We start from the raw sequence: 82,016 nt of genomic DNA on the forward strand, positions 1-82,016 counted from the left end.
AGCTGCCCGTATGGTTATTCTGGCATTCGGAACTTTTGCGGGAATAGGTTCCATAAAATGATGTCCGCATTCTCTGCATTTATAACCATGGTAGTAAAAAACAAGACTTTGCCTGTGTTTTGGAAGAAACGGAAAATCCTTAATTTCCGTGGAATGTCTGGCATGAACATACACGTTCATTTTCCCGCAAAAAGGACATCTCATGTTCGACGTTTGGCGGTTGCTTTCGAAAGAATAAACGGATTTTAAGGTTTTGGGATCGAAGCTGTGGGAAACAGCAGTAAATGGGTGGCAAACTGAGTTTATCTGTGTATCATTCGTCTGAAGGGGCATAAAGTATCTCTATTTGTTTTTGTGTGGTAACTTAAATACTAGAATACTTTTGCCCCTTCTTCAATATCTACATTCCCAACAATTCCGAGAAGAACCCTATTTTTAATATTCTTTTTCAGTGTTTATCTTTCTGTAAAATAAGTTATAATCATTCATTATCTAGTCGATGATGTCTATAACTATAAGTTAATTTAGGGCTATTAAGCATTATGTCTGAATCTCAGAATATATTTCTAGTAGGGCCAATGGGGGCTGGTAAAAGTACGATAGGTAAAATTCTGTCTGAGCTTACTTCTTTACCTTTGATCGATTCTGACACTGAAATTGAAAAAAGAACTGGTGCGGATATATCTTGGGTTTTTGATGTTGAGGGGGAAGAAGGGTTTAGAAAAAGAGAGGAAGTCGTTATTGACGAACTTACTCAGAAAAAGGGAATTATACTTGCTACAGGTGGCGGGGCTGTGAAGAATTCCAACAACAGAAAGGCTCTTTCTTCCAGAGGTGTTGTGGTTTATTTAAAAACATCAGTTGATAAGCAATATCAGAGAACTTGCAGAGACACCAGACGTCCTTTGTTAAATAATTCCGACCCTTTGGGAACTTTAACCCGTTTAATGGCTGAAAGAGAGCCGTTATATATGGAAGTGGCTGACATAGTTGTTGAAACGGATCAGTATTCAGCAAAGCAGATTGCTTTACAGATTGTTGATAAGTTTGATGAGCTGAAGGATATGTAATGAAAACTTTAACTGTTGATTTAGGTGATCGTAGTTATCCTATTTTTATAGACTGCGGCCTTCTCGAGCGTGAAGACGTCTGGGGCGGTTATATTAAGAAGAAAGGTAATGTTGTAATAGTTACCAATACTACTGTTTGTACCTGGTATCTTTCTAAGTTGGAAGAATCAATTGCCAGATTAGGATATAAAGTTTCGAGCTGCATACTTCCTGATGGTGAAAAGTATAAGAATTTAGAAAGCTTTAATCAGATTATGACTTTTCTTCTGGAGCATAACTGCGGTCGTGATACTACTCTTGTTGCTCTCGGTGGTGGTGTGATTGGAGATCTGACTGGGTTTGCCGCTGCTTCATTCCAGAGAGGTGTTGATTTTATTCAGGTTCCTACAACATTGTTATCTCATGTCGATTCATCAGTGGGAGGAAAAACAGGAATAAATCACCCTCTTGGCAAAAATATGATAGGAGCTTTTTATCAGCCTAAGGCAGTTATTATTGATCTGAACTGTTTGAAAACACTTCCTGAACGTGAGCTTGCTGCCGGAATGGCCGAAGTTATCAAGTATGGTATTATTTGGGATAATTCGTTCTTCAAGTTTCTTGAAGAACATACTGACAATATATGGAAGCTTGATTTTGATGTTATATCAGAAGTCGTTTACAGATGTTGTTCAATTAAGGCAGAAGTTGTTCATCAGGATGAGAAGGAAGGTGGTATTCGTGCCATCCTTAATTTAGGACATACCTTCGGTCATGCCATTGAGACTTTTATGGGGTATGGAGTATGGCTTCACGGAGAAGCTGTTGCTGCAGGTACCGTAATGGCATCACGTGTCGCATTAATAAGAGGATATTTGTCAGTCGACGAATTCAATCGTATTGTTGCTTTATTAAAGAATAACAGACTTCCTGTTTCCAAGCCTGAAAATATGACAACTGATGATTTTATGAAACTCATGATACATGATAAAAAAGCATTAAATGGTCATATTCGCTACATTATTCCTGATGCTCTCGGAAAATCTTCTGTAAAGGATGATTTGTCACAGGCTGAGATTGTAGAAGCAACAAAGTAATCCTTGTTTTATCTGCTTGTTTAAAGAGAAAGCTGAATATCCGGCTTTCTCTTCGTATAGCACGTTCCATTTGTTTAATATTCTATTTTTTCTAGTATATTCACAGTCTTTGTAGTAAAAAAATTGTAAATTTGTATGACTGTAATAATATCTAATATAATTCATTGATCGGGTTTTATACGAAGGTATGCTTCGTCATAAAATTTTTCATATTTGAGGTTGTTAATAGAGTCTTTTGAGGCCGGTGTTGTGTATCAATCTGCCTGAGAAAGAAATTTTTTATAACTATTGGCCTAACATAATAAATATCTGTCGACTGATTATTAGCAATAGAGAAGGGAAATAACATGGCCTTGGAACAGTTACCACAACTAACTAGTCAAAAATCATTAGTAGAGCGAATTAAGTATCAGATTTCAGTAGGAGCCCCTTTTATTGTTATCAAAGGGAGTCTTGGTGCTGGAAAAACTGTTATATGTGAGCAACTTATTTCATCAGTTGATGACAAATTCATTAAGGCCTATATTCCCGGTTCTGGAAATCCGGATCTGACAAAGTGCAGAGAGATACTTTTAAATCAGATTTCCAATGCAAATAAGATTAATTCAAACGACAAGCTGATCGGTTCTGTTCAGAAAATGAATTTTGGCAAGAAGCGTGTACTGATTGTAATCGATGATTTTGATAATATTGCCGATCGTTTTATATCAGAACTTGTGGATATCTACAGTAAGTATAAAAAGGAGCAGTTGTTCTCAATTGTAACAACTGTTTCATCATCAGCAAAGCAGGCACAGAAAATCAGACAGCTTAATTCTCTATCCGTAGAACCAATGGATATGGAGATAAAACCAATCAGTGTTCAGGAGAGCATTCTGGTCATGTCATACTACGGAAGCATGGTAGGAATGCGCGGTCTGGATGATCGTACATTGAAAAACAGTAAGGAACTTCAGGCTGCTAAAGGTAATCCTGGTGCGATTAAGAGTATGATCGAAGGTTTATCGGATACTGATAGCAACAAATATAATCCTATTGATAGGGCAAGGAGACGCAGAAAAGCTACTTTAACCGCTTTGTTTGGTGGAGCTGCTATAGCCGTAATGGTTGCAGGTGCCCTTGTTTTTGTTATTAAATATCAGAATAAGCCTCTTGTGGATAATTCTATTATTACTGAACAGAATCAGAAAGCTCAGGATGTACTCAATGCCATAGAAGATGATGATAAAAATGTAGATTCACTGATGCCGGAGCTTTCAAAGACCAGAGATGACCTTAATCCGTTGATTACTGTTGAAGACGCAGAAAAAACACATAAAAACATTGAGGATGACGGTGCCTTAAAAGATAAGAGAGATGTGGCACAAGATAATATTGACAAACTAGAAGTCAATAAGGAAAGTGTTGCTTCAGATTCTAAAATTATTATTTCAGATGAAGACAATGCAGAAGTTATTGAGGAAATTAATAAAAAGAACGCTATTGGTAAGGATGTGGAGCTGTTAAAGGCTGAAGCTGATATTGATGCAAAGGCAAAAGTTTTAGCTGAAGAAAGAAAGAAACAGGAGTTAGCTAAACTAGAAGAGGAAAAGAAAGCCGAGGAGAAAAAGAAGGCTGCGGAATTAAAGGCAAAGCTTGAAGCTGAAAAGAAAGCTGCAGAAGAAAAGAAGGCTGCGGAATTAAAGGCAAAGCTTGAAGCTGAAAAGAAAGCTGCAGAAGAAAAGAAGGCTGCGGAGTTAAAGGCAAAGCTTGAAGCCGAAAAGAAAGCTGCAGAAGAAAAGAAGGCCGCGGAATTAAAGGCAAAGCTTGAAGCCGAAAAGAAAGCTGCAGAAGAAAAGAAGGCTGCGGAATTAAAGGCAAAGCTAGAAGCTGAAAAGAAAGCAGAGGAAGAAAAGAAGGCTGCGGAATTAAAGGCAAAGCTAGAAGCTGAAAAGAAAGCTGCAGAAGAAAAGAAGGCTGCGGAATTAAAGGCAAAGCTAGAAGCTGAAAAGAAAGCTGCAGAAGAAAAGAAGGCAGCTGAATTAAAGGCAAAACTTGAAGCTGAAAAGAAAGTGGCTGACGATTTGGCTGAGCAGAATAAGCTTAAGGAAAACAAACAATTATCTTTTGAAGAATTGAATGATTCTCATTATACTGTGCAGTTAGTTGCTACTTCAAAGAAGGCCGAGGCGGATCGTATTGCTAAATCGGTTGGTAATTCATGGGTTCTCTTCAGACAAAAGGATCAGCAGTACATAGTTATGTATGGCGATTTTAAAGACAGAAGTTCAGCAACGAAATCTATTTCTGGTTTGCCTGATGCAATTAAGAAAACAAAGCCATGGGCAAAAAATGTAGCTGCCGTTAAAAAGGAAATTCAATGAAATATATAATTGCTCCATCTATCTTATCAGCAGATTTGGCGCGTTTAGGTGATGATGTAAAAGAAGTATTGGATGCAGGAGCTGATGTTGTTCATTTTGATGTAATGGATAACCATTACGTGCCGAATCTTACGTTTGGACCTCAAATCTGCAGTGCCCTGCGCAAGTACGGAATTGAAGCTCCTATAGATGCTCATCTCATGGTAACACCAGTTGATGACTTGATTGGTTCATTTGCTGATGCCGGAGCAACAAGCATTACTTTCCATCCTGAAGCATCTAAGCATATTGACAGATCTCTTCAGCTTATCAAAAGTCGTGGATGCAAGGCTGGTTTAGCCTTGAATCCTGCCACACCTTTGAATGTGCTTGATTATGTATGGGATAAGCTCGATATGGTTGTGATTATGTCAGTAAATCCAGGATTCGGCGGTCAGAGTTTTATTCCAAGTGCTCTCAAAAAGATCAGTGCATTAAGAGCCGCTGCTGTGAAAAACGGTAGAGATGATCTGATAATCGAGGTTGATGGTGGAGTTAAGCCAAATAATATCGGTGAGATAGCATCTGCCGGGGCTAATATGTTTGTGGCCGGTTCAGCTATTTTTGGTTCAGATGACTACAGAAAAGTTATATCTTCGATGCGTTCTGAACTGGAGAAAATCTAATGCATGAGCTTAGAGTTCCCCAACTTATTATGTTTGATCTTGACGGAACTCTGGCAGACACAGCGTGCCAGCTTGGACATGCTGTGAATGAGGCTCTTAAAGCAGTTGGCTATCCGGTGATTTCTATGGAAAGACTGAGAAGTTATATTGGTAATGGGGCCGCATTACTTGTTGCCAGAGCACTGGCTGGCAGGCGTGATATTGCATTGACTGATGTGGATGAGAAGTTACTGTCAGATGCTCGTAATGTTTTTAATGAAGCATATTTGTCATGTTGTGACTGTAAAGACTGCATTTATCCGGGTGTTTTTACAACACTGTCCTCACTGAAATCACTGGGAATAAAGTTAGCGGTGGTTACTAATAAGCCTCACAGGTTTATAGAGCCGGTTTTGGCACCGTCTGGTTTACTTGATTGCTTTGATTACTGGCTTGGCAGCGAAATCATTTCTGAAAAGAAACCGGATCCTGCTCCTTTGAATTATGTGGCCTCAATGCTTAATGTCAATGTGTATGATTCCTGGATGGTGGGGGATTCAATTAATGACGTTGAGGCGGCAGTAAATACCGGCATTCCCGGTATTGCCGTGACATTTGGATATAATCAGGGAATTGATTTTAGAAAGGCCGGTGCCAGTCGGATTATAGATAGATTTTCAGATATTTCAGAAATAATAAGAGAGCTTAAATAGCTTCTTTTATTGTTCAATTAATAAGTTATAATACCATCTGAAAATTCAAGTTGTGTCAGGGACATGTGCTGTATCTGTGTCCTGAAAATTACATTAATAAAGTTCTGGTAGAAGGACTGTATAAATTAGGAATCTTTACTGTTATGAAAGAAATAGTGTTTAGTGCTGCTCAGCCGTCAGGTGAATTATCCATTGGTAACTACATTGGTGCATTGCGTCAATGGGTAAAAATGCAGGAACAGTACGATTGTGTATATAGTGTTGTTGACCAGCATGCCATTACGGTAAGACAGGATCCTGCAGCCCTGCATCAGGCAAGCTTTAATACTCTTGCGCTGTATCTGGCAATTGGCATCGACCCTGCAAAATGTACCCTGTTCCTACAGTCACATGTACCTGCTCACGCTCAGCTTTCATGGATTCTTAACTGTTATACACAGATGGGGGAACTGAGCAGAATGACTCAGTTTAAGGATAAGTCTCAGCGTTACGGCAACGCCGGTACTACAGCGGGCCTTTTTGATTATCCTGTACTTATGGCTGCAGACATTCTGCTTTATCAGGCAAGCCTCGTTCCTGTTGGAGAAGATCAGCTTCAGCATCTTGAACTTACAAGAGATATTGCATACAGATTCAATCAGTTATACGGTGATATTTTTGTACTGCCTAAGGGATTTGTTCCTGAATCTGGAGCTCGTGTAATGAGTCTTCAGGATCCTCATAAGAAAATGTCAAAGTCAGATGATAACAGAAATAATGTTATTACCATGCTCGAAGATCCTAAGAGTATTGTCAAGAAACTGAAGAAAGCTGTAACCGACAGTGATGAACCTCCTGTTGTTCGTTATGACTGGGAAAACAAGGCCGGTGTATCCAACCTGCTCGATTTAATGAGTGCCGTAACAGAAACTCCGGTAGCAGAACTTGAAAAGCACTTTGAAGGCAAGATGTATGGTCATCTTAAGACTGAAGTTGCAGATGCGGTTGTTGCTTTCCTTGAACCTGTTCAGCAGCGTTATAAGGAACTCCGTGCTGACGAGACTTACCTGCGTGAAGTATTGAAGACTGGTGCGGATAAGGCTTCAGCCAGAGCTCAGATTATTCTTGATAAGGTATACAAGGCTGTAGGTTTCATTTTATAGTTTCTAAACCTTAAATAGAGTTTATTACAGGACAACCGGTATGTGGAGAATTCTAGGTGGCTTATTGCTTATGGCTGTTATTGGCGGGATTCTTTTTGCCGTCAATTATTCATCGATTTTGAAATATCCGGTTGTCGCTAATGAAAATAATTCACTGATGGCGGTTAGAGTTGCCGAGGTCGAGTATTCTTCCACCGGTACTAAGCTTCCTCTTGTTGGCAGAGTACATGCCAATCGTTCTGTACAGATTACTTCAGAAGTTACCGGCAGAATATCCAAAGTTTTTGTCAAACCGACTCAGATGGTTAAGTCCGGAGATCTTTTAATTCAGCTGGAAAATGAGAGGCACAAGGCTTTACTGAAAGAATCAGAGATTGTTCTTAAGAATTATGAAAGACGTCTCGAAGTATCAGGAAAGCTGATAAACAAAGGTGTTGTCAGTCAGGATTCATATGAACAGCTCAGAGCTCAGGTAAAAGGTCAGGCCGCAGTCGTTGATGCGAGAAGAGCTGAACTAAACGAACGTGATATTCTGGCACCTTTTGAAGGAATACTGAGCCTTCACAACATTACTGCCGGCCAGCTGGTTAAACCCGGGGTTGTTCTGCTGCAGCTTGATGATATCAGTCAGGTTTATGTCGATTTCCCTATTCCCGAACGTTTCCTTTCAAAAGTTGTTGTAGGACAGGAAGTTACTGCAACCACTGATGCATGGCCCGGACATGTATTCAGAGGAAAGGTAAAACAGATAGATACACATGTGAATGTAGACACACTGGCTGTCAGTGTGCGTATCTATTTCGATAATCCTGAATTTAAGCTTCTTGACGGCATGATGCTTCAGGTAGCACTTAATCTTGCTTCGGAAAAGCTTCCGGTCGTTCCTCTTAAATCTCTTGTTTATGTTGGAGATGATCGTTTTGTTTACGTATTGAATGAAGATAACAGGGTATTCAGAAGAAAGGTTGCCTTAGGCCCCGTAAACGGAGCCATGATAGCTATAAATCAGGGACTTAGAGTTGGAACAACCATTGTTGTGGAAGGGGTAGACAGACTTCATGACGGCGATACTGTTTCTGTTATAAAGCAGGATGATATTGAAGCTCTTGGCGGTGAAGTTCCTCTGAAGAAGAAAGACAAGAACAATACCAGGGATCAGATGCTGTGATTTTAAGTGAAGTTTCTATAAAAAGACCGATATTCGCATCAGTGATGAGTCTTTTGTTACTGATATTCGGATTGGTTTGTTTTTTTAGACTTCCTGTACGTGAACTTCCTAATATTGACTATCCGTCTTTGACAATAGTAACCACGTATTCCGGAGCATCTCCTGAGGTTATTGAATCCAAAGTTACCCGTATCATAGAGAATGAACTTTCCGGTATATCCGGAATCAATAAAATTACTTCAAACAGCAGAAGCGGTCGCTCCTGGATATCCATGGAGTTCAAAACCGGTAAAAACATGCTTGAAGCAGTGTCTGATGCCAGAGATGCTGTGTCCAGAGCCAGAAAAAAACTTCCTGACGATATTGATGAGCCAATGGTATCAAGAGACAGTGGTGACGGGGAAGTAGTACTCTGGCTTAATCTTTCCAGTTCAGTTGTCGACAGGGTAAAGCTATCAGATTATGCCACCAATGTTCTTGAGAAGAATCTGAGTCTTGTTGACGGGGTTTCCCAGATAGAACTTGTGGGAGCTCTTGAAAAAGTAATGTACGTACGCCTCATTCCTCAGAAGATGGCTGTTATGGGAGTGACAGTTGAGGATATAAAGAGGGCGATTGGCTATGAAAATATTGAACTTCCAAGTGGTGAAATACGTAATCAGGACATGGTGTTTCCAGTTCAGATTAAAAGAGTATATATTGATAACAAAACTTTCGAGCTGCTTCCTATACGTCATGACGGGATGGACAAGACAATTCGTCTGAGAGATGTGGCAACTGTTGAGGTTAAAGCCAAAAATGAGGAAAGTATCTACCATCGTAATGGTATTTCAAGTATAGGTATAGGTGTTATTCCTCAGTCAAATGCAAATCCTCTGGACGTGTCCAAAAATATCAGAAAGAAGGTTGAGGAACTTAAACAGTATCTGCCGGAAGGTTTTGTTCTTGATACGGATTTTGACAGCACTGTCTATATTCAGAATTCCATTACTGAAGTTTACGAAACTCTGGCAATAACAGTATTTCTGGTAATAGTTGTTTTATATCTGTTTATAGGTTCATGGAATACCACGCTGATTCCTGCACTTACGGTACCTATATCCCTGATATCTTCTTTTATAGGTGCGTATTTTTTTGGCTTTTCCATAAATATCATAACACTTCTAAGTCTTATTCTTGCCATCGGTCTTGTGGTAGATGATGCCATTGTTATGGTAGAGAATATTTCTTTTCATATCAAAAAAGGGGAGGGAGTTCTTGCTGCATGCTGGCGGGGATCGGGCGAAGTTGGATTTGCCATAGTTTCCACCTCGGTTGTTCTTATTATTATTTTTCTGCCTCTGGTTTTTATTCAGGGGGTTACCGGAAAAATGTTTATTGAATTTGCGGTTCTCCTTTCTTTAGCCGTATTCTTTTCAAGTTTTGTTGCTCTAACGCTGAGTCCGGCTCTGTGTGGTTTTGTGCTGAAAAAGAAAAAAGAGGGCAGGGGGATTTCAAATCTGATAGACAGGGTAATCAGAGCTTTGGAAAATGTGTATGAACGTTTTCTGAGACAGATGCTTAGAAGAGTTTATCTGTACCCTTCAATTCTTCTGGCCATAATAGGTTTTATGGTGATTTTTTATCAGGTAATTCCTCATCAGTTAAGTCCCAGTGAGGACAGAGGCGTTGTTTACATATATGCCCTCGGCGAAGAGGGTGCCAGTATTCACAGAATGAAACGCAGTATGACTGCGTTGGAAGATGAATTGTTGCCTATGCTGGGGCAGGGGATTGTCAAGTCACTGAGTTTCAGTACCCCGTCTCTTGGACAGGGCTCGGATCAGAGTGGTTTTGTTGTTATTCAGCTTGAGGACTGGAACAGGAGAAGTGTTTCTTCAACGGAATTTATCAAGTTCCTGAATAAAAAATTAAAAAATATTGCTGATTTGAAGGTATATATATATCAGCCAGGGTTTAAGGGAACATCAGGCTCGCCAATTAAATACGTAATTAAAGGGAACAGCTTTGAGCAGATTAATGATTCTGTTCTGAAACTTATTAAAGATGCCAATGAAGCAGGATATATTATTAATGCGGACAGTAATTTCAGTGAGAGAACCCCAGAAATAGAAGCGGTAATAGACTACGACAGAGCTGCAGTACTCGGTGTAACCATGACGGATATTTCCAATGCTCTTCAGACATATCTGGGCGGTTCTACACAAACCTCGTTTGTTGAGAATGACAGTGAATACAATGTGTATATCCGTGCAGAAGAGAAATTGTTCAGAGATATTACTGACATAGCCTCTCTTAATATCAGAACAGATTCTGGTCAGATGGTATCTTTAGGAAGCGTGGCAGAATTCAAACTGGTGGCAAAAGCCAGAAAATTACCGCATTTCGACAGACAGAAAGCCATAACTATTTCAGCTCATCCTGCCGCTGATAAAAGTCTTGGAGAGGCTTTGGATTGGATGGACGCATGGTGTGCTAAGAATCTTGATAAAAGTATGAGCGTAGCGTTAAACGGTGAGTCACGCAATTTCAGGGACAGTGAAAATGAAATGATGATTGTTTTTTTACTGTCTGTTCTGGTCACTTATCTCGTTCTTGCGGCTCAGTTTGAAAGTCTTGTTCACCCTGTTGCAATTATGATTACCATTCCTCTGGGGATATTCGGCGGTCTTTTAGGTTTGTGGATAATGAAACTGTCACTTAACATATACAGTGAAATCGGTTTGCTGTTACTGGTGGGGATGGTTACTAAGAACGGTATTCTTATTGTTGAATTTGCCAATCAGCTCAGAAAAGGCAGTCCTGATCTGATAACTGCAACCATTAAGGCTTCGGTGAGACGTATTAAACCTATCTTAATGACTTCTCTTACAGCCATTATCGGTGCTGTTCCTTTGATAACGGCAACCGGTTCGGGTTTTGAAAGCAGAAGAGCAGTAGGTACGGTGATATTTTTTGGAATGAGTATAGCGACTGTTGTTACTCTTGTTGTACTGCCGGGTTTTTATTATCTTTTAGCAAGGTATACCAAAAATCCTGGGTATCACCAGGAACGTCTGCATAATGAGTTATCGGAAATAGAAAACAAAGACGGGCCGGTGACACACGAGGTTGACCATGTGGGCACTAAAAGTTAGATAATTGAATATTTATGCAAAAATATTGCATAAATATTAGAAGTGAGTATAATTCATAAACATGGATTATGATTGTTTTTTATAGTTTTTCGTTTGCTGAAAACACATTATGTTCGGTTGGCAAGATGATAACTGTAATAGTGTGGGGCATATCTGAATGTACGCCTGTTGAGTCCGTGCATAAGACTTGGATCTTTTGAAAATACACCGGACGTCGCAACAGGAATCCGAACGGCATCAGCTTGTGGTATTGCCGGTGTATTCAGTGTAAAATTGAGTTCTCGTGTAAGAGTATTCAACGCTTAAATGATAGTGAGGTTATAAATTCTTATGAGTAAAGTTACCAGAGCAGATTTTGACAAGTATTTAATGGGTGTTTACTGCCCGGCTCCGTTTGTAGCCGTAAAGGGTAGCGGCTCAAGATTTTGGGATGATGCAGGTAAGGAATATGTTGATTTCGGTGGCGGTATTGCCGTTAATGTTGTTGGTCACTGTCATCCTGAAATCGTTTCTGCATTGGAAGAGCAGGCTCATAAGCTGTGGCATATTTCAAATTACATGTGTACTGAACCGGCAATTACTCTTGCTAAGCATCTTGTTGAAAGTACTTTTGCTGACAAGGTATTTTTTGCAAATTCAGGCGGTGAAGCTAATGAAGCAGCCCTTAAGCTGGCACGTAGATATGCTTTTGAAAAATTCGGTAAGGAAAAGAGTCAGATTATTTCATTCTATAACAGTTTCCATGGCAGAACGCTGTTTGATGTTACCGTAGGCGGACAGGCTAAGTACTGTGAAGGTTTTGGACCTTTACCAGGGGATATCGTTCATGCTGACTTTAATGATTTGGAACAGCTGAAGTCTCTAATTTCCAAGGAAAAGACCTGTGCTGTTATTATGGAACCTATACAGGGTGAAGGTGGAATTCTTCCTGCAACAGAAGAGTTTATTAAAGGTGTACGTCAGCTTTGTGATGAAAATGATGCCTTATTAATCTTTGATGAAGTTCAGACCGGTTTCGGAAGAACGGGGTGTCTGTATGCATACCAGCATTATCAGGTTGAGCCAGATATCCTTACTTCCGCAAAGGGACTGGGTGCAGGCATAGCTATCGGTGCAATGATGGCAAAGGATAAGGTTGCTTCAATATTCAAGCCTGGTTTACATGGAACCACATTTGGTTCTAATCCTTTGGCTACTTCCGTAGGCTGCAAGTCATTTGAACTTGTTAACAGACCAGAATTCTTAAAGGACGTAAATGTTAAGGCTGATCTGTTCAGAAAGCATTATGCTGAACTTAATGCCAAGTATGACTGCTTTAAGGAAGTTCGCGGTATAGGCCTGATGATTGGTGCTGAACTTAAGGATGAGACTCTGTTAAAGAAGATTACTTCAGAATGTCTGAATCAAGGTGTATTTGTGCTGACTGCAGGTCATAGCGTGATAAGAACCGTCCCTGCACTTAATATTACCACAGATGATATTAACGAAGGTTTTGCTCGTTTTGACAAGGCTCTGTCAGTAGTATTCGGCAAGTAATACAGGTATCTGATAATTGAAAAAGGATGAACAGCTTCGTGGCTGTTCATCCTTTTTTATGGTTCTATTAAAACGATACGCAAAATAAAACCCCCTCAAGTGAGGGGGTGAAATACCTTATGCTGTTGTATGATTAACGAGTGTTAAATACAACGATGGTCTTGCCATGAGCACTGATGATATTCTGCTCTTCCAGCATTTTAAGAATACGACCAACAGTTTCTCTTGAGCAACCTACGATCTGACCGATTTCCTGACGGGTAATCTTAATCTGCATGCCGTCTGGGTGAGTCATTGCATCAGGCTGGTGAGCCAGATTGAACAGAGTGCGCGCGATACGACCCTGAACATCAAGGAATGCAAGATTACCAACCTTGCCACTGGTCTTTGACAATCTGCGAGCCATCTGAGCACTTAAACGCATCAGAATTTCTGGATTTACCTGAATCAGCTGGCGGAACTTCTTATAAGAAATTTCTGCAATTTCGCAAGGACCTTTTGCACGAACCCAAGCAGTACGAACCGGATCTTCTGATTCATCAAATAAACCCAATTCACCGATAAAGTCACCCTGATTAAGGTATGAAAGAATCATTTCCTTTCCTTCTTCATCCTTAATTAAAACGGCAACTGACCCCTTAACGATATAGTAAAGGGTTTCAGCTTTTTCACCGGCATGAATCAAAGTGCTTTTTGCCGGATATTTGTGTACATGGCAATGAGAGAGAAACCATTCCTGAGTAGGATCTGATTGAGGTTTACCAAACATTCTTTATCCTTAATTTACGCTATCAACATTTATCAGGTGCGATATCAAAAGAAGCATCTTTTCATAAGCATGCTGTCTTTATAAAGTATAGATTTAATAACTAAATATACGTTCAATGAGAATAATACTCAAAATTTGCTAAAATTGCATTAGTATATTAAGATCTTTACGCTAAACATAATATATCCTGTGATATTAATCACTATAGTGTATTATATCATGCTGAGTAAAAAGTTGATAATCAGCATTTGTTTGTTTTGGCTTATCGGCTGGAATATACAGTTTGTAAATTTACATTTTTAAGAATAATTTTTCTGAATTTGGAGAAATTTTAAATGAGCATAGATTCATCCGCTCAGAATGTTGAACAGAATGAAAAAGAGTCTGTTTTGGATAATAATGTTATAACAACTGAATCATCTGAATTTGATGACATCAGACATTATCGTGATGATGAGGTTCAGGATGCCATTAAGAGTATTCTGGATAATGAAGAATTAGTAACAGGTATTTACAAGAGAATTTTTGGTTTTCTTCCGGATTTTCTGTCAAAATTAGGTAAGCCTTTTTTGAAATTTATCCTGAAACTTCGTTTTTCCAAGGTTAAAACTATTGCTCAGGTTCAGAATTATGTTGCAAGATTCATGAAAGGTATTATCAGAGATACCACTGATGGTTTTACCTGTAAGGGTTTTGAAAAGCTGGATCCTAAAAAGGGATATCTTTTTATTTCCAATCATCGTGATATTTCTCTCGACCCTGCATTTATTGATATGGCATGCTATTTCAATAATCTTGATACAGTTAAAATTGCAATAGGCGACAACCTGCTTCGCATGAAGGTGGCTACCGATCTGATGCGTCTGAATAAAAGTTTCATAGTAAAACGTTCGGTTCAGGGACGAGACAAACTTAAAGCCCTGGCTCATTTGAGTGAGTACATCGGTCGTTCAATTGAAGAAAACCATAATGTATGGATTGCCCAGAGAGAAGGTCGAGCTAAAGACGGAAATGACAAAACCGAAGAAGCGATCCTCAAGATGTTTTATATGTATGGAAAAAAGAAAAAACTGTCTTTTAAGGACTATGTGAAAACATTAAACATTGTTCCTGTTTCCATAACATATGAATTTGATCCTGGTGATCAGGCAAAGGCAAAGGAAATATTTGAAACAGAGAAAAACGGTACATATGTAAAATCTCAGTTTGAAGATATTGACAGTATCGTTGGCGGTATAAACGGTTATAAAGGTAGGGTAAATATCACTGCCGGCGAGCCTCTTTCAGGAGATTTTGAAACACCTGAAGAGCTTGCGCAGACAATTGATAACTTTATTTATTTGAATTATGCAATGTTCCCTTCCTGTCTTCTTTCAGCCGGCGTTGAAGATGGTGTCGCTCCTGAGGAAAAGAAAAAATTTGAAGAAAGAATGTCAAAAATTTCTCCTGAACTGCGTGATTATGTAAAGCGTATGTATGCGGCTCCATACTATAACCAGCAAAAGGTTAAGAAATCTTAAGCTGAACGTAATCTGATTAAATCCTCTTCTCTAATCTACTCGGGATTTAAAGAAGGGGATTTGTTTTTTTATAATAACTCTGATTTTTCCCTGTGGAATGTATTGTCTAAAACACGCAAGAAAGGGATGTTTTACTAAACATCCCTTTCTTTTATTTCCGCCGTATTTAGGCAGGAACGTATTTGTATCGTGCTGTTATTCTGCAGCAGGAATCTGGTATTCAGGATCTCTTTCAGTATCTATAACCAGGATATCGGTCTTGTTTATAAAGTTGAATTCTGTGGCTGTAGAAATTGTATAAGCTCCCATCATCTTGCCGACGATGATATCTCCGATATCAAGAGCAGGTAACTCAATGTTTTCTGCAATGATATCAATACTGTCACATGTAGGACCGGCAAGAACTGATTCCTGTTTGTCACCATCTACGTAAGGAGTGAACTTAGGATAGATCACGTGATCGAAAATCTGACCGCTGTAGCTGCAGTAGACACCATCATCAAGATAGTACCATGGTTTATTGAATCTTTCTGCCTTGCCCACAACAGTGCATATGTTTATCATGGCTGGGGCGCTCAGAAATCTTCCAGGTTCAGCAATAATCTTGATGTCTGATGGAATCTGCTTTAAAGCATCACGAATAGGGGCACAGAAGTCGAAAATATTGGTACTTTCTGCTTTTTCATAGTCAACAGGGAAACCTCCGCCGATATCAAGAACTTTGAGTTTAATTCCTGAATCAGAAGCTTCTCTGATAATCTTTGCACAGTCGTTAATAGCTTCAACATGTCTGTTGGCATTAGGTACTTGAGAACCTACATGGAATGAAAGACCATGAATATTTAAACCCAAACTACCGGCAAGTTTAAGCAACTCCAGACAGTCTTCAGGAAGAACCCCGAATTTTTTTGACAGATCCACAGGGGTTTCAGGATTAGGGAAGCTTACCCTGATAAGAAGTTTTACTTCATCTTTGTATGGGGTAAATTTTTTTGCTTCTTCCACATTATCCACAACAAAAGTATTACAACCGTAATCTAGAGAATAGCGGATGTCATTGTCTTTCTTGATAGGGTGGGTGTGGATACACTGCATAGGATTGATCTTAAGAGATCTTACAAGATCAATCTCTCCCTTGGATGCCAGATCAAAGCAGGCTCCTTCTTCAAGAAGAGAAGAAACAACATCTTTGTTGGGAAGCGGTTTTAATGCGTAATGAAGAGTTACATCCGGCAGGGCTCGTGAGAGCTCCTGATACTGAAAACGAACGGTTGCCTTATCAAGTATCAATAAAGGTGAACCATGCTTATTAATAAGCTCGCGGTAATTAAGTTTGGTATTGAATAAATTGTTCATGGGCTTCTAGTAGCACCTCACAAATGGGTTTGCACCCCTGCCAAAAGATAGCTGTAGAGAAGAGGAGATTCGAAATCAGTCTGGTCTTCTCAATAAGCGTTAAAAATTTTTTTAGTTTGTGCATTATTGTGAAAAATGCAGTTTTGTGCAATAAATATTTTTGGATAAGTAAAAAAAAATAGAAAATTTTATAAAATATGTACTTTTTTATGAGTTGATATTGATTTTTTTATTAATAAAACATATGTGAATACACAACAGTTTTTGAAATTGATCACGATATTTGTCTGTTTTTAAAAACTAGAATGCATGAATTATGTTTAGATTAAATTCCGTGTAGACGAGAGAGCAGTTTTTAAAGGTTAATTCATAGAGAATAACTGTTTTGGCAGTATATTATTTAAAACTAAATAGAAATAAGGTTAACACAATTAAATGTATATTTTTTAACTTGTTTATGAATGATAGATCACATATTATGGAGTGATGCATTAGAGAAAAATTCTAAAAATTGATTAATTTGGCATAAGAATTTTGTTTTTTTTACATAAAATTATCATTGGTGTAATTTTTTTTGTATTTATCTCTCAAATATTTAACCCAAGTGTAACAAAGATTAAAAAAGTTATTAAAATTGGAAAGTGTGGATTATTATAAATTGAGTCTAACGGAGATTATTATGACTTATCTGAATATGACGGATACGTTGTACACAGGAGGTGGAAGCGTGACGTTTCAAAAAGTTTGTAATAACAAGGGCTTTACTCTACTAGAAATGATTGTGGCTATTGTTATTGCAGGAATTCTAATGTTGGTGGCTATACCTAACATGCGTGATTGGAAATTAGAGCAGGATCTTGCGACAAAGGCTGAAGCTGTAATTGCTGAATTTGATCTTGCAAGAACCACAGCCCAGCAGACTAATCAGCCAGTGACAATACAGCCAATTAACCAAAGGGACTGGAACAGAGGGTTTGGTACATTTATTAACTCTAACTTTGCTACGGGACGAGGAGATTTCACCGATAATGATGATTTCGTGTCTAATTTTGATATAACTGATAACAATATCAGATTTAGTGTCGGTACTGATGCACAAACAAATCCGAATGCAAATATTCGTTTTCTGCCGAATGGTATGTCTGGTCTGGTTGGGGCTGCTCAGCAAGATGTTATGGCAGTTCAAGGCAACGTCACTGCAAGATTGTGTCGTGTTATATCTGGACGTGCTGTTACCTGGACCATAGTAATGAGAACATCTGGCGACACAACCAAACAAATGACACAGAACGCGACTGATTGCGTTGGCTACTGAGGTGATTTATGAATAGAAAGCAAAAAGGTTTCTCTTTACTGGAACTTCTCGTTTCAATGCTGATCGTGTCTGTTGCTATGCTGGGTTTTGCAGCTTTGCAGGCTTATAGTTCCAGAGCTTTAAGCAGTTCTTATGCCAGAACTTCTGAAACTGCAGTTTTTCAGGATTTTATTAAGTTGTTTCAGGTAAGTAACTACTCTGTAAGTAATTTAGCTTGGGGAGGAGAACAGGAGATTGATTTTAATTGCGCCAATGCAAAAACTCAATTGAGATATCAGGGACAGGCTGTTTCTCCTGTATCTGTTTTGGCAAATGGTGTTGAGGACGTTTGCACAAGGCTTGCTAGGTCTCCAGCCATTGTAAGTCAGGCTGTTAGGTTTAGATTGACAAGAAATTTGACAGCTCTCAGTAAATTAAATTCTTATCAGTTAACTATAAGTTTTGCGTATGTACCTAAGAAAAAGGGTGATCGTACTGATCAGAATGGCAATGACATAGTTGTATCTCTTGATAATTTGGATAACTACTGTCCGATAACGGGGAATGTTAATGATGATATTCTTAATAAACGTCGTATAGAGCATGGAGTTGTGTGCAATAGAATTGAGGTGTTGTTATGATTTTATCAAACAAGAAGGGTTTTGGCTTAATAGAACTTATGATAAGCATATTGGTTGCCTCAATTATTGTTGCGGGATTATATCAGATGCTGACGTCAAGTATGTTGAATTTTGGTATATCCAGTGCTACAGGTCGTTCAGGAAAAAGTGCACGACAGGTGGATAACCTTGTTAATAATCTTATATTTCAGGCAGGGCACATGAACTACAGAAGATACGCTGAGAAAGCTAAATTTATGGCTGAGAGCTCAGCCTTTAGCTCAAATACTTTCTTCAGTAATACATATGCATGGAGAAGAGATGTCTTTATCCATGGTGGTTCTTTATTCAATGGAAACAACAGTATTAAGTTCAGATTCTTTGGTTCTTCCTTAAGAGATGACGTTCGAGATGACAACGGGAACACTGTAGCAAACGGCTATACTTTTGACTGTCGAGGTATCAGTGTCCCTGATACTGTAGAATTGGAAATGCTTATTTTTGTGAACAATAATGGTCTTGTATGTGCACAGCATGCTCTTCAGGGGGACGCAGCCACTTGGGATATACCTGTCGGCACACCTCAGGTCATTGATGGTTCAATTGTAAGTATGAGAATTTTGTATGGTACTACTCGCACAGGTGAGGGTGATGCCTATTTTACTGCAGAATCCGTAGGTGATTTTTGGCCGTTTATAAATCTGGTTAAATATTCATTCGTTACATCACAGGAAACAGGTCAGAATGTAATTAAAGCTCAGAACACCAATAATGGCCGAGTTGAGTTGACTTTATTTGACCAAAATGAAATTAGCCCTAGTGGTCCGTGCCCTTCAGACGCCTTCTTTAATAAGTCAACTATGAATTATACCGGTTCACGCGTATGTGTAAACAATCCTGTATCTAATGATAATATGGGAATATACGTTGTTCCAAATGATAGAACAACCAGAATGCACCGCATAATTTCAGGTACTGTTCCTTTGTTTAACGGTTCTAATTTTGAGTAAGGGAGATTCAATATTATGTTTATCAGAAATCAAAGAGGTGTGGCACTTGTTGTCGCATTGATGATAACGGTAATTATTGGAATTATTGCCGTTACTCTCGCAGGTGTTACTTCTAAAAGTCAGAAGAGTGACAACTCTTATTACGGTCGCGCACTGGGTTCAAATAGCGCTATTTCAGGTGTAAACAGAGCTATAAATTTCTTGTCCGCAACCAGCAATGTAAAGGATTTTTCTAAAAGAGCTGATATGTTTAAAAAGGAGGGAACTCCCTCTGTATCTCAGTGGACTATTGACGGTAGCTTAGTTAATACTGCTGATTTTTTCAGAGGTATTAAACGGCTTAGGAATAATAATGAGGTTAATTCTCAGAATAATCCGTGGTATAGAAATGCCTCTGAATGGGATGCTAGTTTATGCCCTAAGAATAATTGTGTTGTTCTAAATAATGGAACAACAATCTATTACATTGAACAGAGAGAGATTCGTCCTTGCGACGCTACTGGTTCGGAATGTAATTTCAATTATGAATATTATCGAATCACCTCAAGAGGACTTGACAGAGTAGGTAATAACCGTTCAGCAGCTATAGTACAGACACATGTTAGAGTTAGAGTACCAAAAGTAGATTAATGTGTATGGAGGGTAATATGGTAGATTTAAATAATAGAAAGGGGTTCACCTTAATTGAGTTACTGATAACCATTGTTATTGTTGGTATTTTGTCTATGATTGCTGTTCCTTCATATCGTAGTTATGTTGTACAGGCTAGAAGATCTGATGCTGAACAGGAATTAACAAAGTTGGTAAGTGCGTTTGAAAACTGTTTTTCACTAAATAACACATATGCCAATTGCGTTGACAATAATGTTAATCCTTTGCCTGATAGCGTTAGTAATTATTATAATTATCAACAGTTTATTTCAGATAATGGTAATGAGTATTTTATTACTGTACAGGCCAGAGGATCTCAGACTAGAGATGTGCAGGCTTGCCAAACATTAACAATTAACAGTTTAGGAAGAAAATTTTCAAACTGTTCAATTGATGCGTGTAGAGGACAATCAGCTGATTCAAATCATTGCTGGTAGTATTTAAGTAATAAAGTACAAATAACTAAAAGCCTGTTGCTAATCAAAGTGATTGATAACGGGTTTTTTTGTATATGATTTGAAGTGAGCCTGTAACTTTAATTAATAAAAAGTTCCTAAAGTCTGGCTACCCTAAAAAGAAATCGTTAGACGCAAAAAGGAAAGAATCATTTTAAATGTTTCTTTCCTTTCTGGTGATTTTAGAATTTCAGTATGAAAGTCTCTTCCATAAGGTAATTGTATATACCGTCTAATCCGCACATTGATGCATATTAATCATCATTTGTGAGTATTTCCAATCTGTATCTTGCGGTATTATCCAATGCCAGTGATTTTGTGATTTCCGGAAGAATTATCTCAAGTTTGTCCATTAAATTATACGGGGCATTGCAGATAATCATTCCTGAACCATGCATACCCATTAATGTGTCTTGTGCACATACCGTAAACTCGGCTTTAATGGTACGTTTTATGTTGATCTTTGTAAGGCTTCTTACAAGTTCGTAGCTGTGGTCACTGGCTTTTCCCAATAACGGGTACCAGATGGCATATACACCCTGTGCAAATTTCCCATAGGCCTTTTTGACAATGCTGACGGTATGTTTATAATCATTTTCGAGTTCATATGAAGGGTCTATAAAAATAAGACCTCTGCGTATGGCTGGTGGAAGTAAAGCCAACACACCTTCTTCAGCGTCACGATGGTGTACATGGCAGTATTTGTAATGATAAAGGTTGTATTTCAGGTTGTCGTATTCTGTCGGGTGCAATTCTAAAAACTGTGCATTATCAGCTTCATCAAGCATCTGTGCAGCAATCATGGGAGAACCTGGATAGTATTTAAGAGTTTCCTCGCCATCGTTTACTGTATTCAGAATCTTATAGTAATCAGGAACTTCTCTTAGCAGTAACTCATTGTTCAAAATTTTGTTAATGCCGTTTCTATATTCTGAGGTCTGTTGACTCCAGGCGCTTTGTAGAGAATAGGCCCCGGCACCGGAATGGGTATCTATGTAACTTAGTGGTTTCCCCTTCTGTTTTAACTGACGCAGAATAAGACATAAAACCATGTGCTTCAGCACATCTGCGTGGTTTCCGGCATGAAATCCGTGTCTATAACTTAGCATAATTCTATTCCTGTTCTTAATCTGTATTCTGATATTGATTAAATTCGTTTGTTTGCTGTTCTAACAGTTCACTTTTTTCCATCCACAGCATTTCAGCTTCTTCAAGTTCAGAGGATACTTTGCTCTGTTGTAGAAGGACCTTCTGGAGTTCATCCTTGTGTTCAGCATTATATATGCTTTCATCCGTAAGTTGAATTTCAAGCTGTTTCTTTTCGGAGGTTAGTTTTGTTATTTTTTTATCAAGATTTTCAATTTCTTTCTTTAAAGGACGAAGTCTTTCTCTGAATTCTGCTTCCAGTTTTTTCTGTTCTTTGGATTTAAATGCTGACTTTGAACTGCTTTTACCTTCATCCTGAGATCTGCTGAGTTCTTTTTTCTGCTGTTCGTTCTTCTTGTCAAGTTCAACCAGATAGTTGTGGTAGTCATCCAAATCACCATTAAACTGTGAAACTTTACCTTCGCTTACAAGATAAAATTCATTTGTTGTTGTTTTCAGAAGGTGTCTGTCATGAGAAACAACTATTAAAGCACCTTTGAAGTCGGACAGAGCTAGAATGATTGCCTCTCTCATATTGAGATCAAGGTGGTTGGTCGGTTCGTCAAGCAGTAATAAATTTGGTCTTTGCCAAACAATGAGGGCAAGAACAAGTCTTGCCTTTTCACCACCGCTGAAATGTTCAACTTTATCCAGGGCTTTGTCTCCGCTGAAGCCAAAGCCTCCCAGGAAGGACCTAAGCTCCAGTTCCTTATGATTATCGGCAAGCTTTGTAAGGTGTGATAATGGTGTACCATCATTATCCAGATATTCCAGCTGATGCTGGGCAAAGTATCCTACTTTTATCCCCTTGGCTATTTCTACTGAGCCCCCAAGTGGAGGTAAAGTTCCTGCAATGGTCTTTATAAAGGTGGATTTACCGGCTCCGTTTCTACCGAGAAGGCCAATTCTGGATCCTGGAACAAGGTTGATTTTGACATCTGTAAGGACGGTTTTATCAGGGTATCCAGCACTTAAATTTTCCATTCTTACAAGTGTTTGAGGAAGTTCAGTGCTGTCTCTGAATTCGAAAGAAAAAGGTGAATCGTAGTGAGCAAGTACGATTCTTTCCATTTTTTCCATTGCTTTAAGACGACTCTGGGCCTGTTTCGCTTTTGTTGCCTTGTACCTGAATTTATCTACAAAAGCTTGAAGATGTGCCAGCTGAGCCTGCTGTTTTTCGTAGAGAGCCTGCTGAAGATTAATTTTGTGGGCTCTTTCTTCTTCAAAGCTTGTAAAATTACCTGTATACATGTTCAGTTTCTGATTTTCCATATGGATGATATGGGTACATATATTGTCAAGAAAATCCCTGTCATGTGAAATGATAATCAGTGTTCCGCTGTAGTTCTTGAGCCAGTCTTCAAGCCAGATTACAGTATCCAGATCGAGGTGGTTCGTCGGTTCGTCAAGAAGTAGCAGGTCTGATGGGCATAAAAGGGCCTGAGCAAGATTCAGACGCATTCTCCATCCACCTGAAAAGTTTTTAACTGGACTGTTGTATTCTTCCTGACTGAATCCCAAACCTGTAAGCAGTGTTTCTGCACGGCTTTTGATAGTGTATGCTCCGATATTTTCAAGTTCTGCATGTATTTCCGCCATGGCCATGCCATTGTGTGAGTTTTCTGCATCCTCCATCATCTTCTGCAGATTTCTGTATTTGGTGTCACCATCAATTACATAATCAAGAGCACTTTTATCAAGTCCGGGGGTTTCCTGCGCCACAGAACTTATAACCCATCCGTTAGGGATAATTATTTCTCCTGATTCAGGTGATAATTCTCCTTTTATGGCTGCAAATAGTGTTGATTTACCACACCCGTTACGCCCTACAAGGCCGACTCTTTTGTGAGGGTATATTGTGGCAGTTGCGTCTTTAAGCAGGGTGTTTGTCCCACGCATTATTTCCAGATTATTGATGTAGATCATGATATTCGTTTAATTCTGATTTAAGCACATATAACGCTGATACGTGATATGGTTGCTTATGCATTATGTTGTACCGGAAACGTCTTTAACAGTGTCCGGTATTGCCTAAAATAAAAAGTAATAATGTACAGAGGTATGTATTAAATTTTCTGCAAGCTAATATATCATATACTTTAAATAAAGATAAGTTTATGTTCTGTTGGAGTTCGTGGGCAGGAACTTATTAAGTTATTGTAAGAATTATTTTTTTCAGAAGTAAAAGAGTTGATTACAAGGAAGTAAGCTGCCACACTGCAAAAAATATCAGTATTACCTAACGCGTTTCTTTTTGATGATATATTCCTTCAAATTGACGGTAGATGATACTTTTAGATTGAAACACAAGGTGAGAGTTCAGAAAGTAATTTGTGTACAGAGATAAATTTAAAGAACGAACTTAAAGTATTAATACAATTCATTATGTTATAATCAGCGAGGTTTGTCTAAATTGGTTAAAATGATTTGCTGAGATTATTCATTTATGAAAATTACCTCTAATACTGTAGTATCAATTGATTACATTGTTACTGATGAAAATGGTCAGGTTCTTGACACCACTAATGGTCAGGATGCCATGGAAGTTCTTATCGGTCATTCAAATATTGTTCCCGGTCTTGAAGACGCACTGATGGGTAAGGAAAAAGGGGACAGGATTGATGTTCTTGTTCAGCCGGACAGAGCATACGGAATCAGACACCCTGAATTAATTCAGGAAATTGACATCAATATGTTTGAAGGCATGGAACTTAATGTCGGTGACAGTTTCCTTGCTGATACAGACATGGGAAAGAAGCCTATTGTCGTGAAGGAAATCAAGGGAGATACTGTTGTGGTTGACGGAAATCATCCTCTTGCCGGTATGACTCTTAAGTTTATGGTTGACATTATTGATGTAAGACAGGCTACAGATTCAGAAATTGAACATGGCCACGTTCACGGTGCGCACGGCTGCTGTCACGGACATGATGACGATCATGAATGCTGCGGCAAGCATCATCACGACCATGATGGAGAACATGAATGCTGCGGCAAACATCATCATGACCACGACGATGAGCACGAATGCTGCGGTAAGCATCATCATGAACATGATGAAGAACATGAATGCTGCTGTCACAAGCATGATCGTGAGTAATAAGTAACGCTTTAAGTCAAAGCTTGCTTCTCTGATATGGAATTTTAGAGGACACAATGAATTTGTGTCCTTGTTTTTATTACACACATAGTTATACTCCTTATGAAATACATTATTAAGTTTTTCCCTGAAATCATCGTAAAAAGCAAATCTGTCAGACAGGAAATGTCAAAGGTTCTGCAGCGAAATATCAGAAACGTGCTCAACAGAGCTTCTGTCAAGGTTAAAATTCAGGACTGCTGGGATAAGCTTGTAGTTCGTTTAGATGAAGAAAGCCCTTGTTCTAAAACTCCTGCCGAGATCGCCGAATTCCTTTGTCGTATTCCCGGAATTCATACGATTCTGGAATCTGAGGAATATGAATATTCTTCAATGCATGATATATACGAGAAGGTAGCTGCCGTATACGGTTTAAAGATTCAGGATAAAACTTTCTGTGTACGTGTAAAAAGAAAAGGAAATCAGGATTTTAAGTCTATTGATGTTGAAAAATACGTAGGTGGCGGTCTTAATCAGAATTTCAGTTCAAAGGGGGTTAAACTGAAAAATCCTGATATGACCATAAATCTTGAAATTGACAATAACCGCATGTTTCTTATTACTTCCGTTTATCAGGGAATGGGAGGATATCCGCTGTCTACTCAGGAAGAGGTTCTGAGTCTTATCTCCGGCGGTTTCGATTCCGGAGTTTCTTCATATATGTTCATAAGACGAGGCTGTCGTGTGCATTACCTGTTCTTTAACATGGGGGGCAACGCTCATGAAATAGGTGTTAAGCAGGAAAGTTACTATATCTGGGATAAATTCTCTTCATCTCACAAGGTTCGTTTTATCAGTGTTCCGTTTGAAAAGATGGTCGGTGAAATTCTTACTAAAACGGATCACAGTGTAAGAGGTGTGATTTTAAAACGCATGATGATGCGTATTGCATCCATAATAGCCAAAAAGCTTGGCGCCGGTGCTCTGGTTACTGGCGAAAGCGTCGGACAGGTGTCAAGTCAGACACTTACCAATCTGTCTGTGATAGACAGAGTAACTGATACTCTGATTCTTAGACCTTTGGTCGTGACCGACAAGCAGGACATCATTGATAAGGCAAGAGAGATTGGTACCATCCATTTTGCGGAAACGATGCCTGAATACTGTGGAGTTATATCCGATCGTCCGACAGTCAAAGCAGATATCAATTTTGTTGAGTCTGAAGAAAGCAAGATTGACATGTCTCTTATTGATGAACTTGCTGAAGCATCAAAATGGATGGATATAAGGGATATTCCAGAAGATACAAAGGAAATGATTGGCGGAGATGTGGAAATTACTGATTATGCAGCAAGCAATGAAGTAGTTGTTGATATCAGAGCTCAGGATGAAATCGATGCAAAACCTCTGGTGACAGATAAACCACATCTGACAATTCCGTTCTTTAAGATCTCTTCCGTATTTAAAGATCTTGATCAGACAAAAACCTATCTCCTGTACTGCGACAAGGGAGTTATGAGCAAGATGCAGGCCATGTATCTAAAGGATCAGGGCTTCCAGAATGTCAAGGTATATCGTCAGAGAGAAAAACAGCAGAGCTGCTGTGCTCTTTAAGTATCTGCTGCAACTTCCGGATACAATGAAACAAATTTTCCGGAAGGTGTTAATATGACACAGGTAATAATATGAATGAAAAAAGACTGGTGTGCCGGTCTTTTTCATCTTCTTTAAAATTAAGCGGTAATATCATGAGTATAGAGCATTCCTGATGCAACTTTGTTAGCTGTATCCACATCTTTGAGAACAGCTAGAATTGTGAAGGCAAATTTTGCCGCAAAAGCAGGCCCCTGAGCTGTAATAATCTTATTAACAGGGTCTATAACCACATCCTTGTCTGATTTGACGGGAATTTCATCAGTGGTTCCAGGATAACCGGTTGCCACAGTAGTGTTGTCAAGGATACCATGATGAGCCAGAACAAATCCCGGAGCGGCGCAGATAGCAGCAATAAGGGCTCCGCGTTCTCTTTGTTTTTTTAGAATGTTCCCTACAAGCTCTGATTTTCTGCAGTTTATGGAACCGTCATATCCACCAGGTACAACTACAACATCATAATTATCATTGGCATTTTTGAGCAGAATATCGGTCTTAATGGTCAGACCGTGGGCTGTTGATATTTCAGTTGAAGAGTCTGATACGGCTGCTGTGGTAACTTTTATTCCTCCTCTGGATAGAATATCAGTTACGGAGATGGTTTCCACATCCTCCGCACCGTTAGCCATAATTACAAGAGCTGAGGTCATAAGAACTCCTTAATCACATGTTTTTCAGTTTCTGATAAAGATTATCTATACATGGAGTTTTTATACCATAAATTTTGGCTTTTTTGATTAAAATTCCTAAAATGTAATCAATTTCTGATAATCTGCCGTAATAATAGTCCTGCTGCATGGATGAATAGTTTGTTCCCGTGTTTGCCGCTACGGTTTCAACACGGCGCTGCAGACTTTCAGAAGAGTCATTGAGTCCTAATTTTCTGAGGACAGGAGTTATTTCGGTTATGATATTCTTAATAATTTCCGGATCGCGCAGAATTTCGGCATTCACGCAGTTTCTTATGGCTGTTACAGGGTTGATTACGGCATTTACTGCCAGTTTTCTCAGAAGCTCGTCATAAATGGCATCAGTATATGTTCCTGAAGGAAGACTTTTTACAAAATATCTTATAACTTCGGTTTCTTTTGCGTGTTTCAGAGGTCCTACGTAGGTGGTACCCAGTCCTTTTTCAAATACACTGTACTTTTTATGAGTTGCACCGTTTGAGGTGGAAGCCAGATAAAGTCTGTTTTCGTGAGTCAGCTTTTTTAATTCTTCCTGGGCTCCGAAACCGTTAACCATAAGAATAACCGGCGTTTTACGATTCAGATGAGGAGCTATGTCTCTGATGATTTTGGCGACAGAGAATGCTTTCACAGTGATAATGATTAAATCAGCAGCTTTTACAAAGGACTCAGGATACACCCCTTTGGAACATCTGTATGTTGTCCCGCTGTTTATTGATTCACAGGAACAGGTAACACGTTTTTCTTTTTTGATTCTGGTATCAATAAAACAGGTTTTAAACAAACCTTTGCGTCTGAGCAGTTCGGCTGTCAACTGACCGATACTTCCTGCTCCTATAATGCAGGCCACTGGTTTCCCGTGAAGTTTTTTTAAGTCAGCTCTGTTGTTTGCTTTTCGGATGTTTCCGTGATATCTGATGGTTTTCATATCTGTGTAGTAACGGGGCTGTTAATAATCTGGCTGAGGTAACACATTCGTTCGATGTATCGCACGAAAAATGATACCGTGCTATAATCATTCTTTCTTAAGGTCGCATTATAGGACTTATTGCCTCCTTTTAGTAAATATTTTGTGTTGATCGGTGGAAATTAACTTATGGATAATCCTCAGACTCTTGAACAAATGCTTGAACAGATTGATGAACTTGTGAAGAAGATGGAGTCTGGAAAACTGCCGTTATCCGAGCACCTGAGTCTTTTTGAACAGGGGGTGGGGCTGATTAAAGACTGTGAAAAAGCTTTAAAGGATGCAGAAGGAAAAGTAAAAATACTAACCGACAGTCAATCTCTGGCAAACGGAACAAAAACAGGAGATGATGTCGTTTCTGATTTTAATGCCGGAATATAGTTTAGAATATATTAACAATAATCTGTATAATGAATGTAAGAAAGCAGATACACGTATATGATAGGTGAGTGATATGACTTTAAAGGAAGTTTTGACAGCGTATCAGGAAAGAGTTAATGAAAAATTAAAACAGGCTATAGATGGATTACCTGTCGTTGCTCCTAAACTAAAGGAGGCCATGAGTTACGGCACTTTATTAGGAGGAAAGCGCGTTCGTCCTTTTCTGGTGTATGCAACAGCCAATGCCTTGAACGCAGATCTTAAGCTTGCTGATGCTCCGGCTGTCGCCATAGAGTGTATTCATGCCTATTCGCTGATTCATGACGATTTACCTGCTATGGATGATGATGATTTGAGACGAGGTCATCCTACTGTGCACAAGAAGTATGGTGAAGCTACCGGGGTTCTGTCAGGTGATGCTCTGCAGGCTTTTGCTTTTGAGGTTCTTGCGAAAGCGGAGTTTGAAAAGGATATGCTTTCTAATCAGGTTGAAATGCTTAAAGTGCTTGCCGTAGGAAGCGGTTATCAGGGGATTTGCGGTGGTCAGGAGTTGGACATTGAAGCTGAAAACCGTCTGGTTTCTCAGAGTGAACTTGAGAAGGTCCATCAGTACAAGACCGGAGCACTGATTGAAAGTGCGGTGGAATTAGGTCTTCTGTGTGTTAAGGATCTTGATGAGAACATCAAAAAAGGTTTCCGTATCTATGCTCACTGCATAGGTCTGGCATTTCAGGTATGGGATGATGTTCTGGATATAATTTCCGATACCGAAACCTTGGGAAAACCTCAGGGATCGGATATTGATTCAAACAAAAGCACCTATCCAAAGCTTATGGGATTAGAAAAAGCCAAGGAATATGCCAAATCTCTGGCTTCAACAGCAGTGGCTTCAGTCGCTGCGCTGCCTTTTGATACCAGAATTCTGCAGGATTTTGCCATGTACATAGTAGAAAGGGATCATTAACAGATGAGTAGTGAACAGTATCCTCTGTTAAGTAAGATAGATTCTCCCAAGGACTTAAAGAAACTTCCGGTGAGTAAGCTGAGTTCCTTGGCTTCTGAGCTTAGAGATTTCTTAATCAGTACAGTGAGTAAGACGAGTGGTCATTTTGCCTCCGGACTTGGAGCTGTAGAACTTACCATTGCACTGCATTACGTTTTTGACACTCCTCATGACCAGCTTATTTGGGATGTGGGACATCAGGCTTATCCCCATAAAATTTTAACAGGAAGAAGAGATCTGTTGAAAACCATACGTCAGAAAAACGGACTTCATCCTTTCCTGTGGAGACAGGAAAGTGAATATGATGTGTTTTCCACAGGTCATGCAAGTACTTCCATAAGCGAAGCTCTGGGACTGGCAATCGCCAACAGAATTGAGAAAAATGACAAGAAGGTTGTTGCTGTCATAGGTGACGGGGCTTTGACCGGCGGCGTGGCTTTCGAAGCAATGAATCATGCAGGTGACCTTAATGAAGATGTACTCATCATTCTGAATGATAATGAAATGAGTATTTCTGAAAGCGTTGGGAGTCTGTCCAAACATATGGCCATGTGGCTCAGTGCCCCTTCGTACAACAATATGCTGAAGAAGGGGAGAAAAACCCTGTCTTCTCTGCCTAAAATCAAGGAATTTGCCATAAGGGCACACGAGCATCTTAAGGGAATGATGCTTCCGGGAACCTTGTTTGAGGAACTGGGATTTAACTATGTCGGACCGATTGACGGGCATGATATAGAAACACTGGTGTCTGTACTTCAGAACCTCAAGCAGTTAAAAGGTCCGAGAATTCTTCATGTAGGTACCATTAAAGGAAAAGGATATCAGCCTGCAGAGGAAAATCCTACTGCATATCACGGGGTTCCGAAATTTGATGTGCCTGTCGGAGTGGAAACATCTGACAAGAAGAGAAATACATTTGATGAAAATTTCGGAAACTGGCTTATGTACGCGGCCGAACATAATGAAAAGGTTATGGGTATAACCCCTGCAATGTGTTCCGGTTCAGGAATGGTGCCGTTTTCCCAGAAATACAAAGACCGTTATTTTGACGTGGCCATAGCTGAGCAGCATGCTCTGCTTCTTTCCAGCGGGCTTGCGGCGGGCGGTATGCTGCCGGTGGTCTGTGTATATTCCACATTCCTTCAGAGAGCTTATGACCAGATAATTCATGACCTGGCAATTCAGGATGTACCCGTGGTCGTGGCTGTAGACAGAGCCGGCGTAGTAGGACCAGATGGCCCTACCCACCAGGGGGTTTTTGATATAGCATTTATTCGGTCTGTACCGAATATGATTATGATGACTCCTAGTTCGCTTGGAATGCAGTGGAAGATGCTTAATACCGCATTGGCATACGGACACCCTGCTGCCGTGCGTTATCCTAGAGGTGGAGGAATATTCTCTGACAACGAAGTTACTGATGCTACTGTTGAAATAGGAAAGGGGAATGTTCTCAGGGAAGGAAAGGATATCTGTTTTATTGTATGGGGGCCTTTGGTTCATGATGTTTACAGGACTGTAAATGAACAGCATAAGGACTACACTGTTGTTGACATGCGTTTCGTTAAGCCAATGGATGAAGAACTGATTGTATCCATGGCCGGAAAACACAGTGTTATAGTAACTCTTGAAGACGGAGTTGTACAAGGTGGAGCCGGGGAAGAGGTTGCAAGGCTTGTAAGCAGAAATTATCTGGTATGTCCTGTGCTTAATCTTGGTATTCCGGATGAGTTTATCGAACAGGCCACCGCTTCTGAAATCTATGAACAGTGTGGAATGGACGGCGTGTCAGTTGTCGGTAAGGCTGAACAGTTTCTTGACGGTTATAAAAATATTCTGAACCGTGTTAAGTAATAATAATTTAACGTGAGGACCTATGGTCTTTTCGGACAGTCAGTGATTCCTGACTGATATTCGTTGTATGTTTGAAACGGTGCTGAAGTCTTTCGTCTTCGTGCTGTATGTTATAAATGGAGTGAGTATGCCTTCTTTTGACATTGTTTCTGAACTTCAGATGAATGAAGTTCAGAATGCTGTAGACAATGCTAATCGTGAAATTACCAACCGCTTTGATTTCAGAGGTGTTGATGCCACCTTTACCTTAGTTGAAAAGGATAAGCAGATTAAATTATCTGCAGATGCTGATTTTCAGATTAAGCAGATGAATGACATTTTACGTGACAAAATGTCCAAGCGTAATATTGATCCTGCTTCTCTTGATTTTCAGGAACCTGAACCGTCAGGAAAAAGATGTAACGAGCTTGTGAAACTTAAAAGCGGTATAGATCAGGCCATGGCGAAGAAGGTGGTTAAACTTATTAAAGATTCAAAAATCAAGGTTACCACCCAGATTCAGGGCGAAACCGTGCGTGTTACCGGTAAAAAGAGAGATGATCTTCAGGAAGTTATTGCCCTTGTTCGCAGTTCAGAACTAGGTCAGCCGTTCCAGTTTAATAATTTCAGGGACTAGTCGGAAGATTTTCAGCAGTTTCCTGTGAATTATTTGAAGAAAGAGGCAGAACTTTTGTTCAGCCTTTTTGTTTTCTTAAATATTTTTTGCGATGATTAGCTGTTTTTATCAATTATATTGGTCTGAATAAGTCTTTTTAAGAGAAAAAAAATTAATATTTGCTATGATGTTTACCTGAATATCGTTGTGTGTTTTGAAATGTCATTGTTTATGTTAATAAATGGATGATATTACGCTGAATAGTTGATAATTAAAGATTAAACAGAATAAGAAAATAATAAAATCATGGCTCAAACAGATAAACAGAATTCCGTATTGTCTAGAATTTATTCCAAAAGAATGTTTTTGTGCATCTGCCTGGGGTTTACTTCCGGGCTGCCTTTTTATTTTCTGTATAATCTGGTTGCGGCATGGCTTAAGGATGAAGGAATAGACATTAGTACCATCGGTTCTCTTTCTCTTCTGACGATTCCTTATGCATGGAAATTCATCTGGGCTCCCGCTCTTGATTTGTTTTATTCCAACAGGGTGGGGAGACGTCGAACCTGGATGTTTCTTACTCAGATAATTCTGCTTTATTGCTTCATAATGATGGGGTTCTGTTCGCCGAAGGTCGGGTTTCAGCTGAATATAATAATGATTTTATATTTTACTGTGGCATTTTTTTCCGCAACGCAGGACATTGCTCTAGATGCCTACCGGCGAGAAATTCTGTCTGATGAGGAGCTGGGACTGGGCAATTCAATCTTTGTTAATGCCTATCGTTTTGCCGGACTGATTCCCGGAACACTGTCCCTGTTTTTAAGTGATCATCTGCCGTGGAGTCTGACGATTATAATAACAGCCTTGTTTATGCTGGTCGGTCTGATGACAACATTCTTTATAAGTGAACCTCAGGTAGCCAGAACAGCCAATCGATCATTGAAGGAATCCGTGGTTGAACCATTCAAGGAACTGATTGATCGCAAGGGCAGAATAGGTCTTCTGGCCATGATTATGTTTATTTTTCTTTATAAGTTCGGCGACAGCATGGCAACAGCACTTGTTACACCTTTTTACATGGAAATGGGATATACAAAAACAGTCATAGGAACAGTAAACAAGATTGTGGGATTCTGGGCCCTGCTCGTAGGCAGCATTGTCGGCGGTATCATAATGCTGAAAATAGGTATAAACAAAGCATTATGGTGGTTTGGTCTGGCACAGATAGTTACCATCCTTGGATTTGTTTTTATTACCCATGTCTGGCAGAATCAGGTGGATTTCGTGTCCTTCCTTGTTTCATCTGACGGATTTATCAACGGTACGCTCGGGAGATTGGGAATCGAGTCGTTCCATTCTAATATGGCTGGTAGTTTTGAATTTCCTAATTCTTTTCTCCTGTCTCTTGTCGTGTGCGGTGAAAATCTGGGAGCCGGACTGGGAACAGCGTGTTTCGTAGCATACATGTGCAGGGAAACCAAAGGGAATTATATTGCTACTCAGCTGGCTCTGCTGACGGCTCTGTCTGCTTTGCCTAAAACTCTTTTTACGTCTCGAGCAGGGTACATTATCAACAGTGTAGGCTATGAAAACTTCTTTATCATCTGTTATGCTCTTGCTATACCGGGTATGCTGATGCTGATTTATATAGCTCCTTACGGAGAAGCTGTATCTGAAAACAGTGAAAAGGAAAAAGTGTCTGCATAATCATTCATGTTTTCTGAATAAACAGAATACATGAAAAAGTTGATTAGAAATCAGATACTGGTTCGTACAAGTCTTATCTGACAGTGATTTACTGATTGTTGCATAATCATCAGAATTTATAAATATTCCATATAACCAAAAACTAAAATAACAAAAATATTCACTTGTGTGATAAACTACACCACAATTCCGATTACTCTGTCTTTTTTGCAAAGGGACGGAGGGTCGTGATTTTTTGGGTGTGTCGTAAAGACATAGAGCTTTCTTTTGCAATTTATTCTTTGGAAATACAATGATAAATATCAAGAAAGGATTAGATCTCCCTATCAGCGGTAAACCGGAAAATGTGGTTAATGCAAGTAATAATGCCGTAAAGCATGTAGCCATTTTAGGTACCGATTTCCCTGGGTTAAAGCCATCCATGCTTGTTGAAGTTGGTGATGTTGTGGACAAGGGTCAGACTCTTTTTACAGATAAGAAGAATCCTGGCGTTGGCTATACAGCACCTGTTCCTGGTAAGGTTGTTGCCATTAACCGTGGTGAAAAAAGGGCGTTCCAGTCTTTAGTTATCGAAATGGATTCTGCTATTGTTGGTAGCAGAAAATTTAATGCTTATCCTAATGAAGATCTCTGTACCTTAAGTCGTGATGAGGTTGTAAAGCAGCTGGTTGATTCAGGTGCGTGGACAGCTTTCAGAACACGTCCGTACAGCAAGACTCCGGCTGTGGATTCAGCTCCTGAACATATCTTTGTTACTGCAATGGATACAAACCCTCTGGCAGGAGATCCTAAGGTTGTTATCAGCAGCCATGCAAAGGATTTCTGTGACGGTCTTGATGTAATTAGTACTCTTACCGGCGGTAATGTATACGTATGTAAGGGTGAAGCTTCTCTGCCAACTGATTACAAGTCAAAGAACATTCAGGAAAGAATCTTTGTTGGTAAGCATCCAGCAGGTCTTGCCGGTACTCATATTCACTTCATTCACAGAGCTTCAGAAGAACACGTTATGTGGTCTATCGGTTATCAGGAAGTGATTGCCATCGGTCATCTGTTCAGAACAGGTGACATCTACAGTGAAAGAGTAATCAGCCTTGCCGGTCCGAATGTAATTAAACCAAGATTAATCAGAACAATTCAGGGTGCATGTGTATCTGAAATCACTGCAAACGAACTTTCTGGTTCAAATTATCGTGTGATTTCCGGTTCCGTACTGAATGGTAATACAGCTGCAGGCGCTTTTGATTATCTTGGAAGATTCCACCTGCAGGTGAGTGTTATCCCTGAAGGAAACAAGCGTGAGTTCCTCGGTTGGATTATGCCGGGCGCAAAGAAGCATTCCGTAACCCGTACCGTTCTCAGTGCCTTCCTGCCTCCTAGAGATTACGACATCAACACCGCTGTTAACGGTGGCTCAAGAGCAATGGTTCCAATCGGAAGCTATGAAAAGATCATGCCTCTCGATATTATTCCTGCCATGCTTCTAAGAGCTATTGAAATCGGTGATACCGATGCTGCCAAGCTGTTAGGCTGCATGGAACTTGATGAAGAAGATCTTGCTTTATGCACATATGTATGTCCTGGTAAGACCGAGTATGGCAGACTGCTCAGAAAGTGTTTAACCAAGATTGAGTTAGAGGGGTAACAGATGATTCTTTCTATTCTTAATAAGCTTGAACCTCTCTTCTCCAAAGGCGGCAAGCTTGAGAAGTTTTATCCTTTATTTGAAGGTACTTCAACTTTCTTTTACACTCCGGGCGTAGTTACTCACAACACCACCACTCATGTACGTGACGTTATTGATTTCAAGCGCATGATGATTATGGTGTTCTTTGCTGTATTCCCATGCATGTTCTGGGGCTGGTTTAATGTTGGTAATCAGACAATCAATGCGATTGCATCAAGTGCTGATACCTCAAGTTCATTCAGTCTGTTCAGTGCCGACTGGCATTATGCCCTGGTGCAGATGCTGGGTGGTTCGCTTTCATCTGATGCAGGCATTTACAGCAAGATGCTTATCGGTGCGATATTCTTCCTTCCTATTTATGCCGTTTCTTTCGGTGTAGGTGCTTTCTGGGAAGTTTTATTCTGTATCGTCCGCAAGCATGAAGTTAACGAAGGTCTGTTTGTAACTTCACTGTTCTTTGCTCTTATTGTTCCTCCTACCATTCCTTTATGGCAGGTTGCCTTAGGTATTTCCTTCGGCGTAATCATCGGCAAGGAAGTATTCGGCGGTACAGGTCGTAACTTCATGAATCCTGCTCTTGTTGGTCGTGCATTCCTGTTCTTTGCATACCCTGCACAGATTTCAGGTGATGCCGTATGGGTTCCTGTTGATGGATATACCGGTGCGACAGCTCTCAGTGAATTCTCTAAGACCGGCAAACTGAACTCATGGATGGATGCATTCTTAGGTAACATTCCTGGCTGTATCGGTGAAGGTTCAACCCTCGGTATTCTTATCGGCGGTATTGCTCTTATCATTATGGGCGTTGCTTCAGCAAGAGTTGTTTTAGGTGGATTCTTAGGTCTCCTTATCATGTCATTCTTATGCAACTCCATGGTATCTGTAAACCCTGCTAATCACATGCTTCAGATGTCATTTATTGAACATATTGTTGTTGGTGGTTTTGCTTTCGGTATCTTCTTCATGGCTACCGATCCGGTTTCATCAGCATTTACCAAGAAAGGTAAGATTGCTTACGGTTTCCTTATCGGTGTGATGGTTTGTCTGATTCGCGTATTCAATCCTGCATACCCAGAAGGCGTGATGCTCGCTATCTTATTTGCGAACTGCTGGGCTCCTCTGTTTGACTACTGTGTATCCCAGTTCAATATCAACCGTCGTAAGCGCATTGCAGCTAAACCAGTTCTTGTAAAGGGGAGTGTAAATTAAAAAATGGCTAACAAAGATAGTACATTAAGAACATTCACCGTAATTGGTTTACTGTGCTTTGTATGTTCTGTTTTAGTATGTTTGACAGTGGTTGTACTTAAGCCTTTACAGGAAAAGGAAATCAATGTTGACCGTATGAAGAGCGTGCTCGAAGCTGCAGGTATTGATTATGAAGGTGAAGATATAACCACACTGTTCAATGACAAGGTTAAGGCCAGACTTCTTGATCTCGACAGAAACGTGCTTTTAAGTGATGCAGAAGTAGAAAAGGTTGTCGGCAGCAGTGATGCCGGTGCCTATAACTTCGTTTCTGAAGCCAAACTTCCGGGCAAGAATACTGTAATTGAGTCAGGTAAGGATTCTGCCGGTATAAAGACCCACGCCAAGTACATGCCTGTATATTTTGTTGTTGAAAACGGAGCAACCACCAAGGTTGTACTTCCGTTCTACGGTCAGGGGCTGTGGTCTACCATGTACGGTTATCTTGCCGTAAATGCCAATGGTACCACTATTGAAGGCCTGAAGTATTACAGTCAGGGGGAAACTGCTGGTCTCGGTGCTGAAGTTGCAAATCCTGCGTACACAGCAAAGTGGAAAAACAAGAAGCTTTACGATGAAAACAGTGCCTATCAGTTTGCAGTGAAAAAGAACGCTGACAAGAACAGTGAATATATGGTTGATGCCATTTCCGGTGCAACTCTTACCAGTGACGGCGTGAATAACTCAGTTAAGTACTGGTTCGAAGACGTATATGCTCCGTTCTTACAGCAGTTAAAGAATAAAGAGGTGAAATAATGAGTGATTTACCTTCTGCAAAAGAGGTTTTTACAAGACCTTTGATTAAGGATAATCCTGTAATGATTCAGGTACTCGGTATCTGTTCATCACTTGCAGTATCCTCAAACATGAAGACTGCTCTCGTTATGAGTCTGGCGTTAACTTTCGTAACTGCTTTCTCTAACCTGATTATTTCTTCTATACGTAAGTACATTCCGAACAGCGTAAGAATTATTGCTCAGATGACAGTAATTGCTTCTCTGGTAATTGTTGTAGACCAGTTCCTCAAGGCCTTCAGCTATGACCTGTCAAAGCAGCTTTCTGTTTTCGTGGGCCTGATTATTACCAACTGTATCGTTATGGGTCGTGCTGAAGCTTTCGCCATGAAGTATCCTCCAGTATTATCATTCCTGGATGGTCTCGGTAATGGTATCGGTTACGGTATCATTCTCTGCTTCCTGGGTACCGTTCGTGAAATCTTCGGTTCAGGCAAGTGGTTTGATATTACTTTATTAAAGACCGTAAATGACGGCGGCTGGTATGTGCCAAACGGCTTCATGCTGATGCCTCCATGTGCATTCTTCTTAATCGGTCTCTTAATATGGTTAACCAATCAGGTATACAAGGTTAATACCAAGCCTGAGTATGACACCTCACGTAAGGATGCTTCATAATGGATTACGTTAATTTATTTATAAAGTCTGTCTTTATTGAGAACCTTGCTCTTAGTTTCTTCCTGGGCATGTGTACCTTCCTGGCAGTTTCCAAGAAGGTTAAGACAGCTATCGGTTTAGGTATTGCGGTAATTGTTGTACAGACCATTGCCGTACCGGCTAACAACCTTGTTTATACCTATGTGTTGAAGCCAAATGCAATCCAGACCGGTATTGATTTGTCATTTTTAGGTTTTATTACCTATATCGGTGTAATTGCCGCACTGGTGCAGATTCTGGAAATGTTCCTTGATAAGTATGTACCTAGCCTTTACTCCGCTTTGGGTATTTTCTTGCCTTTAATTACAGTAAACTGTGCTATTTTCGGTGGCGTGTCATTCATGGTACAGCGTGAATACAACTTCGCTGAATCTGTGGTTTATGGTATCGGTTCCGGTACTTCATGGGCTATTGCTCTGGTTCTTCTCGCTGCAATCCGTGAAAAACTCAAGTATGCTCATACTCCACAGGGCCTCAACGGTTTAGGCATAGTATTCATTACTGCCGGACTTATTGCCTTAGGCTTTATGTCCTTCTCTGGTATTAAGCTTTAAGGGGGATAAAGTTAAATGTTAACCGTATTATATGGTGTTGGTTTATTCATCCTTATCGTGCTGCTGCTTGTATCAGCAATTATTGTTGCCAAGCATTTCATGGTAAACAGTGGTGATGTAACCATCGGTATCAACGGCGATCCTGAAAAGGCTATTAAAGTTCCTGCAGGTGACAAGCTGTTAACCGCACTTGCCAACCAGGGTATCTTCGTTCCGTCTGCATGTGGCGGCGGCGGTGCCTGCGGTCAGTGTCGCTGTAAGGTGACTAAAGGCGGTGGTGACGTTCTTCCTACCGAACTTGGTCATTTAACCAAGCGTGAAGTCAGAGAAGGCTGGAGACTTGCATGTCAGGTCGGTGTTCGTCAGGATATGGAAATTGAACTTCCTGCTTCAGTATTCGGTGTTAAGAAGTGGACCTGTACCGTTATTTCAAACAATAACGTGGCTACCTTCATCAAGGAACTCCGTCTGCAGATTCCTGAAGGTGAAGAAGTTCCTTTCAGAGCTGGTGGTTATATTCAGATCGAAGCTGAACCTCACACTGTTAACTACCGTGATTTCGATATTCCTGAAAAATATCTGAATGATTGGGACAAGTTTAAACTCCGTGATCTGGTTTCAAAGGTTGATACTCACATTCTCCGTGCGTACTCAATGGCTTCTTATCCTGAAGAAAAGGGGCTGATTATGCTGAACGTGAGAATTGCAACTCCACCTCTTCGCGATTTAACCCTTCCTCCTGGACAGATGTCTTCATACATCTGGTCACTGAAGCCTGGTGACAAGGTAACAATTTCAGGTCCGTTCGGTGAATTCTTTGCCAAGGAAACTGATGCTGAAATGGTATTCGTCGGCGGTGGTGCCGGTATGGCTCCTATGCGTTCTCATATTTTCGATCAGCTTAAGAGAATCAAGACCAACCGTAAGATCAGCTTCTGGTATGGTGCTCGTTCCCTCAAGGAAGTGTTCTATCAGGAAGAATTTGATCAGCTTGCCAAGGAACATCCAAACTTTACATGGCACATTGCTTTAAGTGATGCATTACCTGAAGATAACTGGACTGGTTACACCGGATTTATTCATAATGTTCTTTATGAAAACTATCTGAAGAACCACAAGGCTCCGGAAGACTGTGAATTCTATATGTGCGGTCCTCCAATGATGACCAAGTCTACTATCGATATGCTTCACAGCCTTGGTGTTGAAGATGAAAATATCCTGCTGGATAACTTCGGCGGTTAATTTTCAATTCTGATGTTTTAAGCATATTCAAAAAGCCTTCGCTGATGCGAAGGCTTTTTTTATGGTGCAGTAATTTCAAAAAAGGTATCAGATTTGCATGATTGTCATCAGGTATCTCCATGATTATGGCGTATTCCGGTGTGAACAGTAATCATGTTTCTGTTTTGTGATAAGGTTCTCTCCTAATTTATGACTCTACTGATAATCTCAAAAAAAATTTCAGTGTTTCCGCTTCATGCTTAAAAGTCTGGTTCATGAGGCTGATTTTAACCTTAAAATCTATGGCTGCGTTGGCGGAAAAAAGTTGAATTCCCTGATAAACTTGGGAAATAATGAATTAAAGATAAGAATATATAAGCATAGGATTAAATTATGAACAACGGTAACACAGGGTTCTGGCCTGATTCTGAAATCACGATGCAGAATGGTCGCGAAGCTATTGCGAAACAGTTTGAAGACATGAAAGAAGCTTTTTTTGCCGGAGTTACCGTTAATGAACTGGTTCTTAACCGTTCCATGTTTATAGATGAACTGATGCTGAGACTTTACAGACAGTTCAACTTTAATGAATATAAAACCCTGAGTCTTGTGGCTGTGGGCGGTTACGGTCGCTCGGATCTGCAGCCTCATTCTGATATAGACATACTGCTTATAAGCAGGGAGCCTATAACCGAAGCTCTGAATGAACAGATTTCAAAATTTACCAGTCTGCTGTGGGATTTGCGATTGGATATAGGGCAGTCAGTGAGAACACTTGAAGAATGCTTCGAAGAAGGAGCCAAAGACGTAACTATTGCCACAAATTATCTTGAATCAAGATTTCTTGCGGGCTCTGAAGAAACATATGACATGTTCAAGAGCAGAGTTGAATCAGATATGTTCTGGCCGATTACTGATTTCTACAGAGCCAAAATGGCTGAGCAGAATGCCAGACATTCATCTCATAAAGACACTATCTACATGCTTGAGCCGGATTTGAAAAATAATCCAGGCGGTTTAAGAGATATTCAGAATATTCTATGGATAGCACACAAGGGGTTCGGCATAACAGGTCTTCGGGAACTGTATACCAACGGCCTGCTCACCAGAATGGAGTATCTTGAGCTCAAGGAGTGTCAGGACTTTCTGTGGAGAATGAGATTCGCACTGCATCTGTCAATAAACAAACCTGATAACAGACTTACTTTTGACAGACAGCAGAAGGTGGCAACCTATCTCGGTTATACCGGTGAAGGAAATACCCCCGTGGAAACACTGATGAAACGTTTCTACCAGACTCTTCACAGGGTGGTGGAATTAAATGAAATCAGCATGCAGCTGATGTATGAAAAGATTTTTCCTGAAAGGGTTATTGAGGGAAAAATCTTTAATCAGTACTTTCTGTTCAGGGATAATCTCATTGATGTAATTGATCCTAAAATTTTTGTAACCCGCCCTCAGATTATTCTTGAGCTTTTTCTGATTCTGACAGAGAGGGAAGAACTTACCGGTATTCACGTTAACTGTATCCGTTATCTGAGAAATGCCAGAAGAAGCATAAATTACCATCTCTATGAAAGAAGTGAATGCCGGGACACCTTCAAGAGAATCATCAGTCATCCACGTGCTCTAGTTGTTGCCCTGCCTATTATGCATAAACACCACATTCTTTCTCTGTACATGCCTCATTGGGAAAATATTGTCGGTCTGATGCAGTTTGATATGTTCCATACATATACGGTAGATGAACATACTATGAGAGTATTGAGGAATATATACAGTTTTACTCATGAGAAAGATTCGGAATTCAGTCTGTTCAGGCAGATATACAGTCACATCAGTATGCCTGAACTGCTGTTTATTGCCGCTCTGTTCCACGATATTGCCAAGGGGCAGGGAGGACATCATGCAGAACTCGGTGCTCCCGAAGCATTGTATTTCTGTCAGCTTCACGGGTATAACCGCTATGAAAGCAAACTTGTGGCGTGGGTAGTTAGAAATCATCTGTATATGTCCATGGTGGCTCAGAGAAGAGATATCTCATCACCTGAGGTCGTGGCGGAATTTGCAAGAAGAGTTGGTGATGAAAATCTTCTGAATTATCTGTACTGTCTTACCGTGGCTGATATCTGCGGTACAAATGATACCGAATGGAACAGCTATAAGGATACTCTGCTCAGAACACTCTATTTTGAGGCCAGGAATGCATTACGAAAAGGTCTGGAAAATCCTCCTGATTTGAGTCTTCATGTAAGAGAAAATCAGAAGAGAGCAATGGAAATACTTACAGCCATGGGGAATAATCCTCTGGATATTTTTAAGATATGGACAAACCTGAGGCCTGAATACTTTATCAGATATCTTCCCGAGCAGATAGCATGGCATACCCAGAACATAATAAATCATTCGGGAGAAGACCGTCCTCTGGTGCTGTTTGGTCAGAATAAGGCAACCAATGGAACGGAACTTTTTGTTTACGCCAAAAACAGTAATGGTCTGTTTGCCAGGGTAACCGGGGTTCTGGCTGAAAAGAATCTTAATGTTCTTGCCTCAATAATTTCAAATACCAGCAACAATTATGCACTGGATACCTTTACTTTTGTGGATAACAACGACAGTCAGATTGATTTTGACAGAATACCAGCCATAAGAAAGGCTATTTCAACGGCGCTTGCAGCCAGTGAATTTAAACCTTCCAGAATAAAGCCGATGTCCCAAAAGCTTAAGCAGTTTAAACATCCGACGATAGTGACATTCCTGGATGACAGCAATAAATCAGTGACTTCTTTTGAAATATCAACTCTGGATATACCCGGACTTCTGGCAAAAATTGCCGGTGTATTCAGCGATAATGAACTTGTTATTCATGCGGCAAAGATAACCACTACCGGTGAAAGAGCCGATGACTTTTTCACTGTGACGGATAAAAACGGGAATGCTATAAGTCAGCAGGGAAAGGAATCTCTTCGTGAACAGCTGGTTTCAAAACTCGATGCCGTAAATTCAGAAGACTGATTATAGAGACCGTAAATCATGATGATTTACGGTCAGTATTATTAATCCGCGTTGGTGATGTAACGACCTAATGTTTCTTCTTCTTCCTTTCTCAAAGTAAGAACTTCGCAACCTGTTTCCGTGATAACTATGGTGTGTTCAAACTGAGCGGAAGGCTGTTTGTCGGAGGTTGTTACGGTCCAGCCGTCCTTACGGTTGACTTTGACCTTCCAGGTTCCTGCATTCAGCATAGGTTCAATGGTAAATACCATTCCCGGTTTAAGGATCAGACTGTATGGATTAGGGTAGTAGTGAACGACCTGCGGCTCTTCATGGAATCCTTCACCGATACCGTGTCCGCAGTAATCACGGACAATGGAAAAGCCTTCTTTCTTGGCAATGTTTTCTATAACTCTGCCCACTTCTGTAAGATTCTTTCCAGGACCTACAGCTCTGATTGCTTCATAGAGACACTGCTGGGTCACTTTCACCAGCTGGTGGTTTCTAGGAGAAGTCTGTCCGACAACAAACATTTTACTGGTGTCTCCGTGAAAACCGTCTTTTATAACCGTTACATCGATATTTACAATATCTCCGTTATGCAGTTTGTGTTTTCCTGGGATACCGTGACAGACAACTTCGTTGATGGATATGCAGGTGCATTTAGGGTAACCGTGATATCCTAGACATGCGGAAATTGCCTGCCTGTCATCTTCTATGAACTTGAGCATGATGTCATCAAGCTCTTCTGTAGTGATTCCGGCCTGAACATAAGGTTCAATCATTTCAAGAACTTCAGCTGCAATCCTGCCTGCAACTCTGAGCTTTTCAATCTGTTCAGGAGTTTTAATAATAATATTACTGGCCATATTCGTATCTTTTTATAAATAAAATCATTTTCAATGGCAGAATCGACGGATTTCAAATTACTGCCTCAGGACTGCTCCTTATGCAAACATCCGTTGATCTGTTAATAAAATCTTTGCGTGTATTATACCATTGATAAGAATTATTGTTTTTCAATTTTGCACTATTGAAAATAATTCCTGTCGCGGACTGAAAGAAAGTTTAAAAACATTGCTGATTATTGTGATATCAGTATCTCGGAGCACAGAGAACAAATGAGGAGTGACTTTGTCCGGACGAGTAAAAATATATTGAAATGTATAATGATAGTAATGTATAATCTGCACGCTTTTTATTCAAATTGTATAAAAAGTCTGGTTAAATTTACCAGAGGTTTTTTGTTTATTACACACACCGGATATGAAAAAGGTAAATGTGGGGGTGCTGTTTACAGTTCACATTCCCGTTCGGTGGAGGAATAACCCCAAAAAGGAAATTAAAAAAATGGCTAAAGTTTCAATTAACGAAATGTTCGAAGCTGGTGTACATTTCGGTCACCAGACCTGCTACTGGAATCCTAAGATGAAGCAGTACATTTACGGTTCACGTAATGGTGTACATATCATCAACCTTGATAAGACTGAAGCTCTTTTCAACGATGCTTTAAACTTCATCAGCAAGAAGGCTGCAGACAAGGGTAAGGTATTATTCGTTGGTACCAAGCGTGCTGCTTCTGAACAGGTTAAGGAATTTGCTTCACAGTGTGGTCAGTTCTACGTTAACCATCGCTGGTTAGGTGGTATGCTCACCAACTGGAAGACTGTAAGACAGTCTATCAAGCGTCTTAAGGAACTCGAAACTCAGGCTACCGACGGTACTTTTGACAAGCTTACCAAGAAGGAAGCTCTTGAACGTACCCGTGATATGGCTAAGCTCGAAAAGAGCCTTGGCGGTATCAAGGATATGGGTGGTTTACCAGACGTTCTTTTCGTAATCGACGCTGAAGTTGAACACATTGCAATCAAGGAAGCTAACAAGCTTGGTATTCCTGTTGTTGCAGTTGTTGATACCAACTCAAACCCAGATCAGGTTAACTATGTAGTTCCTGGTAATGATGATGCTATCCGTGCTATCAACCTTTACCTCAGCGCTGTAGCTGCAACTGTTAACGAAGCTCGTGAAGCTGCTACTACCGCCAGTGCCAAGGAAGAAGCTGCTGAAGCTTAATCTGACACTTAACTCGTAAATTATGAGGAGAGCAGGCTCTCCTCATTTACTCAAGAATTTTAGGGAATATTAAAAGATGGCTAATATTACTGCTGCTCTCGTAAAGGAACTGCGTGAACGTACCGGCGCAGGCATGATGGATTGTAAGAAGGCATTGGTTGCTGCTGATGGTGACATTGAAAAGGCAATTGATGATATGCGTAAGAACGGTCAGGCCAAGGCTGCTAAGAAGGCCGGCCGCGTAACTGCTGAAGGTGTTATTGTATCAGCTTCTTCTGCAAACGGCGTATTCATTGCTGAAATCAACTGCGAAACCGACTTCGTAGCCAAGGATGCAAGCTTCAATGAATTCTGTAACAATGTTGTAGCTCTTGCTGCTGAAAACAATGTTACCGATGTTGCCGCTCTCAAGGCTTTAACTTACGCGAACGGTGAAACTGTTGAAGTTTTCTTAAACAATCTTATCGCTAAGATCGGTGAAAACATGTCAATTCGCCGTATTTCTGCAATCAAGGGCAGCAACGTTGGTTTATACATCCACGGCAACAAGCGTATTGGCGTTTTAGTTGACATGGAAGGTGGTGACAATGCTTTAGCAAATGATGTGGCAATGCACGTTTGCGGTCTTGCTCCACAGTATGTAAACCCTTCTGATGTTCCTGCTGAACAGGTTGAACATGAACGTCAGGTTCAGCTTGAAATCGCTATGAAAGAAAATGCTGAAGCTGCTAAGCCAAAGCCAGCTGAAATCGTTGAAAAGATTATCAATGGTCGTATGGCTAAGTATACCGGTGAAGTTTCTCTTACCACTCAGAACTTCGTTAAGGACGACAGCATCACCGTTGGTGACCTTCTTAAGAAGAACAACGCTGTTGTTAAGTCATTCGTTCGCATGGTAGTAGGCGAAGGTATTGAAAAGCAGGTTGTTGACTTTGCTACTGAAGTTGCTCAGCAGGTTGCTGCCGCTCAGAAGTAATTTTAACTTTTTATAAATTTGCTTCTTGAAAAGGACAGTCCGGATGGATTGTCCTTTTTTTGTGCCGTGTTCTATGGAAATACAAGGCTGTTTTTGCACGCATGCCGTGTTGAATATGGAAATTATGTCACGTGTATTCTATGGACTAAAAATACAAATATAGATTATAATTACTTGATTTTTATTAGTTGATACATTGAAGCGTGTACTTTTGTTGAAGAATATGAAAGCTGTCATGACTTCGATACGCATGCTGAGAGTTTGTCAGATCTCTGTACTAAGCATGCGGATTTAATTATACGGTAGTAATGAAATGAGTTCAGACGTAGCATATAAAAGAATTTTGTTAAAGCTTAGTGGTGAAGCCCTTGAAGGAAAAGAAGCTTTTGGTATCGATCCTGATGTTCTTCAGAGAATGTCTGAAGAAATCGGTGAGCTTGTGAAGGCAGGGGTACAGGTAGGACTTGTTATCGGTGGCGGTAATATCTTCAGAGGTGCAAAGCTTGCTGAATCAGGCATGAATCGAGTTGTCGGTGATCACATGGGTATGCTTGCAACCGTAATGAACGGTCTTGCAATGAGGGATTCGCTGGAAAGAAATTCCATAAAGACCACTTTGATGTCAGCAATGCCTATTCAGGGTATTACTACTCCTTATTCATGGATGGAGGCGATTTCAAGACTGGAAAAGGGTGAGGTAGTAATTCTTTCAGCAGGCACCGGAAACCCTTTCTTTACCACTGACAGTGCCGCATGCCTTCGTGGTATTGAAATCCAGGCTGATGCAGTGATTAAGGGAACTAAAGTTGACGGTGTATACAGTGCAGACCCAATGAAGGATCCTGATGCAGTTCTTTATCATGAACTTTCATACAAGGAAGTTGTCGAAAAAGAATTGAAGGTAATGGATTTAAGTGCTTTCATTCTGGCCAGAGATCACAAGATGCCTATCATGGTGTTCAATATGAACAAGAAGGGTGCTCTGATGAAAGTTATCAGAGGTGAAGAAGAAGGTACTGTAATTAAGTAATTCAGATTTATCGGTCTTAGACCTTTTTTTTATTTGATGGCACTTCAGAGTGCGGAGTAAAGATATGATTAAAGAAATCCAAAAAGAAACTAGCGACAAGATGAACAAGGCTGTGGAAGCTTTAAAGTCAAGCCTTGCAAAGATTCGTACAGGTCGTGCCCAGCCTGCAATTTTAGACAGCGTTATGGTTGACTACTATGGCTCAGCAACTCCTTTACGTCAGGTTGCTCAGGTTAATGTTGAAGATGCCCGTACCCTGGTTGTAAACGTATTTGACAAGGGTTCCATTTCAGCAGTTGAAAAGGGAATTATGAACAGCGGTTTAGGTTTGAATCCTGTTACTGCAGGTACCAGTATCCGTGTTCCTCTTCCTCCTTTAACTGAAGAGCGTCGTAAGGATCTTATCAAGGTTGTTCGTGCTGATGTTGAACAGAGCAAGGTTCAGATTCGTAATTTACGTCGTGATGCCAACAACGAAGTTAAGGCATTACTCAAGGATAAGGAAATTTCTGAAGATGATGAACGTAAGTCACAGGATGAAATTCAGAAGCTGACCGATTCATTCATCAAGAAGGCTGATGTTCTTTTAGCTGAAAAAGAAAAGGAGCTGATGGAAATTTAATTTCCGTTCCGTTTATGAGTGAAATAGCAGACTTCCAGCAATTAAATAAACAGAGAGTTCCATCTCATGTTGCCATTATTATGGATGGCAACGGCAGATGGGCGAAAGATCGCGGGCAGCCACGAATCTTTGGCCATAAGGCAGGTGTTGAATCTGTAAGAAAATCTGTTTCATATGCCTGCCAGAATGGAATAAAGGTACTGACTCTTTTTGCCTTTTCCTCTGAAAACTGGAGAAGGCCTAAAGATGAAGTGTCCGGTCTGATGGATCTGTTTGCCTGGGCCTTATCCAATGAGGTGAAGAAACTTCATAAAAATCAGGTTAAGCTGAAGGTGATTGGGGATCGGGATGTTTTTTCTGATAGCTTCAGGAAGAGAATTGACGAGGCAGAAAAACTTACCGAAAACAACAGTGGTCTGCTATTGAACATCGCCGTTAATTACGGTGGCAGATGGGATATCGTTAATGCAGTAAAAAAGATTCTAAACGATGCTGCAACGGATATTCTGAACATAAAAGACTTTAATGAAAGTATGATTTCAGAGCATCTTGAGGTTTCTCAGGATGTGGATCTTCTGATACGTACAGGCGGGGAAAAGCGTATCAGTAATTTTCTTTTGTGGCAGCTCGCGTACAGTGAAATTTACGTCTCCGACGTTTTATGGCCTGATTTTAATGAAGATGTTTTTCAGAAGGCGGTGAATTATTTTGCTTCAAGAGAAAGACGCTTCGGCTGTACCGGCGAACAGATTAGGGGTGAAAAGCAGTAGAGATACTGATTAATGATTCCGGCTGTAGTCTGTTTACAGACTGAGCATGTAACAGAGTCTGACCGTATTTTTACACATTACTGTCGGTTATGTACGGATTTGCAAACTCTGTTTTAAGAATTATCAGCCAGAAATATATTACTGCTCATTTGATATTACAGTTTGTTTCGGAGTAGGTAGACACACGTTATCTGTTCCGGCGCATGGGACGGTAGTGGTTCAAGAATTTTTTTAGGTTTAAATAATGAAACAGCGAATTATCACAGGCTTAATTTTAATTGTTCTTGCCTCATTGTGGCTGACAACTCCGTACCCTCAGTTTTTTCTGGCAGGACTGCTTTTAATTGTTTTTATCGGGGCTTTTGAATATTCTCAGTTTATTTTCAGAGGTGAAATAAACGATGAACATTTGCTGAAATCACCCTCTGAGTACATAAAAAAGAACGGCTGGAAGCCAGTGCTGCAAAGACTGCTGTATTCATCAGTGGTAATTTTCAGTGGTACTCTGCTAGTTACGGCAGCTACGGAAAAAAGTAATCTGGACTACATATTGCTGGATGATACCAGACTGCATCAGCTTTTCGCTGAAGGAAGCAACATCCTGGTCATGTGGGTATTTATACTAAGTGCTGCGTGGTGGATTCTTTCTGCTTTTCTGGTGCTTCGTTATCCTAAAAACAGTGGAATTGTCAGTTCAAAATTTTTTAAGATTCTTGCCGGATTTATATATTTCATTCCGTTCTTCATGGCCGCCGGAATTCTTCGTTTTCAGAGTTTTGTGACCGATTCTTCAATAGGGGCGGTGTCAATTCTTTCAGTGATGGTTCTAGTATGGGCAGCAGATTCCGGAGCATATTTTGTCGGAAAGGCATGTGGCAAACACAAGATGAGTCCGCACGTCAGTCCGAACAAGACTTTTGAGGGACTTGCCGGCGGGGTGGTTCTTGCTCTGATTATTTTTGCCGTTCTTGCATATTTCGGCTGTTACGGAAAGGCTTTCCAGATGAATATGTTTGCACTGACAGTTGCGTCAGTGGTTACTGTTGTATTTTCAGTTATAGGTGATTTATGGGAAAGTCTTTTAAAAAGAGAAAGCGGTATTAAAGATTCCGGTTTCATTTTCCCGGGACACGGAGGCATGCTGGATCGAATTGATTCGCTTCTTGCAGCTCTTCCGGTATTTTTAATCACATTTGCTGCGTTGGATCGAATTTTAGGATAATTGTTATGAAGAAGATTACTATTTTAGGAGCTACCGGCTCTATTGGCAGAAGTACAATTGACGTAATCAGAAGAAATCCTGATTTATACAGTCTCTACGCAGCAACAGGAAATAAGAATTACTCCGTGATGGCTTCAATCATCAGGGAATTTTCTCCGAGCGTTGTAGTTATGACGGACAGAACCGCCTACGAAAAGCTTAAGGAACTGGTGCAGACCGAACATCGCAGGACAGAGATCCTGTTTGGTGCAGAAAATCTCAATACCGTGGCTGCAAGTGAAGAATATGACGGTTTAATGTCAGCCATTGTTGGTGCTGCCGGTCTGAAGCCTACACTTTCAGCAATTACTCAGGGAAAAACAGTTTATCTGGCAAACAAGGAATCACTCGTGATGAGTGGTCATATTTTTATTGATGCTGCAAGACGTTTCAAATCTAGAATTATCCCTGTTGACAGCGAACACAGTGCCATTTTCCAGTGCCTGCCTGAAAAGGAACAGCAGCGTATCGGCCGATGTGAACTTAAGGAAGCAGGAATCAGAAATATTATTCTGACAGGTTCAGGCGGCCCGTTCAGAGATCGTGATGTTTCAACACTTGATGCCGTTACTCCCGCCGAGGCAGTGAGTCACCCTAACTGGAGTATGGGAAAGAAGATAAGTGTAGACAGTGCAACAATGATGAATAAAGGTCTTGAATTCATTGAGGCTAAATGGCTGTTTAATGCTTCACCGGATGATATCAGGGTTGTTGTGCATCCTGAATCTGTAATTCATTCAATGGTTCAGTATGTAGATGGTTCTGTTCTTGCTCAGATGGGCAAACCGGACATGCGTACTCCTATTGCCAGAGCCCTGGCTTATCCGCAGCGTATTAACGGCGGTGTCGGAGAACTGGATTTCTTTACGGTAGGTTCGCTTACTTTCAGAGAGCCTGATTTTGTGAAATATCCTTGTCTTAAGCTTGCTATAGATGCCTGTGCCACTTCTCAGGCAATGACTACTGCCGTAAATGCGGCCAATGAAGTTGCGGTTTACGCATTCCTTGATAACAAGATAAAGTTTACTGACATTTATAAGGTTTGCGCCAAGGTGGCTTCACAGTTTGCCTGCGTAAATGCACCTGATCTGGAGTCTATTCTTGAGGTTGATACTCAGGCCAGAGCCAGAGCATTCAGTGAACTGTCTGTTCTTTAGGAGTAACCGTGGCTGTTTTATCCAGTATCTTTTATTTTGTTATCGCTCTTGCGGTACTTATAGCAATTCATGAGGCCGGTCATTTTATTGTGGCCAGAATGTGCGGTGTTTATGTGGAACGTTTTGCTCTGGGGTTCGGTCCGCGCATCTGTTCTTTCAGAGACAGATTAGGAACAGAATATGCGTTGTGCGCCATACCGTTAGGCGGTTACGTTAAAATGTACGGTGAGGATTCAAGTGATTCCGGAAAAAAGGAAATGCAGAAGCTTGAAACCCAGCCTCAGTACAAGGGAAGGGCTTTCTGTGAAAAGAAGGTGTGGCAGAAATTTCTGATCGTTTTTGCGGGACCTTTCTGTAACATAGTTCTTGCCTGGTTTCTCTATACATTCAATTTTATGTATGGAGTTCCGGATCTCAAACCGGCAGTGGAAATTACGGATGTGAACGGGGTAGCTGCCAAAGCGGGATTTAAAGATGACGATCTTATTGTCTCAGTCGGAGGGGTTCATGTAGCCGATTGGGAAGAAGCTTTATATGAGCTGATAAGTCATGTTAAAGAAGATGTTGTTGTCGGTGTTCGTGGTGAACTTGGAAAAGGCGAGCTCAGGGAAATTACATTAAATCTTTCAGATTGGGAGATCGATCCTCGTAAAACCGATCTCCTGAGTCAGATAGGTCTTAATTCACTGAAAGGGAGAGTATTGAGTGTCGTTGCGCTGGTTCAGAAGGATTCAGCTGCTGAGAAGGCGGGCTTATTGGCAGACGATACGATTATTGCATACAACGGTAAGGAATACTCCAGATGGAGTGATTTCTCTCAGACAATCCGTGATAATCCCGGAAAGCCTGTTTTGCTGACTATAGAGAGAAAGGGGGTGGAACAGAAGCTTACACTGATTCCTGAATCAAAAAATATCGACGGTAAGGTGACGGGTTTTGCAGGTATTTCTCCAAAAATGGCCGAAGCTATAGACGAGATTTATTTTGAAAGAAAGTACTCATTTGATGAATCAGTTGCAAAAGGCGTTGTCAAAACCTATCGAATGGGTATTGTAACTTTACAGATTATAAAGAAGTTTATTACAGGTGATATTTCAGTCAAGAATGTCTCAGGTCCTATAGGAATAGCTAAGGGGGCTGGTTTGACTGCAAGTCTCGGGCTTGTGTACTACCTTAATTTTATGGCTCTGGTCAGTGTGAATTTGGGTTTGCTGAATTTAATGCCGGTACCGGTGCTGGATGGCGGCCATCTGTTCTTTTATGTAGTTGAGATCATCAGGGGGAAACCATTGAGTCAGGCCGTAATGGGGAAACTTCTGTTTGTGGGTATGGTTCTTCTGTTTGCATTGATGTTAATGGCCGTGTTTAATGATTTATACTACGGTTTGTAGCTGATTGAATAAAAAGTTTATAGAAAAATGTTTAATTCGTTTTTAAAACGTGGTTTGTTGGCTGTGTGTATTGCCAATGCCCTGTGTTTCTGCAATTCTGCTTCTGCCGGTGCTGACGGTTCCGAGCCGGTGATGCAGATTACCGATATCAAGGTTAAAGGTTTATATCGCGTTACTAAAGGTGCCGTGCTTCTGGCTATGCCTATACAGGTAGGGGATGTTGTAACCAAGGACGATATATCCGTATCACTTAAAAAGATTTACGCGACTCATAACTTTGATTCCGTGGATGCGTATATTAACGAAAACGGCGTGCTGACAATTGATGTTAAGGAACGTCCAACAATCGTGAATCTGACTTTTGCTGGTAATGATGCAATTAAGACAGACCAGATTACCGAAATAATTAATTCACAGGGTGTTAAGGTCGGTGAAACTCTCAACGTAATAAAGCTTAAGGAGCTGGAAGCATCTCTTGAAGATTATTACCACAGCATGGGGCGTTATCAGGCGAAGGTGAATACCATTCTTGTTTATCTTCCGCGTAACCGTGTTGACGTTAAGTTTAATTTTGTTGAAGGTGTTAATGCCAAGATAGAACAGATAAACATTGTCGGAAACAAGGTTTTCCCTGAAGAAAAGCTGATCGGACAGTTTGAACTGAGAGATTCCGTGCCATGGTGGAATTTTATCGCCAGCAGAAACTTTTACAGCCAGAGATTTAACGGAGATCTGGAAACTCTTCGTTCGTATTACATGAACCGCGGTTATGTTCGTTTTAATGTCGAATCAACCCGTGTTGAAGTGACACCTGATCGTAAAGGTGTATACGTAAGTATTGCTGTAAAGGAAGGCGAACAGTACAAGTTAAACGATTTCCATATAATCGGTGAGACCTATGGTCATGCCGAAGAAATGCAGCGCATTGTTCCTTTGGAAAAAGGTGATATCTACAATGCTGCTCAGGTTTCTCATGCTGAAGAAATACTTGCTAACTACATGGGTAAGTTCGGTTATGCCTATACCAAGGTAAAAGCCATAACTGATATTGATGACGATAACCGTATTGTTAATATCAACTTCCACGTGGAACCGGGCAGACGTATATATGTTACCAATGTAAGGATTGTTGGAAACAGCATTACCACGGATGAGGTTATCCGTCGTGAGATAAGACAGATGGATGGAACATGGCTGTCAAATGAAGCCATAAACGTTTCCAAGACGCGTCTTAATCAGCTTGGTTTCTTTGAATCTGTTGAAGTTGAGCCAAAGAAGACCGGAATGGACCCTGACAGTGTTGAGCTGGTTACAACCATAAAGGAAAGACCGACCGGATCCATAAAGGCTGGTGTTGGTTTCGGTACAGAAACAGGTTTGACCCTGAATGGTGAAATTTCTCAGGATAACTTCCTTGGTTATGGCGGTAAGGCATCCCTGGGAATTAATACCAACAAATATGACCGAAAGATTGAACTGACTTACAATGAGCCGTATTTTACTATCGACGGTGTGTCTCTCGGTGAAAACATCTTCTATGAAAAATTCAAGGCCGGCGACGCAAACCTGGTTGACTATACAAACATCCGTTGGGGCGGCGGATTCAATATCGGTTATCCTCTGGATGAAAATAATTTTATCAAGTACGGCTTCAGTTATATAAACAACAAGCTGTCTCAGACCAATTCATTTGTGCAGATTCAGAAATTCTGGGATATGTATTCAGATGACGACAGCAGTTCAAACAGTATAGTGTTTCAGAACTATGTCGGCAGCGTAACTTATGTCAGAAACTATCTTGACCGCGGGGTGTTCCCGACAGAAGGCAATAAGCAGTGGTCAAACGTATCCGTGGCCGTGCCGGGATCTGACACGCAGTACTATAAGCTGACCGCTGATACCACTCATTTCTGGCCTATAGACAAGGATCATGATTATGTGATTAATTTCAGGGCCATGGCGGGGTATGGTAACGGTTACGGTACCAAGCGCGGTTTTGAACAGGTGCTGCCGTTCTTCGAGAATTTCTATCTCGGCGGTGATGAATGGATGAGGGGCTTTAAGTATAACTCCATCGGCCCCAGAGCTCTTTATGACTATTCACTGCTTGGTAATAACGGTGTAATCGCCACCCGTGATGTTGTTGGCGGTAATGCAGTCGTTGCGGGAAGTCTCCAGCTCGTTGTTCCTACTCCTTTCACTTCTGAAGGATATGATACAAAGCTGAGAACAACACTGTTTGTGGATGCCGGTACTCTCTGGGATACTACTTTTGATGATTCCTACTTGAAGCAGTGTCTGGGTAACTGCGATTATCTTTACGATTATTCAGATCCTAACAATATAAGAGTTTCCTATGGCGTAAGCCTTGTATGGATGTCTCCGATGGGACCTATCGGTTTTACTATTGCTGAACCAATCAAGAAGAAGACCGGTGATCGTACGGAATTCTTCAGCTTTACTCTTGGCAGAACATTCTGATGAGAAACGAAGAACCTGCATGGAAAATCATGCAGGTTTTTCCGAAAAACATCAGTTTTTTACATGTGAAAGGAATTATTTTGCATTTATATTATCTAACATTGTGTTAATGCATGATGGAGTAATATTAGGCAACCAACATGCTAATATCTCAATTTTTAAAGTTTTACCTTTTATAATTTGTTTTTTTAGAATATCTTAATAGGTTGTTTATTTTGATTAAGATTATTATGTAGGAGTGATTATGTTAAAGTCATTATCTTCTTTAGCTATCGGTGTTTCTCTTGTTTTAGGTACAGCGGCTTTCTCTGAAGCCTATGCTGACACCAAGGTTGCAACTGTAAGTGTTCCTTATGTTTACAGCAAGATTCCTCAGTCTAAGGCAGCAGAAGATAAGGTGAACAAGGCTACAGCTTCAAAGGCTAAGGCTCTTGATAAGCTTCAGAGTGACGGCGCCGCTTTACAGAAGGCTTTAGGTAACAATGATCTTTCTCCTGAAGACAGAGCAAAGAAGCAGCGTGAACTTCAGTTAATTGAAACTGAACTTCAGGTTAAGTACAGCGAATTACGTGAAGAACAGCAGAAGTTAATGTTCAAGGAAAAGACTGAGATTGATAAGAAGATTCAGGCTGCAATCGACTCAGTGGCAAAGCAGAACAATGTTGACGTGGTGATTCGTGCTGAAAGCCTTCTTTACATCTCCAGTGATTCAATCGATCTTTCTGAAAAGGTTGTTGAAAGCGTAAGCAAGGCTAAGTAATCATTTGAATATATTACTGATATTGGTTTAAGCGGTATAATCGAGGTATTTATACATATGAAAATTTCTGAAATTGCCGAATCATTAGGTGGCAGAGTTGTTGGCGATGGAAATCATGAAGTCTTCAAAGTGGCTAACTTAGCCACTGCACAGAGCAATGAGATCAGTTTTCTGTCTGATGACAAAATGCGTAAATACCTCTCTGAAACCAAGGCCGGTGCAGTTATTGTAAAGGCTGATATGGTGGATGAGGTTTCCTCTCACAATTACATTGTTGTGGATGTTCCGTACGTTGCTTTTGCCAAGGTTGCTCAGATTTTTGATACTACCCCCAGAAGTGCAACCGGTATTCATCCAAGTGCCGTGATTGATCCTACAGCCGTGCTCGAGGAGAACGTGTCAGTAGGCGCCAATGCGGTAATTGAAGCAGGTGCGCATATCGGAGAAGGGGCTCAGATCGGCCCTAACTGTTTTGTAGGTAAAAATACCATCATCGGTAAGAATACCAAATTATGGGCAAACGTAAGTATTTATCATAACTGTGTTATCGGAGATCGCTGTCTGTTTCAGTCAGGCGCGGTAATCGGTTCTGACGGATTCGGGTATGCCAATGAACGTGGCCGCTGGGTGAAAATTCCTCAGGTGGGTCGTGTCGTGATTGGTAATGACGTTGAAATCGGAGCTTCCACTACAGTCGATCGTGGTGCAATAGATGACACAGTGATTGAAGATAATGTTATAATAGACAATCAAGTGCAGGTTGCACATAATGATAAGATTGGCTATGGAACCGCAATTGCAGGTGCCACTGTTATTGCAGGTAGCGTAAGTATTGGTAAGTACTGCATAATCGGCGGTACTTCAGTATTTAACGGCCATATTTCTGTTTGCGACGGCGTACAGATTCTGGGTCAGGTAGGATCCAATATCAAGAAGCCGGGTAAATACGAATCCTATCTGCCTGTTCAGGATGCTTCGACATGGGCCAGAACCCAGGTTCGTATGTATCAGATCGAGAAGATTTACAAGCGTCTGGTAGGTGTAGAAAAGAAGCTGGCAGAAATTACAGATAACCAAGGTAAGGAATAAAGAATTGAGCACTATACAGAAAGAATTAGATATTCAACAGATTTTGAATCTTTTGCCACATCGTTATCCATTTCTTTTGGTGGACAGAGTTCTTGAATATTGCACAGAAGGTGAACACAAGACCCTCAAGGCTATCAAGAACGTGTCTTTTAACGAACCTTTCTTTCAGGGACATTTCCCAGGAAAGCCAGTTCTGCCAGGTGTTTTAATTCTTGAAGCCATGGCTCAGGCAACTGGTATTCTCGCTTTTACTATGGTAGGCAAGCCTGAATCAGACGAACTCTATTATTTTGCTTCAATCGATAACGCTCGTTTCAAGAGACCTGTTGTTCCTGGAGATCAGCTGGTTCTTGAAGTTGAATATCTTAAGGAAAGACGCGGTATTGCAAAGTTTACCGGTGTAGCATCAGTTGACGGCGAAGTTGTCTGCTCTGCTGATTTAATGTGTGCTAAGCGTAAAGGCTAATTTTTCTGTTAAGGCAGGTAGCTATGATTGATAAAAGTGCGGTTATACATTCCACTGCCATTGTCAGTGATGATGCTGTGATCGGACCGGGAGTTACGGTTGGCCCGTGGACCATTATCGGTTCAGAGGTAGAGATTGGTGAAGGAACTTCCATTGCTTCTCATTGCGTTGTTAAAGGACCGGTCAAGATTGGTAAGCGCAATAAAATATTTCAGTTTGCTACTATAGGTGAAGACTGTCAGGATAAGAAGTACGCTGGTGAAAGGACTTTTCTGGAAATCGGTGATGACAATGTTATCAGAGAACATTGCACATTCCATCGCGGTACAGTCCAGGACAACTGTCTGACCAAGGTCGGCAGTCGAAATCTGTTTATGGTTAATGTTCACGTCGCTCACGACTGTGTGGTCGGGGATGACTGTATTTTTGCCAACAATGCTACTTTAGCAGGTCATGTGCATATTGGTAACTGGGTTATTTTCGGCGGTCTTGCCGCTATTCACCAGTTCGGTCGTGTAGGTGATCATGCGTTTATTGCCGGCATGGCTGCTTTAAATCAGGACGTTCCTCCTTTTGTTATGGCTGCCGGTCACTATGCAAAACCTTTCGGTATCAACAAAGAGGGGTTACGCCGTCGTGGTTTCAGCAATGAAGCCATTTCTACAATCAGACACGCATACATGATTGTGTACAAGGAAAGCAAGACGGTTGATGAAGCCATCACCAAGCTTGCGCCATTGTGTGAACAGGAACCTTCAGTTCAGCTTTTGGTAGATTTTCTGAAAGAAAGCACCCGTGGTATTTGTCGATAAAATGGAAAACAGCTCTTCGTTTGATAATCAGCATTTCTATGCTGTGGCAGCCTGTGAGTCTTCAGGTGATACTTTGGGTGAAGGGCTGATACGTTCCATTCGTAAAAAAGATCCTCTTGCCCGTTTTATCGGAGTATTCGGTCCAAAAATGAAAAAAGCAGCCGGAAGTAATTCCGTGCAGCTTTTTGATATGGAAGAACTTGCGGTAATGGGGATCGGTGAGGTGCTTCGTTCTTTACCAAGAATTCTTAAAATCAGGCGAAATCTGATCTCATCATTAAAGAGAATCAAACCGCTGGTTTATATCGGTATTGACGCTCCTGATTTCAATCTTCACGTTGAATTAAAACTAAAACAGAGCGGAATACCTACGGTTCATTACGTAAGTCCTTCCATATGGGCCTGGCGTCAGAATCGTATATACAAGATAAAGGCAGCTACTGACATGGTGCTGTCCATACTTCCGTTTGAAAAGGATTTTTACGACAGGTTTGATGCACCATGCACATATGTCGGTCACAGACTTGCAAAAGAAATCCCTATGAATGTTCCAATGAACGCCGCCAGACTTGCTCTTAACTTTTCTGATGAAGCAATGAAGAGTAATCAGGTGGTCGGAATTCTTCCGGGAAGCCGTGTGGCTGAAATAAAGTTTCTGACACCTGAGTTTGCCGAGGCGGCCTATGAACTGCAGAGAAAGTATCCTGTAATGCGTTTTGTCAGTGCCGCAACAACCAGAGAGAAGGCAGAGCTCATTTCAAAAATATGGCAGAAGCATGCCCCGAATATTCCCTTAACCATATGGGTTGGGCGCTCAAAGGAAGTCATGTGTGCTTCTAATGCCCTGATAATTGCGTCAGGAACGGCTACACTTGAAGCAATGCTTCTTAATAAGAGCATGGTTGTCTGTTATATAGTGAGCAACATTACCGCCATGATAGGCAAGCATCTGCTCAAGGTTAACATGTTTTCCCTGCCTAATCTGTTAAGCGGAAGAAGGATAGTTCCTGAACTGATTCAGGATGACTGTACTCCGGATAATATCAGTGAAGAAATCAACAAGATATTCACCAGTGACAACCGTCATATCTTTATGGAGTTTAACCGGCTTCACAAGCTTCTCTGCATGGATTCTGATTCCATAGCCGCTGATGCCGTATTAAAGGTTATCTCCGACAGGAAAGTGTCATTGTCTGATAATAAGCAGGCATAATCAGTTTTTATATCTTTATTTTCTATCGGAAAGCGCAGACCGGTTTTTCTCTGTCAATAATGAGATACAGGAATGTTTTCCGGCAGTTGTCGTAAAAATACCTGTAGGTACAGTACCGATAATATGTGATTAAAAAAGCATGTGAACAGTACGGAAATAATCAGGCTGATGTTTTATTTCTGCCGTAGAGGTTATCCACATGGCTGTGAAAATCTTTTTTTGCCCTCAATGTCTGAAATTTTTTATAATGGACAGATATTCTGTTAATTATATATGCTTGGTGAATCGTCATGTCAAAAGTGGAACTGACTCCTTTTGTTTATCCTCTGTCAGGTGAAAATATTATATATGCCGGTACTGATGAGGCCGGCAGGGGACCTCTGGTCGGCAATGTTGTGGCCGGTGCCGTAATACTTGATCCGGACAATCCGATAGAAGGGCTTGCTGATTCCAAGAAGCTGTCCGAGAAAAAGAGAGATGCCTTATTTGACGTGATTATGGAAAAGGCCCTGGCTGTTGGAGTGGGAATAGCTACACCGGCGGAAATAGATGAATTTAATATACTGTGGGCTTCAATGCTGGCAATGGAAAGAGCTGTAGAGGCTTTAAAGATAGTACCTGATATCGTTCTTGTTGACGGTAATAAGATACCAAAACATCTGATGATGCCTGCCAAGGCTGTGGTCAAGGGGGATATGCTGGTTAAGGAAATAAGTGCCGCATCCATAATTGCCAAGGTTACACGTGATCGTGAACTTGATGAACTTGATAAACTCTATCCGGAATATGGTTTTGCCTCACATAAAGGCTATCCGACGGCTCAGCATCTTAATGCCATAAATGAATTCGGGATAATAGACGGACTTTACAGAACAACGTACAAGCCGGTTAAAGAAATATTATCAAGATCATAAGATAAAAATAACAGGTATTGTTTTTATCTTAATTAGGGTAAAATCTTTGTTCACGCTTGTATTTTTTGATTAGCAGCAATGGAATTTGAGCGGACTGTTGATGAAACATGATCCGATAAAAGCCCGAAAACAGCAACGTTTCAATATCTGTGTTTCGGTCGCCAGGTTATTGAGGACTAAAAATGTCAGATAACAAATTTGTTCACTTATACGTGCATACAGACTATTCAATGTGTGACGGCTTAATGGATGTGAAGAAGGTCGTCAGCAATGCAAAGTCTCTGGGGATGGAAGCCGTATCGATAACTGATTTCATGAATCAGTGCAATGCCGTAAAACTCTATGAATGCGGCATGGGGCAGGGGGTAAAACCGATATTCGGTATTGAGCTTAACGTATATGACGATACCAAGAAAAACGCGGCTGAGCATACCTTTTTCAGAATCAAGCTTTATGCAATAAACCTTACTGGATACAGAAATATCGTAGATCTGCAGTCATACGGTTATCAGCAGGGGGCTCTGGATCATGTGTTCAGAGTAAATCTGAGCTGGTTAAAGGATTACAGTGACGGTGTAATCATGCTGACCGGAGGGCTGAACGGAGATCTGGCAAAATTCCTGCTTTCAGGAAGACAGGATCTGTTTGAGCAGAGACTTAAATATTATCGGGAATGTTATCCGAACAGACTTTATTTTGAAATTTCCCGTTGCGGCAGACCTCAGGAAGAAGAATATATTGCCCTGGCTCTTAAAAAATCCGTGGAAGAAAATATACCGGTCGTGGCAACGAATCCGGTGATGTTTGCCAAAAAAGAGGACTTTGAAATACATCGTGTAAGAGTGGCCATTCAGGACAAGGTTACCATTCATGATGAAAAGTGGGTTCATCCGTACACAGATCAGATGTACATGCGCTCCCCAGAGGAAATGATAGAACTTTTCAGTGATATTCCCGAAGCTATAGAGAATACATGGCAGATAGCCAGACGCTGTAATGTGGAATTATCTCTTGGTACCAATTACCTGCCTAAATTCCCTACAGGTGATCTCACTGACGCGGAATATCTTCGCAAAGAAGCTTATGAAGGCCTTGAAGAACGACTGGCTGTTATTTTCCCTGATGAGGAGGAAAGGAACAAGAACAGGCCGAGATATCTTGAACGTCTTGAAATCGAACTTGACGTAATTATAAAGATGGACTTCCCTGGTTACTTCCTCATAGTGATGGACTTTATTCAGTGGTCCAAAAAGAATAATATTCCTGTAGGCCCTGGACGTGGTTCCGGTGCCGGTTCACTGGTTGCCTATGCCATAAAGATTACGGATTTTGACCCTCTTCCTTACGATTTGCTCTTCGAAAGATTTCTTAATCCTGAACGTGTATCCATGCCTGACTTCGACGTTGACTTCTGTATGGATAACCGAGGTGAAGTAATCAAGTATGTGGCTTCAAAATACGGCAGAACTTCCGTATCCCAGATTATTACCTTCGGTACTCTGGCTGCCAAGGCTTCCGTCAAGAGTGTATGCAGAGTTCTGGGGAAGAGCTACAGTTTCGGGGACAATCTGTCTAAACTCATTCTGTCCAAGCCTGACGTAACTCTGAAGGCAACACTGGGGCTGGATCCGAAAAAAGAGGAATACCGTATTCAGGAATTTGTTGATAAGTATGAAAATGATGAGGAATATCATTACATTATTGACATAGCTCTGAAACTTGAAGGTATAACCACTTCCCACGGTAAGCATGCCGGCGGTGTGGTAATATCTCCTACCGTTATTACCGACTTTGCCCCTCTGATGTGTGATGAGGAAGGCGGTGACTTTAAAACCCAGTTCGATAAGCATGACGTTGAAGAAGCAGGTCTGGTTAAGTTCGACTTCCTCGGTCTGCGTACCCTGACGGTTATTCACTGGGCTGTTGATATGATTAATGCGCGACTTGCTAAAAACAATCAGCCTCCGGTAAACATTAACCGCATAGACCTCAAGGATGAGCTTTCTTTTGAACTTCTGCGTTCTGCTGAGACAACAGCGGTGTTCCAGCTTGAATCCAACGGTATGCGGGAACTGATAAAGAAAATGCAGCCTGACTGTTTTGAAGATATGATTGCTCTTGTTGCATTGTATCGTCCAGGTCCGCTGGGCAGCGGTATGGTGGATAACTTCGTTGACCGTAAGAGAGGTAATGAACCTATAGCTTATCCTCATCCTGATTTCCAGCATGAAGATCTGAAGCCGGTTCTGGGACCTACGTACGGTATTATCGTGTATCAGGAACAGGTTATGCAGATCGCTCAGGTGCTGGCCGGATATTCTCTGGGCGGTGCGGATATTCTTCGAAGAGCCATGGGTAAGAAGCAGCCTGAAGTTATGGCCAAGCACCGTATAACCTATTCTGAAGGTGTGCAGAAGAAGGGCATAATATCTGTAGACAAGGCAATGAAGATATTCGATCAGGTGGAAAAGTTCGCGATGTACGGATTTAATAAATCCCACTCTGCAGCTTATGCTCTGGTTACTCTTCAGACTCTCTGGCTTAAGGCGCATTACCCTGCTGAATTCATGGCTGCAATGATGTCTTCAGAAAAGACCAATGCGGAAAAAATTGAAGTTTTTGTCAATGAATGCCGTCGCCTGAAAATCAAGGTGGATCCTCCCGATATCAATGAAGGTCAGACTTCTTTCATAGTGAATGATGAAGGTCATATAGTATTCAGTCTGAGTGCGGTAAAGGGGGTTGGAGATTTTCCGGTTGAGGCTATTATGAAGGAGCGTTCAAACGGTCCGTTTGTAAGTCTGTTTGATCTGTGCAGGCGTGTTGATAACCGTAATCTTTCCAAACGAGTGCTGGAGGCTCTTATTAAAGCCGGGGCTTTGGATAAGATAGGTCCCAACAAGAGTCCAAAGGACAGAAGTACTCTGCTTAAGACCGTGGATCTTGCATTGAATCTGTGTAACTCTACTTCCAAGGAAAAACAGGGCGGGTACATTGACATGTTCGCTGACGTGGCAGATGAATTCAAGGATCCTGATTATCAGTTTACCAAGCCTTTTTCCGATAAGGAACTTCTGCAGGGTGAGGTGGAGTATCTCGGACTCTATCTGACTATCGATCCGCTGTCCCGTTACCTTGATGAGATTGATTATCTGCAGGTCAGCAAGATCGGAACGCTTGTTCCTTCATATGGCGGTTATGCATCCGACAGACCTACCGCAACTGTTGCAGGCATTCTGATAGAGGTTAAGCGCAGTGTTACTTCGAAAGGAGATCACCTGATGAGCGGAGTTATCATGGATAACACCGGCAGAATGGTATTTACCCTGTGGCGTGATCAGATTGCCCGTTTTGAGGACAAGCTGGAACTGAACACCCTGGTTATTGTTACCGGAAAGATCGGTTATGATGATCGAGAGAACATGAAGAAAATATTCATCGACAAGGTGGAGAATATCACCACTGCACGTCAGAGATCCGCAAAGTCTCTCAGGGTATATATGGATACTGAACAGCTTAAGGATCAGAAGATTGCCGGCAGGATTAGGGAGATAGCAGAGGGGCAGGGAGGAAATACCAGACTAGAGCTTGCAATAGACAATGATCGTTCATTTATGATTATTCCTACTCAGTACTATGTAATACCGAGTGATTCCATCATAGATTCATTGGAATATTATGTGAAAAACAGAGTGGAAATTATTTACGATTAGCCTGTCGGGGCGGATAACCTGTTACCCGCTTACAGTGTTTGTTTGAGTTTGATTGCATTGTGGTATTAATTTGTCGAAATTAAGGGATATTTGGTTTAAAATACTAAAACTTTAAAGATGTTGTTCTAGGAGTTCCCCGGTTTTGTGACTTCGGGGAAGGATTGACAACAAAACAAAAGGTAGGAAAAGGACTATCCGAGCCTGTTTACGGAAATTCCGTGAATAAAAGCCTGTTACATCATGCAAGACGCGGGGAAGCCTGCTCATCGGCAGCTGAAACAGGAAGCTTGTGACATATGTTGTTACGGGCGGTTCATCGAAAGGTTGCTGGAAGTTTGGTATACTTTTTTGAAACAAGAAGTGGATAAAAGATTTTCAGTCCCGAACTTCAGAATCATTAAATAACACAGTGTTTATTTTGCCTGCGGCACAGGTGTTGTGTGTTATGGTAATAGGAACCTGTCGTGCATGGCTGGAAAGCTTTTATGCGGACCGTACTAAAAATGACTGACAGGTCAGATTGTTTTGCTGTGTAATGTTGTATTCTTAATCTGTTATGTCAGACATAACGGATGCAGATGTTGTTCAGAATATGCGGGATGGCGGTACAGCCGGTTTTTTCTGAACAAAATCTTAAATTCTCGTCAGGAATGAGGTGTTACTTATTATGAATATGGATTATCTTGATTTTGAACAGCCTATTGCTGAGATCCTGGCTCATATTGAAGAGCTTAAGAAAGTCAGTACCAATATCGGCGATAGTCTTGATTTTAGTGATCAGATTGAATCTATGAAAAAGAAGCAGGAAGAATTGACCACCAAGATTTTTTCAAATCTCGGTGCATGGCAGATTTCCCAGCTTTCACGTCATCCCTTAAGACCATATACCCTTGATTATATTGAAAACATCTTTACTGATTTTGAAGAATTTCACGGTGATCGTGCCTATGCTGATGATAATGCCATTGTCGGTGGCATTGCTCGCCTTGACGGTGAATCAGTAATGGTTATCGGTCATCAGAAGGGTAGAGATGTTCAGCAGCGTACTTTAAGAAATTTCGGCATGCCAAGACCTGAAGGTTATCGCAAGGCTCTGCGTTTAATGCAGACTGCTGAAAGATTCAAGCTGCCTATCATCACCTTTATTGACACACCGGGTGCATATCCGGGAGTTGGTGCTGAAGAACGCGGTCAGGCTGAAGCCATTGCCAGAAATCTTAAGGTAATGAGTTCTCTTCGTGTACCTATTATCTGTACAGTAATCGGTGAAGGCGGCTCAGGCGGTGCACTGGCTATCGGTGTCGGTGATCGCGTGAATATGCTTCAGTATTCAACCTATTCCGTAATTTCACCTGAAGGCTGCGCTTCAATTCTCTGGAAGAGTGCCGACAAGGCTTCAACAGCCGCTGAAGCAATGAACATTACCGCTACCGCATTAAAGGAACTTAACCTGATTGACAATATTATTGAGGAACCTTTAGGCGGAGCTCACAGAGATTACAAGACCATGTCTGAAAATCTCAAGCTCAGACTTCTGATGGATCTCAATCAGTTAAAGATGCAGTCTGAAGATCAGCTTCTTGAAAATCGTTATAAGAAGCTTATGGCGTTCGGTTACTGCTAAAAGACATGGAAAGGCATTGCTGTAAGATGTCTTTGTAAAAGATATAAGAAACCTTAATGACAACATTAAGGTTTTTTTATTATTATCTGCATAAGAACTGTATAACTGATAAGGTAGAGGCGGCCTTTATGACGGAAGATAAGAAGGATGTAACCTGTTCAATAGCTGAAAAGATTGATTTTACTCCTTACAGAAATTTAAACTGGGTTATAGCTCTGAGCGGCGGGGCGGATTCCAGAATGCTTCTCGAACTTGCTTCGCTTAACAGACATCTGTCGTCAGGCATTATGGCTGTATATGTTCATCATCATTTACAGAAAGTTGCTGATGACTGGGCTGTTTTCTGTCAAAAGGAATGTGCCGGTCTGGGCGTGGAATTTCATGTTGAGCATGTTACCGTGGAAAAAACCGGTTCCATAGAGGCAAATGCCAGAGCAGCGAGATACAGGGCACTGGCAAAATACATTTCCGCGGATAACTGCGTACTGTTTACCGCTCATCATGCAGATGATCTGCTGGAAACCATGATTATGGCTCTTAACAGGGGGTGCGGCCTGCCCGGAATGAGCGCAATTCCGTCTTCTCAGCCGTTTGCTTCAGGTATGCTCGCGAGACCAATGCTTGCTGTCAGCCGCAGTGAAGTTGAGGAATTCTGTCACGGAAGGGGGCTTGATTACGTCACTGATCCTACAAACTCCAGTATCAAATATGACAGAAATTATCTCAGGCATGAGGTTGTTCCCGTTCTTAAGAAGAGATTTCCTCAGATTCTGACGGGGGCCAGAAGAGTTTCGGAAAATCTCTGCGATGATCTTATGCTTCTGGATGACCTGCTTAATGAAAAGGTGTCTGCTTATGTGGAAAAATCTCTGTATTCCGGGATTACACTAAACCTCGGTTCCCTTGCAGATATAACAGGTGATTTGTCTGAGAAATACCAGAGTGCGTTTATCCGTTTTTTTCTGCGTCATTATCATAATTTAAGCGTATCCAGAAAACAGCTTGCTGAAATAATGAAGTTCAGAACAAGTAATGATGCTAAAGCCAGACTGATGATTGATAATATGACTGTCGGACTTTATCGCGGGTATCTTGTGGTAAGTCCTGATACTTCTGAACTGAGTGAAGCCGGTGAGATTATAGTTGAGTCAGGAAAATCTGTCTGTCTGGGACATTTCCGTATAAGCCTGCAGCCGGAAACAGATGAAGTACAGACTGCAGCTTCGGGTAACATGGCCTTTCATTCCGTTGGCTCCGTCTTAAAAGAACAGTTTTACATGCATGTGGCAGAGAAAGAATTAAGACTCTGTTTTAATCCTAAATCTTCTTTAAGGCTGAAGCCGGAGAGCCGAAATCACAGTCAGATATTAAAGCAGTTGTGGAAAGAGTACGGCGTCCCTCTTGGTGTGAGATGCCTTCATCCAGTAGTTTTTGATTCAATGAACAATCCTCTGGCTGTGTTCGGAGTTTTTAAAACAGCAGATGAAAGTGCTCATGAAAATAATAAAGAATATCGTAAAGTCACGCTGACCGTTGAATTTATGGATAAGGAAATGTAAGGCAAAAAAAACGGTCATCAATACGCTTTATTTGATGACCGAAAACACGGAATGAAAAACAAAGAAAATGATAAACATTATATCTTCGTTTCGCAGGTATAATTTTAGACGATGGCTTAAGTAAAAAGTTCCACAATTTATCTAAAATTTTAGGTTAGTATAAACTAAATATGTTCAGTTGTTCTATGAAATCTCTGTTTGATGCAGTGAAAATTGTTATAGAAGTCTAAAATTCGATAAAAATTCATTGTAGATAAACCTGTGATTAACCTGTTTATATTTGGAGGATAATTTGGGTCCGTCTCCAGATATCACCTAAACAGTCTGTTTTACCTGTGAATTATCGGCAGCTATTCTTATTTTATAAGAACTTTTCCGGATAAAATGAAAAAACTCGCTTTAGAATTAAGGTTAAAGCGAGTTAAGAAAGATATTATTATGAAGGAGAGCCTCTCAGCTCTATTATGTTAGAGAGAGTAGTTTAAAAAAAGTTCAATAAATTTAAAAAAATAAAACCGACACATGGAATGTGCCGGTTTTACGTAATGTTTGTATCAGTAGGATACTTCAGATATTAAGCGATAGCCTTGATCTGAGCACTTAAACGAGACTTATGACGAGCAGCCTTGTTCTTGTGGATTAAACCATTGCTAGCAGCACGGTCAAGAAGAACCTGAGCATTGTTGAATGCTTCTTTTGCTTCATCCTTCTTACCAGCAGCAATTAAAGCTACAACCTTCTTTACTGCAGTACGCATAGCTGAACGCTGAGCAACATTCTGAACACGATTTCTTTCTGAAACAATTACACGCTTCTTAGCAGACTTGATATTTGCCAAAGTAAACTCCTAAAAATTCTTCAATATAAAGATAAACTTAACAATACTTTTAAGGTTTATCGTTCAATTTATCAGTGTTAATCTTTAAACACACAAACCATTCAATTCTGATTGGTTTTCAGATGCACGCAATTATAATTGTCTTTGTCTGAAAAAACAACAGATAAAAGTCTCTATTACGCTTAGACATAATTAGCCGGTTATGTCACAGACTGTAATGTGGTTTGTCCCTGTTTATGGATAGCTTTACGGCACAAAGAGACACTTCCCGGAATTTAGGATTTCATGCGTATTGCAATCAAACTAGGTTTGGACAATAAACTGTGCGGATTATATCAAAAGCATGCCGGATTGTCATGTTTTTTGATGTATTTATTTAAATCTCGGCTGGGCACTGTGCAAAGGCGGTACATACTGAGCGTAACCGTCATATTTTCATTATTATCCAAAAAGCGTAACTGTGCGGAATCAGTATTATGTTTGAGAATGAGGGAGATAGATATTATAATCTGCAGCATTATGTCCGGACGGTGAGATTGTCTTTTCGGTTATGATACACTGAGCACGGATTATTATTTTCATATCATATGATTATTGATTGCAGATTGTCATGAGTAAATTATTTCGTTCCAGTATAATCACGTCTCTTGCCACTTTCATGTCCAGAATTCTCGGACTGATAAGAGATGTGTGCATTGCTAATCTTCTTGGTGCCGGTCAGAGTTCGGATATTTTTCTGTTTGCGCAGAGAATTCCTAATTTTTTAAGACGACTGTTTGCAGAAGGCGCATTCAGTCAGGCTTTTGTGCCCGTTATGTCTGAATTCAAGGCAAAGAAGGATCAGGAAGGACTCAAGGATCTTATAAGCAATACTTCAGGAACTCTCGGCGCGGTTGTCTTCATTATTACCGTAATAGGTATGCTGGGCAGCAGCGTGATAACGGCCGTTTTCGGGTGGGGCTGGTTTCAGGAGTGGCTGGAAAATCCTGGGGAAGGCAAATTTACACAGGCCTCTTTTTTACTGAAAATAACGACTCCATACCTGTTTTTCATTACTCTTACAGCCGTGTCTGGTGCCATATTAAACACCTTTGAAAAATTTCTGATTCCTGCCATTACTCCGTGTCTGATGAATCTCTGCATGATTGCAAGCTGTTTTGTTCTGAAAGATTACTTTGAAGATCCGAATCTGGCTCTTTCAATCGGTTTTATGACTGGCGGGGTAGTGCAGTTTTTATTTCATCTGCCGTTTCTGTATAAGCTGGGATGTCTGGTAATACCTCGCTTCAGCTGGAATCATCCTGGTGTGACCAAGATTAGAAAACTGATGATTCCTGCTATTTTCAGTGTTTCGGTCAGTCAGATTAATCTGATTATCAATACTATTATCGCCACAAAGCTTACGACCGGGGCAATCAGTTATCTGTATTACTCAGACAGACTGCTGGAATTCCCGATAGGAATTTTCGGTGTGGCGATAGGAACGGTGATTCTTCCTGCCCTGTCTCGTCAGTTTGCCAAAAAGGATCTTGATGGTTACGTTAAGACATTGGACTGGGGTATCAGGCTTGTTCTTCTGCTTGGTTTCCCTGCAATGATGGGGATTATAATGCTTCGTGAACCAATAATCCGCGTTCTTTACATGAGTGGAGAATTCGGCCTCGACGCTGCAGGTCATGTGTCTCTGAGTGTAATAGCCTCAGTGTCAGGCTTATGGGCTATTATGCTTGTTCGTGTTCTGGCTCCCGGATTTAACGCAAGACAGGATACCGCCACACCTGTAAGATACGGAATCATTTCCATGGTGACCAACATTATATGCAGTCTGATTATAGTATTTCCTATTGAGTACTGGCTGCTTGTAGGTGGAAACAGCGGTTACGGCTATCTGGGACTGGCACTGTCCACAACACTGTCATCCATTGTTAATGCCTCACTGCTTCTGCGTGGTCTTGCCAAGAAGAATATTTATCATATCAGCAGAAATACCGTTGTTTTTGTTCTAAAGCTTCTTGCCGGTACGATTGTTATGTCCATGGTTTTGATGTTCCTTAAGGGCTGTTTTGCAACTGATGCCGCTGAATGGGCCGGAATAAGCCATATAAGTTCAATTGTGTATTTGGTGTGTCTTGTTGCATCAGGAGCTGCGGTTTATTTTGTAACGTTGCTGCTGCTGGGAATTCGTCCGTCTCAGCTAAAGGGGGCGTAGTTTAAAAAATGTTATAAACATAACGTTTTTTTGGTATAATCCTATTCTTGTTGATAAATAAAATTGTTTTTAATAGTTGGTTGAATTATGCACTTAGTGCGAAATCTTGATAATTATACCTGCCGTGCTGAAGGAATAGCACTAACCATAGGTAATTTTGACGGTTTGCATATAGGTCACAGAGCCGTCCTCAGTGAACTGAAGGAGAAGGCTCGTAAACTGGGTATTAAAACGGGTGTAATGTGCTTTGAGCCACAGCCTCTGGAATTTCTGTCCTGTGAGAAAATACCGGCAAGGTTAAGCAGGTTCAGAGACAAGTTTCTGGGACTCAAGGAGCTTGATATCGATTACCTGTTCTGCCCTAAATTCAATCAGAAATTTGCCTGTCAGTCTCCTGAGTCGTTTATTGAGGATGTCCTGGTAAAAAGACTTAACGTTAAACTGCTTATAGTCGGAGATGATTTCCGTTTCGGCAGGATGGGCAAAGGCGGATATGATCTGCTGGTCGAGTCCGGCAGAAAATACGGATTCGAAGTATACAGCATGTCCAGCTACAGATATCACGGAGAGCGTGTCAGCTCAACGGTGATAAGACAGCTTTTAAGGGAAGGTTCTCTGGATAAAGTATCGGAAATGCTTGGAGAATACTTCTATATAAGAGGTAAGGTCTGTCACGGAAGAAAAATAGGGTCAACGATAAATTTTCCGACGGCCAATATCAATCTTAACCGAAGGGTTGTGCCTCTGTTCGGTATTTATGCTGTGAAGGTCTGTATGCCCGACGGATCCATGCGATACGGCATGGCAAATGTAGGCATGAGACCGACTGTAAACGGTACGTATCCTCTGCTGGAGGTTTTTGTATTTGATTTTTCCGGCAATCTGTATACGAAAGAGATTAAAGTTTCATTTATCAGAAAACTGAGAGATGAAATCAAGTTTCCGTCTCTGAATGAGCTGAAACAGCAGATTTCAAAGGATGAACAGGAAACCAGAGCGTATTTCAGTGTTCATCCGTAGGTTTATTGAGCGGCTGAGAATGTCTGACGTTTTAAACTGTCAATCGTTTTCAGTCGGCTTTTAATGATTAAAGGTGCGGTATTTTCCGTTCTTGTATAGACATACTGTCGGCAAGTCTATCGCTCATGATACGGCGGGGAAATAAGCATAAGCTTAGAAACCTGAAGACAGTGTTTTTTAATTATGGTATTGAATCAAAATGACAGATTATAAGAAAACTCTTAATTTGCCTGATACACCTTTCCCGATGCGTGGTGATCTGGCAAAGCGTGAACCGCTGATGTTAAATTCCTGGTATGAAGATGATCTTTATAGTCAGATTAGAAACGCCAGAAAAGGCAGAAAGTCATTTATTCTGCACGACGGTCCTCCATATGCAAATGGCAATATTCACATTGGTCATTCAGTAAATAAGATTCTTAAAGATATCATAATTAAGTCCAAGACCTTAAGCGGTTTTGATGCTCCATATATTCCCGGCTGGGACTGTCACGGTCTTCCTATTGAACTCAAGGTTGAAGGTCTTGTAGGAAAGCCTGGTCAGAAGGTTACCGCAGCAGAATTCAGAGAAGAGTGCCGTAAGTATGCCAGAACCCAGATTGATGCCCAGCGCAATGATTTCAAGAGATTGGGCGTTCTCGGTGACTGGGAGAATCCGTATCTCACCATGAATTTTGAAACAGAAGCCAATATTATCCGTGCTTTGGGCAAAGTTGCGGAAAACGGCCATCTGGTAAAGGGCTTTAAGCCTGTTCACTGGTGTATTGACTGCGGCAGTGCTCTGGCAGAAGCTGAAGTTGAGTACTATGACAAGCAGTCATATGCAATTGACGTATGTTTCAAGGCTGCAGACAAGGAAGCTGTTCTCAGTGCTTTCGGCAATGCCAAGTGTGACGGTGTTCCCAACATTGTTATCTGGACAACCACTCCATGGACTCTGCCTGCAAACAGAGCCGTATGTCTCAATGCTGATTTCAACTATCAGCTGATTTCCGCAGATAACGGCAAGTGCTATATTCTGGCGGAAGTTCTCTCGGCTGAAGCTTTAAAGAGATACGGCGTGACTGATTACACCGTGATTGCCGTTACCAAGGGCAGCAATCTTGAAGGTCTGAAGTTCTGTCATCCGTTCCTGGATATTCAGGTTCCTGTTATTCTCGGTGCTCATGTTACCGATGATTCCGGTACAGGTGCTGTTCACACCGCTCCTGGTCACGGTATGGATGACTATGTGGTTGGCTGCAAGTACAATCTTGAAGTTGCATGTCCTGTAGGTGCAGACGGCAGATTCCTTGAAGGAACTCCTTATTTTGCCGGTCAGAACGTGTTTGAGGCAAATCCTAAGGTTGTTGAACTTCTTAAGGAAAAGGATGCTCTGGCAGCAGTTAACAAGATTAATCACTCATATCCATGCTGCTGGAGACATAAGTCACCAATCATTTTCCGTGCTACCCCGCAGTGGTTTATCAGCATGGAAGAAAAGGGCCTCAGAACCAACGCACTGGATGAAATCAAGAAGGTTCAGTGGGTTCCGTCATGGGGACAGAACAGAATTGAAGCGATGGTGGCAAACCGTCCTGACTGGTGTATCAGCCGTCAGCGTACATGGGGTGTACCTATCGCTCTGTTTGTAGACAAGGATACCAATGAACTTCATCCTCGTACACAGGAACTGATTGAAGAGATTGCCAAGCGTGTTGAAAAGAAGGGTATTCAGGCATGGTGGGATCTTGATCCTAAGGAAGTCCTTACCGCTGAAGAACAGGAAAGATATGTTAAGGTAAAAGATACTCTTGACGTATGGTTTGATTCCGGTTCAACCAGCTATACCGTTGTGGGCAAGCGCCCTGAATACAACGGTCAGAGCGCTGATATGTACCTTGAAGGTTCAGATCAGCATCGCGGCTGGTTCATGTCATCTCTGATGATTGGTACCGCTATTTCAGGCAAGGCTCCATACAAGACTGTTCTGACTCACGGGTTTACCGTAGACGGACAGGGTCGTAAGATGAGTAAGTCAATCGGTAATGTTGTTAGTCCTCAGGATGTAATCAGCAAACTCGGTGCTGATATTTTAAGACTGTGGGTTGCTTCAACCGATTACAGCGGTGAAATGACCGTTTCTGATGAAATTCTCAAGCGCAGTGCCGAGGCATATCGTCGTATCCGTAACACCTCAAGATTCCTTTTGGCAAACATCAATGATTTTGATCCTGAAAAGAATATGGTTGATTTCGATGATATGGTTGCACTTGACCGCTGGGCAGTATCATGTGCCGCAAAGGCTCAGAAGGAAATTATCAAGGCTTATAACAGCTTTGATTTCCATACTGTTGTGCAGAAGATTATGCAGTTCTGCTCCGTAGATATGGGATCTTTCTATCTTGATATTGTTAAGGACAGACTGTATACCTCCAAGACCGACGGTGTTGCCCGCAGATCAAGTCAGACTGCACAGTATCTTATTGCTGAAGCCATGGTACGCTGGTTCTCTCCGATTCTGAGCTTTACCGCTCAGGAAATATGGCAGCTCTTACCTGGAAAGAGAGATAAGTATGTATTTACAGCAGAATGGTATGAAGGTCTTAAGGAACTTCCTGATGACGCGTCTCTTAATGATGATTTCTGGCAGAAGGTTAAGACTGTTCGCGATGAAGTGAATAAGAAGCTTGAAAATGCCCGTAAGAACAAGGTTATCGGCAGTTCATTGGAAGCGGAAGTAAAGATCTACGCAAACGATGACATTACCGCAACTCTTGCGGCTCTGGAAGATGAATTACGCTTCGTTCTTCTGGTGTCAAAGTGTGAAGTACTGCCTCTTGCTGACGGAGCAGATGCTGAAAAGGCAGATATTGACGGCTTAGCCGTAACTGTTGTTGCAACAGCAGAAGAAAAGTGCGAAAGATGCTGGCATCGAGTTCCTGGAATCGGTTCTGTTTCAGGTCATCCAGGTATCTGTAAGCGTTGTGCTGAGAATATCGACGGCAACGGTGAAATCCGTAAGTTCGCATAAAGCGTTCATGATGCATTTGTTATAATATGTATAAGCCCTGTTTTATGCAGGGCTTTGTTTACTGATAATCAAGGATTTGTGGATGGGTGGAAAAATTTTTAAAACCGGCCTGGTTTATCTGCTTTTCTCTGTTGTGGTCATGCTTTTGGATTATCTGACAAAACAATGTATTGTAAGTAATGTACCGGTTAATGATATCGCTGGTTCCATTGAGGTTATTCCTAATTTTTTCAGAATTATACATGTGCATAATCACGGTGCTGCCTTCAGCTTTCTTGCAGGACAGAATGGATGGCAGGTTGTTTTTTTCAGTGTCATTGCCATAGCTGTCAGCTGTTTCTGTATCAGGGGGATGTTTAAAAACAGCAGATCTCAGCTGATTTCAAATACAGGGTATGCACTGATTGTCGGCGGGGCATTGGGAAATCTGTATGATCGTATTGCATATGGTTACGTTATAGATTTTCTTGATTTTAATTTTGGAAACTATCATTATCCGGCATTCAATGTTGCTGACTGCGGAATATGCGCAGGTGTTTTTCTGTGGTGCGTATATGAACTGTTTTTGAATAAGAATAATAAGGAAAATTCAGACAATGCAGGAAAATAACAGAAAAAAAATTCTGCTGGTAAGCCCCCGCGGTTTCTGCGCAGGCGTCAGCAGAGCAATTCAGATTGTTGAACTTGTGCTTGCAAAATTTGAAAATGAAAATGTTTATGTTCTGCACGAGGTTGTGCACAATAAACACGTGGTTGAAGAACTGAATCGTCATGGAGCCATCTTTGTGGACTGTCTGGATGAAATTCCTGACGGAGCCATTACTGTTTTTTCCGCACACGGTGTCTCAAAAGAAGTTGAACAGAAGGCCGTACGTAAAAATCTCAGAGTCTATGATGCAACCTGTCCTATTGTTGATAAGGTTCATCGAAAGGTCAGACGCATAAGTGATCAGGACGAAGAAATAATAATGATCGGTCACGCTAAACATCAGGAAGTGGAAGGAACTGTTGGACAATATACCAGCAGGGTAGGGGCTATGCATGTTATAAATGACATTGATGAAATAAAAAAAATTAATATCATGCATCCTGACAGGCTTCATTTTGTAACTCAGACGACTCTCAGTGTTGATGAGGCAAAGAATTGTATTGGTGCCTTGAAACAGGCTTTCCCTTTAATTTCCGGACCGGCAACCAACGATATCTGTTATGCAACTCAGAACAGACAGCAGGCTGTGAAGGAAGTTGCCAAAATTGCTGACGTGGTATTGGTTGTCGGTTCAAAGAATTCATCCAATTCCAATCGTCTCAGTGAGGTTGCCAGACAGACAGGATGCGTTTCCTATCTTATTGATGATTACACAGATCTCACACCGGAGATGACCGCCGGAAAAAATATTATTGCTATTACCAGTGGTGCTTCTGCTCCGGAATACCTGATTGAGGAAATAGTAAAATGCCTCAACAAAAATGCTGACTATGATGTTGAGAACATCGGTGTTTCAAACGAAAAACAGAATTTTAAACTGCCCTCAGGCTTATAATATTCTTATGCTTTTTTATAGAGTTTTTTTTATGACAAATGTGAGAAAAACTCTATTTTCCCTAAGTTAAAAAAATTTTCCTGAATTTACATTTGTTAATACCGTGTGTTAATGAATTTTGCTTTTTTGCAAATGTAAAGAATATGTTTTATTAACATGTTTTATGTCCGGCAGTAATCTTTTTTGCATGTTTTAAAACTATAAATGATTTATCAAAAAGATGATATATGAAATTAAAGTGCGTGCTAATTATATACAATATATAGTTATTTATAATATTTTATAAATAAAGGATAATTAGTGTCGGTTTATCCATTTATAGTAATATTTTTTAACAAAATATTAAAAACTGTTGTAAATTAACAGTTTTTTATAAAAATAAAACTAAATAGTTTAAGAGTTTAAAATGCAAATTTTGTGAATTAAACTGTAATTCTATTATTAAATGTTAATAATTTTTTGAAAATAATTGTTAGTTAGTATTTAATAGTAAATTGAGTAGTTTTCATTTTTGAAAAAAAGAATAATTATTTTCATACTTTAATTTAAGTGAGGTAAGCTCATGGTTAAGTTAAAAAATTTATCCAGAGTCATTAATGCCTGTGTGTTCATGGCGGCCACGGGTTTAACGGTCTCCGGTGTGGCTTTGGCGGCTAATCCTAACCTGCAGAACGCTTCAAATGAAGAACTTTTGCAGGCTAAGAACAATTCTCCTGCAACCGCACCGTTCGGCATAGCAGGTCTGGGGGTTGCCCCACTGGTTATGCTGACCGTAGGTAGAGAACATAATTTGTTTACAGAAGCTTATTCAGATTACACTGATATTGATGGTGATGGTCAGCTTGATATCATGTTTGACCCTTCAATTTCATATTATGGTCTTTTTGATCCGAAATTCTGTTACAAGTATCAGTCAGGAACCAGTAATCTGACCAATGTTCCAGATGCATCTACGCCAAATTCTTCTTACAGCAAATTCCCTGGATACTGGTATCCGGTAGCTATTGCAACTGACAGCAGTGCTGTCAGCCTTGACATGTGGGCAAATACGGATCGTCCGTCCAGAACTGCCAAAATATGTAGCGGAACTTGGAGCGGTAATTTTCTGAATTATGTGACCTCAAGCCGTATTGACGTTATCAGAAAGGTTCTGTATGGTGGAACCCGTGTGTACAGCTCAACCAAGGGTAGTGATCTTGCAAGCGGTTCAGCAAAGACTACAAAGTACAATGGATCATCACTGTTGGCACACTCACGTGTAATACGTGATTCTCATTCATGGGGTAAGGTATTTTCTGATTTAATGTATGATCAGAAATTTAGGGTATCTCAGTTTACTGATTTGGCTGATACCGGTAATGCAGAAGATGCCTGGTTTTTTGTGGTAGCATCTCCAGACAGTCCAAATGAAGCCAGCAACAATGATGGCAATGGTAATTCATATCGCTGGAGTACGTCATATCTTCGTTATGCAAAAGTGCATAATGCCGGTATGCCTGGCAGAGCTCCGTCATCACAGAATACAGACCCGGCATATATTTGGGACTGGGCAAGCCGTCAGACTTTCAATCAGGACTCAAATGATGCCATAGGCTCAAAAAATCAGAAGAAAATTGATAGATCAAAGAAGACTGAAGGTAGTACAACCAAGAACGAAAGTCTTTTCTCGAGTACTGTACAAACACGCGGCATAGCCGTTGTGGCATGTACCGAACAGTTCCATGATAATGATAACTGTTATAATTATGGCACCGAAGCTGAACCTATCTGGCAGCCTATAGGTCTGTTGCAGCAGTATGGGCAGGGTGATAAACCTCGTATGAAGTTTGGTCTTATCAGCGGTGGCTGGGAAAAGAATATCCAGACAGGTATTTTAAGAGCAAACATCGGTGATTTTAATTCTGAAATTCACTACGACAACACCAGCTCACACGTAGCCGGTGACTTTAATTTTGGTACGATTAAGTGTTCAGGCGTATCCAGCAATGGTGCCGGGGCAATTTGTGGTATCGTTGCTACTTTCGACCGTATGAACATATCTGCCAAGGAAAGTGGTTCAAATAACTTAGGATACCCTAACGGTGGCGGTGTCTACAACAAATGTTCTCGAAGTGTAGATGATACATTGGTTAAAATGTATAACCAGTCCGGTGGCAGATGTCATGACTGGGGTAATCCTGTAGGAAAGATGCTTTACCAGACTGCCAAGTATTTTAAAGGCGTTGACCTGGACGATCAGAAGTCTGATTTTGAAGAAGCTCAGTTGAAGATTGGTCACGTGACCCGTTCAGATCCGTATCCAAAAGGAAGTTCTACCTACTGTGCTAAGCCTGTGTCTCTTTTGATTGCTGATGAAAATATCAGTTTTGATAGTAATTATAATAACAGTACTCCATATTCCGGTGATACTTCAGCGATTCTTGGTGAGACCGCATCAGTTTCTAATGAATATGGTCTTGCTGAAGGCAGTTACTTCATGGGGCAGGTAAGTGGTAAAGATTCCGGTGCATATGAATTTATTCCATCCAGAAAGCATATTACCAATCTTAGTCAGGTAATAGGCCTTGCTCCTTCCGTTGCTTTCAGTTTTGGTAGTTACAATGTTGCCGGTGTTGCTTCTCTGTACAGTAAAAACAGGTTAAGAGAATCAGAAGGTCCGAACGGTAAAAAGGCCAATCTGTATCTTTCAACTTATGTAGTTGCAATGAAGCCTAATGTTCCGCAGATTAATATTCCTGTTACTACTAAATCAGGAAAACAGATAACTGTTGAATTACTTCCATTCGCAAAAACACCTTGCGATTATTGTAATGTAAGTAGCAATGATTCAACCAAGGAAATTTATCTTAAAAATATTTCCAAGGATGTTCGTTTAAGACAGTCAACAAATCAGGTTGCTGACTTCTATGTAGAAAGTCTCGGTGCAGATGAAGGTGTGTTCAGAGTTAGTTACGAAGACTTTGAATATGGCTCAGACTACGATATGGACTGGGTGGTAGGATATAAGTATAAGGTTATTCAAGGTAATAAAGGTACTTATGTCAGAGTTATGCTTTCTCACGAAGATGGTGACCCATATGCTCCTCAGCATGCTGGTTATGTAATAACCGGTGTTGAAAATGAAGGCGTATACATGGATTTGGGTAAACTGTCATCAAAGAGTACTGATAAGACAGGTTGTAATACCAACATGTATGAACTGGATACCGTTATAAATGACGTATCAATCGATTCATGTCGTTCCAGCTACTGGAAAATGATCACCGACAAGGATCATGGTCTTACACAGGTTGCAGAAAAGGGCAAGACTACCTTTACGGACAATATGTGTCTGTTCCCTTATTACGCTTATACTGAAACTTCATATAATTATGCGTTCTGGTCTCCGGATGTTATAGATAGCTACTATGATACCTATATTGCACCTCATGCAGCGATCTACTACGGTAACAGAAGAGCACTGTATGACGCTGGATACAAGCAGTATGCTATATTCAAGGATATGGCCAAAAACTATAATGCACGTTTACATGGTGATCGTCTTTCATCAATGGGTAAGCATGCAACAGCTAACAATTTAGGTGTTACCACCAGCCGTTTGTTCAAGGTTGATGAAAGCAAAGCCAATGGTGATACCGGTTGGTTAAAGAGTCCTCTTTGGTTTGCGGCAAAGTACGGTATTAATCCGGATAATAGTGCAGGTCGTAAAGATCCAAAGGTAGAACCTGATAACTACTATCTTGTTACAAATCCTGTTAAGATGCGTGACGGTATCGCGAAAATGCTTAATAAGATTGATCAGACATTTAAGTCTGGATCTAGCTTTGTTGCTGCAGATGCCATAGTGGGTACTGAAGGTTCTGTTTACGGTACATCTTATGATCCGTCAACCTGGTACGGTGCAGTGTCTAAACGTGGATACACTACGGATGATAAAGGAAACATCTCAATAAACGGTGACGTTGAATGGAATGCTGCCAAGACATTTGCTGCTACTTTACCTGATGACAGAGTTGTAATTACCCTGGATTCTGTTAACCATCAGTTGAAGAGATTCTATGCTTCGGAAATTCCATATAACTATAATACATGGAACTCAGATAAAAGTGGTTACGCTACTGAATCTCAGGGGAGTGGTGCTGTCCAGTATTTAGGATATGATGTTGTCCGTCAGATTCTCAATGAAAATTCTTTAACTGATGAACAGGTAAACGATCCGGATTATCTTGCTTATGCTGATAAGCTGGTGCGTTGGGTTCTTGGTGATCACAAGTACGAAGGTTTAAATACCTCAGATAATTACTCAAAGAGACTGGCTAATAATGAAAACAAGCCTCTGAGATACCGTTCTGAAAGTATTACAGGAGATGAAGATTTCAGATTCGTTCTGGCTGACGTTATTAACTCCGATGTAGTTGCCTTTACTGTGAATAACAGTAAGTATCTTGCAGTTGGTGCAAATGACGGTATGCTCCATATTCTCAACGAAGCCGATGGTAAGCCTATTGTATCTTATCTTCCTTCAGCAATGCTGCCTCATTTAGGAAAGCTTGTTAAGGAAACCTACAACACAGACCATCAGGCTTATGTTGACAGTACTCCAAAGGTATTGAAATCAGGCGGAAAGGTCTATCTGTATGGTACTTATGGTTTAGGTGTTAAAGGTGCTTATCTGTTGAATGTGTCAGCCATCGATTCTATTGCTAATTCAGGGGTTGATGCTAAGCTTTCTGCTTTGATGAGCGGTAGTGATAAGCTTCTTGTTTGGGAACTTAAGGAAGAACAGTCTCAGTATATTGGTAAGCAGCGTGTAGCTCCAGCCTATGTGAGAGTAAAAACATCTGAGGAATCTGACTCAGCGATTGAATATTTTATTTTTGCAAGTGGTTATGATGCTGCAAAACAAGGCTTAACTTTTGTAGATATATTCGGTCAGGGTGGTTCTTGCATAAGCGGTTCCCTCTCTGAATTTACTCCATGTATCATCGGTGAACGTGATGTTGCAGCCGAAGATCCTTGGGGATACGGAAGAACCAATGCTTTCGGACCGTTGCAACTTCAAACTTCATCATCAATAGATGAAGTTGGTTTGTTATACAACGGTATGTATTGGGGTGACCTGTTCGGTAACTTATGGAAGTTAGATCTGAAGAGCTTACAGCCTGATGATTACTATAATGTTGCTAACTGGGTTAATGCTGAACCAAGAGTTATCTTCAGAGCTACTGATTCAAACGGTGTAGCACAGCCAATCACAACAAAGGTGGCAATCGACTATCATCCAGGTGGTGGTGTCGGTCTGATCTTTGGTACTGGTGGTCTGTGGACAACAGCTGATCAGGGTACTGTATCACTTAAATACAATACTACCCAGACTATTTATGTGTTAAGGGATCTGAATACTTACGATCCTTCTGTTAACGCATCAAACAGAAATGACGGTGAACTGGTTCATAGATGTGCCAACCCATCAGACGTTCATAATTCCGGCAATGCAGAAGGCTGCTTAATAAAGTATAGCTACGCTGATGGCGGTATTAAGGTTGATCCGGCTGCAAAACCAAATGAAGATACTAAGCTTTATGGCTGGTATCTGGATTTGGCTGATGACAATTTGGGTTCTAGTTATGGTAGCGGTGCCCGTATTTATAGAGATCCTAAGATTATTAATTCATACAATGTAGCATTTGCTGTCAATGTACCTAGTGTTAGTGATACCTGTTCTGGTGGCGGTACTAGCTACATGTTGTATGGTGACTGGACTCTTACTGATATGGATACTGTTGTTGAAGTAACCGCTGTTAAGAATTATCTCACCAGTGAAATATCAGTATACTATAATGCAGATGGATCTATAGCTGTGAGAGCCGCTGGATCTGAAGCTGATGAGGATACCGAAATATATGCTGGTGGTCCAAACCTGAAAGATCCGATAGTCGGTAATTCATCATGGATGAAACTCTACTAGTATTTTGTGTTAGCTAGTGCAAACCCCAAATTATATAAGTTTTTATGACATATTATTTGGGGAAATTAAAAAAAGCTCATTTCTCATTTCGTGGGGAATGAGCTTTTAATTTATGGCTCTTCACGGAATTGTTGGGAATCCGAGAGAGGACTGGTATCGAATTAGAGTAAAGAAATAGTCCTCATCTCTGTGAGCATGTGAAAATCGTATGCGTGTAAGCAAATAGGGTTATTTAAAATTGAAGCTCACTGTGCTACTACCACAGTGAGTTTTTGATATTGTAAAGGTTTAGTCCTCGGAAGCTGTTTCAGCCTGACGCAGGTCTTCCAGATTATTTGACCTGCAGTCTGCGGGAACCTTGTCTGACCACGGCAGAAGATGACTCATGTTGCTGAGTACGTTCTTCGGTCTTACCGAACTGATTTCCGTAAGAAGCCATTCAAGATATTTGTACGGAGCCAGACCGTTGGCTATCGCTGTCTGGATGATGGTGTAGTATCCGGCACTGACATCGGCTCCGTTCTCCGTGAAGTTAAATAAGAAGTTCTTTCTTCCCACGGTAAACGGACGTATTGAGTTTTCAGCAGTGTTATTGCTGACGTCACAGTTGCCGTCATTGAGGAAGTTCATCAGTTCCTGACTTCTGTCCAATACGTACTGTACCCCCTGACTCAGGCGGCTCTTCGGAAGACAGCACCGGGCATCCTTTATCCCCTGACAGAAGATAAAGAACTCATCCAGTATCGGCTTTGTTTTT

The 82,016-nt window shown here is 40.9% G+C and carries 63 protein-coding genes; 53 read left to right on the forward strand and 10 right to left on the reverse strand.

What is annotated here, in order from left to right; all coding sequences use genetic code 11:
- A partial coding sequence (locus BMY80_RS12340) for a hypothetical protein (RefSeq protein ID WP_218140312.1) occupies nucleotides 1–180 on the reverse strand: 180 nt, incomplete at its 3' end.
- 362 nt (nucleotides 181–542) lie between these two features.
- Here BMY80_RS12340 and aroK point away from each other — a divergent pair.
- The 9 genes from aroK (at nucleotide 543) to BMY80_RS03445 (ending at nucleotide 12,849) form a co-directional block, all read left to right on the forward strand.
- Entirely contained in the window at nucleotides 543–1,070 is a 528-nt protein-coding gene (aroK, locus tag BMY80_RS03405; RefSeq protein ID WP_031579604.1) for a shikimate kinase AroK, read from the forward strand.
- Nucleotides 1,070–2,146, forward strand: coding sequence for a 3-dehydroquinate synthase (gene aroB, locus BMY80_RS03410; protein WP_093140918.1), 1,077 nt, complete (start codon nucleotides 1,070–1,072; stop codon nucleotides 2,144–2,146). Before aroK ends, aroB begins: the two co-directional genes overlap by 1 nt.
- Before the next feature lie 347 nt (nucleotides 2,147–2,493).
- On the forward strand, nucleotides 2,494–4,509 hold the full coding sequence (locus tag BMY80_RS03415) for an AAA family ATPase (protein ID WP_093140920.1): 2,016 nt from the start codon (nucleotides 2,494–2,496) through the stop codon (nucleotides 4,507–4,509).
- Nucleotides 4,506–5,174 (forward strand): ribulose-phosphate 3-epimerase, encoded by a 669-nt coding sequence (rpe, locus tag BMY80_RS03420; RefSeq protein ID WP_093140923.1) that lies wholly within the window; start codon nucleotides 4,506–4,508, stop codon nucleotides 5,172–5,174. Before BMY80_RS03415 ends, rpe begins: the two co-directional genes overlap by 4 nt.
- Nucleotides 5,174–5,866: an HAD-IA family hydrolase gene (locus BMY80_RS03425; RefSeq protein ID WP_093140925.1), complete on the forward strand. Its 693-nt coding sequence runs from the start codon at nucleotides 5,174–5,176 to the stop codon at nucleotides 5,864–5,866. The genes rpe and BMY80_RS03425 overlap by 1 nt, the downstream gene beginning before the upstream one ends.
- Nucleotides 5,867–6,009: 143 nt before the next feature.
- Nucleotides 6,010–7,008 (forward strand): tryptophan--tRNA ligase, encoded by a 999-nt coding sequence (trpS, locus tag BMY80_RS03430; RefSeq protein ID WP_031578805.1) that lies wholly within the window; start codon nucleotides 6,010–6,012, stop codon nucleotides 7,006–7,008.
- Nucleotides 7,009–7,048: 40 nt separating this feature from the next.
- Nucleotides 7,049–8,176: an efflux RND transporter periplasmic adaptor subunit gene (locus BMY80_RS03435; protein ID WP_084155396.1), complete on the forward strand. Its 1,128-nt coding sequence runs from the start codon at nucleotides 7,049–7,051 to the stop codon at nucleotides 8,174–8,176.
- On the forward strand, nucleotides 8,173–11,313 hold the full coding sequence (locus BMY80_RS03440; protein ID WP_093140928.1) for an efflux RND transporter permease subunit: 3,141 nt from the start codon (nucleotides 8,173–8,175) through the stop codon (nucleotides 11,311–11,313). The genes BMY80_RS03435 and BMY80_RS03440 overlap by 4 nt, the downstream gene beginning before the upstream one ends.
- 330 nt (nucleotides 11,314–11,643) lie before the next feature.
- Nucleotides 11,644–12,849, forward strand: coding sequence for an acetylornithine/succinyldiaminopimelate transaminase (locus BMY80_RS03445; RefSeq protein WP_093140930.1), 1,206 nt, complete (start codon nucleotides 11,644–11,646; stop codon nucleotides 12,847–12,849).
- 133 nt (nucleotides 12,850–12,982) lie between these two features.
- Here the strand turns inward: BMY80_RS03445 and crp are convergent, their stop codons facing one another.
- Entirely contained in the window at nucleotides 12,983–13,618 is a 636-nt protein-coding gene (gene crp, locus BMY80_RS03450; RefSeq protein ID WP_031578801.1) for a cAMP-activated global transcriptional regulator CRP, read from the reverse strand.
- Between the two features lie 335 nt (nucleotides 13,619–13,953).
- Between crp and BMY80_RS03455 the strand changes: the two genes are divergently transcribed.
- Complete coding sequence (locus BMY80_RS03455; protein WP_084155395.1) at nucleotides 13,954–15,138, forward strand: 1-acyl-sn-glycerol-3-phosphate acyltransferase; 1,185 nt, start codon at nucleotides 13,954–13,956, stop codon at nucleotides 15,136–15,138.
- 195 nt (nucleotides 15,139–15,333) lie between these two features.
- On the opposite strand, the gene BMY80_RS03460 is transcribed toward BMY80_RS03455, so the two are convergent.
- Nucleotides 15,334–16,494 (reverse strand): type III PLP-dependent enzyme, encoded by a 1,161-nt coding sequence (locus BMY80_RS03460; protein WP_093140933.1) that lies wholly within the window; start codon nucleotides 16,492–16,494, stop codon nucleotides 15,334–15,336.
- A 679-nt stretch (nucleotides 16,495–17,173) separates the two neighbouring features.
- Here BMY80_RS03460 and BMY80_RS03465 point away from each other — a divergent pair.
- From BMY80_RS03465 to BMY80_RS03485, 5 genes are read left to right on the forward strand one after another with little or no spacing between them, the layout of a single operon-like run.
- Nucleotides 17,174–17,809 (forward strand): GspH/FimT family pseudopilin, encoded by a 636-nt coding sequence (locus BMY80_RS03465; protein ID WP_093140936.1) that lies wholly within the window; start codon nucleotides 17,174–17,176, stop codon nucleotides 17,807–17,809.
- Nucleotides 17,810–17,817: 8 nt separating this feature from the next.
- Nucleotides 17,818–18,429, forward strand: a complete 612-nt coding sequence (locus BMY80_RS03470; RefSeq protein ID WP_093140938.1) for a type IV pilus modification PilV family protein — start codon at nucleotides 17,818–17,820, stop codon at nucleotides 18,427–18,429.
- On the forward strand, nucleotides 18,426–19,418 hold the full coding sequence (locus BMY80_RS03475) for a PilW family protein (protein ID WP_093140941.1): 993 nt from the start codon (nucleotides 18,426–18,428) through the stop codon (nucleotides 19,416–19,418). The genes BMY80_RS03470 and BMY80_RS03475 overlap by 4 nt, the downstream gene beginning before the upstream one ends.
- Nucleotides 19,419–19,433: 15 nt before the next feature.
- Nucleotides 19,434–20,048: a pilus assembly PilX family protein gene (locus BMY80_RS03480; protein WP_093140943.1), complete on the forward strand. Its 615-nt coding sequence runs from the start codon at nucleotides 19,434–19,436 to the stop codon at nucleotides 20,046–20,048.
- Between the two features lie 17 nt (nucleotides 20,049–20,065).
- Nucleotides 20,066–20,506 (forward strand): type IV pilin protein, encoded by a 441-nt coding sequence (locus BMY80_RS03485; RefSeq protein WP_177178483.1) that lies wholly within the window; start codon nucleotides 20,066–20,068, stop codon nucleotides 20,504–20,506.
- 272 nt (nucleotides 20,507–20,778) lie between these two features.
- Here BMY80_RS03485 and BMY80_RS03490 read toward each other — a convergent pair whose 3' ends face one another.
- Complete coding sequence (locus tag BMY80_RS03490) at nucleotides 20,779–21,633, reverse strand: 23S rRNA (adenine(2030)-N(6))-methyltransferase RlmJ (protein ID WP_093140948.1); 855 nt, start codon at nucleotides 21,631–21,633, stop codon at nucleotides 20,779–20,781.
- A gap of 16 nt (nucleotides 21,634–21,649) precedes the next feature.
- Entirely contained in the window at nucleotides 21,650–23,596 is a 1,947-nt protein-coding gene (locus tag BMY80_RS03495; RefSeq protein ID WP_093140951.1) for an ABC transporter ATP-binding protein, read from the reverse strand.
- A 520-nt stretch (nucleotides 23,597–24,116) separates the two neighbouring features.
- On the opposite strand from BMY80_RS03495, the gene BMY80_RS03500 reads away from it, so the two are divergent.
- On the forward strand, nucleotides 24,117–24,770 hold the full coding sequence (locus BMY80_RS03500) for an FKBP-type peptidyl-prolyl cis-trans isomerase (protein ID WP_093140954.1): 654 nt from the start codon (nucleotides 24,117–24,119) through the stop codon (nucleotides 24,768–24,770).
- Between the two features lie 102 nt (nucleotides 24,771–24,872).
- On the forward strand, nucleotides 24,873–26,363 hold the full coding sequence (thiI, locus tag BMY80_RS03505; RefSeq protein ID WP_031578790.1) for a tRNA uracil 4-sulfurtransferase ThiI: 1,491 nt from the start codon (nucleotides 24,873–24,875) through the stop codon (nucleotides 26,361–26,363).
- A 119-nt stretch (nucleotides 26,364–26,482) separates the two neighbouring features.
- Here the strand turns inward: thiI and BMY80_RS03510 are convergent, their stop codons facing one another.
- A complete protein-coding gene (locus BMY80_RS03510) occupies nucleotides 26,483–27,052 on the reverse strand; it encodes a DJ-1 family glyoxalase III (protein WP_031578789.1) in 570 nt (189 codons plus the stop codon).
- Nucleotides 27,053–27,065: 13 nt separating this feature from the next.
- Nucleotides 27,066–27,941, reverse strand: coding sequence for a ketopantoate reductase family protein (locus BMY80_RS03515; RefSeq protein ID WP_198020412.1), 876 nt, complete (start codon nucleotides 27,939–27,941; stop codon nucleotides 27,066–27,068).
- A gap of 246 nt (nucleotides 27,942–28,187) precedes the next feature.
- Here BMY80_RS03515 and BMY80_RS03520 point away from each other — a divergent pair, with 246 nt between their 5' ends.
- From BMY80_RS03520 to glnD, 12 genes are all read left to right on the forward strand, one after another.
- On the forward strand, nucleotides 28,188–28,439 hold the full coding sequence (locus BMY80_RS03520; RefSeq protein WP_031578787.1) for an exodeoxyribonuclease VII small subunit: 252 nt from the start codon (nucleotides 28,188–28,190) through the stop codon (nucleotides 28,437–28,439).
- A gap of 73 nt (nucleotides 28,440–28,512) precedes the next feature.
- Nucleotides 28,513–29,403 carry a (2E,6E)-farnesyl diphosphate synthase gene (gene ispA / locus BMY80_RS03525; RefSeq protein ID WP_093140956.1) on the forward strand — a complete coding sequence of 297 codons (891 nt, stop codon included), beginning with the start codon at nucleotides 28,513–28,515 and terminating at the stop codon, nucleotides 29,401–29,403.
- A 3-nt stretch (nucleotides 29,404–29,406) separates the two neighbouring features.
- Nucleotides 29,407–31,296: a 1-deoxy-D-xylulose-5-phosphate synthase gene (dxs, locus tag BMY80_RS03530; protein ID WP_093140959.1), complete on the forward strand. Its 1,890-nt coding sequence runs from the start codon at nucleotides 29,407–29,409 to the stop codon at nucleotides 31,294–31,296.
- A gap of 127 nt (nucleotides 31,297–31,423) precedes the next feature.
- Nucleotides 31,424–31,912, forward strand: coding sequence for a YajQ family cyclic di-GMP-binding protein (locus BMY80_RS03535; protein ID WP_031578784.1), 489 nt, complete (start codon nucleotides 31,424–31,426; stop codon nucleotides 31,910–31,912).
- 315 nt (nucleotides 31,913–32,227) lie between these two features.
- On the forward strand, nucleotides 32,228–33,601 hold the full coding sequence (locus BMY80_RS03540) for an AmpG family muropeptide MFS transporter (protein ID WP_245730030.1): 1,374 nt from the start codon (nucleotides 32,228–32,230) through the stop codon (nucleotides 33,599–33,601).
- A gap of 292 nt (nucleotides 33,602–33,893) precedes the next feature.
- Nucleotides 33,894–35,246, forward strand: a complete 1,353-nt coding sequence (locus BMY80_RS03545; protein WP_031578782.1) for a Na(+)-translocating NADH-quinone reductase subunit A — start codon at nucleotides 33,894–33,896, stop codon at nucleotides 35,244–35,246.
- A 3-nt stretch (nucleotides 35,247–35,249) separates the two neighbouring features.
- The gene (locus BMY80_RS03550) at nucleotides 35,250–36,497 is read left to right on the forward strand and encodes an NADH:ubiquinone reductase (Na(+)-transporting) subunit B (protein WP_093140964.1); all 1,248 of its coding nucleotides are present in this window, start codon (nucleotides 35,250–35,252) and stop codon (nucleotides 36,495–36,497) included.
- Nucleotides 36,498–36,500: 3 nt separating this feature from the next.
- Complete coding sequence (locus BMY80_RS03555; RefSeq protein WP_031578780.1) at nucleotides 36,501–37,292, forward strand: Na(+)-translocating NADH-quinone reductase subunit C; 792 nt, start codon at nucleotides 36,501–36,503, stop codon at nucleotides 37,290–37,292.
- Nucleotides 37,292–37,948, forward strand: a complete 657-nt coding sequence (locus BMY80_RS03560; protein ID WP_031578779.1) for an NADH:ubiquinone reductase (Na(+)-transporting) subunit D — start codon at nucleotides 37,292–37,294, stop codon at nucleotides 37,946–37,948. The genes BMY80_RS03555 and BMY80_RS03560 overlap by 1 nt, the downstream gene beginning before the upstream one ends.
- Nucleotides 37,948–38,541 carry an NADH:ubiquinone reductase (Na(+)-transporting) subunit E gene (gene nqrE, locus BMY80_RS03565; protein WP_031578778.1) on the forward strand — a complete coding sequence of 198 codons (594 nt, stop codon included), beginning with the start codon at nucleotides 37,948–37,950 and terminating at the stop codon, nucleotides 38,539–38,541. Before BMY80_RS03560 ends, nqrE begins: the two co-directional genes overlap by 1 nt.
- A 15-nt stretch (nucleotides 38,542–38,556) precedes the next feature.
- Nucleotides 38,557–39,783: an NADH:ubiquinone reductase (Na(+)-transporting) subunit F gene (nqrF, locus tag BMY80_RS03570; protein WP_031578777.1), complete on the forward strand. Its 1,227-nt coding sequence runs from the start codon at nucleotides 38,557–38,559 to the stop codon at nucleotides 39,781–39,783.
- A gap of 372 nt (nucleotides 39,784–40,155) precedes the next feature.
- Entirely contained in the window at nucleotides 40,156–42,777 is a 2,622-nt protein-coding gene (glnD, locus tag BMY80_RS03575) for a [protein-PII] uridylyltransferase (RefSeq protein ID WP_093140969.1), read from the forward strand.
- A 41-nt stretch (nucleotides 42,778–42,818) separates the two neighbouring features.
- On the opposite strand, the gene map is transcribed toward glnD, so the two are convergent.
- Nucleotides 42,819–43,625 carry a type I methionyl aminopeptidase gene (gene map / locus BMY80_RS03580; protein WP_093140971.1) on the reverse strand — a complete coding sequence of 269 codons (807 nt, stop codon included), beginning with the start codon at nucleotides 43,623–43,625 and terminating at the stop codon, nucleotides 42,819–42,821.
- Between the two features lie 481 nt (nucleotides 43,626–44,106).
- On the opposite strand from map, the gene rpsB reads away from it, so the two are divergent.
- The 18 genes from rpsB to tilS all read left to right on the forward strand — a co-directional run bounded on the left by rpsB (nucleotide 44,107) and on the right by tilS (nucleotide 66,667).
- A complete protein-coding gene (gene rpsB, locus BMY80_RS03585; RefSeq protein ID WP_093140974.1) occupies nucleotides 44,107–44,829 on the forward strand; it encodes a 30S ribosomal protein S2 in 723 nt (240 codons plus the stop codon).
- 76 nt (nucleotides 44,830–44,905) lie between these two features.
- Nucleotides 44,906–45,805, forward strand: a complete 900-nt coding sequence (gene tsf / locus BMY80_RS03590) for a translation elongation factor Ts (protein WP_031578773.1) — start codon at nucleotides 44,906–44,908, stop codon at nucleotides 45,803–45,805.
- Between the two features lie 313 nt (nucleotides 45,806–46,118).
- Nucleotides 46,119–46,835 carry a UMP kinase gene (gene pyrH, locus BMY80_RS03595; RefSeq protein WP_093140976.1) on the forward strand — a complete coding sequence of 239 codons (717 nt, stop codon included), beginning with the start codon at nucleotides 46,119–46,121 and terminating at the stop codon, nucleotides 46,833–46,835.
- A gap of 64 nt (nucleotides 46,836–46,899) precedes the next feature.
- A complete protein-coding gene (frr, locus tag BMY80_RS03600) occupies nucleotides 46,900–47,457 on the forward strand; it encodes a ribosome recycling factor (RefSeq protein ID WP_031578771.1) in 558 nt (185 codons plus the stop codon).
- 14 nt (nucleotides 47,458–47,471) lie between these two features.
- Entirely contained in the window at nucleotides 47,472–48,227 is a 756-nt protein-coding gene (locus tag BMY80_RS03605; RefSeq protein ID WP_093140979.1) for an undecaprenyl pyrophosphate synthase, read from the forward strand.
- A 244-nt stretch (nucleotides 48,228–48,471) separates the two neighbouring features.
- On the forward strand, nucleotides 48,472–49,449 hold the full coding sequence (locus BMY80_RS03610; protein ID WP_093140981.1) for a phosphatidate cytidylyltransferase: 978 nt from the start codon (nucleotides 48,472–48,474) through the stop codon (nucleotides 49,447–49,449).
- Between the two features lie 5 nt (nucleotides 49,450–49,454).
- Nucleotides 49,455–50,645 (forward strand): 1-deoxy-D-xylulose-5-phosphate reductoisomerase, encoded by a 1,191-nt coding sequence (gene ispC / locus BMY80_RS03615; protein WP_093140984.1) that lies wholly within the window; start codon nucleotides 49,455–49,457, stop codon nucleotides 50,643–50,645.
- Between the two features lie 8 nt (nucleotides 50,646–50,653).
- A complete protein-coding gene (gene rseP, locus BMY80_RS03620) occupies nucleotides 50,654–52,036 on the forward strand; it encodes an RIP metalloprotease RseP (RefSeq protein WP_093140986.1) in 1,383 nt (460 codons plus the stop codon).
- Nucleotides 52,037–52,063: 27 nt separating this feature from the next.
- The gene (gene bamA / locus BMY80_RS03625) at nucleotides 52,064–54,517 is read left to right on the forward strand and encodes an outer membrane protein assembly factor BamA (protein ID WP_093140989.1); all 2,454 of its coding nucleotides are present in this window, start codon (nucleotides 52,064–52,066) and stop codon (nucleotides 54,515–54,517) included.
- Nucleotides 54,518–54,761: 244 nt separating this feature from the next.
- On the forward strand, nucleotides 54,762–55,277 hold the full coding sequence (locus BMY80_RS03630; protein ID WP_031578764.1) for an OmpH/Skp family outer membrane protein: 516 nt from the start codon (nucleotides 54,762–54,764) through the stop codon (nucleotides 55,275–55,277).
- Nucleotides 55,278–55,334: 57 nt separating this feature from the next.
- Nucleotides 55,335–56,366, forward strand: coding sequence for a UDP-3-O-(3-hydroxymyristoyl)glucosamine N-acyltransferase (lpxD, locus tag BMY80_RS03635; protein WP_031578763.1), 1,032 nt, complete (start codon nucleotides 55,335–55,337; stop codon nucleotides 56,364–56,366).
- 4 nt (nucleotides 56,367–56,370) lie between these two features.
- Nucleotides 56,371–56,832 carry a 3-hydroxyacyl-ACP dehydratase FabZ gene (gene fabZ / locus BMY80_RS03640; RefSeq protein WP_031578762.1) on the forward strand — a complete coding sequence of 154 codons (462 nt, stop codon included), beginning with the start codon at nucleotides 56,371–56,373 and terminating at the stop codon, nucleotides 56,830–56,832.
- A gap of 23 nt (nucleotides 56,833–56,855) precedes the next feature.
- Nucleotides 56,856–57,644: an acyl-ACP--UDP-N-acetylglucosamine O-acyltransferase gene (lpxA, locus tag BMY80_RS03645; RefSeq protein ID WP_031578761.1), complete on the forward strand. Its 789-nt coding sequence runs from the start codon at nucleotides 56,856–56,858 to the stop codon at nucleotides 57,642–57,644.
- 1 nt (nucleotide 57,645) lies between these two features.
- A complete protein-coding gene (gene lpxB / locus BMY80_RS03650; RefSeq protein ID WP_031578760.1) occupies nucleotides 57,646–58,857 on the forward strand; it encodes a lipid-A-disaccharide synthase in 1,212 nt (403 codons plus the stop codon).
- 290 nt (nucleotides 58,858–59,147) lie between these two features.
- Nucleotides 59,148–59,771 (forward strand): ribonuclease HII, encoded by a 624-nt coding sequence (gene rnhB, locus BMY80_RS03655; protein WP_093140991.1) that lies wholly within the window; start codon nucleotides 59,148–59,150, stop codon nucleotides 59,769–59,771.
- Between the two features lie 182 nt (nucleotides 59,772–59,953).
- Nucleotides 59,954–63,484 carry a DNA polymerase III subunit alpha gene (dnaE, locus tag BMY80_RS03660; RefSeq protein ID WP_031578758.1) on the forward strand — a complete coding sequence of 1,177 codons (3,531 nt, stop codon included), beginning with the start codon at nucleotides 59,954–59,956 and terminating at the stop codon, nucleotides 63,482–63,484.
- Between the two features lie 667 nt (nucleotides 63,485–64,151).
- Nucleotides 64,152–65,108, forward strand: coding sequence for an acetyl-CoA carboxylase carboxyl transferase subunit alpha (gene accA / locus BMY80_RS03665; protein ID WP_031578757.1), 957 nt, complete (start codon nucleotides 64,152–64,154; stop codon nucleotides 65,106–65,108).
- A 128-nt stretch (nucleotides 65,109–65,236) separates the two neighbouring features.
- A complete protein-coding gene (tilS, locus tag BMY80_RS03670; protein WP_177178484.1) occupies nucleotides 65,237–66,667 on the forward strand; it encodes a tRNA lysidine(34) synthetase TilS in 1,431 nt (476 codons plus the stop codon).
- A 574-nt stretch (nucleotides 66,668–67,241) separates the two neighbouring features.
- Here tilS and rpsT read toward each other — a convergent pair.
- The gene (gene rpsT / locus BMY80_RS03675; RefSeq protein WP_031578754.1) at nucleotides 67,242–67,505 is read right to left on the reverse strand and encodes a 30S ribosomal protein S20; all 264 of its coding nucleotides are present in this window, start codon (nucleotides 67,503–67,505) and stop codon (nucleotides 67,242–67,244) included.
- Between the two features lie 610 nt (nucleotides 67,506–68,115).
- Here rpsT and murJ point away from each other — a divergent pair.
- From murJ to BMY80_RS03705, 6 genes are all read left to right on the forward strand, one after another.
- Nucleotides 68,116–69,714, forward strand: coding sequence for a murein biosynthesis integral membrane protein MurJ (gene murJ / locus BMY80_RS03680; RefSeq protein WP_093141005.1), 1,599 nt, complete (start codon nucleotides 68,116–68,118; stop codon nucleotides 69,712–69,714).
- 87 nt (nucleotides 69,715–69,801) lie between these two features.
- Entirely contained in the window at nucleotides 69,802–70,734 is a 933-nt protein-coding gene (gene ribF / locus BMY80_RS03685; RefSeq protein WP_031579996.1) for a bifunctional riboflavin kinase/FAD synthetase, read from the forward strand.
- 199 nt (nucleotides 70,735–70,933) lie between these two features.
- On the forward strand, nucleotides 70,934–73,747 hold the full coding sequence (ileS, locus tag BMY80_RS03690) for an isoleucine--tRNA ligase (RefSeq protein WP_093140994.1): 2,814 nt from the start codon (nucleotides 70,934–70,936) through the stop codon (nucleotides 73,745–73,747).
- Between the two features lie 82 nt (nucleotides 73,748–73,829).
- The gene (gene lspA / locus BMY80_RS03695; protein WP_093140997.1) at nucleotides 73,830–74,357 is read left to right on the forward strand and encodes a signal peptidase II; all 528 of its coding nucleotides are present in this window, start codon (nucleotides 73,830–73,832) and stop codon (nucleotides 74,355–74,357) included.
- Nucleotides 74,344–75,291: a 4-hydroxy-3-methylbut-2-enyl diphosphate reductase gene (gene ispH, locus BMY80_RS03700; protein ID WP_093140999.1), complete on the forward strand. Its 948-nt coding sequence runs from the start codon at nucleotides 74,344–74,346 to the stop codon at nucleotides 75,289–75,291. The genes lspA and ispH overlap by 14 nt, the downstream gene beginning before the upstream one ends.
- A gap of 562 nt (nucleotides 75,292–75,853) precedes the next feature.
- On the forward strand, nucleotides 75,854–81,259 hold the full coding sequence (locus BMY80_RS03705) for a pilus assembly protein (RefSeq protein WP_093141002.1): 5,406 nt from the start codon (nucleotides 75,854–75,856) through the stop codon (nucleotides 81,257–81,259).
- 288 nt (nucleotides 81,260–81,547) lie between these two features.
- Here the strand turns inward: BMY80_RS03705 and BMY80_RS03710 are convergent.
- Nucleotides 81,548–82,016, reverse strand: a 469-nt coding sequence (locus BMY80_RS03710) for an IS66 family transposase (RefSeq protein WP_143066444.1), incomplete at its 5' end; no start/stop codon positions are given.

This window comes from Ruminobacter amylophilus, assembly GCF_900115655.1.
GTDB classification, from domain to species: domain Bacteria; phylum Pseudomonadota; class Gammaproteobacteria; order Enterobacterales; family Succinivibrionaceae; genus Ruminobacter; species Ruminobacter amylophilus.

Bases quoted from the DNA above. Each gene is read 5' to 3' on its own strand.
- BMY80_RS03460 (WP_093140933.1), bottom strand. From the start codon at position 16,494: ATGAACAATTTATTCAATACCAAACTTAATTACCGCGAGCTTATTAAT.
- BMY80_RS03415 (WP_093140920.1), top strand. From the start codon at position 2,494: ATGGCCTTGGAACAGTTACCACAACTAACTAGTCAAAAATCATTAGTA.
- ribF (WP_031579996.1), top strand. From the start codon at position 69,802: ATGCACTTAGTGCGAAATCTTGATAATTATACCTGCCGTGCTGAAGGA.
- ispA (WP_093140956.1), top strand. From the start codon at position 28,513: ATGACTTTAAAGGAAGTTTTGACAGCGTATCAGGAAAGAGTTAATGAA.
- map (WP_093140971.1), bottom strand. From the start codon at position 43,625: ATGGCCAGTAATATTATTATTAAAACTCCTGAACAGATTGAAAAGCTC.
- glnD (WP_093140969.1), top strand. From the start codon at position 40,156: ATGAACAACGGTAACACAGGGTTCTGGCCTGATTCTGAAATCACGATG.
- BMY80_RS03490 (WP_093140948.1), bottom strand. From the start codon at position 21,633: ATGCTAAGTTATAGACACGGATTTCATGCCGGAAACCACGCAGATGTG.
- rpsB (WP_093140974.1), top strand. From the start codon at position 44,107: ATGGCTAAAGTTTCAATTAACGAAATGTTCGAAGCTGGTGTACATTTC.
- BMY80_RS03465 (WP_093140936.1), top strand. From the start codon at position 17,174: ATGACTTATCTGAATATGACGGATACGTTGTACACAGGAGGTGGAAGC.
- BMY80_RS03545 (WP_031578782.1), top strand. From the start codon at position 33,894: ATGATAAATATCAAGAAAGGATTAGATCTCCCTATCAGCGGTAAACCG.
- BMY80_RS03550 (WP_093140964.1), top strand. From the start codon at position 35,250: ATGATTCTTTCTATTCTTAATAAGCTTGAACCTCTCTTCTCCAAAGGC.
- rnhB (WP_093140991.1), top strand. From the start codon at position 59,148: ATGTCAAAAGTGGAACTGACTCCTTTTGTTTATCCTCTGTCAGGTGAA.
- bamA (WP_093140989.1), top strand. From the start codon at position 52,064: ATGTTTAATTCGTTTTTAAAACGTGGTTTGTTGGCTGTGTGTATTGCC.
- ispC (WP_093140984.1), top strand. From the start codon at position 49,455: ATGAAGAAGATTACTATTTTAGGAGCTACCGGCTCTATTGGCAGAAGT.
- BMY80_RS03535 (WP_031578784.1), top strand. From the start codon at position 31,424: ATGCCTTCTTTTGACATTGTTTCTGAACTTCAGATGAATGAAGTTCAG.
- BMY80_RS03520 (WP_031578787.1), top strand. From the start codon at position 28,188: ATGGATAATCCTCAGACTCTTGAACAAATGCTTGAACAGATTGATGAA.
- crp (WP_031578801.1), bottom strand. From the start codon at position 13,618: ATGTTTGGTAAACCTCAATCAGATCCTACTCAGGAATGGTTTCTCTCT.
- thiI (WP_031578790.1), top strand. From the start codon at position 24,873: ATGAAATACATTATTAAGTTTTTCCCTGAAATCATCGTAAAAAGCAAA.
- BMY80_RS03480 (WP_093140943.1), top strand. From the start codon at position 19,434: ATGTTTATCAGAAATCAAAGAGGTGTGGCACTTGTTGTCGCATTGATG.
- rpe (WP_093140923.1), top strand. From the start codon at position 4,506: ATGAAATATATAATTGCTCCATCTATCTTATCAGCAGATTTGGCGCGT.
- aroB (WP_093140918.1), top strand. From the start codon at position 1,070: ATGAAAACTTTAACTGTTGATTTAGGTGATCGTAGTTATCCTATTTTT.
- pyrH (WP_093140976.1), top strand. From the start codon at position 46,119: ATGAGTTCAGACGTAGCATATAAAAGAATTTTGTTAAAGCTTAGTGGT.
- trpS (WP_031578805.1), top strand. From the start codon at position 6,010: ATGAAAGAAATAGTGTTTAGTGCTGCTCAGCCGTCAGGTGAATTATCC.
- BMY80_RS03495 (WP_093140951.1), bottom strand. From the start codon at position 23,596: ATGATCTACATCAATAATCTGGAAATAATGCGTGGGACAAACACCCTG.
- BMY80_RS03705 (WP_093141002.1), top strand. From the start codon at position 75,854: ATGGTTAAGTTAAAAAATTTATCCAGAGTCATTAATGCCTGTGTGTTC.
- BMY80_RS03485 (WP_177178483.1), top strand. From the start codon at position 20,066: ATGGTAGATTTAAATAATAGAAAGGGGTTCACCTTAATTGAGTTACTG.
- BMY80_RS03605 (WP_093140979.1), top strand. From the start codon at position 47,472: ATGAGTGAAATAGCAGACTTCCAGCAATTAAATAAACAGAGAGTTCCA.
- BMY80_RS03445 (WP_093140930.1), top strand. From the start codon at position 11,644: ATGAGTAAAGTTACCAGAGCAGATTTTGACAAGTATTTAATGGGTGTT.
- ispH (WP_093140999.1), top strand. From the start codon at position 74,344: ATGCAGGAAAATAACAGAAAAAAAATTCTGCTGGTAAGCCCCCGCGGT.
- lpxD (WP_031578763.1), top strand. From the start codon at position 55,335: ATGAAAATTTCTGAAATTGCCGAATCATTAGGTGGCAGAGTTGTTGGC.
- lspA (WP_093140997.1), top strand. From the start codon at position 73,830: ATGGGTGGAAAAATTTTTAAAACCGGCCTGGTTTATCTGCTTTTCTCT.
- BMY80_RS03470 (WP_093140938.1), top strand. From the start codon at position 17,818: ATGAATAGAAAGCAAAAAGGTTTCTCTTTACTGGAACTTCTCGTTTCA.
- BMY80_RS03630 (WP_031578764.1), top strand. From the start codon at position 54,762: ATGTTAAAGTCATTATCTTCTTTAGCTATCGGTGTTTCTCTTGTTTTA.
- BMY80_RS03555 (WP_031578780.1), top strand. From the start codon at position 36,501: ATGGCTAACAAAGATAGTACATTAAGAACATTCACCGTAATTGGTTTA.
- nqrF (WP_031578777.1), top strand. From the start codon at position 38,557: ATGTTAACCGTATTATATGGTGTTGGTTTATTCATCCTTATCGTGCTG.
- BMY80_RS03510 (WP_031578789.1), bottom strand. From the start codon at position 27,052: ATGACCTCAGCTCTTGTAATTATGGCTAACGGTGCGGAGGATGTGGAA.
- BMY80_RS03455 (WP_084155395.1), top strand. From the start codon at position 13,954: ATGAGCATAGATTCATCCGCTCAGAATGTTGAACAGAATGAAAAAGAG.
- aroK (WP_031579604.1), top strand. From the start codon at position 543: ATGTCTGAATCTCAGAATATATTTCTAGTAGGGCCAATGGGGGCTGGT.
- nqrE (WP_031578778.1), top strand. From the start codon at position 37,948: ATGGATTACGTTAATTTATTTATAAAGTCTGTCTTTATTGAGAACCTT.
- tsf (WP_031578773.1), top strand. From the start codon at position 44,906: ATGGCTAATATTACTGCTGCTCTCGTAAAGGAACTGCGTGAACGTACC.
- lpxA (WP_031578761.1), top strand. From the start codon at position 56,856: ATGATTGATAAAAGTGCGGTTATACATTCCACTGCCATTGTCAGTGAT.
- ileS (WP_093140994.1), top strand. From the start codon at position 70,934: ATGACAGATTATAAGAAAACTCTTAATTTGCCTGATACACCTTTCCCG.
- accA (WP_031578757.1), top strand. From the start codon at position 64,152: ATGAATATGGATTATCTTGATTTTGAACAGCCTATTGCTGAGATCCTG.
- frr (WP_031578771.1), top strand. From the start codon at position 46,900: ATGATTAAAGAAATCCAAAAAGAAACTAGCGACAAGATGAACAAGGCT.
- BMY80_RS03610 (WP_093140981.1), top strand. From the start codon at position 48,472: ATGAAACAGCGAATTATCACAGGCTTAATTTTAATTGTTCTTGCCTCA.
- murJ (WP_093141005.1), top strand. From the start codon at position 68,116: ATGAGTAAATTATTTCGTTCCAGTATAATCACGTCTCTTGCCACTTTC.
- BMY80_RS03435 (WP_084155396.1), top strand. From the start codon at position 7,049: ATGTGGAGAATTCTAGGTGGCTTATTGCTTATGGCTGTTATTGGCGGG.
- dnaE (WP_031578758.1), top strand. From the start codon at position 59,954: ATGTCAGATAACAAATTTGTTCACTTATACGTGCATACAGACTATTCA.
- BMY80_RS03560 (WP_031578779.1), top strand. From the start codon at position 37,292: ATGAGTGATTTACCTTCTGCAAAAGAGGTTTTTACAAGACCTTTGATT.
- tilS (WP_177178484.1), top strand. From the start codon at position 65,237: ATGACGGAAGATAAGAAGGATGTAACCTGTTCAATAGCTGAAAAGATT.
- BMY80_RS03500 (WP_093140954.1), top strand. From the start codon at position 24,117: ATGAAAATTACCTCTAATACTGTAGTATCAATTGATTACATTGTTACT.
- BMY80_RS03425 (WP_093140925.1), top strand. From the start codon at position 5,174: ATGCATGAGCTTAGAGTTCCCCAACTTATTATGTTTGATCTTGACGGA.
- dxs (WP_093140959.1), top strand. From the start codon at position 29,407: ATGAGTAGTGAACAGTATCCTCTGTTAAGTAAGATAGATTCTCCCAAG.
- lpxB (WP_031578760.1), top strand. From the start codon at position 57,646: ATGGAAAACAGCTCTTCGTTTGATAATCAGCATTTCTATGCTGTGGCA.
- BMY80_RS03475 (WP_093140941.1), top strand. From the start codon at position 18,426: ATGATTTTATCAAACAAGAAGGGTTTTGGCTTAATAGAACTTATGATA.